50 protein-coding genes are annotated in these 80,921 nt (G+C 69.8%); 25 read left to right on the plus strand and 25 right to left on the minus strand.

The features are described from left to right. Nucleotides 1-446 precede the first annotated feature (446 nt). A complete protein-coding gene (locus tag ACZ6R6_RS39950; RefSeq protein ID WP_470102136.1) occupies nucleotides 447-1,847 on the minus strand; it encodes an FAD-binding monooxygenase in 1,401 nt (466 codons plus the stop codon). A 30-nt stretch (nucleotides 1,848-1,877) separates the two neighbouring features. Further along, nucleotides 1,878-2,063, minus strand: coding sequence for a hypothetical protein (locus tag ACZ6R6_RS39955; RefSeq protein ID WP_306876084.1), 186 nt, complete (start codon nucleotides 2,061-2,063; stop codon nucleotides 1,878-1,880). A gap of 288 nt (nucleotides 2,064-2,351) precedes the next feature. On the opposite strand from ACZ6R6_RS39955, the gene ACZ6R6_RS39960 reads away from it, so the two are divergent. After that, on the plus strand, nucleotides 2,352-3,374 hold the full coding sequence (locus ACZ6R6_RS39960) for an alcohol dehydrogenase catalytic domain-containing protein (RefSeq protein ID WP_470102137.1): 1,023 nt from the start codon (nucleotides 2,352-2,354) through the stop codon (nucleotides 3,372-3,374). A gap of 499 nt (nucleotides 3,375-3,873) precedes the next feature. Further along, on the plus strand, nucleotides 3,874-5,094 hold the full coding sequence (locus tag ACZ6R6_RS39965) for a methyltransferase domain-containing protein (RefSeq protein WP_470102138.1): 1,221 nt from the start codon (nucleotides 3,874-3,876) through the stop codon (nucleotides 5,092-5,094). Between the two features lie 72 nt (nucleotides 5,095-5,166). Here ACZ6R6_RS39965 and ACZ6R6_RS39970 read toward each other — a convergent pair whose 3' ends face one another. After that, a complete protein-coding gene (locus tag ACZ6R6_RS39970; RefSeq protein WP_470102139.1) occupies nucleotides 5,167-6,357 on the minus strand; it encodes a DegT/DnrJ/EryC1/StrS aminotransferase family protein in 1,191 nt (396 codons plus the stop codon). Between the two features lie 669 nt (nucleotides 6,358-7,026). On the opposite strand from ACZ6R6_RS39970, the gene ACZ6R6_RS39975 reads away from it, so the two are divergent. The 3 genes from ACZ6R6_RS39975 to ACZ6R6_RS39985 all read left to right on the plus strand — a co-directional run bounded on the left by ACZ6R6_RS39975 (nucleotide 7,027) and on the right by ACZ6R6_RS39985 (nucleotide 15,071). Then, the gene (locus tag ACZ6R6_RS39975) at nucleotides 7,027-8,067 is read left to right on the plus strand and encodes a methyltransferase (protein WP_470102140.1); all 1,041 of its coding nucleotides are present in this window, start codon (nucleotides 7,027-7,029) and stop codon (nucleotides 8,065-8,067) included. A gap of 147 nt (nucleotides 8,068-8,214) precedes the next feature. Then, nucleotides 8,215-13,416, plus strand: a complete 5,202-nt coding sequence (locus ACZ6R6_RS39980; RefSeq protein ID WP_470102141.1) for a type I polyketide synthase — start codon at nucleotides 8,215-8,217, stop codon at nucleotides 13,414-13,416. After that, nucleotides 13,413-15,071: a (2,3-dihydroxybenzoyl)adenylate synthase gene (locus tag ACZ6R6_RS39985; protein ID WP_470102142.1), complete on the plus strand. Its 1,659-nt coding sequence runs from the start codon at nucleotides 13,413-13,415 to the stop codon at nucleotides 15,069-15,071. The genes ACZ6R6_RS39980 and ACZ6R6_RS39985 overlap by 4 nt, the downstream gene beginning before the upstream one ends. 100 nt (nucleotides 15,072-15,171) lie before the next feature. Here the strand turns inward: ACZ6R6_RS39985 and ACZ6R6_RS39990 are convergent, their stop codons facing one another. The 4 genes from ACZ6R6_RS39990 to ACZ6R6_RS40005 all read right to left on the minus strand — a co-directional run bounded on the left by ACZ6R6_RS39990 (nucleotide 15,172) and on the right by ACZ6R6_RS40005 (nucleotide 19,844). Then, nucleotides 15,172-16,017, minus strand: a complete 846-nt coding sequence (locus tag ACZ6R6_RS39990) for an alpha/beta fold hydrolase (RefSeq protein ID WP_470102143.1) — start codon at nucleotides 16,015-16,017, stop codon at nucleotides 15,172-15,174. 160 nt (nucleotides 16,018-16,177) lie between these two features. Then, nucleotides 16,178-17,581, minus strand: coding sequence for a nucleotide disphospho-sugar-binding domain-containing protein (locus ACZ6R6_RS39995; RefSeq protein WP_306876096.1), 1,404 nt, complete (start codon nucleotides 17,579-17,581; stop codon nucleotides 16,178-16,180). Nucleotides 17,582-17,938: 357 nt separating this feature from the next. Further along, complete coding sequence (locus ACZ6R6_RS40000) at nucleotides 17,939-18,520, minus strand: TIGR03086 family metal-binding protein (RefSeq protein ID WP_470102144.1); 582 nt, start codon at nucleotides 18,518-18,520, stop codon at nucleotides 17,939-17,941. A 595-nt stretch (nucleotides 18,521-19,115) separates the two neighbouring features. After that, nucleotides 19,116-19,844 (minus strand): DNA alkylation repair protein, encoded by a 729-nt coding sequence (locus ACZ6R6_RS40005; RefSeq protein ID WP_470102145.1) that lies wholly within the window; start codon nucleotides 19,842-19,844, stop codon nucleotides 19,116-19,118. 330 nt (nucleotides 19,845-20,174) lie between these two features. Between ACZ6R6_RS40005 and ACZ6R6_RS40010 the strand changes: the two genes are divergently transcribed. Together ACZ6R6_RS40010 and ACZ6R6_RS40015 are read left to right on the plus strand one after the other, a co-directional pair. Further along, nucleotides 20,175-20,864 carry an O-methyltransferase gene (locus ACZ6R6_RS40010; protein ID WP_470102146.1) on the plus strand — a complete coding sequence of 230 codons (690 nt, stop codon included), beginning with the start codon at nucleotides 20,175-20,177 and terminating at the stop codon, nucleotides 20,862-20,864. Between the two features lie 6 nt (nucleotides 20,865-20,870). Then, nucleotides 20,871-22,235, plus strand: coding sequence for a condensation domain-containing protein (locus ACZ6R6_RS40015; protein WP_470102147.1), 1,365 nt, complete (start codon nucleotides 20,871-20,873; stop codon nucleotides 22,233-22,235). 339 nt (nucleotides 22,236-22,574) lie between these two features. Here the strand turns inward: ACZ6R6_RS40015 and ACZ6R6_RS40020 are convergent, their stop codons facing one another. Further along, a complete protein-coding gene (locus tag ACZ6R6_RS40020) occupies nucleotides 22,575-24,755 on the minus strand; it encodes a molybdopterin oxidoreductase family protein (RefSeq protein WP_470102148.1) in 2,181 nt (726 codons plus the stop codon). 352 nt (nucleotides 24,756-25,107) lie between these two features. Between ACZ6R6_RS40020 and ACZ6R6_RS40025 the strand changes: the two genes are divergently transcribed. The 5 genes from ACZ6R6_RS40025 (at nucleotide 25,108) to ACZ6R6_RS40045 (ending at nucleotide 32,297) form a co-directional block, all read left to right on the plus strand. Next, complete coding sequence (locus tag ACZ6R6_RS40025) at nucleotides 25,108-26,220, plus strand: cytochrome P450 (protein ID WP_470102149.1); 1,113 nt, start codon at nucleotides 25,108-25,110, stop codon at nucleotides 26,218-26,220. A gap of 77 nt (nucleotides 26,221-26,297) precedes the next feature. Beyond that, nucleotides 26,298-27,443 carry a hypothetical protein gene (locus tag ACZ6R6_RS40030; RefSeq protein WP_470102150.1) on the plus strand — a complete coding sequence of 382 codons (1,146 nt, stop codon included), beginning with the start codon at nucleotides 26,298-26,300 and terminating at the stop codon, nucleotides 27,441-27,443. Between the two features lie 339 nt (nucleotides 27,444-27,782). Beyond that, entirely contained in the window at nucleotides 27,783-29,030 is a 1,248-nt protein-coding gene (locus tag ACZ6R6_RS40035) for a cytochrome P450 (protein ID WP_470102151.1), read from the plus strand. A 324-nt stretch (nucleotides 29,031-29,354) separates the two neighbouring features. Beyond that, nucleotides 29,355-30,719 (plus strand): aminotransferase family protein, encoded by a 1,365-nt coding sequence (locus ACZ6R6_RS40040; RefSeq protein ID WP_470102152.1) that lies wholly within the window; start codon nucleotides 29,355-29,357, stop codon nucleotides 30,717-30,719. Nucleotides 30,720-30,833: 114 nt separating this feature from the next. Beyond that, complete coding sequence (locus tag ACZ6R6_RS40045; RefSeq protein ID WP_470102153.1) at nucleotides 30,834-32,297, plus strand: APC family permease; 1,464 nt, start codon at nucleotides 30,834-30,836, stop codon at nucleotides 32,295-32,297. Between the two features lie 37 nt (nucleotides 32,298-32,334). Here ACZ6R6_RS40045 and ACZ6R6_RS40050 read toward each other — a convergent pair whose 3' ends face one another. After that, complete coding sequence (locus tag ACZ6R6_RS40050) at nucleotides 32,335-33,741, minus strand: pyridoxal phosphate-dependent decarboxylase family protein (RefSeq protein WP_470102154.1); 1,407 nt, start codon at nucleotides 33,739-33,741, stop codon at nucleotides 32,335-32,337. A gap of 12 nt (nucleotides 33,742-33,753) precedes the next feature. Next, entirely contained in the window at nucleotides 33,754-35,529 is a 1,776-nt protein-coding gene (locus ACZ6R6_RS40055) for a hypothetical protein (protein ID WP_470102155.1), read from the minus strand. A gap of 685 nt (nucleotides 35,530-36,214) precedes the next feature. Here ACZ6R6_RS40055 and ovoA point away from each other — a divergent pair. Beyond that, a complete protein-coding gene (gene ovoA / locus ACZ6R6_RS40060) occupies nucleotides 36,215-38,572 on the plus strand; it encodes a 5-histidylcysteine sulfoxide synthase (protein WP_470102156.1) in 2,358 nt (785 codons plus the stop codon). A gap of 81 nt (nucleotides 38,573-38,653) precedes the next feature. On the opposite strand, the gene ACZ6R6_RS40065 is transcribed toward ovoA, so the two are convergent. Continuing rightward, complete coding sequence (locus tag ACZ6R6_RS40065; RefSeq protein WP_470102157.1) at nucleotides 38,654-39,034, minus strand: VOC family protein; 381 nt, start codon at nucleotides 39,032-39,034, stop codon at nucleotides 38,654-38,656. Between the two features lie 563 nt (nucleotides 39,035-39,597). Between ACZ6R6_RS40065 and ACZ6R6_RS40070 the strand changes: the two genes are divergently transcribed. The 3 genes from ACZ6R6_RS40070 to ACZ6R6_RS40080 all read left to right on the plus strand — a co-directional run bounded on the left by ACZ6R6_RS40070 (nucleotide 39,598) and on the right by ACZ6R6_RS40080 (nucleotide 45,019). After that, entirely contained in the window at nucleotides 39,598-40,992 is a 1,395-nt protein-coding gene (locus ACZ6R6_RS40070; protein WP_470102158.1) for an FAD-dependent oxidoreductase, read from the plus strand. A gap of 620 nt (nucleotides 40,993-41,612) precedes the next feature. Further along, nucleotides 41,613-43,214 carry an MFS transporter gene (locus tag ACZ6R6_RS40075; protein ID WP_470102159.1) on the plus strand — a complete coding sequence of 534 codons (1,602 nt, stop codon included), beginning with the start codon at nucleotides 41,613-41,615 and terminating at the stop codon, nucleotides 43,212-43,214. Nucleotides 43,215-43,414: 200 nt separating this feature from the next. Then, on the plus strand, nucleotides 43,415-45,019 hold the full coding sequence (locus ACZ6R6_RS40080; RefSeq protein ID WP_470102160.1) for an MFS transporter: 1,605 nt from the start codon (nucleotides 43,415-43,417) through the stop codon (nucleotides 45,017-45,019). 74 nt (nucleotides 45,020-45,093) lie between these two features. On the opposite strand, the gene ACZ6R6_RS40085 is transcribed toward ACZ6R6_RS40080, so the two are convergent. The 3 genes from ACZ6R6_RS40085 to ACZ6R6_RS40095 all read right to left on the minus strand — a co-directional run bounded on the left by ACZ6R6_RS40085 (nucleotide 45,094) and on the right by ACZ6R6_RS40095 (nucleotide 51,722). Next, nucleotides 45,094-46,584 carry a tryptophan 7-halogenase gene (locus ACZ6R6_RS40085; protein WP_470102161.1) on the minus strand — a complete coding sequence of 497 codons (1,491 nt, stop codon included), beginning with the start codon at nucleotides 46,582-46,584 and terminating at the stop codon, nucleotides 45,094-45,096. A 199-nt stretch (nucleotides 46,585-46,783) separates the two neighbouring features. Further along, on the minus strand, nucleotides 46,784-48,421 hold the full coding sequence (gene cmdF / locus ACZ6R6_RS40090) for a tyrosine 2,3-aminomutase (RefSeq protein ID WP_470102162.1): 1,638 nt from the start codon (nucleotides 48,419-48,421) through the stop codon (nucleotides 46,784-46,786). 37 nt (nucleotides 48,422-48,458) lie between these two features. Next, nucleotides 48,459-51,722 carry a non-ribosomal peptide synthetase gene (locus ACZ6R6_RS40095; RefSeq protein WP_470102163.1) on the minus strand — a complete coding sequence of 1,088 codons (3,264 nt, stop codon included), beginning with the start codon at nucleotides 51,720-51,722 and terminating at the stop codon, nucleotides 48,459-48,461. A gap of 420 nt (nucleotides 51,723-52,142) precedes the next feature. Between ACZ6R6_RS40095 and ACZ6R6_RS40100 the strand changes: the two genes are divergently transcribed. Then, nucleotides 52,143-52,418 carry a phosphopantetheine-binding protein gene (locus ACZ6R6_RS40100; protein WP_306876138.1) on the plus strand — a complete coding sequence of 92 codons (276 nt, stop codon included), beginning with the start codon at nucleotides 52,143-52,145 and terminating at the stop codon, nucleotides 52,416-52,418. Nucleotides 52,419-52,726: 308 nt separating this feature from the next. Then, nucleotides 52,727-53,239, plus strand: coding sequence for an NUDIX domain-containing protein (locus ACZ6R6_RS40105; protein WP_470102164.1), 513 nt, complete (start codon nucleotides 52,727-52,729; stop codon nucleotides 53,237-53,239). A gap of 169 nt (nucleotides 53,240-53,408) precedes the next feature. On the opposite strand, the gene ACZ6R6_RS40110 is transcribed toward ACZ6R6_RS40105, so the two are convergent. Next, nucleotides 53,409-53,834: an SgcJ/EcaC family oxidoreductase gene (locus tag ACZ6R6_RS40110; protein WP_470102165.1), complete on the minus strand. Its 426-nt coding sequence runs from the start codon at nucleotides 53,832-53,834 to the stop codon at nucleotides 53,409-53,411. A gap of 46 nt (nucleotides 53,835-53,880) precedes the next feature. Next, nucleotides 53,881-55,065 carry an acyl-CoA dehydrogenase family protein gene (locus tag ACZ6R6_RS40115; RefSeq protein WP_470102166.1) on the minus strand — a complete coding sequence of 395 codons (1,185 nt, stop codon included), beginning with the start codon at nucleotides 55,063-55,065 and terminating at the stop codon, nucleotides 53,881-53,883. Between the two features lie 471 nt (nucleotides 55,066-55,536). On the opposite strand from ACZ6R6_RS40115, the gene ACZ6R6_RS40120 reads away from it, so the two are divergent. Continuing rightward, entirely contained in the window at nucleotides 55,537-57,117 is a 1,581-nt protein-coding gene (locus tag ACZ6R6_RS40120; RefSeq protein WP_470102167.1) for a 4-hydroxyphenylacetate 3-hydroxylase family protein, read from the plus strand. 444 nt (nucleotides 57,118-57,561) lie between these two features. On the opposite strand, the gene ACZ6R6_RS40125 is transcribed toward ACZ6R6_RS40120, so the two are convergent. The 8 genes from ACZ6R6_RS40125 to ACZ6R6_RS40160 form a co-directional block, all read right to left on the minus strand. Beyond that, nucleotides 57,562-58,515, minus strand: coding sequence for a prephenate dehydrogenase (locus ACZ6R6_RS40125; protein WP_470102168.1), 954 nt, complete (start codon nucleotides 58,513-58,515; stop codon nucleotides 57,562-57,564). A gap of 245 nt (nucleotides 58,516-58,760) precedes the next feature. Beyond that, a complete protein-coding gene (locus ACZ6R6_RS40130) occupies nucleotides 58,761-59,558 on the minus strand; it encodes a TIGR03084 family metal-binding protein (RefSeq protein ID WP_470102169.1) in 798 nt (265 codons plus the stop codon). Nucleotides 59,559-59,697: 139 nt separating this feature from the next. Beyond that, nucleotides 59,698-61,350, minus strand: coding sequence for a DHA2 family efflux MFS transporter permease subunit (locus tag ACZ6R6_RS40135; protein ID WP_470102170.1), 1,653 nt, complete (start codon nucleotides 61,348-61,350; stop codon nucleotides 59,698-59,700). Continuing rightward, the gene (locus tag ACZ6R6_RS40140) at nucleotides 61,347-62,456 is read right to left on the minus strand and encodes a carboxymuconolactone decarboxylase family protein (RefSeq protein WP_470102171.1); all 1,110 of its coding nucleotides are present in this window, start codon (nucleotides 62,454-62,456) and stop codon (nucleotides 61,347-61,349) included. Before ACZ6R6_RS40140 ends, ACZ6R6_RS40135 begins: the two co-directional genes overlap by 4 nt. A gap of 15 nt (nucleotides 62,457-62,471) precedes the next feature. Then, nucleotides 62,472-64,127, minus strand: a complete 1,656-nt coding sequence (locus ACZ6R6_RS40145; protein ID WP_470102172.1) for an FAD-dependent oxidoreductase — start codon at nucleotides 64,125-64,127, stop codon at nucleotides 62,472-62,474. Continuing rightward, on the minus strand, nucleotides 64,124-64,693 hold the full coding sequence (locus tag ACZ6R6_RS40150) for a DUF5987 family protein (RefSeq protein ID WP_470102173.1): 570 nt from the start codon (nucleotides 64,691-64,693) through the stop codon (nucleotides 64,124-64,126). Before ACZ6R6_RS40150 ends, ACZ6R6_RS40145 begins: the two co-directional genes overlap by 4 nt. Nucleotides 64,694-64,730: 37 nt before the next feature. Then, a complete protein-coding gene (locus ACZ6R6_RS40155; RefSeq protein WP_470102174.1) occupies nucleotides 64,731-65,273 on the minus strand; it encodes a SigE family RNA polymerase sigma factor in 543 nt (180 codons plus the stop codon). Nucleotides 65,274-65,777: 504 nt separating this feature from the next. Beyond that, nucleotides 65,778-67,127, minus strand: a complete 1,350-nt coding sequence (locus ACZ6R6_RS40160; protein WP_470102175.1) for a cation:proton antiporter — start codon at nucleotides 67,125-67,127, stop codon at nucleotides 65,778-65,780. A gap of 1,184 nt (nucleotides 67,128-68,311) precedes the next feature. Between ACZ6R6_RS40160 and ACZ6R6_RS40165 the strand changes: the two genes are divergently transcribed. Further along, the gene (locus ACZ6R6_RS40165) at nucleotides 68,312-68,650 is read left to right on the plus strand and encodes a histone-like nucleoid-structuring protein Lsr2 (protein ID WP_470102176.1); all 339 of its coding nucleotides are present in this window, start codon (nucleotides 68,312-68,314) and stop codon (nucleotides 68,648-68,650) included. 659 nt (nucleotides 68,651-69,309) lie between these two features. Here the strand turns inward: ACZ6R6_RS40165 and ACZ6R6_RS40170 are convergent. Further along, complete coding sequence (locus tag ACZ6R6_RS40170) at nucleotides 69,310-69,981, minus strand: hypothetical protein (RefSeq protein WP_470102177.1); 672 nt, start codon at nucleotides 69,979-69,981, stop codon at nucleotides 69,310-69,312. A gap of 1,200 nt (nucleotides 69,982-71,181) precedes the next feature. Between ACZ6R6_RS40170 and ACZ6R6_RS40175 the strand changes: the two genes are divergently transcribed. From ACZ6R6_RS40175 to ACZ6R6_RS40195, 5 genes are all read left to right on the plus strand, one after another. Beyond that, complete coding sequence (locus tag ACZ6R6_RS40175; RefSeq protein ID WP_470102178.1) at nucleotides 71,182-72,210, plus strand: ParA family protein; 1,029 nt, start codon at nucleotides 71,182-71,184, stop codon at nucleotides 72,208-72,210. Between the two features lie 584 nt (nucleotides 72,211-72,794). Next, a complete protein-coding gene (locus ACZ6R6_RS40180; protein WP_470102179.1) occupies nucleotides 72,795-73,121 on the plus strand; it encodes a hypothetical protein in 327 nt (108 codons plus the stop codon). A gap of 784 nt (nucleotides 73,122-73,905) precedes the next feature. Then, entirely contained in the window at nucleotides 73,906-74,109 is a 204-nt protein-coding gene (locus tag ACZ6R6_RS40185; protein ID WP_306876168.1) for a hypothetical protein, read from the plus strand. A gap of 570 nt (nucleotides 74,110-74,679) precedes the next feature. Further along, nucleotides 74,680-79,548, plus strand: a complete 4,869-nt coding sequence (locus tag ACZ6R6_RS40190; protein ID WP_470102180.1) for a hypothetical protein — start codon at nucleotides 74,680-74,682, stop codon at nucleotides 79,546-79,548. 64 nt (nucleotides 79,549-79,612) lie between these two features. Beyond that, entirely contained in the window at nucleotides 79,613-80,188 is a 576-nt protein-coding gene (locus tag ACZ6R6_RS40195; protein WP_470102181.1) for a hypothetical protein, read from the plus strand. Nucleotides 80,189-80,921 lie beyond the last annotated feature (733 nt).

Genomic DNA, 80,921 nt, shown 5'->3' on the forward strand with positions numbered 1-80,921 from the left:
CCGCCGGTGGTGCGCGGCCCGGCCCGACCGCGCAGCCCCCTGACCCCCGCGCCCCAAAACCCCGCGCGCGGGGGCGGCGGGTACCCGAAAACCACCCCCCCGCCCCGGCTCTCGGAGCGCCTACGGCGTGCGCTCAGGCATCCCGCCCAGAACCTTTGCCCGGACCCCCTTCGGCAGGCCGACGATCGCGGACCTCCGCCGCCTGCGGCGCCCTTCGCACCGGCCGGCGCCCGCGCCCGGACAGACGGACGCCCCGCCGTCTCCGGCGGGGCGGGCACCTCCGTCAGCGGCCGCCTGGACGCCGCCGGCCCCGTCACCGGGGCCCGTGGCGGCCGGGGCCGGCACGGGCCCCGGCGGTCACATCCGCGCGGCCGCGCTCATCCCGGCGCGGCCGGGCCGGATGGAGTCACCGGCCGACCGGCCCGCCCCTCCACCCGGCACGCGGCTCACCTGGCGGCGGCCTTCGACCTGGGACGGGCCACGGTCCGCTGCGGCAGGCTGGGCAGCGCGGGCTTGCGCCACAGCTGCCGCAGCACGCTGATGATCAGCGCCGGCCGCATGAGCGTCTCCGGCGGGTCGATGAGCCCGGCCACCCTCATGAACGCGGCGGTGAAGCGGGGGTCCTGGGTCGCGGCCTTCTGCAGCAGGCGCATGAACGCGTTGCCGGCCCGGACCTTCAGCGTCCGCTTCCCCTGGACGCCGGGGAAGCTGAGGTTGACGCTCGAGGTCATCTCCCACGCCGGCTTGATGATGTCGGCCACGTCCTGCTGGAACTCCTTCGGCTTCGGCGCCACCCCCCTCGCCAGGTGCCTGTGCAGGGCGAGCGCCTCAAGGGAGGCCAGCGTCTGTGCCTGGGCATACACCGGGTTGGGCGTGCACACCGCGTCACCCATGATCAGGAACCGGTCCGGCAGGTAGGGGAGCAGGTCGTAACGACGCCACATCGTGGTGGGGAAACGGAAGAGCGCCGGATCGTCGAGCGGCTCCGCCTGGATGATCGTCTCGTAGATCTCGGGCGCCGCGAGGGTCCTGACGAACTCGTTGAAGCCCTCCGGGTCCGTGGGCGGGTGGTCGCCGAGGATGCCGTAGGCGGTCAGCTCCACCTTGCCGCTGTCGGTCTTGGTGAAGATCGCGCCCCGGGGCAGCGAGGCGGAGGCGACCGGGTTGATCGAGTGGTCGGTGCCGAACGGGTCGGTGCCCGGCTTCAGCACGTAGTGCCGGCTGACATACCCCAGGCCGACCTTCATCCCCTCCTCCTGGACCCGCAGATACCCCATCTGCTCCAGCCACAGCGGAGTCCGCGAGCCACGGCCGGCGGCGTCGATCACCAGGTCCGCCTCAAGGATCTGCTCCTTGCTGCCCTTGGCCTGAGCCTGCACCCGCGCCCCGGTCACCCGGGAGTGATCGGCCGTCGTGACCAGACCGACGATGTCGGTGTTCTCCATGAAGGTGACGTTGGGCATGGCCTGCACCCGCCGGCGGACGTAGAACTCCATGATCGGGCGGGTGGCGGCGATGGAGGTCAGGCCGGCGCGGACCTGCTTCAGCGGCTCGCCGTTGAAGTACCAGCGCACGGTACCGGCCATGTCCGACAGCGGGATCCCGTCGTCGACCATCTCCTGGGTGATCCCGGGGAACATCTCCTCCAGAGCGAGCTGGCCGCGCGCGAGCAGCCCGTTGATGTGCCGGGTCTGCGGGGCGCCACGTCGCCACTCGGTCACGTCGATCAACGTGTCACGGTCCACCAGCACCACTTCGCGGTAGGCCTTGCTGAGCGCGCTGGCGGCGAACAATCCGGTGACACTTCCGCCGAGCACGACCGCACGGTCGCCGACTTTAATACTCATGGCGATCATCTCCTCGAGTCTCGATCCAGATCAGGCATTCCGATGGATGTCGCCGAACAGAATCGGACAACCACGTTCGGGACTTGCCTTGTCGACGCCGGTTCCGTTGCCGGTGGATGAGAGCCCCACATCGACCGTGCTGTTCCTTTTCTCGGCGGGACGCTTGCGAAAAGCAGCATTTCCGGACAGGCGGCGCGTCGGTGCCGCCTGTGCCACGCCCTCGCATCGTCACAAGTGAGTGTGCCGCCGGGCATCTCCTGAATTGCGTAGTCGCGCAGGTGCCGGCCGCACCCCGCGACGCCCGGCCGGTGCGTGCGCGACAGCGCAATCGAAAAGATGCCGGACCCATCCGCCGGTGTGAGGATGCGGTTGCGGAGCCCGGCGGCGGCCGCGGTGCCACCTGCCGAGCGTGCAACGGCCCAGACCGGCGTCTTCAAGCGGTGCGCGGCCTCGGGCCGGACCCGCCGTAGGACTAATTCCCCGCACCGCGAAGGTGGGTTGGCAATGAAGGCTGCCGTCATTCCAGAGGTCAATGCCGCGTGGGAGCTCCGTGAGGTGCCGACGCCACGGCCGGGCCCCGGCGAGGTGCTGATCAGGGTTCACGCGTCCGGGATCTGCCACAACGACGTGCTGGCCACACGGGGCATCATCCCCTTCCCCGCCTTCTCCCCCGCGGTCACCGGGCACGAACCGGCCGGCGAGGTCGTGGAGGTCGGCGCCGGAGTCACCTCCCGCAAGGTCGGTGACCGGGTCGGCACCACCTGGATCCAGGGGACATGCGGGCGATGCGACTACTGCGCGCTCGAACTGCCGGTCTCCGGGCAGGCGGCGTTCCGCTGCGCGGCCCCCGCGATGACGGGCTTCACCGTGCCGGGCGGGCACGCCGAATACATGGTGGCCGCCGCGAGCGGCACGGTGCTGCTCCCCGACGGCCTGGACTACGAGCTCGCCGCCCCGGTGCTGTGCGCCGGCTACACGGCCTGGTCGGCCTTCCGCGTGGGCGCCCCCAGACCGAAGGAGAGGGTCGCCGTCCTCGGCATCGGCGGTCTGGGGCACCTGGCGCTGCAGTTCGCCGCCGCCGGCGGATTCGAGACCGTGGCCATCACCCGGTCGCCGGACAAGCACGCCCTGGCCCGGGAGCTCGGCGCCGACACCGTCGTCGGCAGCGGCGAGGAACTGCTCGCCGCCGGCGGCGCCGACGTGATCCTGGCGACCGGCCCCTCCTACGCCGCCGCCACCGACAGCATGCGAGGGCTGCGGCTCGGCGGCCGGATCGTGCTGGCCGGGATCGACGGCCTGGAACCGTTCACGATCGCGCCGGACCTGGCCAGGCCGTTCTTCGCCCAGCGGCACCAGGTGCTCGGCGCCACCCACGAGGGTCCGCAGTACCTCAAGGAGGCCCTGGAGGTGGTCGCCTCCGGGAAGGTGACGCCGAAGGTGGAGGTGTTCGACAAGACCCAGGTGGCCGAGGCGCTGGACAAGGTCGCCAAGGGCGAGGTGCGTTTCAAGGCCGTCGTGACCTACTGACCGGGCGGCATACGGCTGGAGGGGCGCGGCCACCGCCGCGGCCGGCGCGACCGGGCCGCCGCCGAGCCACCCACGCCAGCCCCCCCGGGCGCCCGGCGTGCGGCCGGCGCCACCGCGACCCCTCCGGGGACACCCCCAACGCCGGCGGCACGCCACAGGGCGCTCCGGCCGTCCCCCGGCTCCGCACGCAGCGGCCCGGGGACGGCGGCGACCGGCCGCCCGCAGTCGCGGGCGCGGCACCCGCAGCGACGGCCGCGGCCGGGAACGGACGCGTGACGATTCCGCGGTCCCCGGCCCGCGTACGGCGAGAGCACACCGGCCCTCCACGGACGACGGCCTCCCGGCTGCCGTGCGGGCACTGCGCTCATACGCGGAAACCAGAAGTTCCGGCCGATATAAGGGTATGCGCTAATTTTATGACCATTCTTGGAACGGCAGGCGGGCGGAATCGGCATCCGCGAAGAAGCGCAACCATGACACCGACGGTTAAGCTCAGTTCATGTACACCAAATGTCGGGTTTGTGGCGGAAAAGTGCAGGAGTTCGTCGACCTGGGGCGGCAACCAACGGCGAATGGTTTCCTGCTGCCGCACGAGGCAGAGCAAGAATTCTTTTTCCGGCTCGCCGTCGGCGTGTGCGAACTCTGCACGATGGTGCAGCTGGTCGAGGAGGTGCCGCAGGATCTCAGATACCACGCCGGTTACCGGTACCACGCCTCCGGATCGGCCGGCCATCGTAAGCACTTCGAGCACAACGCCCGGCGTTTCCTGGAGACCGAGCTCACCGGCTCCGACCCGTTCATCGTCGAGATCGGCTGCAACGACGGCGTGATGCTCTCGACCGTCGCGCAGGCCGGCGTGCGGCACCTGGGCGTCGAGCCGTCGGCGAACGTGGCCGAACTGGCCAGGGCCAAGGGCGTCCGGGTGCTGTCGGAGTTCTTCGACGAGCAGAGCGCGGCCGCCGTCCGCTCCGAGCACGGCGAGGCCGATGTCATCTTCGGCGCCAACACCATCTGCCACATCGCGCACATCGACTCGGTCTTCCGGGGCATCGACGCGCTGCTGGCACCCAACGGCGTGTTCGTGTTCGAGGAGCCCTACCTGGGCACCATCATCGAGCGGACCGCCTTCGACCAGATCTACGACGAGCACGTCTTCTACTTCAGCGTGACCTCGGTGCAGGCGATGGCCAGGCACTTCGGGTTCGAACTGGTCAACGCCGAGCACATCCCGCTGCACGGCGGCGAGATCCGCTACACCCTGGCCAGAGCCGGCGCGCGCACCCCGGCGCCGGCCGTCAACGCGCTGCTCGCCGAGGAGCGCGCCCGCAGGCTGTCGGAGACCGAGACGTTCGAGCACTTCGGGCAGACCGTCAAGCGCGTGCGAGACGACCTCGTTGCGCTGCTGCACAAGATCCGATCGGACGGGCAGCGGGTGGTCGGCTACGGCGCGCCGGGCAAGAGCTCGACGGTCACCAACTACTGCGGGATCGGGCCGGAGCTGGTCCCGTTCGTGTGCGACTCCACCCCGTCCAAGCAGGGACACCTCGTGCCCGGTTCGCACCTGCCGGTGAAGCCGCCGGAGGCCTTCTCCGCCCCTTACCCGGACTACGCCCTGCTGTTCGCCTGGAACCACGCAGAAGAGATCATGGCCAAGGAGCAGGGCTTCCGCGAGGCCGGCGGCCGCTGGATCCTCTACGTGCCCGAGGTCCACATCGTCTGAGACCCGCAGCAACGCCATCGGGGCGCCCCCTCCGGCAGTCGGAGGGGGCGCCCCGATCGTGTGTGCCTGCGGTCATCCGCTGCGGTCCGCCACGGCGAGCCTCACGCCCCTGGCGCCGCCGAGGCGCTCGCTCACGCACTCGCGCACCGCCCCGATGATCCGCTCGACATCGGCGTCGGTCAGCGCCTGGTGCATCGGCAGCAGCAGCGTCCTGTCGGCCGCGGCCTCCGCGTTGGGCAGCAGGGCGCCCGACCCGTAGGCCGCGACCTTGTGCAGCAGCGGGTAGCGGAAGGTGGTGTAGATGCCGCGCTCGTAGAGGTCACGCGCGATCTCGTCCCTGATGCCGCCCTCGAACTGCACCCAGTACATGTAGTAGGAGGACTCGTGGCCGGCGGGCAGCGGCGGCGGGCACAGCAGGCCGTCGAGGCCGGCCAGCCCGCTGTCGTAGCGCCGCGCGATCTCACGCCGGCGCTCGATGAACTCCGGCAGCCGGCTCAGCTGGACGTTCCCGATGGCGGTCAGCACGTCGTTGGTGACCGAGCGCCTGGAGAACGACGAGATCTCGAAATCCCACCACCGCGTGCGGGCACGCAGCGCCTGGTCATACCCGCTCTTCTGCTCCAGGCCGAAATAGGCCAGCTTGGGCGCGCGCGCCGCCAGCTCGGGGTCGCGCACGTACAGCATCCCGCCGTCGACCGTCACAACGATCTTGCCGTGATCGAAGCTCCAGACCCCCATGTCCCCGAACGTCCCGCACGGCCGGCCGTCGACGCGCGAGGCGATCGCGATCGCGGCGTCCTCGATCAGGAGGATCCCGCGGTCCCTGCACAGCTGCGCGATCTGGGCGACCTCCCCCGGATAACCGCCGTAGTGCAGGATGAGCACCGCCTTGGTCCGCGGCGTCAGCACGGCCTCGACGTCGGCGACGGTGGGGTTCAGCGTCCGCGGATCGACGTCGCAGAACACCGGCTGCGCGCCGCGCGCGGCGATGGCGTTGCCCGCGCCGACGAAACTCACCGTCGGCAGGACCACCTCCGAGCCCGGGCCGACACCGGCCAGCTCCATCGCTATGAACGTCGCCTCGGTGCAGGAGTTGACCGATGTCACATGCTCCCGGCCGACACCGATATGACGCGCGAACCCCGCCTCGAACTCGTTCGCCCTCTCACCACGGCCGACCCAGTTGCTCTCGAAGACCTCCCGCACCGCCGCCAGCTCCTGTTCACCGAGCGACGGTTGAAAAACGTTGATCATGTCGACCATCAGGTTCTCCTTCACGGACGTGGTGCGAGGCGGCCCGGCGACGCCGTCTGCGGCGGATCCGGCCGTGCCACCCGCCGGGTGGGCGCCGGTGATTGCGGTCAGGAGGCCGGTGCCGGCCCCTGTCCTTCCTGCTGTCCGGCCTCGGCCGACGCCCCCTGCGCGCACCCCGCCGGCGGGAGATGCCGGAGCGTGACGACGGCCGGCACGGCCCGTCCCGGCCCGGACGGCGGACCGGCCCCGGACTCATCGCCACCCGGCCGCAGCCCCCCGCCCCTCCCGGCGGCGACCAATGAGTGGCGGCACTCCGCGGCGACGCCGTACGGAGTGATCATCTCAGTGACCGCACGCCGGGGCATCTTCTCGAATGCGATGCGAGGACCACACCGCCGGCGATCCACCCCGCCGCCACCGCGGAACCCGCAGCGGGACACCACCACCGTGCCGCGCGGCATCGCACTCCAGAAGGTGCGGACCACAAGTGCCGCGATCATGCTTGGTGGAGACGTCGTGTCAGGAGCGACGAGTATCTGAGACGCGAGCAGGAAGGGCTGGATCCGAGGAGGCGACAGAGCCACAACCAGGAAGGCGCTTCCCTTCAGGTCGCGGTCGCGGCCGTGGACCGGGCAGTGCTTCCGCCTTTCGCTCGCCTTCCATCTGCGGAGGAGATCCATGGCCGCCAGCGTCACCATCACGGATGCCGACTACTTGCGGATCATCATTCACGGCACGACCGCATTCGAGTTGCTGCGCACCGGGCTTGAGTTCGACCTCTTCGAGCTTCTGGAGGGGGCGGGAGGGATGGACCTCAAGGAGGTCGCAGCGGCGATCGGCGTCGAGGAGCAGCCCGCGCGCGTCCTGCTGCTCGGGCTGACCTCCCTGCTGCTGCTGGAGAAGCAGGGCGACAAGTACGTCAACAGCGAGATGGCCCGGCGCAAGCTGCTGCGCTCCGGTGAGCGCTTCCTCGGCCCGCTCATCGACATCCAAGCCAAGATCATCAATGCCAGCCTGGTCGACTTCGCCGAGTCCATGCGGCAGAACACCAACGTGGGGCTGCGCCACATCAGCGGCCCGGGCACGACGCTGTACCAGCGCCTCACCGCCCACCCCGAGCTGCAGAAGGTCTTCTACGACAACATGGGCGACGCCTCGCAGCGGGCCTTCGCGCAGATCCTCGACCGCTACGACTTCTCCAACATCCGCCACGCCATCGACATCGGCGGCGGCGACGGCACCAACAGCATCGAGCTGGCACGGCGCTACCCGCAGCTGGAGATGACGGTCTTCGACCAGGAGAGCGTCACCCGGCTCGCCTCGCAGCGGATCGAGGACCCGGACCTGCACAAGCGGGTGCACTTCCACGCCGGCGACCTGTTCGCCGACCCGCTGCCCCAGGGCGCCGACGCGATCCTCTTCTTCCACATCTTCGAGATCTGGTCGCTGGAGCGCAACACCGAACTGCTGCGCAAGTGCTACGACGCGCTGCCCGAGGGGGGTGTGTGCCTGGTCTACAACTTCACCTCCAACGACGAGGGCACCGGGTCGATGAGCGGCGGACTGGTGTCACCGTACTTCCTGGCGCTGGCCTCCGGCGAAGGCATGACCTACTCGCCCAACGACATGGAGAAGGCCGTCCTCGACGCGGGCTTCTCGCGCATCGAGCGCTACCAGGACATGGGTTTCAGTCACACACTCGTCGTCGGCCACAAGTAAGAACCCCGTTCCACTGGTTCTGAGCTGCTCTCGAGGCCCCGGAGGGAGGCCTGCGACGAGCGAAGGAGGGCTCTGGTGCAAGGACAAGGGGATGACCGTGGCCGGCGCCGTTTTCAAGACCGTCAACACGATGACGCGGGACCGCCGATGAACTCCCCCGAACCCGTCGCCATCATCGGGATGGCCTGCAGATTCGCCGGGGACATCGACTCCCCGGACAAGTTCTGGACCCTCCTGCGCGAGGGCGGCGACACCATCGGGGAGCTCCCCCGGGACCGCTGGGACTGGTACGCCTCCCAAGGCCGGGAGCACGCCGCCGCGGTGCGCGACGTGACCCGGCGCGGCGCGTTCCTCAACGACGTCAAGGGCTTCGACGCCGACTTCTTCGACATCACCCCGCGCGAGGCCGCCCTCATGGACCCGCAACAGCGCATCGTGCTGGAGCTGGCCTGGGAGGCGCTCGAACACGCCGGAATCCCACCCCGCGATCTCGGCGGGAGCGACACCGGGGTCTTCATGGGAGTCGGCGCGGACGACTACGGCCGCAGGCTGCTGGAGGACCTTCCCCGCATCGAGGCGTGGACCGGCATCGGCGGCGCCTACTGCGCGGTGGCCAACCGCGTCTCCTACGCGATGGACCTGCGCGGCCCGAGCGTGGCGGTCGACACCGCCTGCTCGTCCTCACTGGTGGCCATCCACCTGGCGGCGCAGGCGCTGCGCGCCGGGGAGTGCCCCGTGGCACTCGCCGGAGGCGTGCTGGTGATGGCCGCGCCGGGACTGTCCCTGGTGCTCGACGCCGCCGGCGCCACCTCACCGGACGGGCGCAGCAAGTCCTTCGACGCCGACGCCGACGGCTACGGCCGCGGCGAGGGCGGCGGCGTCGTCGTCCTGAAGCTGCTGTCGGACGCCCGGCGCGACGGCGACCGGGTGCTCGCGGTCGTCCGGGGCAGCGCCGTACACCAGGACGGGCGGACCAACGGCATCATGGCGCCCAGCGGCGAGGCACAGGCCCATCTCATGCGCCGCGCCTACCGGGCCGCCGGGATCGACCCGGCCACGGTCGGCTACGTGGAGGCGCACGGCACCGGGACCCGGGTCGGCGACCCGCTCGAAGCCGGGGCGATGACCTCGGTGTTCGGGCCCGGCCGCCCCGAGGGGCAGCCCTGCCTGATCGGGTCTGTCAAGCCGAACATCGGCCACCTCGAAGCCGGCGCCGGCGTGGCAGGCGTGATCAAGACGGTGCTCGCGCTGCGGCACGCCGAGATCCCGCCGAGCCTGAACTTCACCACGCCCAACCCCGCCATCCCCTGGGACACCTCCGGCCTGCGGGTGACGACGGAGCTGACCCCGTGGCCGGACACCGGCGGGCCCCGACGGGCCGGCGTGTCCGGGTACGGCTACGGCGGAACGATCGCGCACGTCATCCTGGAAGCGGCCGACGCGCCCGCCCAGCAGGCCGCCGACGACAGCGGCCCGGCCCTGTACCCGCTGTCGGCAGCCAGCCAGGCCGCCGTCGGCCAGTACGCCGGCCGCCTCGCCGACCGGCTCACGCGAGACGGCGAGACGAAGACCGCCGACGTCGGCCACACGCTGGCGCACCGGCGCACCCACCTGCCCCACCGGGCCGCGGTGTTCGCCGCCGACCGCGAGCAACTGATCGCGCGACTGCGCGAGCTGGCCGAATCCGGCACGGGGGCGGCCACCGGAACCGTGCCACCGTCCACCGGCCGCGGCCTCGTCTGGGTCTTCTCCGGGCACGGCTCCCAGTGGACCGGGATGGCCCGCGAGCTGCTGGCCACCGACCCGGTCTTCGCCGGAGTGATCGACCAGCTGGAGCCGGTGTTCGTCGAGGAAATGGGCGTCTCACCCCGCTCGACGATCCTCGACGACGCCCCGCAACCGGTCGACGTCATCCAACCGATGATCTTCGCGGTGCAGACGGCGCTCGCCGCACTCTGGCGGGCCGGCGGCGTACGGCCCGACGCGGTCATCGGCCACTCGGTCGGCGAGATCGCCGCGGCGGTCACCGCCGGGGTGCTCACCCTCGAACAGGGCGCGAGGCTGGTCTGCCGGCGTTCGGTGCTGCTGCGCCAGGTCGCCGGCCGGGGCGCCATGGCCATGGTGAACCTGCCGCCGCAGGAGGCCGAACAGCGCCTCGGCGACCGGCGCGACCTCGCGGTGGCGGTCGCCGCCGCCACCGGATCGGCCGTGGTCTCCGGCGACATCGAAGCCGTCCGGGAGATCAGCCAGCGGTGGCAGGCCGAAGGGCTCGGCGTCCGCCAGGTCGACTCCGACGTGGCCTTCCACAGCCCGCACATGGACCCGCTGCTCGACGCGCTGGCCGCGGCCGCCGCCGACCTGCCGCCGCAGCCGCCCACCATTCCCGTCTACACCACGGCACTGCAGGACCCCCGCTCCACCGCGCCGCGAGACGGCTCCTACTGGGCGGCCAACCTGCGCGGGCAGGTGCGCTTCGCCCAGGCCGTGACCGCGGCCGTCGAGGACGGCTACCGCCTGTTCGTCGAGGTCTCCCCCCACCCCGTCGTGGAACACTCCATCAACGAGACGCTCGACGGGCTCGGCGTCGAGGACGCCTTCGTCACGCACTCCCTGCGCCGCAACCGGCCCGAACGCGAGACGCTGCTCACCAACCTCGGCCTGCTGTACTGCCACGGCGCCGAGGTGGACTGGTCGGCCCTGTGGCCGGGCGGCACGCTCGCCGACCTGCCGACGACGGCCTGGCAGCACAGACCGCACTGGAGCGAGGAGCCGGTGGGCCGCTCCTCCCTGACCGAACAGCACGACCCGGCCAGCCACACCCTGCTCGGCGGGCGGACCAGCGTCATCGGCACGACCCCGGCACAGGCGTGGCTGACCTACCTCGACCGCGACTCCCGCCCCTACCCCGGCGACCACCCGGTCCGCGAGGTGGAGATCATCCCGGCAGCGGTCCTGCTGAACACCTTCCTCACCGCCGCCGCCTCCACCGGGCCCTGGCCGGATCTGACCGACGTGGCCCTACGCGTGCCGGTCAGCGTCACCAGCCCCCGCAACCTGCAGATCGTCCTGCAGGACGGCACGGTCCGGCTGTCGTCCCAGATCGCCGACGACGGCGACGACGACAAGGGCTGGGTCACGCACACCACCGCGGCCGTCGAGCCGCACTCCGCCCCGGGCACGGACCCCGAGTCGGACGAGGTGGTGGCCGGGGAAGAACTGCCCACCGACTACGTCGTCGACCGGCTCGCCGCGCTCGGCGTGGCCGCCATGGGCTTCCCCTGGGCGGTGGAACGGATCCAGCTCGGCGAAGGCACCATCGTGGCCACCGTCCGCGCCGACCAGGACGCCGACACCGTGCCCACCACGTGGGCGCCCATCCTGGACGCCGCCCTGTCGACCGCCTCGGTGGCCTTCCCCGGACCGCCGATCCTGCGCATGCCCGCGCACATCCACCGCGTCACCCTCGCCGAGACCTCACCGGCACGGGCCCGCGTCACCGTGCGCGTGACCGGCGACGACGCCGTCGACGTGGAGATCGCCGACCTCGACGGCACCGTCGTCGGCAGGCTGTCGCGGCTGCGGTACGGCGTGCTGGACAGCGACGTCGGAGCGGTCACCAACCCGCGCCGCCTGGTGCACGAGATCACCTGGCGGCCGGCGGAGCGCAAGGAGTCCCTGATCACGCCGGAGATGGTCCTCATCGGCCCCGACACGGCGCTGCTCGGCAGGCTGACCGAGCGGCTCGGCGGCTCGGGCATCCCGCACCGCATCGCCGCCACGCCGGAGGAGCTGCGCGACTCCGAACTGACCGGCGACCACATCGTCCTGGTCGTGCCGGCGCTGGGAGCGCCCGGCGAGGTGGACGAGACGGCGGCCCATGCCTCGTGGCTGCTGGCGCGGACCGCGCAGCGGCTGGCCGGCACCGGGCTGGTCACCCCCGCCCGGCTGTGGTGCGTCACCCAGGGCGTGCGCGAGAGCGCGGACGAGCGGGCGCTGGGACACGGCCCGCTGTGGGGCCTGGGACGGATCATCGGCGGCGAGCATCCCGAGTTCTGGGGCGGCGTCGTCGACATCGGGCAGTCACCGGAGGACGTGCCCGGCCTCATCTCCGTCGTGCGCACCATGCGCGGCGAGGACGTGGTCGTGGTGCGCGACGGCGAGCCGTCACTGCCCCGCCTGCACCGGCTGGAGGGCGACCCCGTCCGCCAGCCGATGACCTGCCAGCCGGACGGCACCTACCTGATCACCGGTGGCCTCGGCGTCCTCGGCCTGGAGGTCGCGCACTGGCTGGCCGACCGGGGCGGACGGCGGATCGTGCTGGCCGGGCGTCGGGCGCTGCCGCCCCGGGACGCCTGGGACCGGCTCACCGACCCCACCGAGCTGGCGCAGGTGGAGGCGATCCGATCGCTGGAACGGCTCGGCGTCACCGTGGTCACGGTGGCGGTGGACATCGCCGACGCCGAGGCCGCGGCGAAGCTGCTGTCGGCCGCCTCACTCGGGCTGCCCCCCATCCGGGGCGTCGTGCACGCCGCCGGCGTCCTGGACAACCACACCCTCCGCACCCTCGACGAGGGATCGCTGCGCACCGTCCTGCGACCCAAGGTGAACGGCGCGCTGGTGCTGCACAGCCTGTTCCCGCCGGGCAGCGTGGACTTCTTCGTGCTGTTCTCCTCCAGCGGCCAGCTGCTCGGCCTGCCCGGCCAGGCCAGCTACGCCGCAGGCAACGCCTTCCTCGACGCGCTGGCCGCCCACCGCCGGGCCGCCGGGGACAGCGCGACGACCAGCTTCGGCTGGACCTCCTGGCGGGGGCTGGGCATGTCCACCTCCTCCGCCGTCATCGACGCCGAGCTGGCCGCGCGCGGCACGGCCGACATCAGCCTCACCGAGGCCTTCGGCGCCTGGGAGCTGGCCGAGCGCTACGACCTCGGCTACGCGGCCGTCCTGCGCACCATCCCGCTGGAGGCGGGCGAGCGCAGGCTCCCGCTGCTCAGCGAGCTGCCGTCGGACGCCCCCGCCGAGGAGAGCGCGGCCGAGCAGACGGCCTCCCCGTGGATCGGCCTCAACGGGCCCGATCTGCACCTGTTCCTGACCGAGGAGATCCGCCGCCAGGTCGCCGCCGAGACGAAACTCGCGGCGACCGAGGTGGACCCGCGCCACCCCCTCATCGAGATGGGCCTCGACTCGGTCATGACGATGCGGATCCGGCGCGGGCTGGAGAAACGGTTCCGGCTGCCGCTGCCGGTCACGTTGTTCTGGGACCGGCCCACCATCGACGCGGTCGCCTCCCTGCTGGCCGAGCGCATCGACGGCTCCGAATCCACCCCGCTCAGTGAAGGGAGCGTGCGATGAAGCTCGACGGGGTGGTGCCCTGGCCCGCCGACCTGGCCTACGCCTACCGGGCGGCCGGCTGCTGGCGGGGCCGTCCACTGGGCTCCTACCTGTGGGAATGGGCCGAACAGCGGGGCGAGCGGATCGCGGTGGTCGACGGCGGCCACCGGCTGACCTACCGCGACCTGGCGGTGAAGGCCGACGCCCTGGCCGAGCGGCTCGCCGACCCCGGCCTCGACCACGGCGACACCGTCCTGGTCCAGCTCCCGAACTGCTGGGAGTTCGTCGTGGTCACCCTGGCCTGCTTCCGCCTCGGAGTGGTGCCGGTGATGATGCTGCCGCCGCACCGCGAGCACGAGCTGGTCTCGATCGGGACGCACGTGCGGGCCAAGGCCCTGATCGTCCCCGACACCTGGCGCGGCTACGACCACCAGGACCTCGCCCACCGGGTGGCGGCCGCGCTGCCCGGGCCGGCGCGGGTGCTGGTGGTGGGCCAGGAGGTGCGGCCGGACAGCGTCGACGTGCGCGGCCTGCTCGGGCAGGACGGCGACAGCACGGCCCGGCGCCGCCGGCTCGACGGGCGGGCGCCCTCCGGCTCCGACGTCGCGGTGTTCCTGCTGTCCGGGGGGACCACCGGCGTGCCCAAGGTGATCAGCCGGACCCACGACGACTACGAGTACAACATCCGGCGCAGCGCCAGGGCCTGCGACTTCGGCCCGGACACGGTCTACCTCGCCGTACTGCCGGCCGGCCACAACTTCCCGCTGGCCAGCCCGGGGATCCTCGGCGCGCTGTTCTCCGGCGGCCGGGCCGTCCTGCTGCCCTCCCCCCGCCCGGAGCCGGTGTTCGAGGCGATCGAGGCCGAGGGCGTCACCGCCACCTCGGCCGTCCCCGCCGTGGTGCTCAAATGGATGGAGAAGGCCGCCACCAGCCGCCGCGACCTGTCCAGCCTGCGCTACGTCCACGTCGGCGGGTCCGTGCTGTCGCCGGAGATCGCCGCGCGGATCGGCCCGGCCCTGGGCTGCCGCCTGCAGCAGGTGTACGGCATGGCCGAGGGCCTCATCTGCTACACCCCGGCCGACGCCTCCGAGGAGGTGGCCCACACCACGCAGGGCGCCCCCGTCAGCCCCTACGACGAGCTGCTGGTGGCCGACCCGGACGGGCACCCGGTGCTGCCCGGGGAGATCGGCGAGCTGCTCACCCGCGGTCCGTACACCCCGCGCGGCTACTACGGGGTACCCGATCAGAACAGCGTCTCCTTCACCCCCGACGGCTGGTTCCGCACCGGTGACCTGGTGCGGATCACGCCGGAGGGCAACGTGGTGGTCTGCGGCCGGGTCAAGGACCTGATCAACCGGGCGGGCGAGAAGATCTCGGCCGGCGAGATCGAGACCCTGGTGCAGGAGATGCCGCAGGTGGCCGAGGTCGCCGCGGTGGCCATGCCCGACCCGGAGGTAGGCGAACGGGTCTGCCTGTTCGCCCGCCTGCACCCCGGCCACGAGCTGACGCTCGGCGACGTCTCCGCCGCCCTCACCGCCCGCGGCCTGGCCGCGTTCAAGATCCCCGAACGGCTTGAGGTGCTGGACGACCTGCCGCACACCCCGATCGGCAAACCCGACAAGAAGGTGCTGCAGAAACTTCTGCTCGCCGACGTCGCGGGGCCGGGCACCGCCTGAGGCCGCCAGGACCGCGGTCCCGCACCGGCTCGGCGGTGCGGGACCGTTTCGGTCTCATCCGCCGGCGCCCGGCCGGTGCGCGGGCCGGGCGCCGGCGGCCTCAGCCGTTCCTGGTGCCGAGCACGCGGGCGAGCAGCTCGGCGAACTCGATCGGATGCGTCACATAGCCGACATGGCCCCCGGGAAAATCCACGATCCCGATGCCGAACCGTTCGGCCAGCACCGTGTTGGGACGGTAGGGGAAGTGCTCACGCGACGCGCTCCCGCCGGCCAGGACCAGCCGGTCCGACACCGACTCCAGCGCCGCCAGGTCGGGGACGAAAGCCGGATAGGTCAGGATCTCGTGCTCGAACCAGAACACCTGGTTGCGGCGGAGCCGGGAGAGCATCTCGGCCAGCTGCTGCGGGGGCAGCTCAGCGTCCTTCGGCGGCCGCGTCGGGCTGGTCATGCCCATGCGGGTCCTGAAGACCTCCCTGGCCGCCTCGATGCCGGAACTCTGATAGGTGTCGTACAGGTCGGCGTAGAACCCGAGCCACCGGTCGGAGTCGGGCAGTATGGACGCCAGCGGCGGCTCGTGTGAGATCAGCGTCCGGACCTGGTCGGGATGCCGCTCCAGCAGGGCCAGCGCGATGATGGCCCCGGAGCTGCTGCCGAACACGTGCGCGGGCGTCTGGGCCAGGTGGCCGAGCAGGCGGTGGATGTCGTCGACGTCAGCCTCCAGCCGCCGCCCGCCCTCCACCGGTCCGTCGAGCGGGCTGCGGGAGAAACCGCGCCGGTCGTATGTGATGACCGTGTAGCGGTCGGCGAGCGCGTCCGCCATCGGCCCGAGCGGGGCGGCGTCGCCGTTCCCGCTGGGGATCAGCAGCAGCACGGGGCCGGTGCCGCGCACCTCGTAGTAGAGGCTCGCACCCGGCAGGGGGAGCATGTCGATCGTTGGCGTGCGCATCGGGCCTCCAGGTTGCCGGTCAGCGGGAGCAGATCACCGCGCGTGTCCGCCCCCGTCAGGGGTCCACGCCCTGCGAGCCGACCGGGACGGACGCCGAGCTCCTGGCAGCCGTACGACTGCCAGGAGCTCGGGGGGTGCACCGCTCGGCTGAGGGGGGCGTTCAGCGGCGGTGCTCGGCGGTCAGTCTCTCCAGCACAGGGACGACGCCGGACGGGCTCGGCATGGACAGCCAGTCATCGAAGACGGCCTGAGCGCCGGCCTGGTAGGAGGGGTCGGTCACCACTTTCTGGATCATCTCTCGGATCTCCTCGACCGACTGCGTGGTGTGGTCGAGCCGGGTGCCGGCGCCCCGGCTGATCACGTAGTTCGACGTGGGCGTCGCCTCGAGCTTCTTGGCCGGCAGCTCCCAGGTGGTGACGGTCTCGACGACCGCCTCGTTGATGCCGAACTCGAAGCCGATGCGGTAGGTCCCGTCCTCCATGGTGCGCGGGTCCACCTGGACCGAGCGCATCATGAGGGTCTCACCGGTGTCGCAGACGATCTGCGGGACCTTCAGCGCGGCCGAGGCGGCGTAGGTTCCTATGCCGCCGTGGTGGATGATCGCCGAGCAGGTGGGCAGCAGGTGGGTCAGGGTCACCCAGTCGATCGTCCGCACGTTGTCGGGGATGTGCTCGATCCCCTCCATCTGCAGGCTGTTCAGGGTGGCGACCAGCTCGATGTCCAGGTCGGCCACCGCCTCGATGATCTTCGGCGTGCGGCCCCAGTCACCCTTGATGAACCTGCGGGTCGACTCACCCAGCGACAGGGCCACCCGCGGCCGCTGCGGCCGCTCGTAGAGCCATTCGGGCAGGACCTCGGCGCCGTTGAACGGCACGTACCGCATCGGCACCTTGACCGCGCTGGTCGGCAGGGTCATCCCCGGCGGCATCGGGTCGATCGACCACTGTCCGTACAGCAGCTCGTCGTCGACCTCGATGCCGTACTTCTCGGCGAGCGGCCTGACCAGATCGGCCTGCGGGTTCTCCGACAGGCCGGCGGCCCTGACCTCGTCCCTGCGCTCGGCGAGCCGGTCCATGCTCCACCCGAGGTAGTCCGCACCCAGGAGCATGCGGGCGTAGGCGGCACCGGAGACACGCGCCGCCACCGGCCCGCACGCGAAGGTCGGGTCACATATCAGCAGGTCCGGCTGCCACGCCTTGGCGAAGTCGATCAGTTCCGCCGCGTACGGGAGGTCGATCCTGACGTAGTCCGAGATGGGGTTGAGCAGCCACTGGTAGTAAGCGATCCAGTGCTCGCGCCCCTCGTCGTCGAGTCCCAGGGCGTCGGCGTAACGGAGCACCTCCTCGGGCTGCGCCGGAGGCCGCGCGTCCGGCCGCATCCGCGCCTCGTCGACCGACGGGTCGCCCAGCGCCACCGCCGTCAGGCCCGTGGCCCTGATCGAGTCGGTGAACCTGGCGTGAGAGGCGACACGCACCTCGTGTCCGGCGCTCTGCAGTGCCCACGCGACCGGCACGGCCGGCCACAGGTGGGCGTGCGACGGATAGACGGTGAACAGGACTCGCATAAGGTCTCCCTTGGAAAGTGCCTTGCCTGCGGTTCGGCAATAGATCCGACGCTGCGATAGCGGCCCATGAGAGAAGCCGACGAGCCGTTCACCGGTGGCGGCCGGCGCGGTGTCCAGCAGCGCGCGGCTGCTCCCTTCTGGTTCACCACCCGCTCGCCCGAGCGCGTGTAGATCTTCGCTGCTCCATAGTCCGTGTCCGCGCGCCGCGAGACATCTCCTGAATTGCCGTATTCGACGGTGGAGCCGGCGCAGCGGCCGTACCCGTGCTCGCCGGGACGGGTACGGCCGAGGTATGACGGCCGCGGGGCGCCGGCCTGTGCGGGCACCACCCGCACAGGCCGGCGCCCCGCGCCGCCGTCAGTTCGGGTCGCGCCCGCCTATCGCGGCGAGCCGGTCGTACAGCGGCGCGTCCTCGCTCACCTTCACCTCGGGACCGATCTGGTATCCGTCCGCCTCGTCCCCGCGGAACTCCGGCTTGAGGTTGTTCCCGGCCCAGTCCAGCGCCAGCTGTCCCAGCTCGGGGTCGAGGTCGGTCGGCTGGCCGGTCGCCTTGGCGATGTCCCAGGCGTGCACCGACAGCTCCGTGATGTGCTGGCCGACCGCCCATCCGGCGTCGACCTCGCCTATGGACAGCCGCTGCGTCTGCTCCAGGGCGCCCGACTGCCGCCAGGCCGCCAGCAGCGCCTGCGCCGCCTCGCGGTAGGCGCCGGACCAGTCCTCACCGATGACGTCCACGCCGAGATGCCTGCGCTCGCCACCCGCGGTCACCTTGGCGAACTGGTGCATCTCGTCCACCACGTGGTTGACCAGCGCCCGCACGTCCCACGACCGGCACGGGGTCGGCAGCGTCTCCTGTCCGGGCCGGATCTGGGCGATGAGGGCGCCGGTCTGGTCGAGCGCCCGGGACAGCAGGTCGAGGGGGCTGTCGGTCTGGGTCATAGATGGCTGCCTTCTCTTGTTACGGCTTCTTCGCCGGTTCTTCCCGGTCACTGCCTGCGCGCCGGACGGACAAGCGTGGGTTCGGCGTTCTTCGGGGTCCTACGGGGTGGCCTGCGGCAGGGCTGCGCCACGTCATCGCGCGATCCGGTGACGGCCACGCGTGGGCCCGTGTCGCCGCGACGCCCCCATCATGTCCCCGTCGGAGGCGGTCAGGCGCGTCCTGCCGGTCGTGCCGGTCGTGGCGGTCGTGCCGGCCGCGGCGCCGCCCGGCTCGACACGGGACAGAGCACCGACACGCGCGTCTGGGCATCACAGGGCCAACGGACCGGTCCGGGGTCGTGGGCGCGCGAGGGATCCGCGGGCGCGGCCGGGACCCGGCCGCCGGGCCGGACCGCCCCTCCTGCACACCGTGGCCGGGCCGCCGTCCCCTCCGGTCATCGGCACGCTCCCGCCTTCGAACTCACCCATGACATCAGCCTCACGTCCGCCCACCCCGGGCGCATCTTCCAGAATGCTCTGATCGGCGCGGACGGCGGACCCGGCCCCGTCGCAGAGGCCGCGGCCGGGGCGGGCATCCCTGAGCGGACCCGCCGCCCTATTTCGCCTTCTTCAGGCCGAGATAGTGACTCCGCTCTTCTTTGTCAAGACGTTCGATCGCGTAGCGCAGAGCCGTACGCGGCATGGTGGCGGCGTGCTTGTCCAGGAAGTCCAGCAGCTTCTGGTGGTCTTTCTTGCCGGCCTCGCGCAGCAGCCCTCCGAAAGCCTTGTGGATCAGGTCCTGGTCGTCGTCGAGCAGTATCTCGGCGATTTTGAAGGTGTCGTCCACCTCGCCCTGCCGCACGAAGTAAAGGGTGCTCACGATGGCGGTGCGGCGTTCCCACATGTCTTTCGAGCGCGCCAGCTTGTACAGGATGTCGCGCGGCTTGTCGGACAGATAGCCGCCGACCGCGTGCGGGCTGCCGAGATCGACCAGGTCCCAGTTGTTGATCCTGTCGTGGCGCCGCATGTAGAGGTCGTAGAGCTCCTTCCTGCGGCTTGCGGGCGTCCTTTTGAGGCGGGCCTGCTTGTCCATGACGCTCAGCCCACCGACCCGCACCTCGTGTATCGGGCTCTCCAGCAGTTTTTCGATCTCGCCGGGCGGCATCTCGATGAACTCCTTGGCAAGCCCGAAGACGTCCCTCATCCGCACACCGACGAAAACGTCTCCGTCGCCGTACTCACCGGCGCCGGATTTGAAATAGCGATGAATCTTGTCGGCCTCGTCCGACGGGATGTAGGCCTCCAGCCTTTCGATGAATCGCTCCGCGCTGACGTTCTCCGGCATATCGCACACCCCTTTGCCCGCAGACACACATGAATAGGGTTTCCGTCTTCCGCTCTGCGCGACCAACGTATCGAAGAGCGGCCCAGCCGCGGGCGGATCCCGCGGACGCGGCGTCGAGCCGGCCGGGGCTCATGCGTCGATGACCTCCTAGGTTCATAATCCGCCGCCGCGCGGGCTGTCAAGCGCCGCCAGGCGGTCCGCGCCGGTCGGCCGCAGCGCATTCCAGAGGATGCAGCGGGCTGTGATCACGGGCGACGATGGTCGCGCTCCGGTGTGGCCGGGCGTGGCGTCGCCTCCGCCCGAGCGACCCGTGTCAACACAGGGAGGGACATGAGCAGCCCGGGGTTCGCCGAGGTCAAGCACGTGCCGGTCAACCAGGCCATGCGCAACTATCTGGTCAGGTCCTGCAGTCCGCCCGACCCCGCGGTGAGGATGCTGGCCGAACGCACCGCGGGGGTCGGTGACGCGGCGGGCATGATGGTGCCGGTCGAGCAGGTCGCGCTGCTGACCATACTGGCCAAACTTCAGTCGGCGACGACCATCGTCGACGTGGGGACGTTCACGGGACTGTCGGCACTGGCGCTCGCCCTCGGCCTGGCCCCCGGCGGGCGCGTGATCACCTGCGACGTAACCGACAAGTGGGTGGACATCGCGCGGGAGCACTGGGAGCACGCGGGCGTGGCCGATCGCATCGACTTCCGGCTCGGTCCCGCCGGCCGGACGCTGCGCGAGCTGCCCGCCGACACCGCGGCCGACATCGTCTTCATCGACGCCGACAAGATGAACTACCCCAACTACTACGAGCTGGCCGTCCCGCTGCTGCGCACCGGCGGCCTGCTGGTGGCCGACAACGTGCTGCTCGACGGATACGTCCTGGACCCCGAGCTCGCCGACTCGACGCTACAGCGCAAGTGCGCCGAGACGCTGCGCGTCTTCAACGCCGCGCTCGCCGGCGACGACCGGTTCGACACGGTGATGCTGCCCATCGCCGACGGTCTCACCGTCGCCCGGAAGAAATGAGCTCCGATGACCGACACACTGCCGCTGGCGTCCCCGCCTGCCGGAGGCGAGGACCGGATCCCGCTCTCCTTCCAGCAGGAGTTCCTGCGCATGATGGACCACGGCGACGGCGCGGGGCCCTATGGCCCCCGCTACACCATCGTCGGCGGCTGGCGCATCACCGGTGAGCTCGACCTCGACAGCCTGCGGGGCGCCCTGTACGACGTGGTGGCGCGGCACGAGGCGCTGCGCACCTCGGTCGTCCTCGACGACGGCGAGCCCTACCAGCGGATATTCCCCCCGGCCTGGCCGGACCTGCTGATCCACGACCTCGCCGATCGGGATCGGGGAGACCGGGACGCGGTCGCCGAGCAGTTCCTCAACGAGATCGAGGCCGGCGAGTTCGGCGCCGACGAGATGCCGCTCATGCGGGGAGTGCTGGGCCGGTTCGACCGCCGCGACGCGGTGTTCGTCTTCATGGCCCACCACACCGCGGTCGACGGCTGGTCGGCCCAGATCGTCATGCGTGACCTCGCCGCCTGCTACGCCGCACGGCGTGAGCACCGGGCACCCGACCTACCCGAGGTCCGCCAGCACCGGGAGTACGTGGCCTGGCAGCACGCCAACACAGCCGCGCCCGCGATCGTCGCGGCGCGCGAGTTCTGGCGGGAGAACCTGCGCGGCGCACAGGTGGTGCCCATCCCCACTGACCGCCCCCGGGAGGAGGGCCCGTTCGTCACCGGCTGGCACCGCTTCCTGCTGGAGGAGGAGTTCAGGTCCTCGGCCGCGGCACTGGCCGGCGAGACCCGCAGCTCGCCCTTCATGGTGCTGCTTGCCGCCTACCTGACCTACCTGCGCGAGCAGACCGGCCAGACGGACCTCGTCGTGCCGACCTTCACGCCCGGACGCCACCCCTCCTGGGTCCAGGACACCGTCGGCTCCTTCTACAACCTCCTGCCGCTGCGGACCGACATCTCCGGATGCACGAGCTTCCGCGAGGTGATCGCCAAGGTGCGCGCCACGTGCATCGCGACCTACACCCACGAGATCCCCTTCCTCCAGCTGATCGAGGAGGCCCCCGACCTGATGGCGTCGGTCATGGAGCCGAACTCGGCCGCGTGCGTGTTCCAGGTCGTCCAGTCCCCGTTCATGATGGGCGGCGCGCAGGTCGGCGACCTGCGCTTCACCGCGATGCGCCGGCGGGTGCTGTCGGCGCCGGTGGGCTCGCAGCTGCCCGACGGCGCGCTGTGGACGCTGGAGCTGCAGCCCGAGGGGGACATCGTCGGCAAGATCGGGTTCACCACCAACCTGTTCGACGAGAGCACGGTCACCGCGATGGTGTCCGACTTCCGGCGGGTGCTGCGGGAGACCGTCACCGGGCCGGGGCGGTGAACGGCTGACCGTCTCCGCCGCGCCCGTCGCTCCTCATCGCTTCTCTTCCCCCGCGGGGTAGGCCGGTCGGCCTACCCCGCTCCGGGTCCAGGCACCATGCCGCCCCGCCGTGCCGGCTCACCCGCGGAGCCGACCGCCGCCACCTCGCCCCGGCTCGGCACGGTCCGCACCCACGACTCCACCCGTGAACCGGCCCGGCGCCTGGAGCGCGGCACCGGCCGGATTTCGACAACGGCGGCCGCGCACCCCCCAGCCGCAGCACGGCGAGCCTCCCCCTCCGGACGCCGCCGCCGGCGGCATGTCCGCAGAGGGAGGCTCACGCCCCGCCCGGGCGACCGGTCACCGGCCGGAGCCGACGGGGCTGACGCTCACGGGGACTCCGTTGAACACCGCGTTGCCGGACAGGACGTCGATGACCGACTCATCGGTCAGCGCGTTGGCGTTGACGCCGGCGTGACCGGCCGCGACCCGCTGGGTGCTGCCCTGGTGCCCCCAGCCGTGGGGCAGGCTCACCACACCCGGCATGATCTTGTCGGTCGGCTCGACCGGGACCACGACCTCACCGGCGGCCGAGCGCACCAGGGCCTGCTCACCGAGGCCGAGCCTGGCCACGTCGGCCGGGTTGACGTGCAGCGTGCAGCGGTTGCTGCCGCCGACGAGCGCCGGGGTGTTGTGCAGCCAGCTGTTGTTCGAGCGCAGCTGGCGCCGCCCGATCAGCAGGATCTCCGGCTGCGGCCCGGAGAACCGCTCGCGCAGCCGCTGGAGGTCGCCCACCAGCTTCGGCGCGGCGAGTTCCACCCGGCCGGACGGGGTGTTCAGCAGTTCCTTCAGCCTCGGCTCCAGCGGCCCGAGATCGATGCCGTTGGGATTGTCACGCAGTTTGGCCAGCGACAGACCGTAGGGGCCGAGCTTGAGCATCGCGTCCAGCATCAGCTCGGGCCCGCTGTCGCCCTCCAGCTCCGCGCGCAGCCGCGCCACGTCCTGGCCGGCGAACGGGGAACCGGGCGCCTCGACGGCCCCGGTCAGTATCTGCTGGAGGATCATGTCGTCGAGCGCGGCCGGATCGGCGTCCGCGCCCTGGCCGGAGACGATGAGCGTCAGCCGCGCCAGGATCTCCGCCTCCGAGAGCTGTCCCGGTCCCAGCGGCAGGACCTGCGGGGAGAACCTCGTGTAGTTGCGCACCGTGACGATCAGCAGCAGGAAGTCGTAGTGCGGCATCTGCATGATCCGCGGCGGCGGCAGGATGACGTCAGCGTGCTTGGTCGTCTCGTTCAGGTAGGGGTCGACGCAGACCATGAAGTCCAGGCCGGGCAGCACCCGGTCCAGCTTCGGGCCGTTCGGCGCCGACAGCACGAGGTTGCCGGCGATCGACACCAGCCCCCTGACCTGCCCCTGCCCGGGAGTCTCGATCTCGTCGGCCAGAGTGGCGACGGGGAACTCCCCGAGAGCCTCCGGCAGCCCGCGGACCCGGCTGTGCCAGCGCCCGGTGTCGAACGGCTGGCCGGTGCGGAAGATCTCCAGCGCCGCCGTCCTGGTGAACATCACGCCACCGGGCCGGTCGAAATTGCCGGTCAGGATGTTGACCACGTCGACCAGCCACTGCGCCAGCGTGCCAAACTCGGCGGTCGAGGTGCCGATGCGGGTGTAGACGGCCGCCGTCGGCGCCGCCGCCAGCTCACGGGCCAGCCGCACGACGTGCCCGGCCGGCACTCCGCACACCCGCTCCACGGCCTCCGGGGTGAACTCCGCGGCCAGTTCCCGCAGCTCCTCCAGGCCGTTCACCTCAAGGCCGACGGTGGCGAGATCCTCGCTGAGGAGCGTGTTGACGATCCCGAACAGCAGGAACACGTCGGTGCCCGGCCGTACCGGCAGGTGCTCGTCGGCGAAGGCCGCCGTGCGGGTGCGGCGCGGATCGACGACCACGACCTTGCCGCCACGCTCGCGCAGCCCCTTGAGCCGGGTATGGAAGTCGGGCGCCGCGCACAGCGAGCCGTGCGACTCCAGCGGGTTGGCCCCGATGATCAGCAGGTAGTCGGTGCGGTCCACGTCGGGCACCGCGATGGCGAACGGGTCACCGAACATGAAGCCCGTCGAGATGTGCTTGGGTATCTGGTCGATGGTGCTCGCCGAATAGGTGTTGCGGCTGTTGAGCGCCTGCGTCAGCGGCTGCCGGTACATGAAGCCGGCCATCGTGTGATAGGTCGGGTTGCCGAAGTAGACGGCGAGCGCGTCGCGGCCGTAGGTCTCGATCACCCTGGTCAGGCCCTGGTCGACCAGCCGGAACGCCTCCTCCCAGGTGGCCTCCCGCCAGTTGTCGCCCTCGCGGATCATCGGCACGCGCAGGCGGTCGGGGTCTTCGTCCAGCTGGCCGAGACTGGCGCCCTTGGGACAGATGTATCCCTTGGAGAAGGGATCGTCCGGGTCGCCCTTCACCGACGTCACGTGCCCCGCGTCGTCGAGGGTGAGTCGCAGGCCGCAGACGGCGTCACAGATCGGGCAGGTCCGGTGCGCGGTTCTCATCGCTACTCCTGACGGTCGGCCTCGCCCCATCATGACGTCGGGCCCCGCCCCGCGGATCTTCGAAAATGCGGTGGTCCGCCCGATCCCGGCACCATCCCGCCGACGGGTCGCAATCGAGAAGATGCGGGCGGGGAACGGCCGGTACGACGATACCTCTGCAGGAAGCACCCCCGGTTCCGACGAACGGCGCCGTGCTGATCCGCATCAGCGGCCTCCCATTCCTGAGTAAGGGGCGTCCATGACCATCACACCGCCGCACTCCGCTGATCTGCCGGCGTTCCCGATTCCGCGTCCGTCGGAGTGCCCGTACCGGCCGGCGACGGAACACGTCGAGCTCCGTGAAGAAGGCCCGATGACCAAGGTGCGGCTCTACAACGGTCGCACCGCCTGGCTGGTGACCGGCGCGGCGCAGGCGCGCGCCGTGCTCTCCGACTACCGCAGGGTGTCGATCCGCCCTTACCACGGGAACTATCCCCTGCTCAACGAGGAGTTCGAGAAGGTCGTCGACAGCGGCTACGCCGACGTCCTGTTCGGGGTGGACCCGCCCGAGCACACCAAGCAGCGGCAGATGATCATGCCGCGTTTCTCGTTGCGGCGCAGCGCGCAGCTGCGGCCCGACATCCAGCGCATCGTGGACGAGAAGCTGGACGAGATGATGAGCCAGGGGGCCCCGGCGGACCTGGTCAGCCAGTTCGCCCAGCCGGTGCCGTCGATGGTCATGAGCCTGCTGCTCGGCGTCCCCTACGACGACAACGAGGAGTTCGAGACGCCGGCCAGGAAGCTGTTCGTGCCGGAACTGGCCGAGGAGGCGACCGCGGAGCTGGGCGACTACCTCGACCGGCTGATCCAGAAGAAGGAGAACAACCCGGGCGCCGGCCTGACCGGGCTGATCGACGACCTGATCGTCAACCAGCTGCACAAGGGGACGATCACCCGCTCGGAGCTGGTCCACATCGCCATGGCCATGCTGGTCGCCGGCACCGACACCACCACCAACGTGATCTCACTGGGCACGCTGGCACTGCTGGACAACCCCGAGCAGTGGGAGGCGCTGCGCGCCGACCACAGTCTGATCCCCGGCGCGGTGGAGGAGATCCTGCGCTACGTCTCCCTGGTCGAGGCGTTCGCCCGGGTCGCGGTGGAGGACATCGACCTCGACGGGGGATCGATCAAGGCGGGCGAGGGCATTCTCATCAGCTGCGCCGGGGTCAACTTCGATCCGGCCTCGGCCGCCGACCCCGACACCTTCGAGATCCGGCGGCCGCCCCGCCCCAGCTTCTCCTTCAGCCACGGTATCCACCGCTGCCCCGGCGACAACCTGGCCCGCCTGGAGCTGGAGATCTCCTTCCGGACGCTGGTCGAGCGGATGCCCAACCTACGGCCGGCCGTACCCCTCGACCAACTGCGCAGCAACAACAACGACGGGACCCTGCAGCGGCTCTTCGAGTTCCCGGTGGTCTGGTAGCGACCGCCGGCGCGGTCCGCGGACGCGACCCGGGACCGCCGGGCACGGCGGCCGCCGTAGCGAAGAAAGGGAGCAGCATGCCACACCCACGCACCGACCATGCTCGTGCGGAAGACACCATTGCCGAGACGGAGGTGCCGCGGCAGGGCATCGCCTACCGTGGTGTCGCCTATGACACCGGTACGAACTTCGCGACCGGTCAGGGGGCGCTGTCCCGGACCGCGTGGAGCACGCCCGACATGCTGTCGGAGCTGAGCCTGATCAGCGACCAGCTCAACTGCAACTCGATCACCGTCTACGGCAGCGACCTGGACCGGCTGACCGAGACCGCCACCGCCGCGGTGGAGCACGACCTCCACGTGTGGCTCCAGCCCCGCCTGGTGGACCGGCCGCAGCAGGAGGTCCTGGACCACCTCGCCGAGGCCGCGCGGATCGCCGAGTCGCTGCGGAGCCAGGGCGCCGCGATCAACCTGACCGTCGGCGCCGTGCACCTGCTGTTCACCCCGGGCATCATCCCCGGCGACCAGTATCACGAGCGGATGGCGAACCTGTACGCCGACGCCGAGCACCACCTGCTCACCCCGACCGCGACCGTCGACCTGACGGCCGCGACACCCCGGCTCAACGAGTTTCTGGGGAAGGCCGCCGCGGTGGCCCGCGGGATCTTCAACGACAGGATCAGCTACTCCGCGGCGTACTTCGAGGACGTCGACTGGGGGCTGTTCGACTTCGTCGGCCTCATGTACCAGTACCTGCCGACTCACCTCACCCGCGAGCAGCACCTCGCCGAGGTGGCCCGCTACCGCCGCTGGGACAAGCCGATCCTCATCTCCGAGTTCGGGACCGCGACCTACCAGGGCGCCGAGGAGAAGGCCTTCTTCTTCTGGGACATCGCCGACCGGAGCGGACCCGTGCCCACGATCATCGACGGCCACGTCCGCGACGAGAGCGCCCAGGCCGCCTACCACCTGAAGATGTTCGACGTCTTCGAGGAGGCGGGCGTCGAGGGCGTCGCGGTCTCGGAGTTCATCCACCCGACCCACCCCCACTCGACCGACCCCCGCCTCGACCTGGACACCGCGAGCATGGCCATCGTCAAGACCATCCGCGACGACTTCAGCGACCCGGCCTCCACCTACCGATGGGAGCCGAAGGAGTCCTTCCACGCCATCGCCGACTACTACGCCCACGTCGGCTTCCAGGAGGTCGCGCGGCGCCGGTAGGGGGCGTGCGGCGCCCAGCCGCCACACCGTCCACGGCGGCCGGCCGGCCCGCTCCGCGACATCGGCGTGCCACCGCCCGCGCCACAGTCCGTGCCCGCGCCCTCCGGCGCGGGGACGGGCGCCGCGGAGCGGATCACGCTCTGCGCATCGGAGAAGATGCCGGGAACGTCCGCCACGATCACGATTGATGACGACGCCGCGCCGCAAACGCGCGACGAGTGTCCGAGACGCGAGCCGCAGGCACCTGGGTCCGAGGACGCGACCAAACCGCCGCGGATCCGCGGCCACGGCCATGGACCGGGCTGAGCTGCCGCCTTCCCAGACAAGAGGTGACCATCCATGGCCCTGCCACTAGTGAACTTCCCGGAGACCGACTCCTCGGCCCTGCCGGCCTACCCGCTGCCACGGGAGTGCCCCTACCGGCCGTCCCAGGGCTTCGCACAGCTGCGTGCGCCGGGGCCGCTGACCAAGGTGCGGCTGTACGACGGCCGGACCGCGTGGCTGGTGACCGGACCGGTCGAGGCACGCGCCCTGCTGGCCGACAAGCGGATGTCCAGCCTCGCCCACTACCCCAACTACCCGGTGCTGGACGAGCGGCACAAGCACATGCGGGCCACCCGCGAGATGGCCACGGAGGAGGAGGGCGGCTTCGCCGGGGCGCTGTTCGGAGTGGACCCGCCCGAGCACACCAGGCAACGGCAGATGCTGATCCCCAGCTTCACCACCCGGCGGGTCGCGGTGCACCGGCCGGAGATCCAGCGCATCGTCGACGAGCGGCTGGACGCGATGCTGCAGCAGGGCTCCTCGGCCGACCTGATGACGGCGTTCGCCACGCCGGTGCCCATGATGGTGGTCTGCGCCTTCCTCGGCGTCCCCTACGAGGACCGCGAGTCCTTCGAGGGGCCGGCCCGGGACCTGTTCAACCCGGAGCGGGCCGACCAGGCCATGGAGGAGTTGACCGACTACCTCACCCGCCTGATCCAGGCCAAGGAGAGCGACCCGGGCAACGGCCTGCTCGACGACCTGATCGCCGGTCACGTCCGCAAGGGCGACCTGTCACGCGATGAGCTGATCCAGTTCGCGTTCGCGATCCTGGTCGCCGGCACGGTCACCTCGACCAGCACCATCGCGCTGGGCACCCTCGCCCTGCTGGCGACCCCGGGGCAGTACGCCGCCCTGGCCGACGACCCGGACCTGGTCCCCGGCGCGGTCGAGGAGATCCTGCGCTACGTCACCCTGGTGGAGCAGCTCGCGCGGGTCGCGACCGAGGACATCGAGATCGCCGGAGAGGTCATCAAGGCCGGCGACGGCATCCTCGTCAGCTTCGCGGGCGCCAACATCGACCCGAGCGTGACCTCCCACCCCGACGTCCTGGACATCACCCGGCCGCCCACCAACCACCTCGCCTTCAGCTACGGCATCCACCACTGCATGGGCCACAACCTGGCCCGCCTGGAGCTGGACATCGCCTTCCGCACCCTGGTCAAGCGGGTCCCCACGCTCCGGCTCGCGGTGCCCGCCGAGGAGGTCCCCTCCTACGACGACGGGACCGTGCCGCGGCTGCTGTCGCTCCCGGTCACCTGGTAACGGACCGCGGACCACGGGCCCGGGGCCCGGGTGGTCCGCGGGCGGGCCGCCACCGCGGGGCGCATGCTCACCGCGCGTGAGGGGATGCACCCCGCGTCCGTCCCGGCACACCAGGTGAAAGGCCTGTGGACTCGGAATCCGAGCATCTCAGGAGAAGAGTGCCGAAGGGCCGATACCTAAACTTGCGAGCAGGAGGCGGTGGCATCCGGGGCCAGGCAGATCGGTCACCTCCGTTCTCGTTGGACGTGCCCGTCGCGAGATGAACGACGACGGCTTCCAGCCAGTGCGCACCCTCCTACATCGGCACTCATGATTGGAAGAATCGTGACAATTACCCCGATTCGGACGCAGTCAGCGTCGTCGACCGAGCTGGAAGACCTGGACCGGCGCCACCTCATCCACCCACTGCAGGCGGCCGCCATCTCCGACCGCCTCGTGATCGTCCGCGGCAAGGGCTGCGCCGTCTGGGACGCCGACGGCAACGAACTGCTCGACGCGACCGGCGGCGGACTGTGGCACTCCCACGTCGGGCACGGGCGGCGTGAGCTCGCCGAGGCCGCGGCCAAGCAGATCGAGCAGCTGGAGTACTTCACCAGCTACCAGGAGTTCACCAACGACAAGGCCATCGAGCTGGCCGTCCGCCTCGCCGGGCTCACCCCCACCGACCTGAACAAGGTGTTCTTCACCAGCGGCGGCTCGGAGAGCGTCGAGACCGCGATCAAGGCGGCCCGGCTGTACCACGCCCGGCGGGGCCAGCCGGACCGCACCTGGATCATCTCCCGGCTGTACGGCTACCACGGCGCCAACTACGGCTCCGGCACCCTCACCGGCTTCGAGCCGATGCATCTCAGCGTCGGGCCCAACCTGCCGCACGTGGAGAAGGTCTCGCCGCCCTACCTGTACCGCGCCGCCGAGCTGTACGGTGACCAGGACCCGACCGACTTCCTGATCAACGAGCTCGAGCAGACCATCGAGCGGCTCGGCCCGGGCAACGTCGCCGCCATGATCGGCGAGCCCGTCATGGGCGGTGGCGGCGTGCTGACGCCGCCGGCGGACTACTGGCCCCGGGTACGCCAGGTGCTCAACAAGCACGGCATCCTGCTCATCGCCGACGAGGTCATCACCGCCTTTGGCCGCACCGGCGCCTGGTTCGACTCCGCGCAGCGGGACATGGACCCCGACATCATCACCACCGCCAAGGGCATCACCAGCGGCTACTTCTCCTTCGGCGCGGTGCTGCTGCGCGACGGCATCGGCGACGCGATCACCGAGGACTACGGCTTCTTCCACGGCTACACCTTCAGCGGCCACCCGGTCGGCAGCGCGGTGGCCCTGGCCAACCTCGACATCATGGAGCGGGAGAACCTGCCGGCCAACGCCCTGTCGATCGGCGACTGGTTCCGGGCCGGGCTGGCCCCGCTGGCCGACGTGCCGACCGTCGGCGACGTCCGGGTCGAGGGCGCCGCGGCCGCGATCGAGATGGTCGCCGACCGTCAGACGCGCGAACCGATGGCCTTCCCCGACGTGTTCGGGCTGACCGCCCAGATCCGTGCCAAGCACGGCGTCATCACCCGGCCCTACGCCCACAACATCATCCTCTCGCCGCCGCTGACCATGAACGAGGACGAGGTCCGGCGGGCGAGCGCCGCGATCGTCGACGTGCTGACCCAGACGGCCGCGAACGGCTGACGGGCCACGGCCCTCGGTCACAACCGGATCCACTCGGCGTCCGGCAGGGAGATCACCTTCCCTGCCGGACGCTTCCGTAAGCGGCCCGCGACACCCGGGGCCGGAGGAGCGCGCATGACCACGACCCTGACCCCAACCGAGCGGCAGCTGCGCGGCACGCTGACCACCACGAAGATCGTCTACCTCGTCATCGCGGCGGCGGCGCCGCTGTCCGCCCTGGTCGGGACCCTGCCCCTGGCCTTCGCCATCGGCAACGGCCCGGGCGTGCCCGCCATGTTCGCCTTCGCCGGCGTCACACTGCTGTGCTTCTCGGTCGGGTACGCGGCGATGAGCCGGCACATCGTCAACGCCGGGGGCTTCTACACCTACATCTCCTGCGGGCTGGGCCGGCCGGCCGCCGTCGGCAGCGGCCTGATCGCGGTCATGGCCTACAACACCATCACGATCGGCCTCGTCGGCGCGTTCGCCTACTTCGCCCAGCTGGTGGCGGCCTCCCACGGGGTCGATCTGCCGTGGGAGCTGTGGGCCGCGGCGGCCGTCGCCGTGATGGCGGTGCTCGGCTACCGGCAGATCGACCTCAGCGCCCGGGTGCTGTCGGTGCTCATCATCGGCGAGATCGCGATCCTGGTGCTGCTGGTGGCCGCCATCCTGCTGCGCGAGGGAACGGCCGCGCTGCCGGCCGCCTCGTTCGCGCCCGGCACGGTGGTCGGCGCCGGGATCGGCGTGTCGATGATGTTCGCCTTCTGTTCCTTCGTCGGCTTCGAGTCCACGGCGCTCTACGGCGAGGAGACCAGCGACCCCAGACGCAGCGTGCCGCTGGCGACCTACGCGGCGGTGACCGTGATCGCGGTGTTCTACGCGCTCACCAGCTGGGTGGTGGTCGGCGCCGTCGGGCCGTCCCGGGTCCAGGAGGTGGCGGCCGCCCAGCTGGGCAACCTGTTCTTCGGGCTGAGCGACGACTACCTGAGCAAGGCGGCGACCGTGACGATGCAGGTCCTGCTCTGCACCAGCCTCTTCGCCGCGATGCTGGCCATGCACAACGCCTCCAACCGGTACCTGTTCGTCCTGGGCCGCGAGCGGCTGCTGCCCTACTGGCTGCAGGCGGTGCACCCGCGGCACAGATCGCCGCACCGGGCCAGCCTCGTGCAGACCACGCTCACCGTCGTGCTGGTGGCGGCCTTCGCCCTCGTCGGGCTCGACCCGTACGTGAACCTGTCCACCAGCATGATCGGGATCGGTACGCTCGGCGTCGTCGTGCTGCAGGCACTGGCCACGCTGTCGGTCATCGGATTCTTCCGAGGCCGCCCCGACCGCCACTGGTGGCGCACCGGGCTGGCGCCGCTGCTCGGGTTCGCCGGGCTGGCGGTCGCCGGTGTGCTGCTGCTGGACAACTTCGCCCTGATGACCGGCACCACCGCGGTCGTGGTGACCTCGCTGCCCTGGCTGATCCTGGCCGCCGGTGTGGCCGGTATCGGCTACGCGCTCTGGATGCGGGCCGCGCGGCCCGAGCGCTACGCCGCCCTGGCCGGCGTCCAGCGCCGCGACCAGGCCGGCCAGGGGGCCGCATCCCGGCCCTGACCGGCGGACACGCCACGCCGTACGTGCTCACCCCGCCCTACACCGCTATCTTCCTGTCCACGACCGACCAGCTCGCGTCACGAACGATCTTCATCGCCTCGTCGACGTGCGCACGGTGGGTGCGGTGGTTGAGCACGCACAGCCGCAACGTGAACCGGTCCTGGATCTGGGTGCTGGTCAGGGCCACCCGGCGGCTGGCGTGAATGGTCTCCAGCAACCGGCGGTTCACCGCGTCGCCGCCGGGGGCGCGGAAGGTGAGGACCGTCAGGTCCGGAGCCGGCGTCTCCAGCAGCGGCATGTCCAGCAGTTCGCGGTGGACCACCTGGGCCAGGTCCAGCTTCTCGTCGAGCGTGGCGCGGAAGGCGCCGACCCCGTACAGATGCAGCGGCAGCCACAACCGCAGACCGCGGAAGGGACGGCTCAGCTCCGTGCCGAGGTCGGCGTAGTTGGGCAGCCGGGAATCCAGCTGCAGATCCTGCAGGTAGGCGGCGTCGGCGCCCTGCGCGGCCGCCAGCGTGCGCACGTCGCGCGTCAGCAGGACGCCCGTGCCGTAGGGCAGGAACAGCGACTTGTGCGGATCGAGGGTGATCGAGTCGGCCCGCTCGATGCCCGACAGCTTCGCCCGGCCCCGGCTGGTCAGCTGGAAGGCCCCGCCGTAGGCGGCGTCGACGTGGAACCACAGGCCCTGCCGCCCGGCGACGTCGGCGAGGTCGGCGAGCGGGTCGATCGTGCCGGTGTTCGTCGTGCCGGCGGTGCCGACCAGCAGGAACGGCCTCCTGCCGGCCGCACGGTCGGCGGCGACCAGTTCCTCGACCGCACCGGGGTCCATCCGGTGGTCGGCGGTGACCGGCACGGTGCGCAGCTGATCCGGTGCGAACCCGGCGATCCGCGCGGCCTTCGCGACGCTGTGGTGGGTGTGCTCGGTGACATAGACGGTCCCGGTGCCCGGTGGCCCGCCGAGCAGCTCCTGGCGCGCGGCCAGCAGCGCCGACAGGGTGCCGCCGGACGCGCCGCTCGTGAGCAGCCCGCCGGCCGTCTGCGGGAGCCCGAACACCCCGCAGAGCCACCGGATCACACCGTGCTCCATGGCCACCAGCGCGGGCGCCATGGCACCCGAGCCCGTGTAGCGGTTCACGGTGGAGGCGAGGAGCTCGGCCACCGCCGACGCGAAAAGGCCACCGCCGGGAAAGTAGGCGAAACAGCCGGGGCCCGCGGTCTCCACCGCCTTCGAGGCGGCGTGCCGGAAGGTCTCCAGCAGCCCGTCGAAGTCACCGGCGTGATCGCCGGGCGGTGCGAGCAGATCGGCCCGCATGCGGTCGGAGACATCGAGGTCGGCGGCAGGGGCCTCGTTCAGCGAACCGACGAAATCGGACACGAACGAGGTCGCCGAAGTCATCATCGCCGCCAGCTCGTCCCCGCTCGGCTCCAGGGGGAACAGTGACATGAGCGCTTACTCCTAACTGTGAAGGCGCGCGGGCGACGCCGGATGCGTCGGCTGCAGCGGCGGCAGGGTGAAGGCGTGCATGCGGCCGGCGTGGATCACCGGCCGTCTCCAGTCGGAGTGGTCCAGCGGGGCCAGGCCGTGACGCTGCCTGCGGGTGGCCTCGATGCTGGCGGCACGTGCCGTGACGTCCCTGCCGCTGGCCTGGGCGATCTGCTGGATCCGCTCGGCGCCGAAGTTGACCGGAAGGGCCTGGCTGAACTCCGTGGCGCTGACCTGCAGCCACCCGTGGGTGTCCTCCTTGATCCCGTCGGCGAGCCGCCTTATCGCGACGTCCTGGCCGACCTGGGCCTGCCTGTCCTTCCAGTAGGCCAGCAGCCGGTGGGCGTGTCCCACCATGCCGGTGATGGCGCCGCCGCTGGTCATGAAGTTCCCGTTGCCGAACGAGTCGCCGGCGATCACGCCGTTGGCGGCCACCAGCGGGTCCGCCCCGACCCGTTCGACCAGGCTGAACATCTTCGGCCCGTAGGACGTCGCGACCTTCTGCAGATGCTCCTTCGGCATCTCCAGGATGTGCGCGGCCTGCTCCAGGTAGTAGTCACGGAGCATGTGACGGTAGGCGGCGTAGTATTCCAGCGACTCCCGGTCGGTGCCGGGCGGCACCAGGCCGGCCACGATGGGGTCGAAGACCTTGAAGTCCGGGACCTGGACCAGCACCCAGCCGATCGCGGGATCCCCCTCGTGACCGACCGCGATCTGCCGGACCCAGAACTCGCGACCATCCTCGTCGAATTCGGAGGCGATGCGCCGCCGGAGACGGCCGTCCACCAGCACCCCCAGCAGGCCGGCCAGATAGTCCGCCTGGGCCACCACCGGCCCCTGGCCGTCGTCGTGGTCGACCTTCACATCCTCCTGCCTGAACCCCAGCCGATCGGCGTCGTCGCTGTCGAAGCCCTGGGCGACCATGAACAACTCGGGCACGCCCAGATCGATCAGGTCGCTGCCGGGTATCCGCACCCGGTGGAACCTCCCCCGGTAGTCCAGCTCCCGGAGCGCTTCGATGCGCACCCTCTTGCGGCCGTCGGGGAGCTCGGTGAAGCCGTCGTCGCCGAGCGCGACCCGGTGGTGGGTGAAAAGGCGGACCCGCGGGGACTCCACCCCGGCCTCCAGGTCCAGCCGCTCGATCTCCTCCAGATAGCGCCGCAGCAGGATCAGCAGCTGCAGGGCTCCGGTCTGGAACATGGACGGGCTGTCCAGCACCTCGACCATGTCGGTGCCGGTCCGCCGCGGGTCCGGCTCGACGGGCGGCTCGGCCGCGTCCAGCACAGTGATCACCCGGTGGGGCGCGCCGTCCTTCCAGCGGTCGTCGATGAACTCGGTGTGGTGGATGAGGCCGGCGATGCGCGCGGTGGAGAAGCCCAGGAACAGCTCGTCCGTCGCGATGGGGCCCGCGGGCCAGTCCGGCCGGTACAAGCACTCGGCGAGGCGGAAGACACTGCCGTCACCGCGATGCGGCACCCGCTCCTCGCCGTAGCGCTCCAGCATCATCTGGTCGATGATGCCCAGATGGTGGTACAGCTCCTCACGGATGTTCCAGTGCACCCCGAGCGAGGGGTCGCCGCGCATGTCGACGCCGACGGCACGGCGGCCCATGGCCACCGTCCACAGCATGGCCATCATGTTCGTGCAGCCCAGACCCAGCGCCAGGAAATCCGGATCGCGTACGCCCCTCAGATCGTCCGTATGGTCGCTCTGGTTGAACGGGACATAATCCATGTCGGGCTGATTCATTTCGCGCTCCTCCCCGGTATTCATTTGTCGACGCCACAGAAAAAGAGTCTCGACCGGCCATCGCCGGTACGATTGAATTGAACCGATTCAGTAATCGACCTCTTCATGCCCTTCTCTTTCCTTGGTCCGCCGACTTTTCCTCCAGAACCAACTCTGCGCGTCCCGCGGCACGCAAACCAGGAATCTCGGTTGCAGGAAGCTGCCCGTGATTGCAGCTTCCTGCCACGCCGCCGCATCCGGGCGGCCGCGACGCCGTGTCGAATACCGGAGCAGGAGTGCGTAGAGAAAAGAGGGCGCAGGCACACCGGCAGGCGTCTTTGACGGGGGAGGCCCGGCACCGGTCCTGCGCTCCGGCAAAGGGCCGGATGCCGTTCCGGGACGGAGATTCATGAGGCCGGTCCCGACGGCCGAAAGCGCCGGGCCGGCCAGGCCCGTACGCCGCGGTCCACGCCGACCCCCCGGTCAGGGCGGCGCCACGGGCGGTGGAGCCGGCCGGCCCGGCGCGCCCGCCGCCACGGCCGCCGGCAGGAGCGCCCGCGTGCCGCACACGGGAATGCCGTCCGCGGACGTCATAAAATTTATTACCTGTGATCGAAGTCAGCAATATCGGAGAAGCCAGGCGCGCCGGACCTTGAAATCCTACGGGGAACTTACGTTCTCAACTGTGAGGAAGAGGTGAGCAACAATGACTGTCACCGTGGCGGAGGAGTGGAAAAAGAATGTAGCGGCGCATTCGGACGAGCGATTGACCGGCCCCCGGGGCGCGTGGTGGTTCACCGGCAAACGCCCCCTCCCCGGGGAGTGCCCGGGCATGCAGGAGACCGGCCGGATCACTTCGCTGCCGCTGCCGGACCTGTCGGTGTGCGGCCGTGACGCGGTGCTCGACTACTTCGACAACTCTTGGGCGCTTCAGGAGATCCTGTTCGCGGGACTGCAGACGTCAGAGGCCTTCTACCGTCCTCCGGCGCACAACCTGCGGCACCCCATGATCTTCTACTACGGTCACCCGGCCGCGCTGTACATCAACAAGCTGCGGGTCAGCGGCCTCCTGAACGGTCCGGTCAACGCCTACCTCGAGCATGTCCTGGAGACCGGCGTCGACGAGATGTCCTGGGACGACCTGTCCAAGAACGACATGCTCTGGCCCTCTGTCGGTGAGGTCCACAGCTACCGGGCCGAGGTCTACCGGATCGTCCGGGGGATCATCGAGTCGACGCCGTTCGCCCCGGACCTGGGCCGCCCGGTGACGATGGACGACCAGGCGTGGGCGATCTTCCTCACTTTCGAGCACGACCGCATCCACCTGGAGACCAGCTCCATGCTGATCCGGGAGCTGCCCCTCAAACTGGTGCAGCACCCCTCCGCCTGGCCGGCCCCCGCCCCGATGCGGCGCGTCGGCGACGCCGGCGGCCCGACCCCGGAGTCGGTCCCGGACAACCGCACGGTGGCCGTCCCCGGCGGGCGGGTCCGCCTGGGCAAGCCCTGGTCCTTCCCCTCCTTCGGCTGGGACAACGAGTACGGGACGCGGGAGCTGGACGTCGCCGACTTCGAGGCCTCCCGCTACCTGGTCAGCAACGGCGAATACCACCGCTTCGTCGCCGACGGCGGCTACCGCCGGCCGGAGCTGTGGTCGGAGGAGGGCTGGGGCTGGCGCGCCTTCCGCAACGCCAAGTGGCCCCAGTTCTGGGTGCCCGACGGGCCGAGCGGACTGCACCGCTACCGCCTGCGCACGACCTTCGAAGTCGTCGACATGCCCTGGGACTGGCCGGTCTGCGTCAACTACCACGAGGCGAAGGCCTACTGCGCCTGGCGCGCCGAGCGGGACGGCCGCGCCTACCGGCTGCCGACCGAGGCGGAGTTCCGCTGCATGCGCGCGCTGCCGGACGAGCCGGCCGTCGACGACGACCCGGTCATGCGCTTCAGCGGTGCGCACCTGCGCGCGCAGGGCGTCAACCTCAACCTCGCCTGGGGGTCGGAGACCCCCGTCGATCACTCGCCCGCGACCGCGCACGGTGTGCACGACTCCGCCGGAAACCTCTGGACGTGGTGCGAGGACACCTTCAACCCGCTGGACGACTTCGCCGTCCACCCCTACTACGAGGACTTCAGCACCCCCTGCTTCGACGGCCTGCACCAGATGATCCTCGGAGGCTCGTTCGTCAGCACCGGCGACGAGGCGAGCATCTGGGCGCGTTTCCACTTCCGCCCGCACTTCATGCAGCAGTCCGGGATCCGGCTGATCGCCTCCCCGGACCCGGCCACGAGCACCGGGGCCCCCGACACCTACAACACCCAGGAGATGCTCAACCGCTATCTCCTGATGCACTTCGCCAGCGTCCAGGAGACCTTCGGCCGCCCCGACCACCCCCTCGCCGTCGCGCACGCCTATCCGCAGCGTCTGGCGAGAATGCTCACACGCGAGGCCGAGCGGATCGGCGTCAGCCTCCACCGGGTCCTGGACGCCGGATGCGCCGTCGGCGGTGCGAGCTTCACCCTTGCCGAGAGCACCGTCACCAGCGTCGTGGGCGCCGACCTCAGCTCCACCTTCATCGAGACCGCCCGCAAACTGGCACGCGGCGAGGCGGTGCCCTACGAAAGGCTCGACCAGGGCGAGGTCCGCACCCGCCTGCACGCACGCGCGCCGCGGCCGGCCGACGGCGCCGACGTCGACTTCGTCATCGCCGACTGCTGCGCGCTGCCGGAGACGCTGGGCGGCTTCGACGCCGTGCTCCTGTCCAACCTTCTCGACCGCGTCGCCGACCCCCGGGCGTGCCTGCGGCAGTTCACCGACTCCGACCGGGTCCTGCGCTCGGGCGGGCTGCTGCTGGTGGCCAGCCCGTGGTCGTGGCAGCCCGCCTACACCGCGCCGGACAAGTGGCTCGGCGCACGATCCCAGTCGCCGACCAGCGAATACGAGATCAGGCGGATCCTGGGTGAGGCCTTCGACCTCGTCGCGGAGTCCGACGAGCCGGGCATGCTGCGCGACCACCGGCGTCACTACGAATACCTCAGCGCCGACGTCTCGCTGTGGCGCAAGCGCTGACCACCGAGGGGCCCGCCGGATCCCGCCCCTGATCCGGCGGGCCCGCCTCCGCCTCCACGCGGAGCGACAGGAGATCCGCCGTCAGCCGTGACCGCGGATCTCCTGCACCGCCCAGCCGTTGCCGTCCGGGTCGCTGAAATGCACGAAGGCGCCGCCGTCCCTCGGGGACAGCCGCTTGACCTCGGTGACCTCCACACCCCGCTCCAGCAGCTCGGCCCGGGCCGCCTCGATGTCGGAGACGACCAGATGCAGGCCCTGGAGCGAACCCGGCGGCGTGTCCACGATTCCGACGCCGATGGCGATCGAGCAGGCCGATCCGGGCGGGGTCATCTGGACCACACGCAGATCGTCGCTCATCCAGCTGTCGTGGTCGAGGTCGAAGCCGACCTTCTCGGTGTAAAAGCTCTTGGCCAGGTCCACGTCCTTGACGGGAACCGGCACCAGTTCGAGCTTCCATCTCATGGCGCGTCATCCTTCCGTACGGTCGATCTTCCAGGCCACGAGGACCGACGGGCACGGCCGCCAGGACCCACCCCCGCCTGAGTCGTCCGCCGTCCTCCGCGCGGAGGCCGCACAGGGCCCCCGCCCGGCCGCCTCCGGAGGACGGCCCACGCGTCCCTCGAGCTCACGTAGAGCTATCACGAACCTCCTGCCCCCGTCCCCGGGTTCGCGTTCCGGCCACACCCGGGCGCGTCCCGCACCCGCGTAACGCCCGGGCGGCCCGCAACCTCGGAGATGCACGGCCGGCCGGGGCGGTGTGATGCTGCCTGCGTAGACACGTTGACGGTAGGGGCTTGATCTCGACAGCAGCCCGTTGGGACGGACCCTTTCCGTCCCGCCGGATGGTGACCGCAGGCGGTTCTGACGGTTTCGACGTCATCGGCGTGCAGGACGCGGCCGGTCAACGGCGCCGCGCCGCCGCGGTGGGCACGGCCGAGGCGGACGGGCGACCGGTGAGCCCTCGGTGACGACCGGGCCGCCGCCAAGTCGGGTCCGTTGACCCGTCTTTAAGAAAGGTGACCGCAATGAGCAGCCAGGTCGGAGATCGCGTTGTGGTACTTGGCGGGAGCATGGCCGGGATTCTCGCCGCCCGGGTGCTCGCCGAGGCGTACCGGGAAGTTCTGGTGGTCGATCGCGACACGGTGGTCGGGGTACGCGGGCCGCGCCGGGGAGCGCCCCACACCCGCCACGCCCACGGGCTGCACGCCCGCGGTCACCTGATCCTGGAAGCCCTCTTCCCGGGCTTCACCGAGGAGTTGAGCGCGGCCGGCGTGCCCACCGGCGACCTCGGCGAGATGCGATGGTATTTCAACGCCCGGCGGCTGAAGCCCGCGCGGACCGGGCTGGTCTCCGTGACGGCGCCCCGGCCGGTTCTGGAACATCACGTCCGTGCCCGGGTGGCGGCCCTGCCCAACGTAACGTTCATGGAGCAGTGCGACATCGTGGGACTGGTGACCACCGCGGCGCGCGACCGGATCACCGGCGTGCGGGTCCAGCGGCGCTCGGCGGACGCCGTCGAAGAGGTGCTGGAGGCGGATCTGGTGGTCGACGCCACCGGCCGCGGCTCCCGCACGCCCGCCTGGCTGGAGGAGTTCGGCTACCAGCGGCCCACCGAGGACCGGGTGAAGGTCGGCCTGGCCTACACGACCCGGCACTACCGGACGCGCCCGGAGTGGTTCGACGGCGTCCAGTCCATCAACCCGGTGGCCTCCCCCGCCCACCCCCGGGGCGCCTTCTTCGGCCAGGTCGGCCGCGACCTGTGCATCCTGTCGCTCACCGGCCTCCTCGGCGACCACCCTCCGACCGAGCCCGAGGCGTTCCTCCAGTTCGTCCGCTCCCTCCCGGTGCCGGAGGTGTACGAGGCGGTCCGCGACGCCGAGCCGCTCGACGACGCGGTGTCGTTCCGGTTCCCGGCGAGCGTGCGGCGCCGCTACGAGCGGCTGACCCGCTTCCCGGACGGTCTGCTGGTCATGGGGGACGCGGTGTGCAGCTTCAACCCGGTCTACGGCCAGGGGATGAGCGTCGCCGCGCTGGAGACGATGGTGCTCCGCCGGCACCTGCGGCAGGGCACCCCGCCGCAGCCGCTCCGTTTCCTCGGCGACGTCGCCCGCGTCATCGACACCCCGTGGGACATCTCCGCCGGCGGCGACCTCGACTTCCCCGGCGTCGAGGGACCGCGCACGGTGAAGGTCCGGGCGGGCAACGCCTACATGGCGCGGGTGCAGTACGCCGCGACGAAGGACGCCAAGGTCACCGAGGGATTCATGCGCGTGGCCGGTCTCATCGACCCGCCGCAGGCCCTCATGCGCCCGTCGATGCTCCTGCGCGTCCTGCGGCACGCCGTCCTGCGGCCCTCCCCCGGCGAGTCCTGGCTGGCGCGGGAGCGGTCGGCCGAGACGATGACCCAGCCGACCCCGTGACGACCGGACCGGCCGCCTCGGACGGCCCGCGGAAAAGAACGGACGGGTGAAATTCCCGGAGCCCGGACAGGCATAGACACCACATATGAATCAACACAATTCACGTCATTGTGTGATTTCTCTCCGGCGGTTGCGGGCCCGGCCGATTCCGGACCGGCGTTCCAGTGTAATCGCCCCGCACGGCGACAAAGGCAAAAGAGCAATTTAGAAGATGCACTGACCCGGACACAACTGCCACGGTCATGGTGAGGGTCAGCACGCTCATCGCTGGCAGAGCAAGGAACGTGCCTATCGACACCACAGGCGGACGGCATGCATCGGAGGTAGCACGAATTCTGTCGCCCAGGCGGGACCCGCGTTCACACCGCGGATCCGCACGATCTCCGACGACCGGCTCCGCGACTGCCTCGCGCGGGCCGATGTCGTGATCGGGGCTGTACGGAATGCGGCTTCCGATCTCCGCCTGGCCCTTAGGGAGGACGCGGTTTGACGACCGAGATCCCGACGCGGGAGCGATCTGTGCCCCGCCCGAACGGCGATGAGTATCCGAGCGCATCGTCGTCCCCATATCCAGCCGCTCCGGCGACCTGCGGCACCAACGACGAGAGGATGATCAAGACATGACGACAGTCGACGCGCCGCCCAAGGCTGGGCGGCGGGAGTGGATCGGCCTGGTCGTACTGGCCTTGCCCACCATGCTGACGACCGTGGACATCAGCGTGCTGTTCCTCGCGCTGCCCCAGCTGGCCACCGAGCTGGGCGCCACCGGCACCGAGCAGCTGTGGATCACTGACATCTACGCCTTCCTGATCGCCGGATCCCTCATCACCATGGGGACCCTCGGCGACCGGATCGGCCGCCGCAAGGTGCTGCTGAGCGGCGCGGCGGTCTTCATCGTCGCCTCGCTGCTGGCCGCCTACTCCACCTCCCCCGAGATGCTGATCTTCTCGCGCGGGCTCCTCGGCATCGCCGGAGCCACGGTGATGCCCTCGGTCATGGCGCTGATCAGCAACATGTTCAAGGACCCCGCGCAACTGGGCGCCGCCTACGGCATCTGGGGCGGCTCCATCATGATCGGCGTCGTGCTCGGCCCGGTGGTCGGCGGAATCCTGCTCGGCTCCTTCGGCTGGCAGTCGGTCTTCATCATGGGCGTGCCCATCATGGCGCTGCTGCTGCTGCTCGGCCCGTTCTTCCTCCCCGAATTCCGAGCCCCGGAGGCCGGGCGGCTGGACCTGATCAGCGTGGTCCTGTCCTTCGCCTCCATCCTGCCGATCGTCTACGGCCTCAAGGAGGTGGCCAGGAACGGCTGGCAGCCGGCGGCCATCGCGGCCCTCGTGGCCGGTGCGCTGTTCACCCTGATCTTCATCGTGCGCCAGCGCAGGCTGACCAGCCCGCTGCTCGACCTGAGCCTGTTCTCCATCAAGGCGGTCCGCACAGGACTGATCGTCGCCACCGCCATCGGCGTCATCATGGGCGGGGTCGGCCTGACGGCCGTGCTGTACATGCAGATGGTCGAGGGACTGTCACCGCTGCAGGCGGGCGCGTGGATGCTCGCTCCGACGATCCTGATGACCGTGGGCGGCATGGGGATCGCCCCGCAGATCGCCCGCAAGGTCCGTCCCGCCTTCGTCCTGGTGGTCGGCATGGTGATCGCCGCGATCGGCATGCTGGTGCTCACCCAGGTCAGCAGCGTGGGCGGGTTCACGACCCTGATGATCGGCCTCATCATCGCCTACATCGGCGGCAGCCCGGTCGGAGGACTGACCCAGTACATGCTGATGAGCTCCGCCCCGCCGGAGAAGGCGGGATCGGTGTCGTCGGTGTCGTCGACCGGCGGCGAGCTGGGTGTCGCGCTGGGCATCGCCGTCCTGGGCAGTGTCGGCACGATCGTCTTCCGGAACGAGGTGGTCATCCCCGCCGGGGTCTCCGCCGGAGCCGCCCAGACCGCCAAGGAGAGCGTCGCCGGCGCCGTGGCCACTGCCCAGCAGCTGCCCGGCACGGTCGGCGCCGACCTGCTCGAATCCGCTCGTGAGGCCTTCACCAGCGGGCTGCACGCGGTCACCACGGTCACCGGCGTCCTCTACATCGGCCTGGCCATCCTGACGTTCGTCGGGCTGCGGCACCTGCCCCCCATGAGCGGGGCACCGGGTGCGCCGCCGGCGCAGGGCGAGGCGGCACAGACCGAGCCGTCCAAGGACGACACGGTCCAGACCGTCAGCTGACCGGAGAACCCGCCGGCACGGCACCGCGGGCCACATCGGACGAGGTGCCGACAGGCCGGACCGACGACAGGTTCCCGCTCCCGGAAAAAAGGGGGGCGGGAACCTGTCGTCATCGGTCCTGGATGCCGGCGCGGGCAGGTGGCGCCGCCTGGGCCGCCTGCCCGGACCCACCTGTGAGAGGCCGGAATCGGGAGGACCTGATGGACGCCGACCGGACGACCGGGCCAGGACCGCGGGCCGGGCGACGGGAGTGGACCGGGCTGGCCGTACTGGCCCTGCCCACGCTGCTGGTCTCCCTCGACGTGTTCGTGATGCTGCTGGCGCTGCCGCACCTGAGCAGGGACCTGGGAGCCGGCAGCACCCAGCAACTGTGGATCACCGACATCTACGCGTTCATGCTCGCCGGGTTCCTGATCACCATGGGCACTCTCGGCGACCGGATCGGCCGCCGCAGACTGCTGCTGGGCGGCGCGGCCGTGTTCGGCCTCGCCTCGGTGCTGGCCGCCTACTCCACCTCCCCGGAGATGCTGATCGCCGCCCGCGCGCTGCTCGGGGTCGCCGGGGCGACTCTGGCCCCCTCGACCCTGGCACTGATCAGCAACATGTTCCACGACCCCCGGCAGCGGGGCCTGGCCATCGGAGTGTGGCTGACCTGCTTCATGGGCGGCGCCGCCATCGGCCCGATCGTCGGCGGGGCGATGCTGGAGACCTTCTGGTGGGGCGCGGCGTTCCTGATCGGGGTGCCGGCCATGGTGCTGCTGCTGGTGCTCGGGCCGCTGCTGCTGCCCGAATACCGCACCCCGCAGGCCGGCCGGCTGGACCTGGCCAGCGTCGCGCTGTCCCTGGCCGCGACCCTGCCGATCATCTACGGCCTCAAGGAGCTCGCCAGGAACGGCTGGCAGCCGTGGCCCGTCGCCGCGGTCGTGGCCGGCCTCGCCGTCGGCGCGGTCTTCACCCGCCGGCAGCGTGAACTGGCCGATCCGCTGCTGGACCTGCGTCTGTTCGCCAACCGCACCTTCAGCGCCGCACTGGGCACGATGCTGTTCGGCATCATGCTGACCAGTGCGATCATGCTGTTCATCACCCAGCACCTCCAGCTGGTCGAGGGCCTGTCGCCCCTGCAGACGGGACTGTGGATGCTCCCCACCGTCGCCGCGAACACCGCGAGCTTCCTGCTGTCGCCGCTCCTGGCCCGCCGGATCCGCCCCGCCTACCTCATCGGAGCCGGCCTGGCCGTGTCGGTGGCCGGCCTGCTGCTGCTCACCCGGGCCGGCGCGGCCTCCGGACCCGCGGTCCTGGCGGCGGGCTTCGCCCTCAGCAACCTCGGCGCCGGCCCGCTGCTGACCCTGGGCACCAACCTGGTCGTCGGATCCGCCCCGCCCGGCAGAGCCGGATCCGCGGCGGCCATGAACGAGACGAGCGCGGAGTTCGGCTTCGCGCTGGGCATCGCCGTACTGGGCAGCGTCGGCACCGCCGTGTACCGTCACCACATCACCGCCACCATCCCCGCCGGCATACCGGCCCCGGCCGCCCAGGCCGCCCGTGACACGCTCGCCGGCGCCGTGACCGCGGCCCAGCACCTGCCCGGCCGGCTCGAGGCGGCGCTGCTCGCCCCCGCCCGTGAAGCCTTCACCAGCGGGCTGCACGCCGTCGCGGTCCTCAGCGCCGTGCTCCTGGCCGGCGTCGCGATCCTCGCCGTGACCCTGCTCCGGCACGTGCGCCCCAGCACTCACAACCACCCCGACCAACCTGGCGACGCCCCCGAGACGGCAGCCGGTGCCGTCCCACAGGGAGCCGCCCACTGAAACGAGCGTGCCGGCCGACGGCCGGCACGCTGTGTGCGCACGCTGTGGAGGTCCGGCCGGGGCCGGGCGGGGGATCAGGCTGCCGGCCACGTCCAGTGCATGCCGTCAAGAGAGGGGATGAGACCGCCCGGGCGCACCGGGGTCTGCTCGTCGGCGTTCTCACCGATGACGGCCTGCACCTGGATCCGGGCGCCGGCCTTGACGACGGAGCGGGCCAGCGAGGCCTGCAGCAGGTTGCGGTCCTCTCCCTCGACGTGCACCGGACGCTGGACGATCTGCGACAGCTCCTCGAAGGCGGAGGCCCGCTCGGTGAGATAGGAGCCGGCGTCGATCAGCGCCCCCTCGTTCGAGGCGCCGCCGCCGACGAGCTCCACGAAGGACTCCAGCTCGGATGCGGTGTTGTTGGTGACCTTCTTGGCGTTCCAGAAGTAGGAGTCCTCGTGCTGGTGCATGTCGTAGAAGGCGACGAGGAAATCGTGGAAGAGCGCGTACTCCTTGCGGTAGCGGGCCTCGTACTCCTCGAAGGCGGCCTTCTCCTGGGTGTGGTCGCGCAGGGAGGTGTTGATGGAACGGGCGGCCATCATGGCGCTGTAGGTGGCCAGGTGCACCCCGGAGGAGAAGACCGGGTCGATGAAGCAGGCCGCGTCACCGGTCAGGACCATGCCGGGCCGCCAGAACGCCTCCTTGCTGTAGGAGTAGTCCTTGCGGATGCGGATCTCGCCGTAGGGCCCGTCCGTGACGCGGTGGGCGTCGGCCAGATATTCGGCGATCAGCGGGCATTCGTCGATCAGGTTGCTCAGTGCCTTCTCCCGGTCGCCCTGGACCCGTTCGAGCTCGGCCTGGCGCACGACCGCGCCGACGCTGGTGAGCTCGTCGGTGAGCGGGATGTACCAGAACCACCCGGAGTCGAAGGCCGCCGCCAGGATGTTGCCCTGGTTGGGGGCGGGCAGTCGCTTGCCGCCGGTGTAGTAGCCGAACAGCGCGATGTTGCGGAAGAACTCCGAGTAGAGCCGTTTGCCGCCGACCCTGTGATGGATGCGGCTCTTGTGCCCGGAGGCGTCGACGAGGTAGCGGCTGCGGGCGATGTGCCGCACGCCGTCGGCGTCGGTGAAGTGCACACCGCACACCCGTCCGCCGTCCTCGACGACGTCGGTGACCGATGTCCGCTCGCGCACCTCGACGCCCTTGCGGCGGGCGTTGTCGAGGAGGATCTGGTCGAACTTCATCCGTTCGACCTGGTAGGCGGTTGAGGCCTCGGTGGTGAACTTGGAGGAGATGGAGAAGGAGAAGGTCCATGGCTCGGGGTTGCTGCCCCACCGGAAGGTGCCGCCGCGTTTGGGCATGAATCCGGCTTCCCGCAGCTCCTCCGACACCCCGAGGAGCTGGCAGATTCCGTGCACGGTCGAGGGGAGCAACGACTCCCCGATCTGGTAGCGGGGGAACTGTTCTTTCTCCAGGAGCAGGACGTTGTGTCCCTGCATCGCCACGAGCGCCGCGGTCGTCGAGCCCGCGGGGCCGCCGCCGACCACGATGACATCGTATTCAAGGGCGTTCTCAGCACTCACGTTCACGTTCTCCTTCACAAGGCACGCCGCCCGGCCCGAGCGGACGTGTGGTGATTCCCCGTCAGCCTCCTCGCCGCCGGCGGCACCGGGCCGGCCCCGGGGGACCGCCGGATGATCCGGCGGTCCCCCGGGGCGCCGGCCCGGCCCGTGGGCCGGGCGCCGATGGGACATGGAAGTTCAGGACCGACCGCGCCTGGGGTCAGCGCAGCTCGACGCCACAGTCCACGACGGCCTGGAGCACCTCACCGCGCGCCAGGGCCGCGGCCACCGTCTCGATGTCGTCGGCCATGTAACGGTCCTGGTCCAGCGTCGGCACCAGCGAGCGCACCTTGTCGTAGACCGCCTTGGCGGCCGGGCTCAGCCCCTCGTAGCGCCCGGAGACGTCCACCGCCTGGGCCGCGGCGAGGAACTCCACCGCGAGGATCTTCTCGTTGTTCTGCAGGACCCTGCGCGCGTTACGCGCCGAGATCAGGCCCATGCTGACGATGTCCTGGTTGTCGCCGTTGGAGGGCACGCTCTGCGTGCTGGCCGGGCCGATGGTCCGGTTCTCCGCTATCAGCGCCGTCGCGGGGTACTGCGCACCGGCGAATCCGCTGTTGAGACCGGGGTCGCCCATGACGAGGAACTCCGGAAGGCCGTAGCTGAGATGCCGGTTCAGCAGCCGGTTGGTCCGCCGCTCGGACAGGACGCCGAGCTGGGTGAGCGCGATCGTCACGAAGTCCATCGCGAACGCGATCGGCTGACCGTGGAAGTTGGCGCCGTGGAAGATCTCCTGCCCCTCGAAGAACAGCGGGTTGTCGTTGGAGGAGTTGAGTTCGATCTCCAGCTTCGTCACCGCGTGGTAGAGGGTGTCGCGGACGGCCCCGAGAACCTGCGGGATGGCCCGCAGCGAGTAGGCCTTCTGCAGGTAGTGCGGCGTCCGCTGCACGGCCTGGCCGTCCTGCCTGCTCTCCTGGACCTGCTGGCGCAGGTCGGCGTGCTCCACGGTCAGCTCGCTGCCCCGCATCAGCTCGCGCATGTTGGCGGCGCTGTCGATCTGGCCGGCGTGCGGGCGGGCGATGTCGTGCCCCTCGGGACGGAAGGGACTGGTCGAGCCCTGCAGCGTCTCGATCACCAGCGCCGCGACGATCTCGGCCTGCCGCACCTGGGTCAGGGCCCGGCCGACGACGAGGGAGCCCAGCCCGGTCATCGCGGACGTGCCGTTGATCAGCGCGAGCCCCTCCTTGAAACGCAGCTCCAGCGGCTCGATGCCGAACTCGCTGAGAACCTCGGCGGTCTTGACCCGCTTGCCGTCGCGCAGGACGTAGCCCTCACCGATCACCGTGCTCGCGATGTGCGCCAGCGGTGCCAGGTCGCCGCTGGCGCCGAGCGAGCCGATCTCCGGGATCGCCGGGATGATCCCCAGGTTGAGGTAGAGCGCCAGGCGCTCCAGCACCTGCGGCCGCACGGCGGAGTACCCCTTGGCCAGGGCGTTCAGCCGGGTGGCGAGGATCGCTCTGGCCTCGTCCTCGGCGAACAGCGGGCCCACGCCGGCGCTGTGGCTGCGGACGAGATTGGTCTGCAGCTCCACCTCCTTGGCGGTGCCCACCAGCATGTAGATCATCTCGCCGAAGCCGGTGGTGACTCCGTAGATGGGGATGTCCTCGCGGGCGATGTCCTCGAAGACCTGCCGGCTCCTGGCGGCCGCGGCCAGGGCGCCCGGCGTGAGCTTGCAGGGCGCCCGGTCCTCGGCGATCCGCCGGACACCGGCGATATTCAGGCTCTCGCCGTCGATGTCAACCGACACGTCGACCTGGACCGCCTCGGTCTTGACCACTTCGGTCTCGACTAGAGTCAATTCCCTCACTCCTTCATGGCCTTGCTAACGGCTGTCGTCAAAGGCTTGCGTTTGGCACAGGGTCGGACGTCGTCGTCGGACTGCTCCTCACTGCCGACTCGACCAGGGCGGAGAGACCGGCCAGCGAGGGGTTGGCGAAGCATTCCCGCAGTGACAGCTGGACCCCGAACCGCTCATGGATCAGCGTGATCAGCAGGGGTATCAGCAGGGAATGCCCGCCCACCGCGAAGAGGGTGTCCTCGGTGCTGAGCTGGTCGGTGCCCAGCAGCTCCGACCAGATCTCCGCCATGCGCCTCTCCGCCCAGGTGCGCGGCATCGGGGCGTCCTTGGCCGGGAGCGGGCCCGGGTCGGGGAGCCGGCGTCGATCGACCTTGCCGGCGAGGTTGCGCGGGAGCCGATCGTTCATGATCATGAACGACGCGGGTAGCGTCAGCTTGCCGAACCGCCGGCGCAGGTGAGCGCGCCACACCTCCGGGGAGCCCGCGGCGTCCCCGGACGGCGTGCGCTGCGGCACGACATAGACCATCAGGCGGGTGACCAGCCCCTCCTTGTTGGTGAGGGCGGCCACCGCACACTCGGTGACCGAGTCGTGAGCGGCCAGCGCCGCTTCGACGTCGGTGAGCTCCACCCGGTTGCCGAGGAGCTTGACCTGGAAATCCTTGCGCCCGCGGAACTCCAGCAGGCCGTCCCAGCGCCTGCGCCCGAGATCCCCGGTCCGGTAACAGCCGCCGGGTCCGGCATCGGGAGCCTCCAGGCCGCGCACCGGCAGGAAGGCCGGGCCGACGCCGGCCCCGGCGCCGATGTAGCCCGGCGTGACGTACGGGGTGAGGATGACGATCTCCCCGGTGACCCCCGCCGGACAGGGCCGGTCCAGCTCGTCCAGCACCAGGACCTGCCGGCCGGGAATGGAGCGGCCGATCGGCACCGTCCCGTGCACGGGACCGCTGATCTCGTGCCAGGTCGCCGCGATCGTCTCGGTGGGGCCGTAGGCGTTGATCAGCCGGGTGAAGGGCAGGGCCGCGCGCAGCCCGTTCGCCAACTCCTCCGGCAGCGCCTCCCCCATCAGCAGGAGATGGTCGAGCGCGGCGAGCCGCCCGGCCGAGTCCTCGCCGGTGACCAGCGCGAGGATCTCCTTGGCGAAGCTGGGGACCGTCTCGATGAGTGTGATCTGCTCATCGGCGAGCCAGTCGACCAGTTTCTCGGGGTTCATCCTGATCCGCTCGGGGACCGGACAGAGCGTCCCTCCCGAGACGAGGGTCGCGAAGACCTCGCACAGCGCCGGGTCGTGCTCCGGAGCCACCCACTGTGCGACCCGGGAACCGGGACCGATGCCGAACTCCGCGGCCAGCCAGGTGACGAACTGGGCGAAGGCGCCGTGCGTCTGCGAGATCCCCTTCGGCCTGCCGGTCGACCCCGAGGTGTAGGCGACGTACGCCCATTCGCCCAGCCCGCTCCCCGGCGGGATCGGCGGGATCGGCGGGGCCTCGGAGCGGTCCGGGACCGAGAGGTCCAGGATGCGGCCGCCGAGCTCGTCCCGGTACCAGGTGCTCAGCTCGTCGCCTGCCGTCTCCTCGTCGAGCACGAGGCAGGTGGGCCGCAGGTCCTGCAGCACCGCCTTGCCCCGTTCCCCGGCGTCGGCCCTGCCGAACCAGACCAGGTGCGCACCGGCGCCGAGCACCCCGAGCAGGGCGGCGATCTGGCGGGCTCCCCGCGGTAGCCGCACCGCGACGGCCTCGCCCTCGACGGCGCCGAGCGCCCGCAGGGAAGCGGTGATCGACGCCGCCTGCCCGACCAGGTCACGATAGGTGACGGTGGTGCCCTGCCAGGCGATCGCGACCGCCTCCGGATGCCGCTCGGCGTGCCTGCGCACCAGCTCGTGCACCGGCCACTCGGCGGGGGCGGCGCCGGTGATGCGGTCGGCCTCGCCCACGGCCGCCCGGATGCGCTCCTCATCCTCCAGGGGCAGCGCCCCCACCGGCAGGTCCGGCGCCGCCAGCGCCGCGGCCAGCAGCGTGTGGAGCTGATCGAGGATGGCGCGGGCGGATGAGCGCTCGAACAGGCTGCCGCGGTACTCCAGGGACCCGGTGACCGAGGAGTGCGTGCTGTCCACGGTGAGCGTGAGGTCGGCTCTGGCCCCGCGGCCGTCGACCGGCCGGCGCCGCACCTGGGCGCCGGCCAGCCGGAGCTCGGACTCGGGCGCCTGCGGGGACACGAACATGGCGTCGCAGAGCGGGATCCGGCGGGGGTCCCGGTCGACCTTCAGCGCCCGGACCAGGCGGGCGAAGGGCAGCTGCCGGTGGGCGGAGGCGCCCTCCGCCAGTTGCGCCACCCTGGCGACCAGCTCGCGGAAGGTGGGAGCCTGCGAGATGTCGGCGCAGAGCACCAGGAGGTTGTGGAAGGGGCCGATGAGCGCCTCGGCTCCGGAGTCCGGCCGCACCGTCGCCGGCACACCCACGGCGATGCGGTCCTCGCCGCTGTAGCGGTGCAGCAGGCACTGGAATCCCGCGAGCAGGACGACCCATGGGCTCGTCCCCGCCGCCCGGGCCAGTCCGGCCAGCGAACGGCCGAAGTCCTCGCCCCAGTCGAACGACACGACACCACCGTGGAAGGACGGCTCCGCGGGGCGGGCCCGGTCCGTCGGCAGGTCCAGCGAGGGCGGCGGCGGCGTCAGCGTCGCGATCCACCACTCCAGCAGTTCCGGCGCGCTCTCCTGCGCGCGCTGCTCGCGCGCGTAGTCGGCGTACTGCGAGGCGAGGGCGGGCAGCGCGGCCGGCCGGCCGGCATCCTCCGCCGCGTAGCCCGCGGAGAGATCCTCCACCAGGATGGACACCGACCGGTCATCGGCGACGGCCTGATGCAGCGCGAGCAGCAGAACGTGCTCGGTGACGCTCAGCCGCACGACGGCCGACCGGACCGGCGCTCCCACGGCGAGGTCGAACGGCGTGTCGGCCCAGTCCGCGCAGAACCGGCCGAGCTGCGCCTCCCGGTCCTGTGGGGGCATCCCGCTGAGATCCACGAACGACATCGGGTTGTCGCCTTCGTCGGCGATCCGCTGCACCAGCCGCCCGTCGATCTCGACCAGGGTGGTCCGCAGGGCCTCATGCCGCTGGAGCACCGCCCGCCAGGCCGCGCGCAACGCGCCGATCCGGAGGCCGCCCGTTATCTGATATGCCCGGTTTATATGATGGGCCGTGGAATCTGGAATAAGCTGGCTCAGGAACCATAAACCGTCTTGGGCATCGGACGCCACCGCGTGCTTGGCACCGACCTCACGTGCACAAAATACGTCAGTCGCGACCATATGATTCACCACCTCTGCATTCTCATGCCAAGACGCGTTCGGGAGCTTCTCAAGAATTGCGATAACCGAGCGACGTTTGCACCTGTTCAGCACCGCGGATCACTGGCGCGGCAGCGTGTTCTCGGCGGGCCGCAGGGGGCGGGCCCGATCTGCCGTCGGCCGGCGCGGTGGACGTCTGCCGCAGCTCCGATAGTGGCAGCTCCGGCCATCGGGGCCTTCTCCGAAGTTGCCGCGTTCACGGTCATGTGCAGCGAAAAAAGCAATCGTAAAGATGCGGCCGCCCGCTCATCCGCGAACGATGGTCGGAGAGTCGTTGGCGTGCCGTGTGCGAGCTTCCGCGGCAATTAACGGCGCCTGATCCGGCGCTGCGGCGGATGAGAGCCCCGTACCCACGAATGGACCGCGTAAGGAGCATATCCGATGACGGTTAACCACCTGAATGACCTGAGCCTTCCGGCGGTTGAGAAGCGGGTCGAAGACATCTGGCGATACGTGCTCCGTATGCCGGAGGAGCAGAAGAACGCCACGTTCTTCGAGTTGCAGGGCCACTCGGTGTCCGCGATCCGCATCGCGTCCCGCATCGAGGACGAGCTCGGCATCAGCATCGACGTGAGCGCCCTGTTCGAAGACCCCAGCATGAAGGACTTCGTCCGCACCGTCGTGGCGCAGGCCGAGAGCGCCGGGATCGGCGGCTGACAGGGCCCGGCCCGTACGGCCGGGCGGTCCCCTGCCGGCGAGAACGCGGGCGCTCCTCCGCCGGGCGCCCGCTCCGTCGTGCCCGGCGCCGACGGGCGGCACCGCCGTCTCCACCCCCACTCCTCGTCGGCGGCCAGGAACCGGACCGCGAGGGACCGTCGCCTCGCAGCCGCCTGACGGTCCGCCCGGCCGCGGTGACGCACCACGCCCGAGCGCTTCAACTACATTCAGGGACGGGACCGTCATGGCCGACCTCCGCACGCCGCGACGGCCCGCTATCGCGAGGGGGCACCATGCGCTGGAACGTCATGTCTGAGCGCACCCTGTATCACGACAAATGGGTGCATCTCCGCTCCGCCGACGTGGAACTGCCCGACGGACGGCACCTCGACCACCGGCTGATCCAGAGCTCCAACGGCGCCTACGCGGCCGTGGTCGTCCGGGAGCGGGTGCTGCTGCTGTGGCGCCACCGGTTCATCACCGACGCCTGGGGCTGGGAGCTCCCCAGCGGTGCGATCAACCCGGGAGAGGGGCCGGCCGCGGCGGCGGCGCGGGAGGTGGAGGAGGAGACGGGCTGGCGCCCGGAGGGACCGCTGCGCCGCCTCATCCACACCCAGCCGATACCCGGGCTGCTCACCGCGCGCCACTACGTCTTCCGCGCCGACGCCGCCACCTACATCGGCCCGCCGGCAGACGGATTCGAGTCCGAGCGGATCGCCTGGGTGCCGCTGGGCAAAGTGCGCCGCCTCATCGACAGCGGCGAAATCCTCGAAGGGACGACGTTGACGGCCCTTCTCTGCCTGCTCCTGCGGTCCGCTTGACGCCTGCTCCCGGCGATCTGTGACGTTGCCCGGCGGGCGCGCACCGGCTGCCCGGCCCGCCCGGCGGACCCTGAAGTCGCCGCACACGTACCGGGGCACCCCGTGTCCCCGCGGCCCCGGCCCGCCGTACGGCGGTGGCCCGGGGCCATGGGGACACGGGGCCCGGACGCTACCCGCGGGGGCTGTTCTGGTAGGCGGCCAGGCTCCACTGCCCGTCCTGCCTGACGACGATCCAGGTGGCCCGGATGGCGCGCTCGTCGGAGACCTCGGTCTCACCGGGGGCCAGCACACCGCCAACGGTGATCACGATCCCGACGTCGCCACTGAGGAACCTGACATCGATCGGCTGCCCGGTCACCTGGGTGCCCTTGAACGGCCCCTCGAACGCGGCGGCCATGAACGACTGGATCTCCTCCCGGCCCTTGCGGTACAGGCCGGGCAGGATCATGGTCCCGTCCTCGGTGAAGACCTCGGCGAAGGCCTGGGCGTCGTGCTTGGCCCAGGCCGCGACGATGCGCCCGGGGACGGCCGCCACAGCGGCCTGGTCGTCGGCGGAGGGACCTGCGATGGTCGATGCGGGGCTGGTCGTGGTCATGTCCGTCTCTTTCTCCGTGGACGTCGGTGAGGGGAGGGGCCGGCCGTCAGAGGTAGAAGGTGTTCGGCTCCTGGCCGCACAGGATCCGCCCGTACAGCTCGGCGTTGGTGTTCGGGTGCATCAGGGCGTGCAGGTTCACGGCCTGGACGTCACGCGAGATCCGCTGGATCGGCTGGTCGCTGTAGATGGACGAACCACCGCTGGCCGTGCTGAAGATGTCCACGGCCTCTTTGGCCAGCTTGCACACCATGCCCATGTCGGCGCGCGCCCTGGCCCGCTCCTGCAGCGACCACTGCGCGCCTTCGACGCCCTTGCCGTCCACCAGCGTGGCCAGGCGGTGGGCGTGGAACTCGGCCTGGTCGACCTTCATCGTGGCCTCGGCGACCTGCAGGTGGGTCAGCGGCGCCTCGGCCTGGGCCGTGTAGCCGGTGTAGGTGATCTTCCGGTCGGGGAGCCGCTCGAAGAACGCCTCGCCGGCGGCCTTGGCCAGCCCGACCACGGTCCCAACCGAGGAGGCGGAGGCGACCGGGAGCAACGGCGTCCGGTAGATCGGGACGTCGGCGTTCAGCTGCGAGGCGTACTGTCCCTGCAGCACCGCCGGCAGCGGCAGGATGCGCTCGGAGGGGACGAACACGTCGGCCGCGATCGTGCTGACGCTGCCGGTGCCCTTCAGACCGGAGGTGTGCCAGTCGTCCACGATCTGCAGATCCGACAGCGGCACCAGCCCCAGGACGGGGTACGGCTCGCTCTCGGCGCCCACCACGACCGCCACGATCACCTGCCACTGGGCGTGCAGGGCACCGCTGACGAAGGCCCACTTGCCGTTGACCACGAAACCGCCGTCGACCGGAGCCGCCATCGCGCTCGGGCTCAGCGTCCCGCAGATCCGCACGTCCGGGGTCGAGAACACCTCGTCCTGGACCTGGTCGGGGAACGTGCACGCCATCCACGTCGGGATCCAGTACACCGACGCCACCCACGATGTGGACCCGTCGGCCCTGCCGAGCTCGGTGGCCACGTCGACCAAGGTGCGCGTGTCCGACTCGTAACCGCCGTAGCGGGCCGGCACCCGCAGCTTGAAGATGCCCGCGTCGGCCAGCGCCTCGATCGACTCTCCGTGGATGCGCCGGTTCTCCTCCGACCACGCCGCGTTCTTCCGAAGAATCGGCGCCAATTCGGACGCGCGCCGTACCAGCTGCTCCCGCGTCGGAACCTCGGTGGTCAACACCATTTCCTCCCAAAGAATTCAGACGGGAAAACGCGGCCGCCCGGCGCGCCCCGCTCACAATGCCGTGAAATCATGGAGCGGTGAGCGTTCATCTGCTCCGTCATCCGCCGATGGTCATCACCCCGACGGTCGCACCGGAGGCGGGCACCCGCATCTTCTGAATTGCGGATCGCCATTTCAGGATCGGTTCTCCGGACAGCGGCGGAGGTCCGGTTGAATCACCCGACGCGGAAGCCGCAACCTCTGAGAAGCCCGCCGTGCTTCCGGGTGCCAGCATCAAACCTGCAGCACAAGGCCGACGCGCTCGCTCGCCGGTGCCGTCGGGCAGGACGCGTCGTCCGCGACGCTCCGACGAGAGCATTGTCGAGTCCCGCCGGCGCGCGGGCCTCTTCGAGCGTGTTCCCGTTGGACCACAGCGCCGCTCGGCGCCGCCGATTCATGGGGGAGCCGAGCCGCGAGAAGGAGAGTTGCCTGATGACCGACCATCGGGATGGCCCGGACGTGACGGAGGCGCGGCCGAAGACACGTCCGCTGACCGGCGACGAATACATCGAGTCCTTGCGCGACGACCGGGAGATCTACATCTACGGCAACCGTGTCAAGGACGTCACCTCGCATCCGGCCTTCCACAACCCCGTCCGGATGACGGCGCGGCTGTACGACGCCCTGCACGACCCGGCCAAGCGTGACGTCCTCACCGCGCCGACGGACACCGGCAGCGACGGCTACACCCACCGCTTCTTCACCACCCCGCACAGCGCGGCCGACCTCGTGGCCGACCAGCAGGCCATCGCGGCCTGGGCCCGGATGAGCTACGGCTGGATGGGACGGAGCCCGGACTACAAGGCATCCTTCCTCGGCACGCTCGGGGCGAACGCCGACTTCTACGCCCCCTACGCCGACAACGCGCGGCGCTGGTACCGCGAGTCGCAGGAGAAGGTCCTGTACTGGAACCACGCGATCGTTCACCCGCCGGTCGACCGCAGCCGTCCGCCGGACGAGGTCGCGGACGTGTTCATCCACGTGGAGAAGGAGACCGACAGCGGCCTTGTCGTGAGCGGGGCCAAGGTTGTCGCCACCGGTTCGGTGCTCACCCATTACAACTTCATCGCCCACTACGGCCTGCCGATCAAGGACCGCAAGTTCGCACTGGTGGCCACCGTGCCGATGGGCGCGCCGGGGATGAAGTTGATCTGCCGGCCGTCCTACAGCGCCACGGCCGCGGTGATGGGCAGCCCGTTCGACTACCCGCTCTCCTCACGGCTGGATGAGAACGACACCATCCTCATCCTCGACAAGGTGCTCATCCCGTGGGAGAACGTGTTCATCTACGGCGACCTGGGCAAGGTCCAGCTGTTCACCGGGCAGTCCGGATTCTCCGAGCGCTTCACCTTCCACGGCTGCACGCGCCTGGCGGTGAAACTGGAGTTCATCGCCGGCCTGCTGGCCAAGGCACTGGAGATCACCGGCACCTCGGATTTCCGGGGCGTGCAGAGCCGGCTGGGCGAGGTCCTGGCCTGGCGCAACCTGTTCTGGGCCTTCTCCGACGCGGCCGCGCGCAACCCGGTCGCGTGGAAGAACGGCGCGGTGCTGCCCAATCCCCAGTACGGCATGGCCTACCGGTGGTTCATGCAGATCGGCTACCCCAGGATCAAGGAGATCGTGCAGCAGGACGTCGCCAGCGGACTGATCTACGTCAACTCCAGCGCCGATGACTTCAAGAACCCAGACATCCGTCCCTACCTGGACAAATACGTCCGCGGTTCGGGCGGCGTCGACTCCGTCGAGCGGGTCAAGGTGATGAAGCTGCTGTGGGACGCGGTCGGCTCCGAGTTCGGCGGCCGGCACGAACTGTACGAGCGCAACTACGCGGGCAACCACGAGAACACCCGGGTGGAGCTGCTGTTCGCACAACTGGCCACCGGGCAGGTCGACGACTACAAGGCCTTCGTCGACGAATGTCTCGCCGAGTACGACCTGGACGGCTGGACGGTTCCCGATCTCAACTCCTTCGGCAACCTGCGGGGCGTCAGGGACGGCCTGCTCAACGACTGAGCGCCCGCGGCGGACCACCTGAGACGCCGCCGCGCAGGAGGAGGCCCGGTCGCCACACGAGGGCGGCCGGGCCTCCAGGGGTTCAGCTGCGATCAGGTGTCCAGATGTCCTGCGGGAAAGGGCACAGGAGTCTGCCTCGGACGGGCAGCGGCACATCCTTTCCCCGCGGAGCCCTCACGCCGGGGAACCGGATGGCCGGAAAAAAGCGGCTGTGGTCCTTTCCGCCTCGGTGTCTGCAGCCACCGACGCGGGGAAGGATTCGGATCTCCTCCTTAACGGATAAAGCCGTTCAATGCGGACCACATTCACATTCAGCTTCTGTAAAAAGCATGACATCGGTGCGATATCCGAGGCATCTCCCCCATTGCGCTGTCCTTTCCTGCAAAAAACAAACGGTACGGGTACCGGCGGGCCCGCCGTACGGCCACGCCGATCTGCGACGGCTCAGGCCACCGTCCTCTCCTCGGCGCCGGCCGGACCGCCGAGTATGTGCTCGCGGCCGCGGTTGCCCCGGGTGAGCAGATCGGCCAGCGGTCCGCCCCTGGCGTGGTCGGCGCTGCGCAGCGCGCTGGCGGCGGTGGTCAGGTCCCGGACCACCGCGTCCAGCACCGCGGCGATCGGATCGGCGTTCTGCTGCAGGATGTCGCACCAGAGGCCGGGGGCGCCGGTGGCGACCCGGGTCGTGTCCTGCAGGCCCCTGCCCGCCAGCGCGAGCGTGCTCTGGTCGGCGCCCGCGAACCACGCCGCGAGCGCCGCCGACACCAGGTGTGGCACGTGCGAGACCGCGGCGGCGGCCCGGTCGTGCGCCTCGGGGGTGAGCACCCTGAGCGCTCCCCCGCACACCCCGACCAACTGCGCCACCAGCCGCACCGGCCCCGCCGGCGTCGCCGGATGCGGGCACAGCGCCCACGGCCGGCCCGCGAACAGGTCCGCGTGCGCCGCGCAGGGGCCCGACAGCTCACGGCCGGCCATCGGATGCCCGGGAACGTAGGTGGTGAAGTCGCATCCGGCCAGCTCCGCGTCGGCGATGATGCGGGCCTTGGCGCTGGCGACATCGGTGTAGACGGCGCCCAGCCCGCGGGCCTGGGCGTCGCGCAGCACGTCGACGACGGTGGACGGCGGGGTGGCGATGACCACGACGTCGGCGGGGGGATCGCCGGGCGTCAGCGCGGCCCCCGCCCCCATCCCCACCGCCTGCGCCAGCGCGCCGGTGTCCCGGTCGGACAGCCCGACGTCGATGCCGGCGCGGCGTAGCCTGAGTGCGATCGAGGTCCCGATCACACCGCTGCCGACAACCGTGACGCGGCGGACCACGACCGGGTCCGCAGGTTCCTCCGCAACGCCCTCGGCGGGCACGCGGGCATCCGGCGGGGCGTCGGCAACCATCGCGGTCGTCATCAAGTCTTTCCTCTCATCGCCTATCGGACCGTGTGTTTTCCAGCTGTTCTCGCACGGATAACTCTGCGCGTTTCACAGTCCGTTCACCAGGCGGATCAGAGTCAACAAGCTGCCCATCGGGAACCGCTTCATGTCAATTACCGGAAATGGCGAGGGCCATCGCCTGTCCTTTCTCCGAGCGGGTCGGAAAGCCGCGTGGAGAAAGGGCAGGCGATGGCCCTGAACCTGATGTGCCCGGCGCCTTGTCAGGCGTCGGCGAACTGCCCGGGGGAACGGCCGGCCCCGGCCGGTCCCCGGTATGCCTGGGCGATGTCCAGCCAGTGGTCGGCCTCGGCACCGGTGGCGGTGAGCGCGAGGTCGTCACGGTGGCGGCGCCTGGTCACGAGCAGGCAGAAGTCCACGGCGGGCCCGGTGACCTTCTGCTCGGAGTCCTCCGGCCCGTAGGCCCACACCTGTCCCGAGGGGGCGGTGAGCTCGAAGCGGAACTCCCCGGCCGGCGGCGTCAGCCCCCGGGCCAGATAGCCGAAGTCCCTGGTCAGCACCGCGAACACGACCAGATGCCCGATCCGGTCGGTCCGCACCAGGCGCACGCCGAGCGCGTCGGCGATGTCCTGGCCGTGTGCGAACTGCTCCATGATCCCGGCGCACGCGAGGATGACGGGCGGCAGCGGGTTGACCAGCCAGGGCACCGTCTCACCCGGCGGGACGGCGGCCAGCGCCTTGACCACGGCCTCGCGCTCGGCCTGCCAGCGGTCGAGCAGCACCTCCGGCGGGTCGTTCCTGTAGTCGGCGAGCGCGGCGTTCACCGCGCCGTCGAAGTCCTTCTCCGCCCCCGCGGCCAGGACCTTGAACGCCTCCGCGTCGGATGCCGCCGTCCCGGCCAGCCTGAAGATGAAGGCGAGGTGGGCGATCTGGTCGGCGATCGTCCATCCGGGTGCGGGAGTGGGCAGCCGCCACTGCTCCGGGTCGAGACCGGCCACCAGCCGGGCGAGTTCGTCGCCCTCGGCGGTCAGGTCGTTGAGCACGCCCTCCAGCTCGCTCACGTCTCTGTCCTCTCATTTGGCGATCAGATTCAGATCGGAATGCCATAATCACGTGCCCGCCGCGGCCGGCCGGACCGGTAAAGCACGTAATGAAATACCTCGCTCGCGGACGGCATTATGAAAACGCCTCGGAATGGTGTCATCGAATCAAGGATGCATCAGCGGAAATCACGCTGTCTTCTCCATGGGTGCTGTCGCGGCGCGGCGCGGCCACCGCCCGCCGCCCCCGCACCATGAAGACCGCGAGCAGGCTGCCGAGCAGGAGCACCGCGGCCACGACGCCCAGCGTCGGCCTGCCGGCCGCCACGAAGCCCTCACCGAATGCCTCCCGGGTCAGCCGGGCGAAGCGGGCGGCGACGTCGGCCGGCAGGGTGCCCGGCGGCGGACCCGTGGCCGGCGGCCCGGCTGCGGGTTCGCCGGGGGTGGCTCCTGTGCCGAGCCCGGCCAGATACGCCTGTCGGACCCCCTCCGGGAGCTGCGCCAGCCGCTCCCCCGCCTCCCGCAGCAGCGACTCCGCCAGCCTGTTCTGCAGGACCGCCCCGATCACGGCCGCGCCCAGGGCTGCACCGACCTGCCGCGCCGTGTTGAGCACGCCCGAGGCGGCCCCGGCCTGCCGCGGAGGGATCTCGCGCATCGCCTCCGTCGTCGCCGGAGCGAACGTCAGACCCATGCCGACGCCGACGACGAGAAACGGGAGGAGGAACGTCGCCGCCGTCGCCGAGGTCGCCGAGACGGCCGCGACGGCGAACACCCCCAGTGAACAGCAGGCCAGGCCCACGATGAGCAGGATCCGGCCGCCGACCCGGTCGGCCAGCCGGCCCGCGGCCGGGGCGACCACGGTCAGCGCGAGGGTCAGGGGCAGCCCGGCGACCCCCGCCGCCAGCGGGCTCATCCCCAGTACGGCCTGCGCCTCGATCATGAAGACGAACAGCAGCCCGTAGAGCGAGAACGACATGACCAGCGTGATGAGCGTGGCGATGGTGTAGTTGCGGTTGCGGAACAGCCGCAGTGGCAGCAGTGGCTCCGGCTGACGGCGTTCCCACAGCACGAACAGCACCAGCAGCACCCCCGCGACGGCGAGGACCCCGGGGATCGTCACCGGCCCCGCGACCGTTCCCCAGCCGTGGCGCTCCCCCTCGACCAGGCCGTACACCAGTGCGGACAGGCCGCTGGTGGCCAGCAGTACGCCGACCAGGTCGAAGCGGTGCGACACCCCCGGCCGCAGACCCGGCACGTAGCGCAGCGCCAGCAGCATGCCGGCCAGCGCCACGGGGACGTTGAGATAGAAGATCGACTGCCAGCCCAGCCGGGTGACCAGGAGCCCGCCCAGCGTCGGCCCGCTCACCGAGGCGACACCGGCCACCGCCGCGAAGATCCCGAAGGCCCCGCCGCGCCGTTCGGGCGGGAAGATCGCCGAGATGAGCACGAGCGCCTGCGGCAGCAGCGCCGCCGCCCCGACACCCTGCACCACCCTGGCGGCGATCAGCTGGTCGGGCGTCTGGGACAGGCCGCACAGCGCCGAGGCGAGCGTGAACAGCCCGAGGCCGGCGACGAAGACGGCCCGGGGACCGAGCAGGTCGCCCAGCCGCCCGAAGACGATCAGCGACGACGCGAAGGCCAGCAGGTATCCGTTCAGGACCCACAGCACCTTGTCGAGTCCCGCCTCCAGCGTCCTCATCATGTCCGGCGCGGCGACGTTGACGATGGTGGTGTCCAGCAGGATCAGGAAGTTGGCGATGCAGAGGACGCCCAGCGCGAGCCACGGACTCGGGCGTGCCGGCCGGGCGGTCATGTCGCCCGGTGAGGCCCCGCGGCCGGAGCGGCCTGCAGTCCCGGCCCGGTCCGCATCCAGCCGCCCACCCGCCGCGCCGCGGCCAGGCTCGCCCACGAGGTGAGCTCGACGAGCGCGCGGTCGTCGGAGTTGTCGCGCCGGAAGTCGTCGATGAGCGCCCGGTCGACCTGGTAGGAGGCCATCGCCGTCAGCAGCGCCAGCCGGCCGGCCGGCCGCTGGGCGGGCGGCAGGGCGGACACCGACTCGGAGACCCAGGCCCGGCTGAGCCCCGCCGGCCCGCCGTTCCACCCGGCCAGCTCGGCGGAGACCAGATCCCGGACGCCTTCCGGCACCGAACGCCGGCCGCCCCGGTCGATGGCGGCGCAGGCCCGGGCGAAGGCCTCGGCGATGTTGGCCGTGCCGCCCGCCCAGGACAGATCCGCCGGAAGCGGCGCGTCCGGCAGCAGGCCGAGGGACGCACCGGGGGCGTGAGCCCGGCGAGCCGCCGGCCTCATGAACAGCCCCAGCAGCCGCATGAGGACCGGGCGGATCCCGGCGGGCACCTCCGGCGGTACCGGGGACTCGTCCAGGAACACGTTGACCATACGATTGAAGTACTGGAAGGTGACCGCCACCCCGACCAGCTCCGGAGCCTGCTCCGCCGGTGACGGCAGCTCGTGCTGGGCAGCCGTCTCCCGCCTGTCGCTGGCCCGCGCCCACGCGGCGATCCGGCGCACGCCGGGATCGGTGATCTCCTCGATGCGGTCACCCGCGATCTCGGCGGCGTACTGCCCCTGCACGAGGCTGTGCAGCGTCGCGCTGTGCACGTCCACGCAGTAAGGGCAGCTGTTGCCCATCGACACCGCGGCGGCCACCGCCTCCTTGATCGCCCTGCTGACCGTCCCCTGCGCGAGGAGCGACTCCCGCAGCATCAGCCAGCAGGCCGCCAGGGATTCCGGAGCGGGCGAGTGCAGGATCACCGGCGGCGCCAGCATGCCGAAGTCCCGTTCGACCTGCCCGTAGACTCTCCCGACGAGGTCCAGCGCGGCGCCTGGTCTGACCGCGCGGACGTGGCGGATCTGGGACAGCGCGCTCCGCCGTGCCACGGGGGTGAGGATCCTGCTCATCGCTCGCTCCTGTCCTCAGCGGTGCAGCAGAGTGGGCAGCAGCGGCGCCACTCCGCTCCGCCCGCTGATGGCGCCGTCCGGCGACGGCGCGCCGTAGGTGACCTGCACGCCCCGCTGCTGCGCGGCCTGCACGATGCCCGGCACGGCGCGCTCGGCGAGCGCGGCGATGGTCATCGCGGGGTTGACCGTCAGCGCCCCCGGTACGGCGGAGCCGTCGGTGACGAAGATGCCGGGATGACCCCGCAGCTCGTTACGGTCGTCGAGCGCCGAGGTGCCCGGGTCGTCGCCGATGCGGCAGGAGGCCAGCGGGTGCACGGTGTAGGCGCCGACCACGTCGTTGGTCCACGGCGCCACCTTGGCCAGCCCGTCGCGCTCCACGATGTCCTTCACCTCCGCGTCCGCCTGGGCCCAGCCGCGCAGCGTGTTCGGGGTCGGGTCGTAGCGGAGCCGGCCGACGCCGAGCATCTGCTGCGAGAGCCGGTCGGCGTTGCCGGTGGCCGGGGGTGGCCCGAAGACCCCCTCGTTGTCGTCCTCCGTCATCTGGAAGATGATCAGCCAGGAGCGCCAGCGCTTGAGGAGCTCCTTCTTCTCCAGGCCGAACCAGCTCGGGCCGACCGCACCGGGCACCTGCGCGAGGATGGTGCCCAGACCGGGTGGGAAGTAGAGCTGCTCCAGCGAGAAGCGGGAGTACTCCGGCAGCGAGCCGTCGAGACGGTCCCAGCTCGCGACGGTCGGCCCCTTGCCGATCTGGTTGGCCTCGTAGGCCAGGCCGTCGCCCCGGGTCAGGCCGAGGACATCGCGCACCCGGTCCTCGTCGAAGACGACGGTGTTGAGCCGCTCGCCGTTGCCCGAGAAATATCTGCCCACGGCGTGCGGCATCGCGCCGAGCGTCGCCTCGCTGCGCTGCAGGATGACGGGGGTGGCACCGGCGCCGGCCGCAAGCACGATGATCTTGGCGTCGATCGTCCCGCTGCCGGCCTGGACCCGGTAGTCCTCGTCGTCGACGACGTTGTAGTGCACCCGGTAGTCGCCGTCGTCGGTCTTGGAGATCTTCTGCACCTCGTGCAGCGGCCGGATCTCGGCGCCGTGCGCGAGTGCCGCCGGCAGGTAGTTGAACAGCAGGGAACGCTTGGCGTCGAAGCGGCAGCCGGCCATCATCCAGTTGCAGTTGGTGCACCTGCTGTTGTCGATGGCGGCCGGCAGCGGGTTGGCCGTGCGGCCCGCGTGGTTGCACGCCGCCGCCCACAGCCCTCCGGCGTAGGTGGCGTCGCTCCAGTCCTGCTTGGTGACCGGGATCGCCTCCTCCACCCGGTCGTACCACGGCTCCAGGGTGTCGCGGCTGACGGCCGAGGGCCACATCCGCCTGCCGATGCTGCCGCGACGTTCGAAGACGAAGCGCGGCGCGCGGGGCATCGCGGCGAAGTACACGACGCTGCCGCCGCCCACGCAGTTTCCGCCCAGCAGGCTCATGCCGTCGCCCACGACGAAGTCGAACGCCCGCGTGTAGGACGATCCGAGTTTGTAGTCGTGCTCGAAGTCGTTTCCGCTCAGCCACGGCCCGCGCTCGAGCACCACCACCCGCGCGCCGCCGGCCGCGAGATGATAGGCCGCGATCGCGCCGCCGAAGCCGCTGCCGACCACGAGGACGTCGGTGCGTTCGGTGCTGGTCATGCGGGGCTCCCTGAAGGGGTCGTGTCCGGGTGCGGGCTGGCCAGCTGGCGGCCGTAGGAGTATTCGGGGAAGCGCCACAGACCGTCGGGGTCGGGCGGGGTGATGCCCATCGCGGTCAGGCCGGGATGCCCCGCCGCGAGCGCGTCGGCGGTGTGCATGTGAGCCGCGGAGTCGAAGGCCATGTTGCTGAACAGGGCGAGGCTGACCCAGAACGGCTTCTCCGGATGGCCGGGCGCGGTCAGCCGCTGCACCAGGGCGGTGCGGTGCTGGAAGGCCAGCGCGACGAAGGGCGGCACCGACTCGTCGAGAACCAGCCTGTACCCGGTCGCGTACTCCCGCGCGTGGTCGTTCAGCAGGCGGGCGAAGTCGTCCAGTCCGCTGCTCAGCCCGGTCGCGTCCCACTCCAGCAACTCGATGGCGCCGGCCGCCACCGCGCCGCCGCCGGTGCTGACGCCCGCGATGGCTCTGTCGTCAGGTGACCTCTTCTCACCCGGGATGATCGTGTCCGCGAACGCCTCGAGTGTCATCGTCCTGGCCTGCTCTGCGTCCGATGTTGGCGATGGCATAGGCGTTTCCTCGCGTCTCATTCGGCTCCGATCCGCTTCATCGTCCGGGCGCCCTCGCGCCCGGTGCATCTTCTGGATTGCCGTCCGCCCCGGCCTGCAGCGCCAGGCGGAGAGTGGCCAGCGCGCGGACGGTCTGGCTGCGCACCGTCGAACACCGGCTGCCCATGGCCCGCGCCGTCTCCTCGACACTGCGGTCCTCCCAGTAGCGCATGACGACGGTGGCCCGCTGCCGGGGCGCGAGGTCGGCGAGTGCTCTCATCAGCAGGAGACGGTCGCCGAGGAAGGCGTATGGATCAGGTGTGGAGTCGGGCTCGGGCGGCAGGTCGTGGAGGATCTCGTGGGACCAGCGATGGGACCTGCGATCGCTGATGATCAGCCGGGTCATGATCACACGTGCGTAGCCGGCGAGCTTGTCACGGTCTTTCAGGGTGTCCCAGCGCAGGTGGAGTGCGATCAGCGTCCGCTGGACGAGGTCGTCGGCCTCGTACCAGTCGGCGGAGAGGAGGAACGCCATCCGCCGCAGCGCAGGTCTGGCCTCCTTGACGTAGCGCGAGAACTCGTCATCGCGAGCCTCCGCCATCTGCTCACACTCCATCACGGTGAACGGATCCCGGCGCCAGGCGGGAGATCCTGAAAAACGACACACAGCGTCGCCGAATTTGATATGTATTAGGTCGGTATCATCAGAATTCGACGCGCTCCCCCGTAGCGGCAACCCCTATCCCGCCCCTACCTGCCCCCTCGCACGGCATTGCAGGAGCCCGGAAAAACATTCAGCGTGGTCCGCCGACCACGGGTTCCGTACGTTTCACATCACCGATATCCAAAACCGTCGGCATATCATGTGAAAATTGAAATTCACTCATAACGATTGATAATTCGTTATGTCCTGGTCACTTCAGAAATCCACCTGCCGTGCAGCGTTGTGCGCGTCTCACCGCGTGTGACGTCCAGGAGGCCGGCGACCGGCGACTGAGCGGCCGCCGGCCGTGCAGCGGTGCCCTCCGGCCCGGCCCGACGACCTTCACAGCGCCGAGGAGCCGGGACCGAGGCCGGTGACTGACGGACTCAGTGAAGGACCCCGTCAGGGGATGGGATTGGAATCGCTCGTGGCGGCCTGCCTCTCCCAGGCCGCGTGCTCGTTCTCACGGATCTTCTCCTCGACCCGCTGCTCGACCCGGGACATGGCGATCCGCAGGATCGGCGGGGCCATGAGCGACGTCACGATCGCCACCAGGATGACGATCGTGTAAGCCTCCATGCTCAGGATGCCCAGGCGCAGGCCGACCATCGCGACGACGACCTCGATGACGCCACGGGCGTTCAGCCCCGCGCCCAGGGCCAGCGCCTCCCACTTGTTCAGCCTGCTCAGCCGGGCTCCGGCATAGGCGCCGAGGAACTTGCCGACGATCGCGATGGCCAGTACGGCGAGCCCGGACAGGAGGACCTCCGGCCTGGCCAGCGCGGTCAGGTCCATCCGCAGACCGGCGGTGGCGAAGAAGATCGGTGCGAAGACGGAGAGCACGACCGTGCGGAGCGGGGCGAGCTTGGCCGGGTCGACCCGGCCCGCGGAGCCGATGAGGATGCCCATGACGAAGGCGCCGAAGACGGCCTCCAGCCCCAGGGCATGGGTGCCGGCGGCGGCCAGCAGGAGCAGCACGGCGGCGCTGGCGACGGTGGGTCCCGCATCCTCAGAACGGCCGCTCAACCGCAGCACGCCGCGGACCAGCGGGCGGCCGACGGTGAGCGCGAAGACGACGATCGCTGCGAGGTAGACCAGCGAAGTCAAGACCGTTGCCGCGGTGAGGGACTTGACGGCCATGGCCGAGACGATCGAGAGCACGAACCAGCCGAAGGCATCGTCGATCATGCCCGCGGTCAGCGTGAGCTGCCCGACGTTGCGGTGCAGCAGCTTCATGTCCATCAGCGTCTTGGCGATGACCGGGATGGCGCTGACGCACATCGCCACTCCCAGAAAGAGCGCGAAGACGGTGACGTCGGTGCCCTCGGGGATCAGCGAATCGGGCAGCAGGAAGGCCACCCCGATACCGAGCCCGAGCGGCACCACCAGCCCGCCCAGACTGACCCCGGCCGCGGTCATGCCCCGCCGCCGTACCAGGCCCATGTCCATGTGGATGCCGGTGATGCCGACCAGCAGCAGCACGCCTATCTGGCCGACGGCGTCCAGCAGGTGAAACTGCTCGGCCTGTGCCGGGAACAGCCAGGCCGACACCCCCGGCGCGACATGCGTCAGGAACGAGGGTCCCAGCACCACGCCGACGAACAGCTCACCGACGACGGCGGGCATGCCCAGCCGGATGGCCAACCGGCCGAGGATGTGAGCCAGCAGAAGCAGCAGGCCGATCTGCAACAGGAAGATCAGTAGGTTGTGCGCCGCGATCGGCGCGATCGGCGAGTTCATCGAGACGAGCACCGTTTTCTCCTTCCGCCGGCACCGGGCCGGCCAAAAACCAGCGCGCCGTCGTGGCCGCGCTCCAACGGCCGGGTGGGGCGGTCCATCGCCCTGGCCCCCGGCCCGGACTCACAGCTGCCGACCGGTGTGTGGAAGGCGGTGACCTGCTCGCGGCGGGCCAGGTCGCGGGCGGCGAACCGGTGGAGGCCGTGACGGGCGGCGCGGCCACGCGGCGGCCGGTGCGCACCCGGTCCCGGCATCGGGTCCGCACAGGAACCGCGCCGCGCGGGGCGGCGAACCCTTCTGGATCCGCCGGCCGAGCCGGAATGCGCGGCGCGATCAAAACAGCGGGACCGGCGCACGTGAACAGGCGCAGCCCGAGGACGGCCAATACGGCGAATCTCCCCGGACCGAATATCGCGGCGGGCCTGCGGACTTCAGCACTGGAACGGTCATGGCAACCCTTAACCGAGGGATAAGGACCTCGTAGTCACTGCACTCGCCCTGCCACGTCCTGCGATGCGGTGGCCGGCGCGTCAGGTCACGACACCTGCATCCGTCCATGACCCGGGCGGCCGTAGCAGTGGCTGACCTCCGTCCGTGTGCGACACATGGCGTGGACTTTCACCACACATCATAAACAAGGTAATCCTCGTCGCATCTTCTGAATTGCGATGCGCTCTCCGGCACACAATTACACAGGATTCAGCCCTGCGGCGCCATCCCGCGACCGGATATCGGAACCGCACATCGAGCCCGCCCCGCCCGGGCCTGACTGCGGAATCACCGGGGGCCACCTGCCGGCCGGCGGATGCCACACAAGGGCTGCCACACACCGCGCCCACCGGCGGAAGGGCAGGGCCGGACAGCCCACGTCCACCCGGTTGCGGTCGCGGCGGCGTCGCCGCCGGCGCGCCATGTGAACAGGCAAGCGTGTCCGCATACAGGAATAAACTGACAAATCTTCGGCCCCATACAATCTATTCAACTCTGAGGATTCTCACACCATGAACGCGGCGGTAACATGATTGAATCTTTGGCAGACGAGCCTGCGGTGATCAGCGTGGTGCCCGTCTGCTTCCCGGTGCAGAATCATTGAGTCCGCACGGCGGGCCGAGGGATTGAAGGGTGATAACACGGGTAACGACCCGTACACCCTCTGAACCGAAATATACCGAAGACATCCAGACCACTTGGAGCGGGGCGTGGCCAAGCAAATCATTGAGAAGGTCACTGACGACATCGACGGCACCGAGGGGGCGAGAAACGTCACCTTCGCCATCGACGGCGATCAGTATGAGATTGACTTATCCGACAAGAACAGCGACGAACTGCGCAAGGCGCTTGCCCGGTTCATCAACGCCGCCCGGCCGGTGCGTCAGGAGAGAGCCCAGAGCCGCCGCCAGGGCGGCAACGGCGGCGCCAAGCCGAATCGGGACGCCTCCACCGCGATCAGAACGTGGGCGAAGGAACAGGGGCTCACCGTCAGCGAGCGCGGCCGGATCTCCGCCTCGATCCTGGAGAAATACAAGAACGCGCACTGAATCCACGAGGGCCCCCTCTGCTCCTCGCGGGGATGACCCTGATGTGGGCACACGCGCCACCGTCCCGGCTCAGGCGCACCATGCAGGCCGGCGGCCCTCGGCGATGCCGGGCCCATGCCTGCCCGCACCACACCGGAGGCGACGGGCGCGGGCAGATGTCCAACAAGATCCTGCTCAGTTCATGCCCGCCGTTCCGTCACTTCGGGGGATCGGCGGGCACCGGCCGGCTTGCCCGGACCCGGTCACACCGCCGCCTCAGCAGGCAGATCGGCACGGGGCGCCGGACCGGCGTGGACCAACGAGGGCCTACGGCCGGCCGGGATCTCACCAGGACCGCTCGGGCTCGGACCCTCCTGCACGAAAGGCCGTCCGGATCACCCCTGGCCGATGTGACGCGGCCGGTGCCGCCGGGTATGGGCCGCAGGCCGTAGACAGCGGCGTCCGCAGATGGGACAGGCCCGATGGGGGATTCTCACCGGCACTCCTGAGGTCGTCGATAGACCATCATGATCCGGTGCCGGGGAGACGACCACCTTCCAACGTGCTGAAACCGTGAGGCGTCGCCGGTCTCGGCAGGCCGGGTACGGGGCCACGGCCGCCGTTCCTGTCCGGCAGGCATCACCCCGTTCTCCAGGGCGCCGCCCTATTCCTCTTCCCCGTCATTCCTCTTCCCCGTCGACCTCGGCGGCGGCCTGCCGTTTGGCCTTGCGCAGCGCCGCTCCCCGTTGCGCACCGACCGCACTGGGGCCGGGGGGCAACCGGTAGACCGTCGGGAACGGCTTCCCGTCGTTGAAGCGCCGCTCAAGGTCGAGCACCCAGTCGGCGATGCCGAATTCCACCAGCTGCGCGAAGCTCGCCGGTCCGTCATAGTCCTCGCCCGCCACGTAGGCCTTGGCCCCGGCGCCGTAGACGGCTGCCTTGGCCCGTTCGAGCAGCCTGTTGGAGATCGTCACGGACGTGGGCTTCTTCCGCAGGCCGTCCTCGATCAGCTCCGCCCGGGCCGCGGCCCGTTCCTCAGCCGACATGCCCGCCACCGGCCCGGGCCTCCGGCGGGCCGACGGTTGCTTACCGGCAGCGGGCTTGTCCGCAGCGGGTTCGTCGGCAACGGGCTTGCCGGTGGATTTCCCGCCGGTGGCGGCCCGGGCCGCGCTGGTCTGCCTACGCGTGCGGGTGGTGCGCGGCTTGTCGGCCGGTGCCGTTGCTGCGGTCTCGGGCTCGCTCGGTCCGGCACCATCCTGGCCGGCGCGCTTGTTTCCGCGGGCTCTCGGCGCCCTTCGCGGACCGCCGGTAGGCGGGCTCACCGGATCCTTGCTGTCGCCGAGTTCAGGCATCACGGTCCTCGTCATCAGGGTCGGCGTGGGCGACCGATAGTTACATGAGATCAGGTGTTACCGGAGTGCACTGGTTGAGGTAGTCGCACTGAATCAATCTTCGCGCATCGCCCGGGAATTTGCACTCACCGTCGCACCGATCGGCACCCTTCCTGACAGCCCTCGGAAACCCGGAACCGTGGCGAGAGCAGTCAGGCGACCTCTGCCGGCGGTCCCATCGCTTGGGAGACCTCTCCTCCATGGGCCGCCGTGCGCTGGCCGATTTCATCGCGTCGAGCCGCTGAACGAGGATGGCTGGAGCGGGGCCCGGCCATGCGGAGACGGTGCCCGGCCCTTGCAGGTGGGGGTGGCCAGACGTGCTGCCCCCTGTACCGGGCACGGCTGATGTGCGAGGTGGAGCAACCTCTCCATACCCGCACACCTTGTAACCAGAATCTTCGTAACTCCTACCTGTTCTGAAGATTATTAGGCCACGGACAGGGCGACTCGGCCCATGGTTAAGTTGACGATGGAGTTGGCACTGAGGTGAAGCTAAATGACATCTGGAGGATGATCCAGAGTGTCAATGCAGCGCTTCAGGCAGTGTTTGCCCAGGTCAACTCAGGTAATAGGTGTTGAAATAGGAGCAGCAGTAGTGCTCAAGATATTTATAACAATAATGTTTTCAAAAGTACTGTAAATAATATCAATAATAGATGCAAAGATATTTATAATAATCGTTATTTAAATAGTGATTACAGAAGTCTCAAAAAAAGTTTAATAGATAGTAATTAAGATAGACTTATAGACAGGCATTGAGACCAATAGGTCAACAGGCAGTTACATAGTCAGTGTGCACGCTCAGCTCATCGCTCTGAGGACTGGCTGTGCGAGTGGTCATCTCATCGACCAATCCAGAGGGTGACTCATAGGGCATGTCACTGGCCAATAGGACGTGAGGCCAAGCGTTCAGCCCATCGCCCGGTTACCCGGGCACCTGTCAGTGTGATCGGGTACGCAGAGGAGCAAAGCAGGATCCGGTTGGCGGAGCGGTAGAGTCATCGACCCGACACGCCGCCCATAATCTGGTCGATCGCACCACGAATCTGCTAATAAGGGAGGCACTTCGTTCTCCGTAGGAACGCGCACTACACTGCTGCGTCGTCCACGAGACGGAACAAGCACTCATTGACCCGGTAGAGCGTGCAGGAGAACAGACCGATGAACTTCCCTCTGGCTACCGCAGCGCTGAACAGCATGACTGTCCAGCAGATGGTGGAGTTGATCCGTCCCAAGCTCAAACGGGTCATCATCATCCTGAACAACAAGGGCGGCGCGGGAAAGACCACCACCACGGCCAACGTGGGGGGCCAGCTCGCAACCGCGCTGGCGGCCGCGGGCTCCAGCAAGCGGATCCTCTGCATCGACCTCGACCCGCAGGGCAATCTCGGACTCGATCTGGGCTACCAGGGCAGGACTGGCGACGACCAAGGCCAGAGCGTCATCAACGTCGTGGAGGGCACCGGACCTCTCCACGTCATCCGGGACGTGCGCCCCAACCTGGATGTGATCCCCGGCGGCAAGGTTCTCAAGAGGGTCACCGCGTCCATCATCGGGACCCGCTCGATGGATCCAGGACGAGAGATCATGCTGTCCCTCGCTCAGGCCATCGCGGAGATATCCGACAATTACGAATGGATCTTGATCGACTGCCCGCCCAACATCGTCGATCTTCAGTACCTCGCCGCCGTCGCGGCGGAATACGTCCTGATCCCCGTCTGCTTCGACCAGGGCAGCATCCAGGGATTGGAGGGCGTCAGCGACGTCTTCGAGGCCTCGGCACGGCTCAACCCGTCCCTTACCCCGCTCGGCGTGCTGCTGTTCGGGTTCGACCGCACCAATCTCCGTAAGGTCAAGGACGCCGAAGGAGAAGTGATCGGCGTCCGCGAGATCGGCTTCCTCGCCGAATCGCGGCGCGAGATCGCCGAGGTCCTGGGCGACTCCGGGATACCGATCCTCCAGACCGTGATCACCCGTGCCGTCAAGGTGGCCCGCGAGTGCCGCAAGCGAGGCAAGACCTTCACCGAACTCGCCGATCTCACCGCTGGTGAGGATTGGAAAGAACACTCCCGGCGACACCAGCTCAACCTCAGCGTGGAATCCGCCGAGACCTCCGCCATCGAGATAGAAGAGGTCACAGCAGAGATCATCAAGCGGGCTCTCGAGCTCGAGGCGGAGGCGCACGCATGACCACCACCGACTTCTTCGACGAGAAGCCGCCCACACCACGGCTGACCGGGATGACCCGCCAACGGGGACGCAGGGGCAGCAGCGCGTTGACCAGCCTGGTCGCTCAGCCTGCACCGGAGCAGGCCCCTGAGACGGCTTCCCCTGAGGCACCGCCGGTGCAGGTGGCCCCTGTGCAGACATCACCGGTGCAAGAAGTCGCCCCCACTCCTGCCTCGCAGATCCCTGAGGCACCCACCAGCACACCCGCTGCCGTTCCTGACAGGGCCCAGGAGCCGGCGAAAGAAGCGGGCCCCGTCCGCGGCACCCCCGACGGGCAGGCACCGGCTGAGACGGCCGTAGAACAGGCCGTTGACAGCGACGCCTCCTCTGAGCCCGCGGGCATGGAGCCGGCCCAGGACGAGGCATCTCCGCCCGTCGTGCGGCCATCTCAGCGGCAGCCGGCCGACGCGACCAGACCTGCGCGGAAGACCCCCGCACCACGCCCCCGCTCCCGGGCGACGGCCGCGACCAGGCCATCGGGCTACCAGACACCGGAGCAGGTCAGCGTCTACTTGACGCCCGAGGCCAAGAGGAAGGCCAGGGACGTGGCCCGGGCAGAAAAGATCGACTACGCCCGGTTGGCCATGGATGCGATCGACCACGCCCTGGAGCAGGACGTTCTGTCACCGCTGGTGAAAGCGCGCCTCGAGGTCACGCGACCGAAGGGCTCAAGATTCCCCACTCGTGTCAACCTGCGATCCAAGTCGGAGCCTGGAGCGCGCCGTGTCCTGTGGCCGGTCCAGCTGCGCCCGGCGGAGATCGAAGTCCTGAACGAGCTGGTCGCGGAGACCGGCGCCGAGCATCTGTCCACCCTGGTGTCGGTGGCGGTCGAGGCATACCTCCTTGACGACGACCCCGAGACACGGGGATAGTCCGGCACTCAGCCGCTGATCGGCTCCAAGCCTTCTCGCCCCTTGTCGCGGCTCGATATCGACGGTCGTCGACCATCAAGTGTTCAGTGCTGCTGTCTCACCGGCGGTCGGGCGGGCCCACCTTTGAAGGTGGGCCCGCCCGACCGCCGCTCTGTTTCCCTCCCATCCGGCCGTTCACAGGTCTCCCGATCAGTCCCGGATCCGGTGGGCACCGCTTCACTGAGCGGTTCAACCCGAAGCAGCCCCCATCCAGAGCCCGAAGCAGCGCCATCTAGAAGTGGTGCAGGAGCCACCTAGAAGTGGTGCAGGGCACCCGGAAGTGGTGCAGGACCCGGTGAGTGGTGCACCGGTGGTGCAGCAAAAAACCCATTCTGACCTGCAGTGATGCCCACCACTGCACCACTGCACCACTTTTTGGAGACCATGTTGCGTTCAGGCGCAGAATCTCTCCTCTACATGATTGTCTACGCAACTACTACTTCGGAGGGGGGCCTGAGCTGCGGGAACTCGCCAGCCGAGGAGGAACGCTTCGCCCCTAAGGATTCGATGAGGCGATTTCCAGGACTTCTACATCGGCGAGAGCGCGATGAGAGATCCTTACCTCACCTGCAGCGCGACACCCTGCCGCCTGGGGTGATGTCACACCGTGAGCAATCAGATCGAAGTCATTCGAAGAGCAGACTGGAGCATCCGATGCAGGTGGATACTGGTGGAAGGCAGCCGCGACACGCCGAAGAACCGGAAACAGTCGCATTCGACTTTCTAGTACTGGAAAGATGGTCACATGGAGAGCGAGACCCAGATCAAGGGCAAGGCCAAGATGGGGCGTCCTTCGAAGGGCCCTCGCAAACTAGTCAAGGGTGAGGTCCCCGTGCCCTATGCTCAGCGCTTCAAGCAGGAGGCCGAGCGCCGTGGCATGTCACAGGCCGATCTGTTGGCTGCGATTCTCGCCAACGTCGACTGGGAGGCGATGTCTCTCAGCGCGTAGGCCACAAATGAAGAACCCCCGCGGTTGGCGCCGCAGGGGGTCCCACAAAGAATCACGCGGAATCGTGTTTTCCCAGACCGGTTTCCGTCGTGGAGCTAGCACCAGACGGGCTTCCGTCGTGGAGCTAGTTAAGAGTGTAGCCCGTCTTGCCCGGGGAGTCCCATATTGGGATCACTCTCGGCGTGTCGAGCTAGCTGTGACTCACAATGCCCGTGTCACACACACTCCTACCACCGCCTTGACGTGATCCTTTGAAGTTGTTTGCCCTGCAGGCCCGAATCGGCGCCTGCCCGGACAGGCAGCTGGGGACCTCCTCACGCGACATCCGGGGACGCAAAAGCCCGTCTGGAGTAGGTCGTAACACAGGCTACGAAGTCTGTGACAGGAGGAATTGCCCCAGTGACCGTGCTGGCCGTCGAACCGCGAGCATCGCTGCGACGCGTGCTTGAGGCGTTTGATCGCCTCGGCTCCGTCGTGCGTCCGCGCGGCGACCAGGCACAGGTACAGTGCCCCGTCCACGAAGACGACAGCCCGTCACTATCGATCAGCTGGCGTAACGGACAGACTCTGATGCACTGTCATGCCGGCTGCGCCATCGAACTCATCGTGGAGGCCGCAGACCTGCGGATGAGCGATCTGTGGGACGATCCTGTCCCGTCCAAGCTCGACCGGACCTCCCAACCCGCACGCCAGCGACGCCGGCTACGGCCGACCACCCCGGCCGCCGCGACCGGCGGCGCCCCTGCCAGAACAGCCAAACCCACCCTGGGGAGACCGACCAGCGGCTGGCGGCAGGTGGCCACCTACACCTACTTCGACGAGCACGGCCTGCGAGTCGGCCAAGTGATCCGTAAAGAACGGAGCTACGAGCACGGCCATAGCAAGTCCTTCTCCCAGAAGCACTGGGATCCGGACTCCGGCCGCTGGGTGCCGGGCGCGCCCGAGCGGAAGGTCCTCTACCGGCTGCCACAGGTCCTGGAAGCGATCGCCGCCGACCTGCCGGTCTTCCTGGCCGAGGGGGAAAAAGACAGCGAATCCCTGACCGCTGCCGGAGTGTGCGGCACGACCAACGCCTCAGGCGCGGGAAACTGGCACGAGAACCTGACACGCCAGCTGACGGGCGCGCATGTGGTGATCGTGGCCGACCGCGACGCGGCCGGCTACGCCCGTGCACGGCGGCTGCTCGCCGAGCTCGCACCGCTCACCGCCTCAGTGCGCGTGACAGAGCCCGTGACGGGCAACGACGTCACCGACCACCTGGAGGCCGGACACAGCCTCCAGGAGCTTCAGACACTCGATGAGGACCAGTTACGCGTACGGCTGGCAGCCGCCCGCGGCGAGGCCTTGTATCTGGCCATCACCGCCGAGAACGCCACGGCGATCGAGGCCGCCGGAGCCTGCGCCCTGGCCTGGCGTCCCGAACTGACCGCCCACCTGGCCGACGCCTCGGTGGTGGTCGTGGCCGACCGCGACACCGGCGGCTACGCCTGCGCCCGCGACATCATGAGCCGCCTGACCGAAGTGGCTGCCACGATCCGGGTCGTGGAGCCCACCGCGGGCATCACCGCGGCCGCCCACCTGGCCGCCGGCGCCCTTCTGGAGGAGTTCCGACCGGCCCTGCGGCTGCTGCACGGCGACGGAGAAGGCGATGACGGAGGCCCAGGTGACGGAGGCCCGGGCGGCAGCACTCCCGAACAGCCCAACCAGCGACCGACCTACATGGTCCGCCACGGCGAACTAGTACGAGTGCGCCACGACCGGGTCAAGGGCACCATCACCTACGACACCGTGCTGGGCTGCACCGCACGGATCATCCGGGTGGAGCAACGCGGCAGCCTGGTGGATCCGGACGACCCACCAGTGACCAGCGGATACCTGCTGGAGCTGGAACACCCCAAGGCACCCGGCGAAATACGGCAGTTGCGAGTCAACCGGGACGACTTCGGCAAGGGCGCCTGGCTGGACGACCTGCCCTGGCCCGGTGTCACCTACGACTCCTCCCGCGGCGGCCTGGCCCGCATCCGTGACGCGATCCGCATGACCAGCCCGCTGGCCGAAGTCCAGGTGCTGCACAACGCACCCGGCTGGATCCCCACCCCTAACGGCGACGTCTACGTGCACGCCGGTGGCGGCATCGGCGCCGACGGCCCGGTGAACGTGCCCACGCACTTCCCGCACAAGCTGGCCCTCTACCGCCTGCCCGAGCCACCCCCCCGCGACGGTGAGCGCACCGCACTGGCCGCCGCCGCACAACATTCGACCGGCCTGCTGGAACTGCTGCCGCCACGGATCGGCGCGGTCCTGTCCGGTATCGCCTACCGGGCCGCGATCACCCGGACCGCACCGGCGGTCGCCCTGATCGGCGGCAAGGGCTCCTACAAGACCTCGATGGCCAAGGTCGCTCTGCACCACTTCGCCCCCGACCTGCCGTTCGACGCCTCAGTGATTTCCCTGTCCGAACGCGGCGCCACTGCCAACGCCGCCGCCAGGACCCTCTACCTGATGCGCGACACCCTCACTCTCGCCGACGACGCCGCCCCGGACCGTTCGATGCGTGCGGCCGCCGAACGCCTGGGCGGCATCATCCGCCTTCAATACAACGGTGAGACAAGAGACCGGCTGGACCGCGAGGCCGAGCTGCGTACACCCACCCCGCCACGAGGCTCGCTGATCGTCACCGGAGAGGTCGGACCGTCAGCGGCCAGCGCGACCGAGCGGGCCCTGACGGTCCCCTTCCGCAAGGGCGAGATCGCCACTGACGTCCGCGAGGCACTGTGGGAGAAGACCTCCCGACACGGACGTGCCCTGGTGATGGCCTCCTTCATCCGCTGGATCGCCGGCCGCCGCGAACACGTGCTGGAGCTGACCCAGCAGCGCCTGCTGGACTACGCCCGGGCCTGGCGGGAGGCCGGATACGCCGAACGGACCGCCGAGGCTCTGGCCAATCTGGCGGCCGGCTGGCGGGCCATGCTCGACCACCTCGTCGACGTCGGCGTCTACACCGACGCCCAGGCAGACCAGACATGGGAACAGGCCTGGAAGGGCCTGACCGCGGCAGGCGACTCCCAGGCCCACCCCGATGAGCCGGTCAGCCACGGCCACAAGATCCTGTCGATGATCGCCGCCGTCCTGCGCGGCCGCTACGGCTACATCACCAGCCAGAACGGAACCGCACCACACTCCGACATCGCTCCCCGCTACGGCTACCACGTAGACCAGGACGGCCGACTGGACAGCCAGGGACGTGCGATCTCGACAATGCGACCAGGACGCCAGCTGATCGGCTGCTACGCCGACACCGACGAAGGCCGCCGCCTGTACCTGGAGCCCAAGCTCACCCTGGCCGCGATCCGGCAGCTGGCCGCCGCCATGGGCGACGCCTACGAAGAAACGATGTACTCGACCGGAGAAGCACTGGAGGAGACAGAAGCACTGAAAGTCCTCATCCACGGCAACAAGATCCGCCGGACACATCCACGGACGATGCCCGGTGGCGACCGCCCCCGAGTCTGGGATCTGTCCGAAGCCAAGGTCTTCGGCTTCGACACCGATGACGATGACGGGCAAAGCCCAGACCCTGCCCCCGATGCGGGCGGCCCACCGGTGAAGCTGGTCCACGACGCAACGACGACCCATGGCAAGAGCCCTGCCCAGAACCTCCCCACCGAGCCCACGGACGTCACCAGCCCCGAGACCGCCGCACACCGAGCCGCTGGTCCCCAGAAAGAGGATCCGGACATGAGATCGCAGCTGTTGACCGAGGCTCAGCCCTGTGTGGTCTGCGGCGACCCGTGCGTGGTGACCTTCGACGACATCGTCGTCCATGTCACCTGCGAACTCCCTGAAGCCACCCCACACACCGACATCCCCTTCGACCACGCCGGCGAGCAGTCCCCCGCACCACAGCCCGCACCCACCGGACAGCGCTGGCGAGCACCGGCGGCGGTGGCCGACGTCAGCGGCATCCACCTACCAGGCGGAGAGGTAATCGACCTACCCGTCCCGCTCACCCACCTCGGCCAGCTGGCCGAGCTCGCAGTCGACCTGCGCCTGGGCTGGGGAGGCGGCAAGACCCTTCCCGAGGTCGGCCAGATCTGGATGACCGCCGACCTGATCCGCCAGGTCGGCCTCCCCGTCGACCTCCCGGAACGGATCCGCGACCAAGAGAAGGTCCTCGCCGAAGCCGCCAACCACCCATTCATCACCTCGTCCTTCCCGGTCGGCTGGAGAGTGAGCCGAGCCGCCACCGACAAACTCATCCCATGGATACGCATGTGGCGCGCCGACGGCGCCGGGGCCCTGCTGTGCCTGATCCCCCTGGTGGAGGCCGCAGGTATGGACACCCTGCTGACCGACGACCCCACCCCCCCCACCCTGGCCGAACGCCTGCAGCGCTACGCCACCGAACTCGGCCTGCCGTTCCGTGTCTCCAGCGCCGCCACCGGAGAAGACCTGATCGCCTTGTGCGATGCCGACCGGAAGATCGTCGTCACCGAGCCGGTCGAACCGATCCCTCCCGCAAAACTTCCCGGCGAAGGCGACTATCAGGGACACAACAGCTGGTCCCGGCCACCACGCGGCGCCGAAGTCGACATGCCCTTCCTCCACGCCTACGACTTCAATTCGATGTTCTTGTCGGCTGCGATGCATGCCCCGCTGGGACTTGACGGTGTCGACCACTTCGTCGCCGACGACAAGACACCGCTACGGTTCGACCCCAAGAGAGCCGGCTACTGGCTGATCAAAGTCCCCCACTGGGACACCTGGACACTGCCCACGCCCTTCGTGAACCTGGCCCGCCCCCGCGAAGACGGCACAGCATGGTTCACCTCACCCACCCTGCGAGTCGCGGCGGACCTGTTCGACCTCGAGCCGGACATCATTGAGGCCTACATCTGGGAACGCAAGACGACCTACCTCAACAAATGGGGCACCACCATCGACCAGGCCCGGCTCCACCTGCTTGAACTACGCGACGAAGGCGACACCGACGCCGGGCCACTGCTGGAAGCAGTCAAAGACGTCTACAAGGCGACCATCGGCGCCCTGGGCAGTTCCCAATACCGCGAAGGCAAGCTCTTCCACCGGCCCGACTGGCGTCACGCGATCATCGCCCAGGCACGGGCGAACCTGCTCCGCAAACTCGTGAAGATCGGCGAGGTCAGCGGACGTTTCCCACTGGCCGTCATCGACACCGACAACGTGCTGTTCGCCTCCGCCGACCCCGACCCGATGACCTCCTGCCCGGCACCTCTGGAGACAGGACTACGCCTGGGCCAGGTCAAACACAAAGCCTCAGCCCGGCTGGAAGACGTCGCCGAGCTTCTCGCCTCCCGCAAGCCTTTCCCCTACAGCGTCCTGACCCCCGCTGCCGATTGGACACCATTGACCACCAGCGCCCCCTCCGACCTGGACCGAGGCCGGCATGCCTCGGGGTGACGAACGCGTCTCCAACCCCGACCTCGCCGGCTACGCCAGGGCCAACAGGGATGAGGTCTATCGGATGATCACCGGACATGACCCGAACAGCGTCCGTGAGCTGGTCCGCATCGCGGCCCGATCAGTCGGTGTTCCCCCCGGGGCCAGCAAAGCCGCGATCGCACGCGCCATCGCCCCCATCGTGGGCCGCGCCCCCCGTACGGTCGAACGCTGGATCACCCAGACCGGACGCCAGCGTATCCGGGCACCCCAGCCCGACGCCCTCAATGCCCTCCGTACGGTCGCCGACCGCGTGCGGGCTACTCCCCAGGGACGCCGCCAGATCCTGGGAACCCGGCGTGAGTCACTGATGCGCAGCCGCGGCATGCGGATGTCAGGTACAGCGGTATGCGGTCCGCTCAGCGCGGAGGCGCAATACCGCCGCAAACGCAGGTTCGACGACTACCACATTGACTCCGAGGTGGTAGGAAACACGATCGACGCCTGGCTCGCCAACGGAGAAGACGCCGCCTACAGCACCTTCAACCAGGGCTTTGCCCGAGCCTACGGCCTGACTGGCTGGGACGAAGAGGAGACCGAACCGGACTGGGTCTTCGAGGACATGAGCGGCCTGGACTTCAGAGCCGATATGACCAGCTGAACGCTGGATGAGAAACAACCTCGTCATGCCGTCACAGCCTGAGACGTCAGGCGGTGCCGGCCACCAGCCCGTCCCCCGAACAGCGGTTCATGCGTGAGGGATGGTAAGCCCGTGTGGGGAGCTGGGATCGAATCAAAGTGGCCGTGATCGGGCTAGCTGAGGTGCCCCTGTTTGGAGGATCGAATCAACCAGGCTCGTAGGGCCGAGTAATCCGGGTTCTGACAACACAGGTGATCAGGTCATCGGATGAGCACCGCATCGAGCTGTGAGGTAGATACGTTTAATGGTTACCAGTGTCAGTTTGATAAGGTAATTACATGTAACTTGGTTGATGAGCAGAGTCAATGCGATAAGCCCGCGAGCGGGCTTGGCTGTGAGGGGTACCGGTGCCGGCTCTACTCTGAAGGTGCGATAGAGCCGGTCGGCAGGTTGCCGATCTCAGGTCCGCCGGGAGGGGCACAGACCGACTGTGTGAGCACCGCGGCCTGCGGAGATCAGGTGATGGGTTGCAGGCGGGCGATCTCCTTGAAATGCCAGTTCAGGTCCTTGATTAGCGGATTTCAGCTATTCGTTAGGCTTGCTAACGAATAGCTGAAACGGTTTAGCTTGAAGTACAAAGATTGTTGTACGGCTAGCTCATGTGATCATCTGCACTTCCGAACCGGGCGCTTCAGCGCCCGGGCTCAGCCGCGCAATGCCTGGCGCGCAGCGCCAGGCCAAGCCGGAGGCGCGG

The organism is Streptosporangium sp. NPDC048886, from assembly GCF_055586905.1.

What these genes read in the sequence shown, in the direction of transcription:
- ACZ6R6_RS40125 (WP_470102168.1), bottom strand. Translation starts at nt 58,515, where the DNA reads ATGACGACCGCGATGGTTGCCGACGCCCCGCCGGATGCCCGCGTGCCC.
- ACZ6R6_RS40105 (WP_470102164.1), top strand. Translation starts at nt 52,727, where the DNA reads ATGTCTGAGCGCACCCTGTATCACGACAAATGGGTGCATCTCCGCTCC.
- ACZ6R6_RS39985 (WP_470102142.1), top strand. Translation starts at nt 13,413, where the DNA reads ATGAAGCTCGACGGGGTGGTGCCCTGGCCCGCCGACCTGGCCTACGCC.
- ACZ6R6_RS40080 (WP_470102160.1), top strand. Translation starts at nt 43,415, where the DNA reads ATGGACGCCGACCGGACGACCGGGCCAGGACCGCGGGCCGGGCGACGG.
- ACZ6R6_RS40195 (WP_470102181.1), top strand. Translation starts at nt 79,613, where the DNA reads ATGATCACCGGACATGACCCGAACAGCGTCCGTGAGCTGGTCCGCATC.
- ACZ6R6_RS39990 (WP_470102143.1), bottom strand. Translation starts at nt 16,017, where the DNA reads ATGCGCACGCCAACGATCGACATGCTCCCCCTGCCGGGTGCGAGCCTC.
- ACZ6R6_RS40190 (WP_470102180.1), top strand. Translation starts at nt 74,680, where the DNA reads ATGCACTGTCATGCCGGCTGCGCCATCGAACTCATCGTGGAGGCCGCA.
- ACZ6R6_RS40010 (WP_470102146.1), top strand. Translation starts at nt 20,175, where the DNA reads ATGAGCAGCCCGGGGTTCGCCGAGGTCAAGCACGTGCCGGTCAACCAG.
- ACZ6R6_RS40170 (WP_470102177.1), bottom strand. Translation starts at nt 69,981, where the DNA reads ATGCCTGAACTCGGCGACAGCAAGGATCCGGTGAGCCCGCCTACCGGC.
- ACZ6R6_RS39995 (WP_306876096.1), bottom strand. Translation starts at nt 17,581, where the DNA reads ATGCGAGTCCTGTTCACCGTCTATCCGTCGCACGCCCACCTGTGGCCG.
- ACZ6R6_RS40005 (WP_470102145.1), bottom strand. Translation starts at nt 19,844, where the DNA reads ATGCCGGAGAACGTCAGCGCGGAGCGATTCATCGAAAGGCTGGAGGCC.
- ACZ6R6_RS40055 (WP_470102155.1), bottom strand. Translation starts at nt 35,529, where the DNA reads ATGAATCAGCCCGACATGGATTATGTCCCGTTCAACCAGAGCGACCAT.
- ACZ6R6_RS40175 (WP_470102178.1), top strand. Translation starts at nt 71,182, where the DNA reads ATGAACTTCCCTCTGGCTACCGCAGCGCTGAACAGCATGACTGTCCAG.
- ACZ6R6_RS40120 (WP_470102167.1), top strand. Translation starts at nt 55,537, where the DNA reads ATGACCGACCATCGGGATGGCCCGGACGTGACGGAGGCGCGGCCGAAG.
- ACZ6R6_RS40140 (WP_470102171.1), bottom strand. Translation starts at nt 62,456, where the DNA reads ATGAGCAGGATCCTCACCCCCGTGGCACGGCGGAGCGCGCTGTCCCAG.
- ACZ6R6_RS40150 (WP_470102173.1), bottom strand. Translation starts at nt 64,693, where the DNA reads ATGCCATCGCCAACATCGGACGCAGAGCAGGCCAGGACGATGACACTC.
- ACZ6R6_RS40035 (WP_470102151.1), top strand. Translation starts at nt 27,783, where the DNA reads ATGGCCCTGCCACTAGTGAACTTCCCGGAGACCGACTCCTCGGCCCTG.
- ovoA (WP_470102156.1), top strand. Translation starts at nt 36,215, where the DNA reads ATGACTGTCACCGTGGCGGAGGAGTGGAAAAAGAATGTAGCGGCGCAT.
- ACZ6R6_RS40050 (WP_470102154.1), bottom strand. Translation starts at nt 33,741, where the DNA reads ATGTCACTGTTCCCCCTGGAGCCGAGCGGGGACGAGCTGGCGGCGATG.
- ACZ6R6_RS40025 (WP_470102149.1), top strand. Translation starts at nt 25,108, where the DNA reads ATGACCAAGGTGCGGCTCTACAACGGTCGCACCGCCTGGCTGGTGACC.
- ACZ6R6_RS40135 (WP_470102170.1), bottom strand. Translation starts at nt 61,350, where the DNA reads ATGACCGCCCGGCCGGCACGCCCGAGTCCGTGGCTCGCGCTGGGCGTC.
- ACZ6R6_RS40070 (WP_470102158.1), top strand. Translation starts at nt 39,598, where the DNA reads ATGAGCAGCCAGGTCGGAGATCGCGTTGTGGTACTTGGCGGGAGCATG.
- ACZ6R6_RS40045 (WP_470102153.1), top strand. Translation starts at nt 30,834, where the DNA reads ATGACCACGACCCTGACCCCAACCGAGCGGCAGCTGCGCGGCACGCTG.
- ACZ6R6_RS40015 (WP_470102147.1), top strand. Translation starts at nt 20,871, where the DNA reads ATGACCGACACACTGCCGCTGGCGTCCCCGCCTGCCGGAGGCGAGGAC.
- ACZ6R6_RS40115 (WP_470102166.1), bottom strand. Translation starts at nt 55,065, where the DNA reads ATGGTGTTGACCACCGAGGTTCCGACGCGGGAGCAGCTGGTACGGCGC.
- ACZ6R6_RS40110 (WP_470102165.1), bottom strand. Translation starts at nt 53,834, where the DNA reads ATGACCACGACCAGCCCCGCATCGACCATCGCAGGTCCCTCCGCCGAC.
- ACZ6R6_RS39960 (WP_470102137.1), top strand. Translation starts at nt 2,352, where the DNA reads ATGAAGGCTGCCGTCATTCCAGAGGTCAATGCCGCGTGGGAGCTCCGT.
- ACZ6R6_RS40145 (WP_470102172.1), bottom strand. Translation starts at nt 64,127, where the DNA reads ATGACCAGCACCGAACGCACCGACGTCCTCGTGGTCGGCAGCGGCTTC.
- ACZ6R6_RS40000 (WP_470102144.1), bottom strand. Translation starts at nt 18,520, where the DNA reads ATGACCCAGACCGACAGCCCCCTCGACCTGCTGTCCCGGGCGCTCGAC.
- ACZ6R6_RS40030 (WP_470102150.1), top strand. Translation starts at nt 26,298, where the DNA reads ATGCCACACCCACGCACCGACCATGCTCGTGCGGAAGACACCATTGCC.
- ACZ6R6_RS40095 (WP_470102163.1), bottom strand. Translation starts at nt 51,722, where the DNA reads ATGGTCGCGACTGACGTATTTTGTGCACGTGAGGTCGGTGCCAAGCAC.
- ACZ6R6_RS39970 (WP_470102139.1), bottom strand. Translation starts at nt 6,357, where the DNA reads ATGGTCGACATGATCAACGTTTTTCAACCGTCGCTCGGTGAACAGGAG.
- ACZ6R6_RS40100 (WP_306876138.1), top strand. Translation starts at nt 52,143, where the DNA reads ATGACGGTTAACCACCTGAATGACCTGAGCCTTCCGGCGGTTGAGAAG.
- ACZ6R6_RS40155 (WP_470102174.1), bottom strand. Translation starts at nt 65,273, where the DNA reads ATGGCGGAGGCTCGCGATGACGAGTTCTCGCGCTACGTCAAGGAGGCC.
- ACZ6R6_RS39975 (WP_470102140.1), top strand. Translation starts at nt 7,027, where the DNA reads ATGGCCGCCAGCGTCACCATCACGGATGCCGACTACTTGCGGATCATC.
- ACZ6R6_RS39950 (WP_470102136.1), bottom strand. Translation starts at nt 1,847, where the DNA reads ATGAGTATTAAAGTCGGCGACCGTGCGGTCGTGCTCGGCGGAAGTGTC.
- ACZ6R6_RS40075 (WP_470102159.1), top strand. Translation starts at nt 41,613, where the DNA reads ATGACGACAGTCGACGCGCCGCCCAAGGCTGGGCGGCGGGAGTGGATC.
- ACZ6R6_RS40065 (WP_470102157.1), bottom strand. Translation starts at nt 39,034, where the DNA reads ATGAGATGGAAGCTCGAACTGGTGCCGGTTCCCGTCAAGGACGTGGAC.
- ACZ6R6_RS39965 (WP_470102138.1), top strand. Translation starts at nt 3,874, where the DNA reads ATGTACACCAAATGTCGGGTTTGTGGCGGAAAAGTGCAGGAGTTCGTC.
- ACZ6R6_RS40020 (WP_470102148.1), bottom strand. Translation starts at nt 24,755, where the DNA reads ATGAGAACCGCGCACCGGACCTGCCCGATCTGTGACGCCGTCTGCGGC.
- ACZ6R6_RS40185 (WP_306876168.1), top strand. Translation starts at nt 73,906, where the DNA reads ATGGAGAGCGAGACCCAGATCAAGGGCAAGGCCAAGATGGGGCGTCCT.
- ACZ6R6_RS39980 (WP_470102141.1), top strand. Translation starts at nt 8,215, where the DNA reads ATGAACTCCCCCGAACCCGTCGCCATCATCGGGATGGCCTGCAGATTC.